Source organism: Pseudarthrobacter sp. CCNWLW217 (genome assembly GCF_037203985.1).
Taxonomy (GTDB): Bacteria; Actinomycetota; Actinomycetes; order Actinomycetales; family Micrococcaceae; genus Arthrobacter.
Map to the genome: position 1 here is coordinate 1 of NZ_JBBCBT010000008.1, position 113,164 is coordinate 113,164.

Genomic DNA, 113,164 nt, shown 5'->3' on the forward strand with positions numbered 1-113,164 from the left:
AACCTCATGGAAGACGCCGCCACCGCCGAGATCTCCCGCTCCCAGCTGTGGCAGTGGATGTACGCGTCCGCCATCACGGACCACGGCGAAATCATCACCCACCGCTGGATCGAGGAACTCCTCGACGAAGAGTTCGCACGGCTGGAACGTTTCGACGGCGACCGCTTCGAAGACGCCAAAAGAAGCTTCGAAGGACTCATCTACAGTCCGGACTTCGCGGCTTTCCTGACCACCGCTGCCTACGAACTCCTCATTTCCGAGCCGGCCTGAGGCCACCTTGACCGGCCCCTTGCCCTGGTCGGCTGAAGGGCCTAAGACGTCGGCTGGGTCCCTGGCATGCTTTCGCAACAGCAGCCCGAAGGCCGGGCGCCGGGGACCCAGGCGACCACTCCGCGATAGAGCAGACGATCGGTGTCATCATGACTTTTGCCCGTTTTGCCAATAATGTGCGTCTCTTCTCATGGGGCGAATGGTTGTTCGGCGTCAACCAACCCGCGGGACAGGTCGGCGACGCAGACGCTGATCTGGCCTGGCTCGCCTCTCTGACCGGAGTTCAGCTTCCCCTCGATCTAAGCCAGTTCGCGGATGCATCGTCGTCGGGGCGCTCTGCCCCCGACGACGACAAGGCCCGGCCTTTACGCCCTGATGGGCGAGGCCGGGCCTTGCATGATCAAATCAGAGTTTGACGCCGTGGCGCGCGCTGAGGTCCGCCACCCAGTCGCTGACGCCCTTAACGCCGAAGCGTTCCAGCAGTTGCTCCCGCCCGGCATCGTCGCCCGCGGCGGTGAGGTGGCCCAGCGTGGCAAAGTACTCGTCAAAACGCCCGGGCGACGTAATCTCCAGCATCTCCACAGCTTCGGAGCCGGAATTCCAGACCGTGTGCGGCGCACCATGTGGCCGGTACACAACCTCACCGGCTTCCGCTGTCCACTCCCGGTCACCTACTCGAACGCCAAGGCTGCCCTTTAGGACAACGATGATTTGGTCTTCGACCTCGTGGACGTGCGGCCAGAAGAGCTGCCCCGGAGCGATGGCCTGGCGCACGATGCAATAGGCGCCCCCAACCATCTCTGCGGTGATCTCGAACTTCGTAGGCACGGCCCCGGCCATGACCGTTTCACCAGCGTGTGGATGAACCATGGTAACTCCTCGACAATGAAGGGTTTGTCGGCTGCGGCGCATCCGACGGCAGCCGGTCTAACAACCGGCGTGACAAGCTCAGCGTACCTAATATCGAAAATTACCACAATATTCGAATCCTTCCCTGAGGCTAGTAGTCGAAGATAAAATCATATTTCGAAAATATGTTGACATATCGAAGCTGGATAGAGACGATTAAACAACACCAACGACTGCCAAGGAGGACATTCGTGCGTTTTGCCAATATCAAGGGTCGCGCCTCGCTCATTGTTAACGAGAGCCGCGCCATCGACATCGAAGAAGCAAGTGCGGGGCAGTTCCCGGCAGACCCGCAACGGATCTACCGGAACTGGGATGCGCTGCTGGCCTGGGCGCGTACTGCCGCGGCAACGGCGCCCTGGTTTACTTTTGCAGCGGAGGACCTGGAGAACCCGGTGCCCTCACCGTCCCAGGTGCTCGCGATCGGCCTGAACTACCGCGCCCACGCTGAAGAGTCGGGCTTTGCCATTCCGACCAGCCCCACGGTCTTTACGAAGTTCCCATCTTCCCTTGCCGGGCCCAATGCCGTCGTGACCCTTCCCGCGGACGGTCACACGGATTGGGAGGTTGAGCTTGTTGCCGTCATTGGCAAGGAAGCCTCCAATGTCCCTGAAGTCGACGCCTGGAAGTACGTCGCCGGCCTGACAGTGGGTCAGGATATTTCCGAGCGCATCACTCAGGCTGCCGGTCCGGCTCCGCAGTTCAGCCTGGGAAAGTCCTTCGCGAACTTCGGCCCCCTCGGTCCTTGGGTAGTCACTCCCGATGAGTTCGAGAACCCGGACGACCTCGAGCTGGGGTGCTCCATCAACGGTCAGGAAATGCAGAAGAGCCGCACCAGTGATCTTGTCTTTTCTGTTCCGGAGCTCATCGCGCAACTGTCCGCCGTACTGACCCTCAAGCCCGGCGACGTGATCTTTACGGGCACCCCTGCCGGCGTAGGCCTTGGTCGTAAACCGCAGGTGTGGCTGCAGCCCGGTGATGAACTGCTCAGTTGGATCACCGGCCTTGGCTCCATCCGCCAGGTAATGGTCGGTTCCTAAGGCTCCCGCAGCAGGCAACGCAAACAACTGATTACCGGGCCAAGGCTCCGGAAGTAGAAGGCAAAGGAATAAATATGAACAAGTGGTCCGTAGATACCGGCGCCGTCCCCGAGCACGGCGGGACAGCAAAGTCGACATATCTGATCCCCAAGGAATCGATGGAGGCCCAGACCCTGGGAACCTACCTTGCTCTGGCTTCCGTATTCGAAGTAAACCCCGGGGAAGAACTCCTCGCCCACCAGCACCCCACCCACGAATATTGGTTCGTGCTGCAGGGAACTGGTGTCATGCAGGTCGGAAAGGAAGCCTTTGAGGTCAAGCCGGGGGACTTGATCTACACCGAGCCCAATACTCCCCATAAGCTCAAGGCCCATGACGGCGAACTGTTCCGCTCCTTCTGCTTTGCCCAGGGCTACCCGGGGCAGGGTTCCCAGCACATCGATGTCGATTTGCCGGACGCCCAGATAGTCACACACTGACAAGTATTTTCGAATCTATAGGTAAAGTTCGATTATGATAGAATTCGGCCATGGCTCCGAAAACTAAGACCCGCCAGGAAAAGGCGTTCAATGCACTTCGCGCTGACATTCTGGCCGGAAGGGTAACTCCCGGCCAGAAACTGCCTTTCGCTGAACTTTGCGCCAACTATGCGGTCAGTGTCGGGGTCATACGGGAGGCGCTGTCCCGTCTGGCCGAACAAGGTCTGGTCCAGGTCGAACCGCAGCTCGGGTTCAGGGTGACATCAATCTCAGAAGCCGACTTGGTCCATTTGACCGAGGCCCGCCGCGAAATCGAAACCCTCACTCTCAAACACGCCTTCGCCGAAGGCGGAGTGGCCTGGGAGTCCGAAGTATTGGCTGCACACCACCGGCTGGGGCGCTGTCCCCAGCGAGATCCCGAGGATCCGGACCGCCTGAACGACGACTGGGTCGAAGCCCACGCAGTATTTCATCAGACACTTCTGGATGGATGCGAAAACCCGCGGCTCAAGGCCATCGCATTGCAACTCCGCGACTCGGCTGAACTCTATAGGCGCTGGTCAGTACCCCTAGGCCACCACCCCGAACGGGACATCGCGGGCGAACACCAGGCGCTCGTTGATGCAGTTACGGCCGGCGACGTTGACGAAGCTGTCCGCGTTCTGGACCGGCACATCGCCCTGACGACGGAACTCCTCCTTGATTCGGGCGTTATGGAACCCGCCGAACCAATCAGGCAGGGCAACGTAGCCAGCTAAGCTTCCGCCGCAATCCGGCAAGAAAGCCCCAGGGCGCCTGCACATTTGCAGGCGCCCTATTCTCTGCCCAGATGCCTGCTTCCGCGTGCGACACCCATACCGTCTTGTCCTCGGCGACGCTACGCCCGGCGTCGCATACTTTCGAAAATTGCTTGTACTGTCGAAATTAGTGCCATATAGTAGAGATGCCGGTCACACTCGATGAGTTACTGCCCGGGTGTCCAGCCTTCGCGCTGATGCGAAGCAACGTTCACTTTGACAAGGAAGTCCTGTGAAAATTTCAACCACGGCAACCCCTACACGCCGTTCCCTCGAGGGCATCCGCGGTGAGTATTTCCCGCCCGCCAAGAACCTTGAGGGCACAGGGGAGCTCTCATGAGCCGCGAGACTATCGCCGGCGTCGGCGGCGCGGCATTGCAAATCGCGAACCTGTCCAAGACGTTCAACGGCGGAAAAGCGCTCGACGACGTTTCCTTCGATGTTCAGGCAGGAACCGTCCACGCGCTCCTGGGTGGAAACGGAAGCGGAAAGTCCACCTTGGTCAAGAGCCTGGCAGGTGTGCAGGCCGCCGACGGAGGCGGAACCATCACCGTCGGCGGTGCTACCGTCACTACCGAGGCGCACTCCCCGGCATGGGCCAGGCAGCACGGGCTGAGGTTCGTCCACCAGAATCCCGGCATCTTTCCGACCATGACCGTCGCCGACAACCTGCGGATGGGGTTGGGATTCCCACACAAGCTTGGCCGCATCCAGAAACGGCGATTGAATTTGCAGGCCGGAGAAATCCTGGACCATATGCACATCGACGTCTCACCCAACGCGCTCATGGGCAGCCTGCGGATCGCCGACCAGACCATGGTCGCCATCGCGCGGGCCTTGCAGCGGGACGAAACTGATGCCGCCATCTCCACCCTCGTCCTGGACGAGCCGACCGCGGCATTGCCGGAGGAAGAAGTCGAGGTACTCCTGTCGGCCATCAAACGCGCGACCGAATCCGGCATCGCGATCATCTACATCAGCCACCGCCTGGAGGAAGTCCGCCTCATTTCCGATGCGATGACAGTTCTGCGTGACGGCAAGGAAATCGTCACCCAGAGCACCGAGGGCATCACGGAGAAGGAACTCATCTCCTATATTGTCGGTAAGCCACTGACAGAAGTTTCCAAGCCCGTCGCTGCGGCGGACACTGCTGCCGCACCAGTAGTTGCCGAACTGCGAAACGTCAGCGGAGCCCCGCTTCGTGGCGTAAGCCTCAAAGTCCACGAGGGAGAGATCCTCGGCATCGCCGGGCTACTCGGGGCTGGGCGCAGCGAAATGCTTCAGGTTTTTTTCGGCGATCACAAGATCGACGACGGCCAAGTTCTCATTGGCGGCGAGGAAGTATCTTTGAAGTCTCCGGCCGAAGCCATCAAGCACGGCGTGGCCTATATCCCCGAAGACCGTGACACCCACGCTGCGTTCTCCGATCTCACCGTCCGGCAAAACATCTCCGCCGCCGGTCTGGACGAGTTCAGCCAGCTCGGACGCCTGCAGCACCGCAAGGAACGGACAGCATCCCGCAAGTCGATCGTTGACTTCCGCATCAAAACAGCCAGCGACGAAGCGCTGATGTCTTCCCTCTCCGGTGGCAACCGCCAGAAGGTCATCCTCGCCCGCTGGATGCGGCGCAAGCCACGACTGATCCTCCTGGACGAACCCACGCAAGGCGTCGACGTTGGCGCCCGGGCCGACGCCTACCACCTGATCCGCAGAGCAGTCTCCGATGGCGCCGCAGCCATCCTCGTCAGCTCGGACCTGGAGGAGCTCGCCGAAATGGCGGACCGCGTCCTCGTTCTGGGCAACGGCCGAATTACCGCCGAAATCCCTGGACATCAACTCAGCCGGCACCACCTGACCGAGATGGTCTTCACGGCACGAAAGGAAAGCGCATGACCACGACAACCAGCACCAGCACCGCCTTGGAGACCCCACCCGCAGAGCGGGGGAACGAACGCCGGCCGCTCACTTCAGTGTCCGGCATTCTGGAGAAGTTCGGACTTGTCGGGCTTCTCGTCATTCTCGTGGCTGTTTTCGCCGTCCAGTTGCCCGGCGTCTTCCTCTCCGGGGCGAACCTTCGCTCCATTGCGTTGTCACAGTCGGTTTTGGCCGTCATGGCCGTCGCCCTGGTGTTCCCCTTGGTCGGTGGAAGGTTCGATATCTCCGTCGGCGCCAACCTGGGTCTCTGCTCCATCGTGACCGCGTCCATGATGTCTAAGACCGGGCTGCCCCTGCTACCTTCGATCCTCATCGGGGTAGCCACCGGCGTCGCCATCGGCGCCATCAATGGCATCCTCGTCGCCTACCTGGGAATCAACTCGATCATCGCAACCCTGGGCATATCGACTGTCATTGCAGGTATCGTCCAGGCCTACACCCAAGGCATCCCGATCAGCTCCAACATCTCGCCGGCATTGACAGGGATGAGCAATCAGCTCCTCCTCGGTATCCCCGTACTGTTCATTCTGATGCTTGTCCTTGCAGCTGCCGCCTGGTTCGTGCTGACCCAGACCACTTACGGCCGCTACCTTTTCGCTGTCGGCTCCAACGCTGACGCCGCCACGCTTGTGGGTCTCCCGATACGTCGCATCATCATGATGAGCTTCGTGTGGGCCGGCGGTTTCGCCGGAATTGCGGGAGTACTGCAGGTAGCTGCTCAAGGCAACGGAAACCCCCAGGTCGGAGGCATCACCTTCATGCTGCCCGCACTGGCCGCGGTATTCCTCGGCGCGACAACGTTCACTCCGGGCAAGTACAACATTCCTGGAACTGTTCTCGGTTTGATCTTTATCGCCACGGCGGTCAGCGGTCTGGCTCTAATGGGCGTCCAGCCCTGGGTCACGGATGTCTTCAACGGTGGAGCCGTCGTCGTCGCGGTAGGCCTGTCGGCACTATTCAAGCGCCGCCGTACCGGCACCGCAGCCCTAGGCGAATAGCCCGGTCGGCAGCCTACCGCCGTCACCACCAGGAGAAGACATGACACGAAGAACCCTCGTCCGGAACGCAACCATCGTCACCGTCGATGACGAAATCGGCAACCTCTACGAGACCGACGTCCTCATCGAGGACGACGTCATCGCAGCCATCGGCAAGAACCTCCCCGGCGGCGGTGCCGAGATTATTGATGCCACAGGATGCATCCTCATGCCGGGCATGATCGATACCCACCGGCACCTGTGGCAGACCTGCATCAGAGGCGTCTTCGCCGACTGGTCAACGCTGCAATACATGCAGGGGATCAGGCTCCACATCGCCCCTCTGGTCACCGCCGATGATACCCGGCACGCCACCTATGCCGGCGCCATGGAATGCATAAACAACGGCGTAACCACGGTGATCGGCTACGAACACAACGTCAACACGCACGAACACGCCTACGCCGGCGTTGAAGGCATGGCCGAAGCCGGAATCCGAGGCGTCTACGCCCTGGGGATGGGTCAGGCACCGCTGGCGCCACGGGTCTTCAACGACACCGCGTCCTACGTGCCACTGCTCAACGGGCTCCAGGAACGCTACTTCAAGGATGCCGGTCTGCTCTCCTTGGGCGTTGCCCCCGTTGAGCTGTTCATGGCCCCCTTGGACGTTGTAGAAGAGCAATTCAAACTCGCAAGATCCTTTGACGCGCAGCTAACGCTCCATGCCAACGCAGTTCAAAGCGGGCACGGCGAAATCAACATGCTCGACGAAGCAGGCCTACTCGGACCAGACATCATTTTCGTTCACGGAAACACCAGCTCCGACCACGAACTACGACGCGTTGCCGACGTCGGAGCAGCAGTCAGTGCCGGCATCGAGGTGGAAATCGGGATGGCCTTGGGCACGCCCTCACTGGCCAGCCAAAGACGTGTGGGACTGCACCCCACCATCGGCGTGGATTCTGTCGGCTGTTGCGGAGGTGGCCTCGTTGGGCAGATGCGCCTGGGCATGCAGACAGTGGCACTGTCAGAAGCCCAGGAGGCGCTGGCGGCCGGGAAGAACCCGGAAGCATTGGCGATCACATCAAAGGAAGTACTGCGATGGGGGACCATAAACGGGGCTAAAGCTCTCCATATGGACGACCGCCTGGGCAGCATCACAGTAGGCAAGCAGGCCGATCTGGTTCTCATCCGCACGGACAGCCCCGACATGGCCGGCTGGGATGAAAGCGAACCGGAGGCAGCGATCATCACCCAATCCTCGGTGGCAGACATCGACCTGGTCATGATCGCCGGGGCCATTAAGAAGCGGGGCGGACGCCTCGCCACACCCAACTGGCCTGAAAAGCTCTCGGCAATTACAGCCTCCAGCCGCCGGATCATCGGCCAGGCACGTCAAAGCCACGGCGGTCTGATCCCGTTCCCGCCCCCCGAGCTTCCCGCCGGGCATGGCTGGTAACAATAAAAAAATCATTAACATTTTCGAAATTTGTTGACGTTATCGAACATGTGACCTAGATTTCAATGGAAGGCATCGGCGCCCGTTCAGCCCAGGCCTCACAATCTCAAAGAAGAGAGAAGTCAATGACGACAAGCAAACTAGGTTCCGGGCTCGCCTCGGCTCCATTGAAGGGTGTAAGCCGGCTGGTTCTTGGCCTTGGAGCCGTGGCAGTAGCGGTCAGCATGGCCGGTTGCAGCACGGTCAACGAGACAAGTGCCGTGGCCGGCAGTTCCTCCAGCCTCACCGCCGAGCAGTCAGCTGTTTTGAAGGCCGGATACGCCGGCGAGGCCATGCAGAAGCCGACAGAAACTGGCCCCAAGGCAGTCAAGGGCAAGAATGTCTGGGTCATCTCCTGTGGCGAGTCCTACCAGGCCTGCGCCAACCTGAGTGCTTCCTTCATCGAAGCGTCAAAGGAACTTGGCTGGACATCGAAACTGGTTGACAGCAAGGCTGACCCGTCGGTCTATTCCAACTCCATTAACCAGGCCGTCGCGGCAAAGGCGGATGCAATTGCCCTGTTCTCAGGAGACTGCCCTGGGATCAAGAGCTCCCTTGTCGGGGCCAAACAGGCTGGCATCCCGGTGGTCCAGTTCACCTCCATCGACTGTGACGATCCGGCCTTCGGAGGGGAAGAACCGTTGTTCACGGGCAGCGTCAACGTCATGGGATCCACCAAGATCGCCGACTACTACAAGAAGTGGGGAGCTGCACGCGCGGACTACCTTGCGGCCCTGATGGGTGGCGAGGGAAAGATCCTCGAGGTTCGGGAAGCCTCCCAGCGCACACACGCGTACAGCCATGAGGGCTTCACTGAGCGCATGGCGCAGGCGTGCCCCAAGTGCGAGATTGTGGACGTGCCGTTCACGTTCGCGCAGGTCCCCAACCAGGCCACCCAGATCTGGGCCTCGGCGCTGTTGCAAAACCCGGACGTAAAGGCAGTCTCCGTCAGCATCGACTCTCTGATGGGCCTTGGACTGGAGAGCGCCATCAAACAGGCTAACTTCAAGGGCATCATCGCCGGCGGCGAAGGCCTGAACCTGGACCTCATCCGCAGCGGGGCGCAGACGACCGAAACCGCGATTTCCTACGAGATGGCATCCTGGGGTCTGGCGAGTACACTGAACCGCATCTTCGCGGGAGAAGACCCCGCCAAGCTGCCGACCGAGGGAGGCGGATGGGTGTTCCTGGACAAGGACCACAACCTGCCCGAAGCAGGCAAGCCCTGGACCCTGCCCTTCGACTACAAGGCCATCTACAGGAAGATCTGGAACGGATAATGTCAATCGATCACGCCGGGCTTACCGGCATCTCCACCACGGCTCAACTTGGACCACCGGTCCCGGCAGGCCCGGCGGGATCGAACACCGTCGATGCGGCCCCACAGCGGCCCGTCCGGCGCTACTACGAAATTTCACCCGCCGAATCAGCGCACACCCTGGCGCGCATACAAAACCAGGCACCGGCAACCCGGCGCGTTCTCCTCCGAGGCGCCACAGTCGTGACGATGGATCCCGGCGTTGGAGACCTACCCACAGCAGATCTGCTGATAGAGGGATCCAAAATCGTCGCCGTTGGCAAGGATCTTGCGGCTGCCAGCTCCGTTGACACCATCAGCGTGGATATGGCGGGGATGATCCTGATGCCCGGCATGATCGACAGCCACCGCCACTGCTGGCAGTCAGCCTTCAGGCGCCTTGCTGTTGACGCCGACCTCGACGCCTACGTGGCCACCACCCACGGAGGCATGGCGCTGCACTACCGGCCCGAAGACATGTATGCCGGCACCCTCGCCGCGTGCCTTGGCGCGTTGCAGTCCGGCATCACCACCATCCTGGATTTCTCCCACAACTCCCGCTCCAGGGAACACTCCGATGCTGTATTCCAAGCCTACAAAGACGCCGGTATTCGTGCCGTGCACGCTGCCGCGGCACCAAACGCGGGGGAGTGGGATCACCAATGGCCCGAGGACATGCTCCGGCTTCGTGATGAGTACTGCTCTTCCGGCTCCGCCTCCAGCATCCGAATGGGAATTGACATGTACCGGGAGCGGCCGGTCCGGGAGCTGCTCGACTTCGCGCGCGGCAACGGCTTTGGTGTCACCTTTGACGGGGTTCACGGCTCTGGGTCGGCAGACGAAATGATCCAACTCGGATCCGAAGGCTACCTGGGACCAGACGTGTCGCTCATCCACTGCAACGACATGCCCGATGAACTGTGGCAAATGCTGGCAGCAACAGGAACCGGCGTCACACTCGCTCCGACCTCAGACGAACAGATCGGCATTGCCGACGCCATGCCGCCCATTCAGCAGGCCTTGGATCACGGGATCGCCCCAAGTCTCAGCGTCGACGTTGAGATCAGCCTGGCCGGGGACATGTACACCCAAATGCGATGCCTCCTGGCCACCCAGCGCATGGGTATCGCCGGCCGACGCTACGCGGGAGAGACCAACCCACCGAGGATGTTGACCAACAAGGATGTCCTGGCCTTCGCTACCGCCAATGGAGCCGCCCACGTCGGTCTCGGCTCTACCGCCGGCCGTTTGGCCCCTGGGTTTGAAGCGGACATCGTTGCCTTACGAGCTGAAGACCTTGCCACGATGCCACTGAACAACGCCATCGGCACGATCGTCCAAGGCGTGGACTCCGCCGCCGTCGACACCGTCATCGTCGCGGGATCCATCCAAAAGTGGGCAGGGTCCTCCCTGTACCAGGGTACAAATGCGCTGCGGGAGCGAATCCATGCATCACGCGACTACCTCGCTGCGCAAAGCGGATGGACCGTTGACCCCACACAGCCGACGGGCAACAGAAAAAACAACTTTGAGCACCTCAACCGCTACCTCAACGCCCGCAAGGGTCACTGAAACTGCCACGCCCCAGCGCCGGCAACCAACAGGAAGAAGTCTCCACAATGAGCTCCGCCCCGACAGACCGCTTGCCACCAGCACCGTCGCCACACCCGGCCAGCGTTCTTCATCTGGTTGAACTCACCTGGAAACCGGGAGTCGAGCAGAAATCAGTTGATGGTCTAACCGACGATCTCTACCAAATGGCGTCGGAATTGGACATGATCCGCTACTTCACCTGCGGCCCGGCACTGCACTTGAGGCCAGGCGGGGCAGACTACGCACTCCTGGTTGGTTTCGACACCAACCAGGACCTGCTCGACTATCTGGCCCACCCGTTGCACATCGAGACCCTGCACCGATGGGCCTCGATCATGGTCCAAGAGAAACAATCCATTCAGATTTCCACCGCGGCTGCCGAAGCCCTACGTGTCACAGCAGGTATTCGAGAGAAAGCGATGCACCCGTGACCATTGACCTTTTCCCCGGCTTCACCGCTCGGTCTGTCCGGGTCGACGGCCTCGACTTCTTCATGCGCATCGGCGGACCCGAGAATGGGTCACCGGTTGTTTTGCTGCATGGATTCCCCCAAACACACGAATGCTGGCATGGTGTCGCGCCCGAGCTCGCACGCACACACCGCGTCGTTTGCCTGGACCTGAAGGGCTATGGCCAAACGAGTGCGCCAAAAGGCGACGGTGGCGTCGCAACATATTCGAAGCGAACGATGGCGCAGGAAGTCATCTCCGTCATGAAGACACTCGGCCATGATCGCTTCTCAGTAGTCGGCCATGATCGCGGCGCCCTCGTCGGTTACCGCATGGCTCTGGATACCCCGGAAGCCGTTGAGAAACTGGCGATTCTGGATAATTTTCCCACGCATGTGATCTGGGAATACATGGCCACCAATGCCGCCTTTACGCCTCACTGGCGCTCCTACGCACAGCCAGCGCCGAAAGCCGAAGAGTTCATGACAACAGTGCAAATCGAAGAATTGCTCCGGAACCACACCGCTGATGGCACCTTGACGGCATTCGCGCCTGCCGCGCTGGAAAATTACCGTCGCTCTTGGGCCGATCCGGCCCGCATCCATGCGTTCTGCGAGGACTATCGTGCAGGTGCCGGATCCGATCCCGAAGCCGACAGGGCTGACATCGCAGTCGGCAAGACCGTGGACTGTCCAACGCTGATCCTTTGGGGGGAGAAATTCCTCGGACATGGCGACGAAACCCCCACGGAAATCTGGCAACGGACCTTTGCGCCGCACGCTACGGGCGTTGAAGTACCAGCAGGGCACTTCAACGCCGAAGAAAGCCCCAAGGAAACCGCCGCCAGCCTGGTTGCATTCCTCAACGCGTAACCCGGCGCACGGGGGGTAGTCGAGCGGCCAACTGGAACAAACAACAGAAAGTGGACACGACATTGTCTGAGAAAAAAATCGCGGTACTCGGCTCAGGAGCGAACGGTGCCTCGATAGGGGCTGACCTTTTCCGTGCAGGCCACGATGTGTCCTTCATCGAACAATGGCCCGAACATGTAGAGGCCATTCGGGCAAACGGAATTCGCGTCGAAATGCCTGATGTCACCGAGACCACGCGTGTCCCCGTCTTTCACCTGTGCGAAGTGGCGACGCTCAGGGAACAGTTCGACGTCGTCCTGGTCCTGGTGAAGGCCTACGACACCCGGTGGGCCTGCGAATTGATTAAGCCTCACGTTAAAAGCGATGGCCTTGTAGTCGGCATGCAGAACGGAATGACGATCGATGCGATGGCTGATGTTGTCGGCGCTGAACGGACCATTGGAAGTGTTATCGAAATAGCATCCACCATGTTTATCCCGGGAATCGTCCAACGTGACACGACACGGGCCAAATCCTGGTATGCAGTGGGCGCATTCGACACAAAAGCCCAAGGCCGGGAAGAAGAAGTCGCCAGCCTGCTCCGTCAGTCGGGACACGTCGAAATTACTTCCGACATCCGCTCGGCAAAGTGGATGAAGCTGGTGGCCAACGCCACTGAACTCGTCCCGTCGGCCATCCTCGACATGACTGTCATGGAAGCTGTCGAAGTGCCAGGAATGCGGGAATTCATGACCGAAGCCGGCCGGGAAGCTGCACGGACCGCCGTGGAATTGGGAAACCATCTCGTCCCCATCCTCGGACTCCGGGAAGAGAACATTGGCACTGCCGAAGACTTCGCAGAGCAGCTTCTAGGGGTCGTCCACGACGAGTACTCCATTCCTGGCCAGAAAACCACCGTCCTGCAAGACTGGACGAAGGGACGCCGCAGCGAGGTCGACCAAGTCAACGGACTTGTTGTGGAGCAACAGCGGAAGCTCGGGGGGAAGGCGCCCGTGAACGAACGCATTGTTGAGATCGCACACAAGATCGAAAGCGGCGAGATTAACAGGGAAGCGGGCAACGTCGACTTGCTGCTGGCCTAACGCCTGGAGCTACAGGCGCGGCCGGTGTGCGACAGGCACGCGCCACGAGGAGCAGTAGGCCCACCTGAAAGGGGTGTCCGATGAGCTGGAATCCATCCGGGAGTCCGTTGCGATCAGCGCCCTCGCTGGTACTGAGATGGCCGGTTCAAGGGACGTAATCATGACCGCACCGGCGACTGCTGCTGAGATCGCCATGTTCAACCAAGACGTCCCTTAAAGTCCTGGTTCAGGAGCGCGCACTTCTCGAGGATGCGTTGCTACTTCTGGTCCTGCTGTTTAAGAGCCGATAACGGATATTTCGTCGAGTTCAATGAAACAGATCCAGATGTCATGTAGCTTTGGCGCATAGGGACGCGGTGGTACTGGTTTGGTACCAACGGGCTATGGCAATGAATCTACGTGCACCCGAAGATCTGGAGCTGCCCTGCCGCGACGAGCTGTGTGATGGCGTCCCGCCCTGTTTCCTGCCGCTTCCCGTCCCGCCGACCACTTGGGGGAGTGCCTGCGCCTCAAATATTGCGCGCCGGTAGCCAATCACTCGTTGCTCGACCGCGGTCAATCCGGGCATTCCGCCGATGAACTCTATTCATCGATGGCCGAGGGAGAGCATGTACCCGCGTCAGTTTCGTATGACGCGGCGTCGTTGTCGATGACGATCTTGGTCGAATCGAACCCCCGCAGTGCGAGGGCCACCACTCTTGTGTCGGCCCTCACGGTGAGGTTGACCTCCCGCGCCAGCTGGGCCGTCCCGGTGCACCTTCGATGTCGCTGCCGCAGAAGACGATCCCGGAGGCCTGGTGTTCCCGGAGGACCCGGAATTTGTCCGTTCCTGTTCGAGGTCCCTGTTGGCATTGGCCAGAATGGTGACGTACCGGGCGGAGAAGGCGAACCATTCCGTGGTGTGACTGCGCCGGGCATTGAGGGTCTCCCGGGCCTCGTTCTACCGGTGGCGCAAGCGTGCGGGTCCGACCCCACGGGCGGTGCGGCACAGTGAGCTGGTCAACGCGGCCACCGGACTCCTTCCCGACGGTGGGGCGATCATGCCCGCGAACGGTTTACGGGCCGTGCTCACCCGGGCCTGGAAAAGGACCACGCTCTAGGATTGAAGACAAGGGGCGGCCCTAGCAAAAGCGGGGGCCGCCCCTGGTACCTGCTCGAAACTCAGAATCGTGCGGTTCAGCGACTCAGGCTTGCTGCCTCGATCGATACGTGTGCCATCCTTGTTGCGTGGGCATTTTCCAGTCTGTCGCACGTTCCCTGGGATACAAGCTTTGAACCTTCGTATCGGCACCATGCAAGGAACGCCGAGAACTGGTCGTCATCAACGCGGACCAGAGCAGACGGATACGACTGAACATCGACCGTGAAGTTGCTGACTCTGAGCACTTCTGCAGGTGAACCCGCGAAGTCTTCAGCACTGGGTGCCTGACCGGCCAGCGGAAACTGGAATGCCGTGTGGCATTCTGACTCACGCGTATCTAATGGCCACCAATTATCCAGAGCAATTTTGCACAATTCGATGTACGTATTGACCCCAGAGGCACAGATGGACATTGCAGTGGAACCGGACACTCGTGGGTTCACCTCAATGCATGTGAAGCCACTATGAGTAGCGATGAACTCAAATTCGTAGGCTCCCCGGAGTCGATCCCTTCGGCACATCTCGCGTACGCGCGTGGCGAGCCCAAGGTCGATCCTCTCTATATCAACGCTTGCGTGTGACCATCGAACCTGTTCAAACGCAAAGGTTCCCGAGGAGATCGTGGGTCCCTTCCAGACGATGGGCTGCATGAGTACGCTTTCACCGTCGGAGATGACTTCAACAGAGCACAGTTCACCGTCTACAACCTCCTCAACGACGCAGTTCACGTTCATCCCGCCGGAGGCGAGCCATTCGTTGAAGGCTTCTCTGTCGTCGAATTGCACCATTCCATTGCCAAGGCAGTCCCAGACTGGCTTTACCAGTACCGGGAAGGTGAGATCCCGGGCTAAAGCATTGAGGGCAGGAGCATATTCCATCTGAACGGAAGCCCGACCCGCAAGCAAGTCTCCGTCAATATAGAAACCTCTCGGTGTAGGAATACCGTGCTGTGTCAGCGCATGCTTGGTTTCCCATTTGCTCGAGAGGGTTAGTGCGACAGAAACCGATGGCACCAAAACCGCGCGTCCCCCGGTGGTATGTGAGCTCCCGAGGACAGCATCACGAACTACATTCTCGTCGGGGATGGAGATGCTGACACCAACGCCGCCTGAAGGCACTGTCCGTTCGAAGGCCGAAGCAAAGTCAACCAAGGCGCCTGCTTCCGGCAGCCGGGTTGTTTCGCCACCAAACAGGCGAGCAGAAACATCGCCATCAGAATAGATCAAATGGCTTGTAACCCCCTGCTCTTTGAGCCAGTCATGGCATTCAGCGAGATGGGGATGTGCCTGCTCGACCTCAATGGATCGAAGGAATGCGAGCCCAACCATTAGACGATACCAATTTTGATGCGGTCCAGGATTGAACCCATTTCCTGCTCAAACTCGTCTCTCGTGCTTGAAGCGACGATGGCATATGCCAATCGGGAAATATTGTCGACACCATCTTGAACCGACTCACCGTTCGATACAAGGTAGTCGCCTTCCACCAACGAAGGGTGAACGGGGAATGGCGTCGTGACCACAGCAGTTCCCGTACGGTCCGGTACGACGAAACGAACTCCCGCTGCTCGGGAAGACTCTGCCACCTGCAGGACGGGCTTGACTCCCCGCGCTACGTCAACGTATGCCTCGGCGAGGCTGAGTCCGGTAGCAAGTGGAACAAGCTTAATGATGTGGTCCCCTCCGGGGCGAAGCCCTGCTTCGATGACCCAGGCTTCTCCGTTCCAGACTTTCACCTCCGTGTGTGCGACACCATTGTTGAAACCAAGAGCCGTCAACGCTGCAGTCGCCGCCTTATGGATTTCACGCAGATCTTCGGTGGACACATTTGCGGGGATGACATGGCCGAGTTCAGCACGGCGGCTACCCTCTGTGGTGCTCTTTCCAGTGACTGCCACATGGCTGATCTCACCCTTGAAAGCTACGGATTCGACGGAGTATTCGAGGCCCCCAACGTACTCCTGGGCAACCACTCGATCGTCGAGTGGCAAGCCGTGAGGAAATTCAAGGGGGAAGGCCTGTGCTTCCCTAACAGCTACTGGGATTTCGTCAGGCCCTTCGATGATTGATACACCCACCGAGCCGGCGTTCTCTGCTGGTTTGATGACCAACGGATAGGCAAGGTCAGCCCTGGAAATTTCAGTATGCAGAGAGCCAGCATCAGTTGCCGCTACAGTCTTGGCGTGCCTGACATTGGATTGCAGGAATATTTGGGCCATCATGCACTTATTCCTGGCCGCATAGGATTTCTCTGGCAGGTTTCCCGGGAGACCGAGCTTTGCGGCGACCTCGGCCACCAATCCAGTGAAGAACTCCCAACCTGTAATCACCCCGACAACCCCCTTGTTGTTGAGTTGTGCGTGGATGTCCTCGACCACGGTGGGGCTGCCAAAGTCGACCAGAAAGATCTCGTCGGAAGATGCAACCACTTGCGCATCAAGCTTGGGCAAAACGTCCCGCTGGGTGATTGTGATCAGTCTTAGGTTCTTCTGGACAACCGCTTCAGTGAGCGGCCCCGAGGCGTTGCCGAAGGGTTCCAAGATTGCGATTGCGTCCGTAGGGGTATTAGGCATTTTGTGTGATCTTTCGTTTAAGCAGGAAGCATCCGAGGACGGAAAGCAGGCATAGTGCGATGAGAAGTCCAACGAGAACGTTGGGTGAAAGTTGAAGAAGCGCTGCGAAAAGGACCGGTGCGATAGCCATTCCAAGACTCCACGATGACTGGAATGCACCTTGGTAGCGGCCCGAATGGTCGGGGTCGGCCATCGACACACTCAGGTCACTCATATACGGAGTGCTCAGCATCTCTGCGGCGCTGTAGATCGCGATGAATCCAACAAGGAAGAGTACTGCCGGCAAGCCTCCGCTGAGAGCCCCTGCGGCCCACAAGAGGACCAATGAGAGTGCGTTCAGGGCGAAAGCTCCCACGAGTACAGACGCAATGTTGATGCGTTCGGTCAGACGTACGGTGAGGTTGCTAAGCAACGCCACGCAAAGGGTATTCGCCGCAATCAGGCCGCCGGCCCATGCGGGTGTGAGCTTGGCAATGTCGACGACCCACACTGCGAGTACAAGAGGAAGAATCATCGCCGCGAGCACAAACACAAGGTTGAGCCCCAGCAGTAGCATGTATGGGCGGTCTGTCAGCACCGCAGCGTATCCTCGGCTGCCAGGAAGCTCAGGCCGGCTTGTATGGTCTTCAGCTTTGGCGATCTTGCGTACTTTTTCATCGCCCCTTGAAGGCCTATTCCAGGCCAGGAGCAGGAATGACGCGATGATAAACGCAAAGGCACTGACACCCACCAGCGAGCGCATCAGAACAGCGGAATCTATCGCGAGGAATACTGAAGCGACCACGGCACCCACTCCGGTACCAACGTTCCGAAGTGCGCCCAGCAGTGCAAACCACCGGGGTAGCTCCTCGCCTTGCGAAGCGATGGCGACCAGGCTCCGGGAACTCGTCCAGTAAAGGTTCATTCCAACCTGGATGAGTAACTGACTGATGCCAATCATCCAGAAGTCCGTAGCGAATGCGGCTACAGCGACACCTCCGAAGGAAAGCCAGTTTCCGAGAACGATCACCTTTCGTGGTCCCCAGCGGTCAAGAGCAATGCCAGCAAGCGGTGGGGTGACAAGTGCGATCAGCCGTCCAGCCGTCATGGCCAACCCGATTTCCGCAAGTGGGACAGTTGTCACTTGTTGGAAGTAGATGAGCAGGAAGGCAAAGACGACACCGTTTGCGAGGCTATCGACCACTGTCGAACCCACGAACAGTCCCCGTCCACGGATAGACGGGAATCCCATCGATGTGCGAATTCGCTGGCCCCGGGAACCAGCTTCTGTGTGTTCAGTCTTAACAGACGTCATAGGTACCCAACTTGGAGAAATTTGATGTTCGCCACGACTAGACGAGTACGTCCTGCCGGATGTTCTCGTTCACGACCTGGTTCGCGTGGTAGTTCAAGAAGGCGCGTTCGGATGGCGTGAGCGACAGCTCGTTGAAGACAGAGAGATCCCATTTACGTGCGAAATACTCGATTGCTCCGACTCGGAAGTCGGATGCGGGCAGCTTGCCTATTGCGTCGACGATGTCATCCTGTGCAATTCCATTGAGATGCATGTTGTAGATCCGCAGCATCTGTTCTGAGCCGTCAAGGAACGGATCACTGAGGTTCGCTGTGGCTGCGTATTCGCCGACTCTGAACCGGCTTTCAACATCGATCAGGCCAAGGATGCCGTTGTCGAAGGCGGCCAGTGTGGACAGTATGGGCAGAGTCCGCACGCCGTAGTGATAAGGGCTTTCGAGAGAGCCGTTGCTCGTGATGCGTTCGGCCACGGTGTAGTGCCGCTCGTAGACGTGCATGGAGCCGACAAACCAGTTCATTTCTCCCACAGCCAAGCCCAGAGACGCAGCAATGAGCTCCTGGGTCACACTCCACTCAAAGACGTTGATGCCAGAGAAGCCCCAGATGGCATCATTCGCCCGAACTGAAACATTCAAGTGAAGTCGCCCGTCGCGCTGGATGAAGTTCAACCAGTTGTTGCAGGGAATATCCTTGGACTCCACGAAATCGAGAGCCGGGTCATAAATCGACGCTACGGCACGCTTCGTGTTGATGTCTTCGTGGAAGCGCTGAAGCACAACTGCAAGTTGATCAACCTGGCCATTCCAGTTCCTTCAACAGGACCGGGTAGTCCGATGCCGAAAGCGATGATGTCCCTCGCCGGACGCTTCATCGCTTTCAAATGACCCGTCAGCGTCATTGTCAGCCAGTCCAGAACAACTTCCGGTCCGCACGAAATCTCAAGTCGTTCAGTGGTTTCCACGAGTATCCTTCCCGACAGGTCCGTGAGAGCCACTGTCGCGTGTGTAGCTCCGACGCCGGCCGCAGCGGCCACTCTGGCACCGGGGTTGAAGGCTAGGCGCGCCGACGGACGGCCTCCCGTGGAAGCCGCATCCGACACGGGGACAACCAGCCCGAGTTTTAGGAGGGGCTCAAGACGAGAACTGATGGCAGCTCGACCCAGGCCCGTTATCCGGGCAAGGTCGGCCCTGGTTCGCGGGTGTCCGTCCCGCAGCACGTACAAAAGTTCGCCGGGGCCGCCATTGTCCATGTCTCTCCATTTCGGGACTCGAAAAAGGGGAATGATGAGACTGAGCTCCTGGCACAACAGGCCCACAAGACCCCGATGGGTCTCCATCTCCACTCAGTGTCAAGGTGCCAACTCGTTCCCGTCCACTCGTCGAGGCCCATAGCATCAAAAAGTGCAGCTTCGGTGTGTAAACCGTCCCCAAGTGCGTCAAATGGTGCAGACTTTTGCTGGTTGACTCACGAAAGCCAGGTGGTCCGTGTCACTGTTTCGGCATGGAAAACGACAGAACCACGACAGCCCCTTCCCGCATACGGGCCGGGTTCGTCGGTGCCGGTTCATGGCGGAGGTGCCTAGCCGAGCCGCCCGTGCTGCAGGACGGATGACTCCGCTGGGTAGGTTCCCTACTGCGACGCCGCACTCCCGGGATCATAGTGCAAGAAGCGCCTTCATGTATCTACTGGTTCCGCCCTGAAACGGACTAATCAACCCGTGCGCCAATAAACAGTCGGCCCTCCGTACCGCAGCCAGGGGTTCCGCTGTCCGAATCAGCGAAGCAGCGCCTGGAACTCACCTGCCTACATGTCCTGGCCCCCAGGGGTAATGACCCACAGGACTATGGCGTCCCGGCTTCCGTGATTTGCGAAGCCGTGTCCGATCTTGGGATCGACCAGGAGGGCATCGCCGGCGTCTAGGACATACTCGCTGCTGCCGGTACGTACCGTAAGGGTTCCCTCAAGAACGATAATGCATTCTTCGTCACCGTGGTGGGTATACAGTTCTGGGCCCGACGAGCGTCCGGGTACAACGATGGTCTGGTGGATCTGCAGCTTCCGTGCGTCGCGCGGAGTGAGCATGAACTCTGTGCTCCCATCGGCGCGTCTAATGCGCCGCCGATCTTTGGTCCGGACCAGAGGACTGCCAGCGTCAGCTTCAGCGGGATCGGCAAACAGTGCTCCCATGGGCTCACCGAGGGCCTGACAGATCCGGCGTAGCGAGGCCACTGATGGACTCGCCTTGCCGCGTTCGACTTGGGAGAGAAATCCTTCGGACACTCCTGCCTCGGCCGATACCTGTCGGAGCGAGAATCCTTTCCCTCGGCGGATACTGCGAATCCGGCGGCCGAGATCCAGATCGTGGGGCGATTCCTCTGCCTCTCGTGTTTGATTCTCAGACGATTGGCCAGGACCGTTACGGGTGAGCATGAGTGGGTTCCTCAACTGTTGATGGCTGCGCGGCGACAGAGCTACTGGATTTCATTCATCGTCTTGACTGTAGTGGAACTTCAGGATCCTTTCATCCGCTCTACACGCCAATGATGAACTTCCCCTGAAGATATCCATTGTCGGCCTGCCGGGAGGGGATCAAGAGTTTGAGGACTTGAGCGCCTATTCAAGCTACTTCTCCGGTCTTTCAGCGATCTGGCCGTTCGAGGCTCTTTATGTCATGGTCCGCAGAAAGCCTCAACTGCGCTCTTGCCAAAAACTTAAGTACCAGTATATTCTCTGGATAGAACTTAGGTGTGACTTAAGTCTCACGACTGCTGGTTCCACGAAGGCGGTAGAGGTGCGAAGATGCGCCACCGCTGGGGACCACGCTGAGTCTCCTTCCGACCCACCACACGAGCGTCATGTGGGTCATCGGTCCGCTCCGTCACTGATATATCCGTTGGTTTCCATTTTCGAGATAGACAGGTTGAAAAATGCCATTCAGTAACAACTCCCTTTCGCCTTGGCGCCGCGTCGGCCTTGGGGCAGCGCTGGCCAGCTTGCTGCTGGGATCCGCGGCGTGCTCTTCCCCGGAAGGCGCGGCCCAGGCCAAACCATCGCTGGTCATCGCGAGCTGGGGCAACCCGTTCACAGCGGCGACAAAGACTCACCTCGTTGACCCGTTCGTTGCCGAGACCGGGTTCGATGTCAAGATTGTCGACGCACCCGGAAAGTACGTTGCGACCCTGGAGTCGCAGAAGCAGGCCAACAAGATCGAATGGGACCTGCTGGATTCGACCTCGGGCCCGGATGCATACATCGCCTATGACAAGGGACTCATCGAGAAGATGCCCGAGGACGTCAAGGGCCGTATCCTCGAGGCGCTGCCGCAAAGCGCCGTCACTGACTTCGGTATTAGCTGGTCCAGCCTCGGATACATCTCCGCGTGTTCCAAAAACGCAGTCGCGAACTGCCCGGCGAACACGACCGAACTTTTCGACACGGCAGCGTTTCCTGGTACCCGCACCAGCGTCGCCACCTCCCCCTTGGTCAACCTCAGCCTCGCAGAGGTGGCGGCCGGGGTTCCTGTTGAAGATCTGGCCACTCACGAGATCGACCTTGAACGGGCGTTCGCAACCCTCAAGAAGATTAAGCCATCCATGGGCACCTGGTGGTCCTCCGGCGATCAGAACATGCAGGTATTCGCCACCGGTGAGGCGGACATGGGCATCAGCTACAGCGGCCGTGCCTATGCCGTCGACAAGCAGGGGACTCCGATGACGGTTAACTGGGACCAGGGGCTCTATAACCCCGGCTTCTGGAACGTCGTCGCGGGGTCGCCGAACAGCGCAGCGTCCTGGCAGTTTATCGAGTGGATCGCCAAGCATCCGGAGGCGGAAGCCAAGTGGGCCGAGGCCCTCGGCTATTCGGTGCCGAACCCCAAGGCTTTTGACTTCTTGCCCGCCGACGTTGCCAGCAAGCTCGCGGACTTTCCCGCAAACCGCGAGGTTCTGGGTGTCATGAACTACGCGTGGTACGTCAAGAATTACAAGGAAGTCAACGACCGCTGGCAGGAGTTCCTGCGTGGCTAGGCTTCTCGTTGGTCCGTCGAGGGTGGGGAAAAGGAGAGCGGGATGCCTGTAGTCAGTCAGGAGCCACAAACAAGCTCCGTGCAACGAACACGACAGTGGAGTGCCGTACTGCCCACTGTTCCCAGCCTCCTCATGATCGCACCGCTCGTTGTCATGGCTCTCCTCTTCATCGTCTACCCACTGGTGAAACTCGGCGTCGATTCCTTTACCGGAGGCTCTGGAGGTTTCTCGAACTACGCCGCCGCATTCGGTTCGCCGGCCATCCGGAACGGGCTGCTCACCACCCTGGTCATGTCGCTGACTGTAACGGCCCTTTGTCTGGTGCTTGGCGGCAGCCTCGCCTGGCAATTGGCGAAAGCGCAAAAGCCTGTGGCCAAGGCGCTCCTGTGGACGGCTGTGCTCCTGCCTTTCTGGATGGGCGTGGTAGTCAAGTCGTATGCATGGGCGGTGCTGCTGTCCAAGAACGGACTCGTCAACACCGTCCTGCTTCAGTTCGGTTTTGTCGACGAACCCCTGCCGCTGCTGTATACACCGCTGGCGGTGGTGCTGGGCATGACGTACACAATGCTCCCTTACGCGGTTCTGGCCATGTTTCCGACAATGGTGAACTTCGACAAAGAACTGCTCAACTCGGCGAGTGTGCTGGGATCGTCCCGTACCTGGGCCATGGTCTCGGTCTGGCTTCCTCTAGTACGATCCGGAGCCGTCGCAGCAGGCGCCATCGTCTTCGCGATCAGCATAGGTTTCTACATCACACCCGTCCTGCTGGGCGGTGCGCAATCGCCGTTCATGGCCACCGTTATCGGCGACGATATCTTCTCCTATTTCAATTACCCGCGGGCAGCCGCATCATCCGTCATCCTCCTGCTCACGGCGCTGGTTGTTTTGCTCGTGACATTCAGGTTCGTCGGGGCGAAGGCACTACGACAAGGGATCGGAAAATGATGCGCACAACTTCCAGTTTCCGGAACCGGGCGTTCGATAGGGCCACCGGCGTCATGGGCAGGGTGCTTGTCGCCTGCGCTGTGCTCTTCTTGCTCGGTCCAGCGGTCTTCATTGCGATCCTCTCCTTCTCCAACGACCAACGGGTTTCGTTTCCGCCCAAGGACTGGGGACTGGACCGGTACGTCGATGTGTTTACGTCTAACAAGTGGGGATCGCCGACCCTGCTCTCGCTGGAAATTGGAGCATATGTTGCCCTTGGCTCACTGCTCGTCGCCCTTCCTCTGGTGTTCGCCCTGAAACGCAGCGCGCTCAAAGGCCGGGGCATCCTGGAAGCCACGGCGATCGCCCCGCTGGTCATCCCGGTATCGGCCTATGCGGTGGGGATGTATGCCGTCTTCGCGCAACTCGACCTACTGGGGACAAAACAGGGGATTATCCTGGCGCATACGGTCCACGCGCTGCCTATGGTCGTTATCGTGCTCTCAACCTCACTGGACCAAGTGCGCACCGACTTGGAATTGGCTGCCATGACCATGGGGGCGAGTCGCCTAAAGGCTTGGACGAGCATAACCGTCCGTTTGCTTGCCCCGTCGATCATAGCGGCCATGCTTTTCGGGTTCATCAGCAGCTTCGACGAGGCCGTGTTCATCACGTTCCTCGGCGGTGCAGACCTGGTCACGCTGCCGAAGTACATCTTCGATTCCGTTCAATACGCGGTGGACCCCGCCATCACGGCCATGGCCACACTCCTCATGATTACGACGGCGGCAATCATGCTCGCCGGTTCCGCTCTCCGGAAGGACATCAAGTGATCACCTCGACGCAGGCACCCCCCGTGGACGTGCACGGCAAACCCGAACAGGACAGTGCACTCCATATCAGGGCACTGACCAAGACCTTTGGATACGTCGAGGTCCTCCGATCTATAGACCTGGACGTGCGGCCAGGAGAATTTCTGACCCTCCTGGGGCCCTCCGGTTCGGGAAAGACGACCCTGCTGCGCATCATCGCCGGGTTCGAAGCTGCCACCTCCGGAGTCCTGAGGCTAGACGGCGTGGACCTTGGAAGTCTGGCTCCGGCAGAGCGCAGACTCGGGATGGTCTTTCAGAACTATGCACTCTTTCCACATATGACGGTGGCGCAGAACGTGGCCTACGGACTGAAGCTGCGCAAGTGGAGCGGCGCCAGGTTGGAATCACGCGTGAACGAAATGCTCGAGATCGTCGGACTGGGCCAGCACGCCGGGCGCAAGCCCGCTCAGCTCTCGGGCGGCCAGCAGCAGCGCGTCGCACTGGCACGGGCACTGGCCTATGAGCCGGACATCCTGCTCATGGACGAACCCCTCGGCGCCTTGGACCGAAGCCTCCGCTTGCAGATGGAGGAGGAAATCAAACGCGTCCACCGGCAGATCGGAACTACGGTCATTTACGTCACCCACGATCAGGAAGAGGCCTTGGTCCTCTCCGACCGGGTGGCCATTATGAACGAGGGCCGCTTTGCCGGACTGGACACCCCGATGTCGCTCTACCATCGGCCGCCCAACTCGTTCGTCGCCAAGTTCTTCTCAGACTCCAACGTTCTCCAGGGCGAGGTGAGGGACGGAGCGGTCCATGCGTATTCGCAGGTTTTCCCCACACACGCGGACTTCACCGGGCCAGTTTCCCTGGCGGTGCGCCCCAAGGCCTTCACGCTCGGCGCAGGGAGTTCCCCGGCTCCGGGACTTCGCTTCCGCGCCCGGGTCGAAGAGTGCCATCTTCTGGGAGAACACGAGCAGATCCAGGCACACGTGCCGGAGATCGGCCGGGTCATCGTACGCCGCGACATCGACGGCGGGTGCGCGGCCGGTATCGGCGACGATGTCGACCTTTTCGTTCCCGCTGCCGCCATCAACATAATGCGCGATTAGCGCCACTCATTCATCAAGATCTTGAAATCCAGCCAAGGAGAAAAATGTCTAAGAGAGTTGTCATTGCAGGGGCCGGCATTTCCGGTCTGGCCGCCGCTGCCTCGTTCAGGTCGTTCGGGTTCGACGTCGACGTCTATGAACAAGCCACAGAGCCGCGGGAGATCGGTGCTGGTATTTATCTCAAAGAAAACAGCTTTGCTGTCCTCGACCGTCTCGGACTTTCCGACCTGCTGGAGAAAAAGGGCGTCAGAATCGAGGCCGCACGCATACTCGACGAGGACGGGCGTGTGGTCACAAGCCGTGATCTGAGCCAGGAACGACTGGTCGTCACGTTGCGGTCCGAGCTGCACAACGCCCTGCAGGAGCGGGCACTGGATCTCGGGGCGCGTCTGCATACCAGTCGCCGGGTCATCGGGGCGACGCCTGCGGGAACGCTCCTTTTTGCCGACGGGACTGAGGAGAGCGCAGACCTGGTCATCGGTGCGGACGGCCTGCACTCCCGCGTCCGCGACTCGCTGGACCTGGGCCGCTACAAGATCGGACTGGGAGACGGAGCCACGCGGGTGCTAGTGCCCCGTCAGGAAAAGGAGGGCCCGTTCAGCACCGAGCACTGGTCCGGGCAGCTTCGCGTCGGCATCGCACCCTGTTCCGATGACTTCACGTACATGTTCATCATCGGTCCCGAGAGGGAGAGCCGGGCGACCCGAGTTCCCCTAGACACTTCCTACTGGACACGGCATTTCCCCCACCTCGAGGAATACTTTGCCGCAGTAACGCCGGAACTGTCGATCCACCACCGGCACCACGTCGTGCACTGTGATACATGGGTGAAGGGAAACGTCGCCATCATTGGCGACGCCGCCCACGCACAGCCACCGAACTTTGGTCAGGGGGCCGGCGTTGCCATCGCCGCGGCCTGGGAACTTGCGGAGTGCGTGGCTTCCACGCCAGACATCCGCACGGCGTTGTCGGACTGGGAAATCTCCTCCCGGCCGCGGATCAACATGGTCCAACGACTCACGACCGCCTACGACATACTCAACTACAAGTGGCCGCGCCCGCTGGCACCGCTGCGCAGCAAGCTCTTCTCGGCCATCGCCAACTCTCCCGTCCTCGGATCGCGGTGGGAATTCTATTGGCGCGGCGGGGCTGTCGCGCCGCGACCGCTGGGTAACACCGTACCGGCCGAACAGTGACCAGGGGGAATAGGCAGATGCAACAGTGGCAATTCGCTTTAGTCAACGCCAACATCCTGACGATGGACGACGAGGGCCGTGTCGCCGACTCGATCGGTATCCAGGGCGACCGAATCGTCTCCGTCGGAGATATGGCATCGGTCCTCGACAGCCTCGGCCCCGACGCGTCTATCTTCGACCTCGGCGGTGCCACCGTGCTTCCGGGATTCATCGACGTCCACACGCATGTCGAGCTGATCACAATGTCGCGGCATTTCTGGCGGGACGTTCGAGCTCTCGACCGGGCCCAAATCCTCGCCTTGATCCGGTCACAATGCGCCACAACAAAACCGGGTACGTGGCTTGTGCTCCAGGGAACATTCAGCCAGGACCTGCCCTCACGCGATGAGCTCGATCAGGTGGCTCCCGACCATCCGGTAGCAATTCGCTGGACGTTGCACAAATCCGTCTTGAACTCCGCGGCACTGCAGGCCAGCGGCATCTCGGAAGACACCGTCGCCCCCGTCGGCGTGCGCCTTCAGAAGAATCCGGACGGGACTCTGAACGGAGTCATCGAAGAAGGGTGGGATCTAGTTGCTGCTCCCGCCCCTGGAATCGACGCTCTTACGGACGCCATGGAGGAGACGCTTCGAACGCTATTCATGAGGAACGGCGTCACGACCGTCCACGAAATTGCCGCATCCAACAACGGGATTTCAGCTTTGAGGACGCTCGCCTCGAAGGGAAGCATCCCCCGGATGGGGCTGCTCCTTACCGCCGGACCAGGTCACCAACCCCTCGCGTCCGTATCCGATGCGGCGTTCCGCGGCCTCGGCTCCGGTTTCGGCAACGACAGTATCTGGCTTCAGGGCCTTAAGATCTTCATGGACGGCGGGCGAGACGGAGCGTACCGGTCGGATCTCGTCGGGAAGGACGCGGAAAAGTGGGGACTTCTGACCAGGCTTTATCCGACGCTCGTGCAAGAACTCGTCGAGGCTACGAGACACGGGGTCCAGGTCTGTACGCACGCCATCGGAGACCTCGCGCAGGAGATTGCGGTTTCAGCGGTGGAACGTGTCCACGAACTGTATCCGGATCTGGACCACCGCCTGAGGATCGAGCACTTCTTCAACGAGAGTTTCGGTACCGCCCAGCTAAAGCGCCTAGTGACAGCCGGCGGCATTGCGGTACCGAACCCAGGATTCGTCCTTGCCGAGCCGGACGAGCCGAAACAGCGGCTGCCGGCGGGAGCCTCCAAGTATGCGATCAAGACCCTCCGATCGATCCAGGGAATTCTTCCCGGGAACTCGGATACGGCCGGGGCACAGCCTTTTACGACGAACCCTTGGGTCACCATGAAATGCATGCTTGAGCTGCGCAACAAGAATGGCGTCCCGGTCAATGATGCCGAGCGCGTCGATGTGCAGGCTGCCCTGCGCGCATACACTTCGGACGCCGCCTATGCCACCAGGCAGGAGACCGAGAAGGGAAGCCTTGAGGTGGGGAAACTGGGCGACCTGATCGTTGTCGGCAGCGACCCGCACCTGACCGACCTGGCAGATTTCGACAGGATCGATACCAAAGTTTCGATCATCGGAGGCCTCGAAGTCTTCGGTCGGCTCGCCGATATCACTGTGGAGGCTGCGGTGTGATGGGCAAACATACTGTCGTCGCTGAGGTCGTCAGACACCTGCAGCGGTTAGGCCTTCACCCGCACTGAGCTGAAACAGTTGATGCCTAGACCACGTCCAAACGTTGTCTTATCGTTGGGGGCATCAACTGTTGCCGGCAGGGGTGAGGCTCCACTGCGGAGGTGCATGATGGGTATTGTTTCTTCCGGTTTCCGTGGACGCCGGTCCCAGAATCCCGCACTGCCTCCCGGGCAGCATGAAACGCAGAATTTTCCTGTGCTTACGGCGGGGCCTGCTCCGCATATTCCCGTCGGTGAATGGGAGTTTTTCATCGTCGCGGAGACCGGCCGGCGGCTCTCTTGGTCCTGGAACGAATTCATGGCCTTGCCGCAGGAGTCAGTCACCGCGGACATTCATTGCGTGACCAGCTGGTCAAAACTGGGAACTCGGTGGCGTGGCGTTTCATTGGACACGCTCTTCGAAAACGTCCAAACCACCTGCGACTTCGCCACAGCTCATTCCTTCGGCGGCTACACAACCAACCTTCCGCTGTGGGACCTCCTGGGCGGCAAGGCTTGGGTGGTCTGGGAATTCGATGGCCAACGTCTTGAACGCGCCCACGGCGGCCCGGCGCGGCTTTTGGTGCCGCAGCTATATTTCTGGAAAAGCGCCAAATGGATTCGCGGCCTGGAATTGACAGCGGAAGACCTTCCCGGGTTCTGGGAATCGAATGGCTATCACCTTCACGGCAACCCATGGCGCGAGGAGCGGTACTCATGAGGCACGTCTCGTGAGCACACAGTGGCAGGTCGCCGAAGTGGTAGGCGGAGTCCCGGAAAATGACACAGCCCGGACCATCAGGTTGCGCGTGGGTGGCTTGATGGGTCACCTGGCGGGCCAGCACATCGACGTCCGCCTCACCGCCGAGGACGGGTACACTGCGATCCGCTCTTACTCGTTGGCATCCGCGAGTGTGGATGAGCATCTGGAAATCACGGTTGACGAGCTGCCCGACGGCGAAGTGTCACCTTATCTGGTCCGGGACCTTGCGGTCGGGGACAGGCTGGAAATCCGAGGGCCGGTGGGCGGCTGGTTTGTCTGGCGGCCCGGTAATGGGAAGCGGGTGCAGCTGATCGGGGGAGGGTCAGGGGTGGTGCCGTTGATGTCGATGATCCGCGCTCATGAGGCTTCCACCAACGAGTCCCCTTTCAGGTTGCTTTATTCCCTCAAGTCACCGGATTCTTCGCTTTACAGCGAAGAGCTGCGTCGGTTGGACCGTGAATCGGACAAGCTGATGGTCGACTATGTCTATACGCGCTCGGCGCCGGAGGGCTGGCCGGTTACGCCGGGGCGGCTTACGTCGGACACACTTCTGCGCAAGATCTTCCCGGCTGAGGAGAATCCGGATGTGTTCATTTGCGGCCAAACGGTTTTCGTGGAGACCGTTGCGGACTGGCTGGTGGTGGCCGGCTACCCGGTGGAGTCGATAAAGACCGAACGGTTTGGCGGGACGGGAGGTATCCAGTGAACGGCGCGGACGATTTCGTTGTCCCTGACTCGGACGACCAAGATATTGCAGCACCGCCCCATGATCCGATTCCGTACCTGGATGGTAACGCAACGGCCGGCGCGCTGTCGGAAGTGTTCCGAATCGACATCATCGCGGCGCTCGGACGCTGCAGGCATTGCGGTTCAGTGAAGGCTTTTGGTGAGGCCATTGTGTACACCGACGCGCCCGGCATCGTGGTGCGCTGCCGCAACTGCCAGGGTGTCCTGCTGAGGCTGGTGGAAACACCAACCCGATACTGGTTGGATCTGAGCGGCCTCAGCTACCTGGAGATCAGCCGCGGCGAGTAGGCCACGGGAACGCTGAATCACCCGAGTCAGGGCGGCAACTCCTTCGCCTCCTTGGGCTCGGAGAGCAGGAGCAGCACACCGCCGAGCCTTGGCGGTTCGCGGTGGAGTGAGGGCTCAGCATGCTGGGGATCCCCGCCCGCAGTGGTGCGGCGTATCGACGGAGCTCAGACTAATGCGTAAAAGAGGGCGGGACGGATTGGCGATGTTTTCGGGGGAGGGGTGGATTCTCCGGAGGAGGAGCGGTCTGTGCATGTAGGTGGCGGGATCAGGATCCTGGCTAGTGGGCCCTCCGCCTGCTGGCACATTTGAAAGAAACTATCGTAGAGTTTACGTAATAACAATAAAAACTTGACGGCGACTTTCGCTGAATTGGAGAAACGGAAGGCCTGGTCCTGTCCGTCACGCTGCTCGCACGATGGCCATCTTCCTGTCCGGTCAACATGGATTTCGGCGGTCTGGGCCGAGTAAATGGAGACGTGTTCCTCGGGTAATGGAGATTCCGCCAAGCGCCGGCAAGAAGGGCGGTCCGAGGCCGCCGATATCCTGCAAAGGGTTCGCCTGCCCGCCCCGTACCTACCGTGCGGACGGTCGACGGCGGACCCAGTCTCCGCATTGCTACAGTGAGCCCATGAGCATGGCGAGTGGGGAGCAAAAGCCGCGGCACGCCAAGGCTGGGGCTCTGCCTGACGGCCCAGTTGGCGTCGGTCCTGCTGCTGTTGTGCCCAAGAAAATAGGGGTCCCGGACCCTGCCTCACCGTCTGCTACCGCGCCGACTGTCCCGCTGCTTCAGCGGCCGCCCGCCTGGCTAGTCCGGAATCCGTTGCATGCAGGCTGGGCGTGGACCGGTTTCTGGGCGTCGCTGATCATTGTTGACGAGTTCGTGGACCTGGCCGGCTGGACCTGGTACGTATTTGTGGGCATGGCTGCCCTGCCCACGCTGGCTTGCACTGTGGCCGTGCTCCATGCGACCCCGCGCCGGTACCTCAAGCCCCAAAAGGAATCGGTGCTCGCGCACTTCTTTGTCCGGTTCCTCGCGCTGACGGCTGCGTTTATGGTGTGGGGATTATCCGTGGTGGCCAGCGCCTCGATTTCCACAACGGTGCAGGCACTGGCCGGGAACTCGGAGCGGGAGGTGACGTCGTTGGGGTTCAACCTGCTCCTGGCGGCGGTCCCGCTGGTTGTGTCGGTGTTGTGGATGGCGCTCATTGTGCGGTGCGCGTGGTTCCTTCGCCGTCTCCGCGGCTGGCGCCAGAACCCACAGGATTCGCGGCTGCCCAAGAGATTCCTGCGGCATTCGCCCCAACTCAGGCGCGTCGTGGTGGGTCTGGCGCACCCCGGTCTGCTCCTGGTGGCTGGGCTTGGCACATCGGTTCTGGCACTCTTTCTCGGCGCCATGGAACTCACGCTCAACCTGATTGTCTGAGGCCCCGCAAGCTTCCGGCCGGAAACAAGACTTCTGCCCTGGGCACTGAGCTGGGCGGCGGCGTGGATTTGCCGGCCAAGCCTGCGCCCTGCAGTCGAATGTGCAGGACGGGAACAGATTTGCCGCAGCGAATCCGATGGACGTGGGCATGTGTCTCTTCATGAAGACTCCTCGGGCGTGCGGGTGATGCCAAAACGCTAAGCGCCAAGCCTTTCGTCCCCTGTTATATACATGTGTCGAAACGTCGCCCACAGGCATGACATATGTCGTGGGTCATTGGAGGTCGTCTTCCGAGTAGCGTGGCTCCAGGCCGCTCCGGCATTGCTGTACTAACATCCCGAAAGCGAGAAGAAACGTGTCAGTCAACCAAGAACTTCCCGTCCTGTCCCACTGGATTGGTGGAGAAGAAGCACCGTCCTCAGGGGACCGTACTGCTCCGGTTTTCGACCCTGCCCGCGGGATCGAGACCAAGCGGGTGGCACTCGGCAACGCCGCTGACATTGAGGCCGCCATCTCCTCGGCGCAGAAGGCTTTCCCGGCCTGGCGTGATCTGTCCATCACGAAGCGCCAGCAGATCCTTTTCCGCTTCCGCGAGCTCTTGAATGAACGCAAGGGCGAACTTGCGGAGATCATCACCGCCGAGCACGGCAAGGTCGTTTCTGACGCTCTGGGTGAAATTACCCGTGGCCAGGAAGTCGTCGAACTCGCAACCGGTTTCCCTCACCTGATCAAGGGCGAGCACTCAGAAAACGTCTCCAGCGGTGTGGACGTCTACTCCACCAAGTCCCCCCTGGGAGTGGTGGGCATCATCAGCCCGTTCAACTTCCCTGCCATGGTGCCGCTGTGGTTCCTCCCGATCGCCATTGCTGCCGGCAACACGGTGGTCCTGAAGCCGAGCGAGAAGGACCCGACGGCGGCCAACTGGCTCGCTGAGCTGTTCACCGAAGCCGGCCTGCCGGACGGCGTTTTCAACGTCCTCCACGGCGACAAGGAAGCGGTGGACGGGCTTCTGGAACACCCGGACGTCAAAGCCATCTCCTTCGTTGGTTCCACCCCGATCGCCCAGTACATCTACGAGACCGCCGCCAGAAACGGCAAGCGCGTCCAGGCACTTGGCGGGGCGAAGAACCACATGCTGGTCCTGCCCGACGCCGACCTTGAGCTCACTGCCGACGCTGCCATCAACGCTGGCTTCGGTTCCGCCGGCGAACGCTGCATGGCCATCAGCGTGGTGGTCGCCGTGGAGCCCGTCGCCGACGAACTCATCGAGAAGATCACCTCCCGGATGGCAACGCTGCGGATCGGCGACGGTCGCCGGAACTGCGACATGGGCCCGCTGGTCACCCGCGAGCACCGCGACAAAGTGGCGGCCTACATCGATGTCGCACTGGAAGACGGTGCCCGGGTCGTGGTGGACGGCCGCGGCATCAACGTCGACGGCGACGAGAACGGCTTCTGGCTGGGCCCGACGCTGATCGATGACGTCCCCGTCACCTCACGCGTCTACAAGGAGGAAATCTTCGGTCCGGTGCTGTCCGTAGTCCGCGTCCGCAGCTACGAGGAAGGCCTGAACCTGATCAACTCCGGCGCCTATGGCAACGGTACTGCGATCTTCACCAACGACGGCGGCGCCGCCCGCCGCTTCCAGAACGAGGTGGAGGTGGGCATGGTGGGCATCAACGTACCCATCCCGGTGCCAGTGGCCTATTACTCCTTCGGTGGATTCAAGGACTCGATCTTCGGCAGCTCCAAGGCGTATGGCCTGCAGGGTTTCCAGTTCTTCACCCGCGAGAAGGCCATCACGTCCCGCTGGTTGGACCCCAGCCATGGCGGCATCAACCTCGGCTTTCCGCAAAACTAGCGGCCCGTAGGCACGAAAACTCCCGGCAGGCCTGCCGGGAGTTTTCGTGTCCCTTTATCGTTCATCCAGGAACTGCACTGCGGCGAAGAGTTCGAGGCGGTCGCGCATGCCGTCCAGGTTCAGGCCAAGGATCCTGCCGGCGGCGTCTATCCTGTTGCGCAGGGTATGCCGGTGGACGCCCAGCCGTCTGGCGGTCTTGTCCCAGACGCAGTTGTTGGCAAACCATTCGCGGACAGTCTCCAGCAGTTCAGTCTGTTCGGCGGCGTCGTGGGCAATCAGCGGCTGCAGCAGCCCGCGGGCCACCGGCCCTGCCTTCTCTTCGCGCAGCAATCCCAGCATCCCGCCGTCGGACAGTTCTGGGAATGTGACGACGGCGCGGCCCAGCTCCGCGGCACGGCGCACCGCCCGCGTGGCTTCCTCGAGGGCATCCGCCAGGCCACTCATGGCGGTTTCCGCCGAGACACCGCACACTGCACCGTGGCGTTCAAGCAGTTCCAGGACCTTGTCCTGGTGGGCCCGTGCCGCGAGGACTATCAGCAGGTCACCGCGCACCGCATAGAACACAGCGCCGCGGTAATCGTCGGACAGGAGTTCCAGGGCCTCAAGCAGGTTCGGCGCAGGACTGTCCTGGCGTGAGGCCGTCACCAGCAGCGGTTCGCGCGGCAGCTGGCCCCACACTTGCCGCGCGGTCCGGAGGGCCACGTCGGTGCTGCCCGCCAGCAGCTGTTCAAAGACGCCGGCGCGGAGGTGCCTGCGGGCAGTGTCAAGGGTGCGAGCCTGTTCCAGGGCCAGGCTGGCCAGGCCGATGACGCTGTTGACGATGTCCGCCCTCGCGGGATCCAGGGGTTCGATGGCGCCCAAAACCAGTGCTCCCCGAAGACTGCCCTTACGGCCGAGTGTCTGCAGTGTCACCGACTGGCCTTCGATGTCCAGGTGTGAGGCCGAACGCGTGCCAAGGTCCAGTGCGTCCCGTACCCGCTGGCCAACGTGGGCAGCGATGTTTGCGGGTACGGGACGGTTCCGCGGCATCCGGACATAGTTGCCTGCGGCGTCGTACAGGGCCACCCAACTGTGCAGTTGCCGTTCGAGTTCGCCCAGGATGGAAGTCAGGCCGTCCGGCCGGAGCGCTGCACGGGAAATGGCCCGTTGCGCCTGCAGTGACCACTCCGCCCGGGCATGTTCTTCCCTCGCGAGGTAGTCGGCCACCATGCGGATAATAGCGATGAATGGCGTGCGGTCCGGAACTTCCACCAGGGGCAGGCCCTGATTTCGGCACGCCTCCTCAAGGCCCGGCGGCAATGTCCCGTGGATGACCTGCGTCGCGAAGCCGAGGCCCACGATTCCATGGTCCACCAGCCGGCGAACATAGTCCTCATATCCCCGGCCGTTCGGCACTTTCCGCGGCGGGGCTTCGGGTGCCTGTTCCGCCGTCGTCGTTCCGGCCCCATCACCACCCGCTCCGGCGATGGGGAACTGTGTTCCATCGGTGAGCAGCAGCTGGCCCGGGTCCAGGAACGGTGTGGGGTCCTCAAGGTCAGAGCTGTGCACCCAGCTGATCGGTTCTTCGAGCTGTGGGGAGCCAAGGTCGGGCACAACCAGTCGAAGCTTCAGCGACCGGCTGCGGAGGAGGATGTTCAGGCTGGGTGGCATTAGGGACCCCATGATGTGAAAACGTCGAACAGAACTGGATTGATTGTACAAACGTATACTGCGCCTCGACCCCTTGGGACCGGATGATGAAGGAACTTCCCAATCCATCCACCGAGAGGAACCGTCATGGTCGCCAGCCCGGCACTACTGGACACAGCAATCGATAACGCAGGCCTCAGCAATGCCGACGTCGTTGCCCTCGACCGGGCGAACGTCTTCCATTCCTGGTCTGCGCAGAAATCCCTCAACCCCCTGGCCATCGCCGGCGGCTCCGGCAGCACCATCTGGGACCACGACGGCAACACCTTCCTGGACTTCTCCAGCCAGTTGGTCAACACCAACATCGGCCACCAGCACCCGAGAGTGATCGCCGCCATCGCCCAGCAGGCTACAAGCCTGGCAACCGTGGCTCCGGCACACGCCAACCACGTGCGGGCGACGGCAGCGGCCAAGATCCTGTCCCACGCCCCCGAAAACATGGACAAGGTGTTCTTCACCAACGGCGGCGCAGACGCGAATGAGAATGCCATTCGGATGGCTCGCCTGCACACCGGCCGCGACAAAGTCATTTCCGGCTACCGCTCCTACCACGGCAACACGGGCGCCGCGATTGCGGCAACGGGGGACTGGCGCCGCATCCCCAATGAATACTCCCGCGGCCACGTCCACGTGTTCGGACCGTACCTCTACCGCTCGGAGTTCTGGGCGGAAACCCCTGAGCAGGAAACCGAGCGGGCGCTGCACCACCTGCGCCGGGTCATCCAGGCCGAAGGACCGCACTCGGTTGCCGCCGTTCTCCTCGAAACCGTTCCCGGTACCGCCGGCATCCTGGTCCCCACGCCCGGGTACCTTAAGGGCGTGCGGGCGCTGTGCGACGAGTACGGCATCGTGATGATCCTCGACGAGGTGATGGCCGGCTTCGGCCGCACCGGAGACTGGTTCGCCTTCGACGCCTTTGACGTGACACCGGACCTCATTACCTTCGCCAAAGGCGTCAACTCCGGCTACATCCCGGTGGGCGGCGTCATCATCTCCGGCGACATTGCAGCCACTTTCGACGAATGCGTCTTCCCGGGCGGCTTGACCTATTCAGGCCACCCAATCGCCGCGGCGTCCATCGTCGCCTCCATCGAAGCCTTCGAAGAAGAAGACATTGTTGGCAACGCCGCACACATCGGCCGCGACCACCTGGAGCCGGGCCTCCAGGCACTTGCTGAAAAGCACGATGTCATTGGCGACGTCCGCGGCCGCGGGGTCTTCTGGGCGCTCGAACTCGTGCAGGACCGCAGCACCCGCACGCCTGTCACCGCCGACTACATGGGCCGCCTTAAGGCCGAACTGTTTGACCGCGGACTGCTGCCATTCATCGCTGAAAACCGCATCCACGTGGTCCCGCCCGCCGTCGTCACGGCCGAAGAAGTGGCCCAGGCACTGTCCATCTACGACGAGGCTCTCGCCGCCACCGGCCTCTAGGCCTGCGCGCGGGCTTAGGCAGGGGCAAATCGCGCCTGGAAAGGGTGGGTCGCCTCACACCTGTGGCACCCGGCTGCTCGCCGTATTGAGCACCGAAAGCACGGCGAGTGCCAGCACTATCCGACAGAGACCGTCTGTACCGCCTGAGTACTGCGACCAAAAGGGAGTTGCTTCCGGTGAGGCCAACCCCACGCCGGTCGGGAATCGAGTATTACAGTGGATGCATGGCTGCCAGCCGCAATCCGCTCGACGACTTGCGCGAAACCATCGGCCATCTGGCCGATCAGCTCAAGCTGTCCAGGTCGGAGCGCGTCGACGACCTGGTCGGCGATCTCATCGGTGCGAGGCCCGGGCCGGCCCGGCCGCTGTCCGAGGTGCAGGCCGAGCTCGACGCTCTGGTCGGACTGGAGACCGTGAAGGAACAGGTGCGGGCCCTCGTCGCACTGCTCCAGGTCCAGGCCCGCCGTAAGGCGCACGGCCTGCCGGAGGTTGCCACATCACAGCATCTGGTGTTCCTCGGAAACCCGGGCACGGGTAAGACCACCGTGGCGCGGCTTCTGGCCGAGATGTACCGCGCGGTCGGTCTGCTGCAGAAAGGCCACCTGGTCGAAGTCGACCGTTCGGGTCTGGTGGGGCAGTACGTCGGCGCGACCGCCATCAAAACGGACCGGGTGATCCGGCGTGCGCTGGACGGCGTCCTGTTCATCGACGAGGCCTACGCGCTGGCCCCGGAGGACGGCCGGATGGACTTCGGCCCCGAGGCGATCGAGGTCCTGCTCAAGCGGATGGAGGACCACCGTCACCGCCTGGTGGTGATCGTGGCCGGGTACCCGCGGCTGATGGAGTCTTTCTTGCTCTCGAACCCCGGACTGCGATCCCGGTTCGCCCGCGAGATCACGTTTCCGGACTACTCCGTCGACGCACTCCAGATGATCTTCCACCAGATGCTGGCCCAGCACGAATATAGGCTGGAGCCGGGTGCGGACCAGATGCTGCGGCGCATCTTCACGGGGCTGCACGCGGGCGAGGACTCCGGCAATGCACGGTTCGCCCGCACCCTGTTCGAGCAGGCGCTCAACCGTCAGGCGCTGCGGCTGTCGCTCGACGAGGAGCAAAGTCTCGACGCGCTTGATCGTGAGGCCGTCATGACGCTCACAGCGGACGACATTGTCGAGGCCGCGCTGGCCTTGGGCGAGGAGCCGGAGCCGGAACCGACGCCGGAACCGGAGCGGTCACGCTGGTGGCGTTGGCTGGTCTGAATGCCGCCTCCTGGATGAAATCTCCTACGCAATTAATCTGTATTAGAGGGGCTCTCGGCTCAACCAGCTTGGGACGCACATCAAGACAGTCGCACAGAGGAATGCCCTCGACCACATCTCGGAATAGGGAGCTGAACCGCGATCCATCATCGGAACCGCCCGGCACGGCCCCACTGGCGTTTTCCGGCATTTGCGGGAGCTTGTACCTCTCAGCTCCACACTGTCGCGCCTCGGGATCAGCCACAGCGAGTCCGCTGCCCCTAGAGGATTTCCTCCGGCCACATCAGGGAACCCGAGAGAGCTCCTCGCGGCGGACCAGCCGCCGCCAAGACCGGCACTGCGCGATCCTGAGGGGCAGGCGTCAGGGCAGGGGCGGTGCCGGTATCAGTCATTTTGCCAGAGCGCCCGGTTGGTGGGGGATGATGAGCAGCGTGCTCGTGGCGGTGGCCAGGAGTTCTCCGTCGGCGGTGCTGAGGCGGCCTTCGGTGAAGATCACGCGCGAGCCGGATTTTACGACTGACCCCTCTGCGCGCAGAGCACCCTTCTGGAGCGTGATGGGTCGCAGGTACTTGACCGCCAGATCGATAGAGGTGTAGCCGATCCCTGCCTCCAAGGTAGTGTGTGCTGCGCAGCCGAGCACTGTGTCGAGGAGCGTGCAGGCCAAGCCGCCGTGCACCACTCCGAGGGGGTTGTAGTGCGCTTCTCCCGGCGAGCACTGGAACTCGACGTGTCCGTGCCTGGCATCGACGAGATCGAAACTCATGAGGGAAGCGATCGGCGGCGGCGCAATGCTGCCGTCGCGGAGGCCGGAAAAGTAGTCCAGACCCGACAGTCGTGGCAGTTGTTCGAGCGCGATTGCCGGATCAATCCAGGTGAAGGTTTCCGAGCGTTGCGCCGAGGTGTTGGTTGTCACCGGGGTTTCCTCCTTAGAGCTCTGCCGGTCTTCAGGCTTTGTCGTGGTCATACGGGGATGTTGGCTGCCAGTACAGGGTACAGATCCGAGATCGAGCCAGACAGGCCGCGCTTCACTCCGGCGCTGATTTCGTCCACGATGACCTCGTAATCCCCCTGCTCGAGCCCATCGAACGACTTTCGCGCGACTTCCTCGGGGGAGGTCTTCGGGGCATTCACGCCCTTGGCCATATCTGTGTCCATGTAGCCGACGTGAACACCCGTGACGCGCGTGCCTTGAGGGGCCAGTTCCACGCGGAAGGAGTTGGTCGCCGACCACAGCCCGGCCTTTGATGCACTGTAGGCGCCGGTGAGTGCGATCCAGCTGAGCACCGAGTGGATGTTGAGGACCGCTGATGTCCCGCTCGCGGCGAGTACCGGTGCGAATGCCCTGGTCAAGGCGACCGGTCCGAAGAAATTGGTCTCCATGACCTCCCGGACCTTCTCTTCGGGGAGTGCCAAGAACGTGTCCGATTCGACGCTCATGCCGGCGTTGTTGATCAGAACGGTGACGTCCTGGGCCTGGGTAACGGCGGCCCGGATCGAGTCAGGGTTGGTGACATCGAGGGCGAGGGGGATTACCCGGGAGTCGTTCCACTCTTGCGGGCGGCGGGCCGTCGCGTATACCTTCGCAGCACCTCGTGCGAGGGCCTGGTCCACGAGCTCGCGGCCCAGGCCTCCATTTGCGCCGGTAACAAGGACGACGGCGCCAGATAGCAGTGGCATGGATTCTCCTGATCTCAAATGGGCGGACGCGGTTGTAGCGACCTCAGGACATCAGAGTAGTGGAGTGAGTTGGATTTTCCAACTGACTTGTATACTTGAAGAAAGTTACCGAAAGCAGGTGCAGGATGAATCGGCCGACCGACATGGCAGTAGATGCGCCTAGGGCGTGTTTCATCGCGGCGGGGCTCGATGTGCTCGGGGAGCGGTGGGCGCTGCTGGCGCTTCGCGAGATGTCCTTGGGCGTTCACCGGTTCGATCAGATCGCGCGAAATACTGGTGCGTCCCGAGACATCCTGGTGGGACGACTGCGCACGCTTGAAAGCCAAGGCGTGATCGAGCGTGTCCAGTACTCCGAGCGCCCCCCGCGCTACGAGTACCACCTCACAGCTTCCGGGGCCGAGGTCGCGCCCATCCTCATTTCACTCGCAGCGTGGAGCAGTACATGGATGCGCGACGAGACACCCCGTGCCTCGTACCGGCACAGTTGCGGGGCCGACCTGAAGCCGGTGGTGTCGTGTGCGGACTGCGGTGAGGAGTTCACCCCAGGAAGTCTGGTGCTCGGACCGCTAGTGTCAGCGGCCGGTGCGGACCCGGCGTCTGACCAGTAAGAACTAGAACCGGGCAGGGGACGACGGCGGTACCTCCCGCCGTCGTCCCCTGGGCGCCGTTGCGCCGGGTGTTCCGCCGGGCGGATTCCCTGGAATCAAGCTTCAGGTGGCTTCTCGAAGCAGACTGACTGTGATGTCGCGGTGTCATAGGGCGAATAGCCGGATGTGTATCGCTGGCCGGTCTTCGGGTACAGGCCTTCGACATTGCCGCCATGCAACTCTACGAGCGGGGGACCAACGTGCACATGGAGAACGCGCTCCGTTACGGCGCAACGATCGAGGAAATGCTCGAAGTCATGGAAATCGCCAGCGTTATCGGGCATCTATGCAGCCATCACCGCCGCCGCGCCGATCATTCTCGAAGAAGTCGCCAGCTTCGAAGCACAAACGACTGCATTGTGACTGTCATCGTGAATGCGGTGGGAAACGTCGTCCCAGGTGAAGAGCCACGACTGAGCCGCCCGTGCCAGCCACTTCCGCAGGGCTTCCGGGCGGCCGCAGAGTGGTCGATGGCCGACGACCCGCGCCCAGCCGCCCAGCTACTTCTAACTCCCGTGCTTTAGACCCCAATGATGGCTTGCTGCGCACCCTGCGTTGCTGCTCTGCATTCTTGCCAGTCAGTGGCCACATCCCGGGTCGTCGGTCAACGTGTTGCTGCGCGTGGCGGTGCTGTGCTTTCCCGGACTATGAGCTCTGTTGGCAGCAGATAGTGCCTGGCGGGTGCTGAGGCTGCCTTGGTCGCCAGGGCGTCTGTCATGAGTTTGGCCGCCAGACGGCCTTTCTCAGCGAAGTCTTGTTTCACGGTGGTCAGTGTTGGGCGAAGCTGCATCGCTACCGGGCTGTCGTCGAATCCTACAACTGATAGGTCTTCCGGTATCTGGAGCTGCAGGTCGTGTGCTGCGCGGATGGCCTCCGCTGCCATGACGTCGGAGAAGCACAGCACAGCGGTCGGCCTTTCGCCAAGACTGAGGAGTTGCCGGGCGGCCTCGTAGTGCTGCTCGCGCCCGCCCATGGGCACCGCTGCGGTGCGCGCGGTGGCGCCTGCCTTGTCCAGTTCGTTTTTCCAGCCCAGGTACCGTTGTCGGACGGCGTGTGGCAGCAGGGATGGATCGGGGGCCTGATCAATGGCAATCTCCGGCTCTGGGGCGCTGTACAGCAGGCCAACTTTCCGGTGGCCCAGATCCAGCAAGTGCCGTGCGGCGGCCTGCGCGCCACGGTAATCATCGACGTTGACGCTGGGGATATCCGTCTGTTCGGCCTGGTCGACATAGACAAGGGGCAGTTGGCGCTTCAGTAGCCAACCCAGGGCCGGGGATGTCGGGTCGCAGGAGTAGACCAGCGCTCCGTCCATGCCAACGTCCCGCGCTGGCACATGTGTTCCAGTTTCGTCGGCCGACAGCAGCGTCAGGGCAAGGCCCTGGCTGGTGACTTCTTCGGCGATTGCGCCGAAAAAGCGCATCGCGACATCGTCCGTAAATGCGTACGCGAGGGACTTGGTCAGTAGCACGCCCACCGCCCCGGTGTTTCCCCGCTTGAGCGCGCGGGCCCGGGGGTCGGGTCCGACGTAGCCGAGCTCCGTGGCCGCAGCGAGGACCCGGTCACGGAGCTCCGCGGACAGCTGGTCGGGGCGTGAAAAAGCGTTCGACACCGTCATCCGGCTCACCCCCACATGGTCGGCGATGGTCTGCAGCGTCACGTTTCCCATACCAGCCAGTATTTCAGCCCAGCGCCCTCATGGTCGCCATTGCGGCGGGAGCGCCAGACGGAGCCACGGCCTTCGCCGCCCACAGGAGACCCGAAGACACGGCGACGCGAACACGCAGGATCAGACCAGCGTGATGCGCTCCTGCTTCCTCGGGAATGACGGGAGCGTCCGGCATGGCTGACTGCGCAAGGCTGGCCGTGAAGGCCGGGGTGTGTGCTGAGTACTGAAGGGTTTCCATGAGAAGACTCCTCTCGAATCGGGTTCTGTACCGATATAGTAGCAAGGTGCTTCTGTATCGGTCAAGAAGGTCAATTCGACTCTTGTTGGGTCTTCTTGCACGCCCCTAGTAGTAGAACCACACACGCTCCGGATGACCGCCCTGGTCGAGAACCTGCTGCTGCGTCGCCGAGGCAGCTCTAGGCTGGGGCGAGACTTCCCGCCCCGGCCTAGAGCTGCTGGAAGCGGCTAGGCATCGATCACCATGTCGGTCCGTGCGGTGGAGCAGCAGGGCAGGAACTTGCCGGCATCGATTTCCCGTGCCCGGATCCCGCCTTGGTGGTTCATCTCGACCTCCCCGGAAAGCTTGACGACCTTGCAGGAGCCGCACATGCCTTCCTTGCAGTTCGCGCCGATCCTGACGCCCGCACGCTGGGCCGGACCCAGGATGTGCTCGGTGGGGTCGATGCGCACGTTAATGCCGGTTCGCATGAAGGACAAGGTGAGGCTTCCCGTTCCGACTGTGTCGAAGCTCGAAGCATCGGGTGACACTGCCTCCGCTTCCGCAGCCGAACCGCCGTCGGAGTCCCCGGAATCGGGTGAGTTCGGGCCCATGGCTTCCAGCGGCAACCCTGTGGCCTTGAGGGGACCGTCGGCGTCGTAGCCGGGCTCGTAGAGTCCGAACGCGGTGGGCTGGCCTTCGTAGTAGTCCTCGGCGGAATCGGCGATTTCCTCGGCGATCTCCTCGGCAATGTCCACTGCGAGCGCGAGCTCCGCCTGATATTCAAGGAGCGTCTGGCGGTCTCCCGAGAAAAATTCCATGTAGATGGAAGTGTCGTCGACGCCAACCTTCCCCAGGAGATCGGTGGCAGTATTCAAGTAACCCTCGGGGCCACAGGCATAGACCTGGCGGCCGTTTGCATCGGGGGCCACCTCATCCAGCATGGCTGCCGTCAGCCTTCCGCTGAGCCCTTCCCACCCCTCGGGTTTGTTGCGGTCGCCCAGGGAGTAGAAGACCTTGATGCGCGAGTCCACGGACGCGATGTAGGCCAGCTCCTTGTGGAAAGCAAAGCCTCCGGCCTCCGCTCCGTGGTAGAGCACTACAACATCTGCATGTCCGGGCAGGGAGTGGATGGTCCGCACCATGGACATGATGGGGGTGATGCCTGCGCCTGCGGCCAGCAAGAGATACCGTGCCCGCCGGTCGGCATCCGGCAAGTGGAATGCGCCGACCGGTCCGAGCATCTCGAGCACAGTGCCGGGTTTAACATTCTCGTGCACCCATGGTGAAACCAGTCCTGTGGAGTCGCGTTTGACGCTGATGTTGAAGGTCCACGGCTCAGTCGGGGAGCTGGACAGCGAATAGCTGCGGTCCACCGGATCCTGGTCCTCGCCGTTCACCGGAAAAGCCACGTTCACGTACTGGCCCGCACGGAACGCCAAGGGCGCACCGTCGCAACGGCGGAATACGAAGGTCATGAGGCCGCCCGCCTCGGGAACGGTCTCCACGCATTCGGCCATGAACTCCTGTGGATGCCAGGGGCCCAGGGCACGGGCAGCACGGGCGGGTGCCTCGGTGCTGCCCATCACCCTGTTCCACGGCATCTCAAGACCGCGAATGCGCTGTGGCTCCTGGACTGCCGTCTCGGTGAGGAGTTCTATCATGCCAGGTGTTCCTGCACGCGCTGCACGTACCAGTTGATGAACGCCTCTACCTGGTACTCGCTCTTCATGTATGGGCCGGGCTCGTAGGCAGGGCTGCCGGCGCCCGTCTGGCACAGCTCCACGAACGCCTTATCCTGCAGGTTTGTCTGCTTCCAGGTATAGGTGAGTTTCTCCAGATCGTAGTCAACGCCTTCCACGGCGTCGTCAGCTACCAACCAGGTGGTGCGTACCAGGGTCTGGTGTTCGTTGACGGGGAAGACGCCGAACGTGATGACGTGGTCGCTCTGGAAATGGAACCAGCTGTTGGGCTGCAGGTGCATCGAGCAACGGCCAAGGCGGAAGTCCGGCAAGTCACCGAGCAGCTTCTTGGAAAGCCTGTGCCCATCGGGGGAGAACGATTCGCCGTCGCCATCAAGCGATTCCCTGGAGATGCGGATTCCTGCGATGCGCGTGTCGAGCTCTTCCACCACCTCGTAGGGAAGGCCATAGCGGCGGCAGCGCTCCTCAAGCGAGGCCTGCGCTTCCTTGTTGCGGTCCCACACTTCTTCGAGATGGGCCGGGATCAGGCCCTCCGTCAGTCCCCAGGTGGGAAAGAGGGAACAGGCGAGCTCCGGGTGGCCGTCGCAGTGGTAGCACTCACGGTTGTTCTCCATGACGAGCTTCCAGTTGCCCTCCTCGATGATGTTCTGCTGGTAGGCGACTTTCGTCTTCGACAGGTCGTGGGGTGCGAGGTACGGTTCGAAGATCTTTGAGGTTTCGTCGAAGTCCGCCGGCGGTTCGTTCGCAACGCAGACGAAGATGAGTCCGGCGACCACGCGGCTGTGGGCGCGCTTGAGGCCGAAGCAGCCCTTGTCGAACTTCGTCTCCCCGGGGGCCGAAGCATGGATCAAATTGCCATCGGGGGAGTAGGTCCACGAGTGATAGCCGCATACAAGGTTTCCGGTTGACCCCGCGGGTTCGGTCAGGACGCGGGCGCCGCGGTGGCGGCACACATTGTGCAGGACGTTCACGCCGCCGTCGTCGTTGCGCAGCACGATCAGGGAGTAGGGCCCGTAGTCGACGGTGACGTAGTCGCCCGGCTCCGGGAGCTCGGCGATGCTGGCGGCATAGATCCAGTGCTGTCCAAAGATGGCCTGCATATCGACGTTGAAAATCGTCGGATCGGTGTAGAAGGGGGCATCGAGGGAATATCCCACGCGCCGGAAATCGAACAACTCGGTGATTTCCGCCAGCTGCTCGGCAGGCACAGATGAGGCGAGTTTTCCGCGTGAATTGAGGGGCAAGACTGGAGCAGACATGTGTTTCCTCCCGGGAGGCGTGGGTAGTGACGATTCGAGGCGGCCACGGATGCGACGGTGCATGCGGCGTTGTCGAAAACCTTGTACTCAAGACATTAGGGACGATTGAACTGCAACAAAAGCGCAACATTCTGAAGATCACCATGCACAATGGGTGCATGATCGATGCAAGACTCATCACACTTCGGGTGTTTGCCAGATGCGGCACCATTGGCGCAACTGCGGAGCTCACAGGGTATTCTCCCTCCGCCGTCTCATCGCAACTTCGGGAGCTCCAGCGCGTGCTTGGAATGCAGCTGCTGACGAAGGACGGTCGGGGTGTGCGGTTGACGGCCACTGGCCGTTTTCTCGTGGCGGGCTCGGACACCCTCATTGCCGAATGGGAGAGCCTGCGCGCCGCGGCCATGGAGGCCGGCGACCAGGTGCAGTCTCATTTTGGCCTCGGCGGCTTCTCCACTGCGGCCGCCCAGTTGCTCGCGCCGCTGGCCGCCACCCTGCGCTCAACACGTCCCCAGCTCCAGGTGCAGGTGCTCGAGGCCAACCCGGACCGTTGCTTCGACTTGTTGGTTGCCGAGCGGATCGACCTCGCGGTCATCGTCGCCATGCAGTCCGAAACCTATGTTGAGGACGATCCGCGTTTCGAGCAGACCGTTCTGCTCGACGATCCCCTGGACGTCATCATCCCCTCCAACCATCCGTTGGCATCGCGGGAAACGGTGACGCTCGAAGAATTGGCATCGGAACCGTGGATTACCGAGACCGCCGGTTCCACCTACCACTCGCTATTCACTGCGGCGTTCACAGCAGTGGGTGTGACACCGCGGATTGCCCATGAGGCCGTTGAATGGGAAACCCAGATCGCCTTCGTTGGTGCGGGGCTGGGCGTGGGTCTGCTGCCGCGACTGGCGCCACTTCGTAGTGCCGAAAACGTCGTTCGACTGCGCATTACCGGCAAAGGGAAGCCCACCCGCCGTATTGTCGCTGCAGTGCGAAGGGGCAGCATTGCATCGCCCCTGATCCAGGAGTCGCTCGGCATTCTGCAGGTCAGCGCCGATCGTATCCTCGCCGCCCGGCCCGAAGACGATCTCTGAAATCGCACCAAGAGCAGTGGTAGGAAATCTAACCGGACTCTTGGCGCCCTAAATCACGTACTCCGGTGTGAACAGGCGAATCTCCGGATGGGCGTGAAAGAGGTATCCAGCACCTCGCTCAGTCCGGATGGACTTGGAAAATCGCCCCAGCTTGTTCCGGAGCCGGCGAATGTGCACGTCAATGGTGCGGTCGCTCGGAATGCTGGCGCCGTCGCTCCAGACGTGGCACAGGAGTTCTTGCCTGCCCACGGCTCTCATGCTTGCGCCCATAAGGTAGGTCAACAGGCTGAATTCCACGGGCGTCAGGCGCACGGGGACACCGTCCAAATGCACGCTTCGTCTTGATACATCGATCACCACCCCCACGTTCCAGGCTTGCGCTTCGCCACCTGCCGGTTCCTCCTTGGCTGGCAGTTGCCCGAAGTGCCGCCTAGGATCACCGAGAGCAGCAAACACACTCTCAAGTGCACCTCCGCGAGCATTTGCTGGCCCGAGTGCCACCGTTGCATGGATCTCCAACCCGCCAACCAGGAACTGTCCAAACACGCACGTCTCCCGGGCCACTGCCGAAACTGATGTTCCGGCTGCTTGGGCTGCTGATTCATCGACGCCCACGTAAAGGGCGAAACCCCAGGCTGATTGCTCACCTGATGGTCCGTAGTGGAACTGTTGATCGTCTTCTTGCCGTCTGGTTCCCTCTACCACGGGCAAAACCGTTGTGGACATGCTTTGTCCCATTGATCCCACCAGAGGGCGTGGCTCGTCGGTCAATGCCAAAATGTGGGCAGGAATGTTGAATTGTTCAGCTTGGATAGGCATTGTATGTCCTAGCTCAAAGGAAATAGCCGTACGGGGGCATCGGGTTACGGCACTATGGTGCAGGCGGGAAGGATCCATGGCCCCGTGTGGATGGCGCCGCCCTGTGAGGTCGGGAGCTTCGGTGGAGCACCCCAAAGACGCTGGATGTGACCGTCTTCGTGTTCCACCACTGGGTGCGGGGCGGGGCTAGCGGCAAGGTCCTTTTTCGCTGCACTGACCCGGTCTATTCGAGGAGAAGCTGGCAAACAAGGACTCGATGTGCGTTGTCGACGCGCGCCGTTTGTCGAGACTAGGAGAGCAGCTTCGGGGTGTCAAGAATCATATTCAGATGACGGGAGGGGCGCGTTTGTGACGAGACGCGGGCACTACCTCGAGAGCTGCTGGACCGCTGTGGGTATGAACCCCAGCGTGCTGATCAATGCCAGCGTGGCTAGGCCGTATCCAACGGCCAGGGCCGCAATGGCTAAGCGGCGTGAGTCTAAACTGGCCCCCCGCAGACTGGAAGGACCTGCATCGCTGTGGGAGGAACGGAAACCAGCACGCGTTGCGGACCTCATGGAAATCTTCAAAGGTCACAGCATGAGGGAGAGACCCCGGATGGGGTCCTAACGATCACTGTGGTGTGGATGCCGCCGTCGGGAGCCCATCGGATCGAGGAGTTCGGCAAGGTGAAGGCTCTTGCGCTCCGGCTCTAATTGCTTGACCTGCATCGCACAGCTGAAGCCGTCGGCGAGGACCGGCGTGTCCTGGGCAGTCGTGGCGAGGGCGGGAGCCAGTGCCTGTTCCGCGACCTTCATGGAGATGTCGTAGTGGTTGGCTTCGAAGCCGAAGTTGCCGGCGACGCCGCAACAGCCTGTTGCCTCGATGACATTGGCGACGCCGAGGGCGGCCAGTGCCTTGCGCTGGACGGTAGCCCCGAACGTCGAGTACTCGTGGCAGTGGGTCTGCACAGTCACGTCGGTGGGTACGGCCGGTGGCACCCAACCTGCGTCAACCCATTCCTTCACCGCTTCAGCGAAGCTGCGGATCCTCTGGGATACACGGTCGGCGGCTTCGGTGCCGAGCAGTTCCGGCGCGTCTTTCTTCAGCGCGGCGGCGCAGCTTGGTTCGATAACGACGATCGGTGCATCGCTGCCGTCATCGAGCTTCGCCACGGCCTTGCTCATGAGCTTCTTCGCGGTGTCGAGTTGACCCGTTGAGATCCAGGTGAGGCCGCAACAGGCGTCGGATTCGCAGCCGACCTGCCTTCCCGTGCTTTCCATGACCCGGGCTGCTGCTCCGGCCACCTCTGGCCTGAAGCCCTTGGTGAAGGAGTCCACGAACAGCACGGCGTCGGCCGTCTTGGAATGGGTGGCGTATGGGGCGAGGGCATCGCGAAGCATCTTCCGGGAAGCGAACTTCGGCATCTTCCTTTTGGTGGTGAGGCCACCGGCAGCGGCCACGACGTTCCCGAGCGGGCTGGCCAGAACCAGGTTTACCACCGGGCTGATCAGAGTGGTGAGTTTGAGCCAACGTGGCAACCAGCCAAGGGAGAAATGCGACATGGGCCGCAATTTGCCCTCATAGTAGTGCGAGAAGAACTCCGATTTGTAGCTGGCCATGTCTACGCCTGCGGGACAGTCGTTGGAGCAGGCCTTGCAGGCCAAGCACAGATCCAATGCCTCACGGACATCTTCGGACTTCCAGCCCTCGTTGATGGTCCGGGCACCTCGAACCATGTCCTGGAGCGCCCGGGACCGTCCTCGCGTCGAGTCTTTCTCGTCCCCTGTTGCGCGGAAGCTGGGGCACATCACTCCGCCGGAGGCTGAACGGCATCTACCGACGCCGATGCAAGCCTGGACGGCATGCACCCAGGGGTCGGCTCCGGCTGCGGCGGCTTCGACGGGCCTGAGTTCGAAGTGCGTCCTCCATTCACGCTCGGGAACCCCCTCGAGAGCCAGATTGGCGTCAAACGGATCCGGATCGGTGATGGAACCCGGATTCAGGATCCCGGCCTCATCCCAAAGCCTGCGGTATTCCTCGAACGCGGCGAGAATACCGGGCGAGTACATCTGCGCAAGCAGTGCTGAGCGGGCACGTCCGTCGCCGTGTTCTCCGGACAGGGAGCCTCCGTGGCGGACAACAAGTTCGGCGGCGGCCTGCGTGAACTTGCGGAATACGCTGCGGCCTTCTTCCGTGCGCAAATCGTAGGTGATGCGGATGTGCATGCAGCCTGCCCCAAAATGTCCATACATGATCCCGGTCAGCTCATAGTCATCCAGGAGCGTCCGGAAGTCGGCCAGGTAGGCTGCAAGGTTCTGCGGGGCAACGGCTGAGTCCTCCCAGCCGGCCAGTGATTCCCCGCCACTGGCGGGCCTTGACGACAACCCTGCGCCGTCTTCCCGCACCCGCCACAAGGAAGCGCGTTCAGCGGGGTCCGGAACCGCGCAACCATCGACCAAGCGGCCGTTCGCTGCCAGCCGTTCCAGCATCAGGGCAGCCTGGCGGGCCACTTCGTCCGGATCGTCGCCGTCAAGGTCTACGTACAGGAAAGCCTTGCCCAGGGGAAGCCCCAGGACGGAATCGTCGCCGCGGCGCAGCCGCATGGTATCAACGATGGCCTCATCGATGCCCTCGACAGCTGCGGGGGAGAACTCAAGGACGGTCTCGATGTCTTTGGCGGCATCGACGACGTCGGCATAGCCGAGGCAGACCAAGAGTGCGCTGGATGGCTTGGGGACGAGCTTCATGCGGGCACGGACGACGACGGCGCAGGTTCCTTCGGTGCCGACCAATGCCCTGGCAACGTTCAGGCCGTTCTCCGGCAGCAGGTTGGCAAGGTGGTAACCGGAAACCTGGCGCTGGATACGTCCAAGTTCGCGACGGAAAGCAGCAAGGTTCTCCTGGGCAAGCGTTTTGAGGTCTTCGCCCAACTGGAACGCCCGGGATACAGAGTAAGCGTCTGACGGGTTGGTAGCCCGGACGCCTTTGGCTGATGCGGTAAGGAGGGCGCCATCGGAGGTGACGACGTCGATCTCGTGGACGTGATCAGAGGTCCGACCGTAGCGGACAGAGTGGTTGCCGCACGCATCGTTTCCGATTGAGCCGCCTATGGTGGCACGGTTTTTTGAGGACGGGTCGGGAGCAAAAGTGAGGCTTCCGCCCGTTGCGCGTTCGGTTTCGCGGGTGAGCTGGGCAAGGACAACACCGGCTTCGACGTCTGCCGTTCCTGCCGACTCATCGATGGTGATGATCCGGTTCATGTGCCGTGAGAAGTCCAGCACAATTCCCGGGCCGATGGCGTTTCCAGCCATGGACGTCCCGCCTCCGCGGCTTATCAGGGCAGTGTCGGTTTCCCGGCACGCCGCTATGATGGCGACGACGTCGTCGACGCTGCGCGGAAACACAACACCAATCGGCGGGATCCGGTAATTGGATGCATCGTAGGAGTATGCGGCCAGCCGGTGACCCGAGGCTTCCACGGGCACTCCAGCTGCCTGGAGTCTTTCCAGGACCGGGGTATGTTCCGGGGCGGTGAAATTTGACTGCATGGCGTGCTTTCCACTGGGGTTTTCATGGAACGGTGCTGATGAATCGAAAGGCACTTGATGGAGCGTGCCCGTGGGAATTACGCCCATGATCGTGAGCGGGCGGCCGTGCCGATCCAGTGTCATCGGGAGGGTTCCTCCCGGATTCTGGTGCTCAGGAACGCTTCGGCGTCGTTCAAATGGGCCGCCCAAAGCTGCAATGCGTGATCCTGGTCGCCGGCGACAAGAGCATCCAAAAGAACAGTGTGTTCATCATGAAGTGTCGATACGTGGGGGTACCGCGGCCGAAGAAGTGCCATGAGGAGGCGGATTTCAGTGGAAATAGTCTGAAAGAGTCTGCTCAGCCTGGGCGAGTCTGCGGCTGCCACGACTGCTGCATGGAAGCCCATGTCAGCCTGTGCGGCGGTCTCCCAATCCTGATCACCTTTGACCTCGGAAAACTTCGCCAAGGATGCCCGGATCGGCTCCGTGTCCGCGCCCTGGCAGACCGAGCGGACCGCGTCGAATTCAATGAGCCGGCGCACGCGAAAGATGTCTGCGACATCCTGGACGGAGAAAAGGCGGACTCTTGCACTTCGCCCGGTTTCACGTTCCAGGAAGCCGTCAGCGATGAGAGCCTGTACAGCAACGCGCGCAGTGGGCCTCGCCACGCCCAACTTCTGTGCCACGTGGCTGTCCTTAATGTGGGCTCCCGCTGAGTAGTCTCCGGCCAGGAGGCTGCGTTCAAGCCGGGTACGGACAGCGTCGGCTACTGTCACGGCTTCATTGATCGTCACCCTAAAACTGTATAACAGCTATACACTTTTTCCGAAGACGCGGAGACTCGAAGTAACAGTGACGACGGCGCAAGAAGAGCAATGCCAGTCTCGCAAGTCAGGGTTTGGTTTGGTTAACTTTCGGCGCGGAGCGCATTGTGGAACTGACGGACAGTCTCCTGACGGAAACCCTCGAAGTCACCTTCCAAAGCAAGTGCGGCTAGTCTCTCGTGCTCAACGGCGATTTCATGGAGGTCGCTGTAAGTCCGATGGTCGACAGAGAAGTAGAGACGCAGCTTGTTCTCCCAACCGTTCCACAGAGCATGCAGGGCGGAGTTCCCCGAATATTCGTAGAAGAGCCTGTGGAAGCGCAGGTGAGCGTCAATGCTGGCCGGAATGTCGTTGGTGTCCGTGGCCCGGTAAAGCTCCTCGATGGTTTGCTTCAACCGCAGCCGCTCAGTACCGCGCAACGTTTCGGCCGAGAGTTCAGCAGCGTAAGGCTCAACAAGCAAACGGATTGATGCGATTTCGGCGACGTCGCGGGCGCTGACCTCCACAACGAAGGATCCCCGGAAGGGGATTTTCACCACCAGACCTTCTTCTTCAAGGCGGGTCAGCGCCTCACGCAGCGGGGACCGGCTGATTCCGAGATCGGCAGCAATGTGCGTCTCGCGCAGCTGCCCACCTGGAGGCACAGTTCCGTCCAGAATGGCTGTACGCAGCACGCTGTAGACGCCGTCCGGCGTCGTGGTCCGCTGCTGTTGCCATGTGAACTTGCGGTCCATCGTGCCGCCTCCCTTGTCGATTGTCGATTATACAAGGCGCCCGTCGTGCTCCCGGCAGCGGAAGCTGTCAGACGCTGAGGGCTTCCGCTGAATTGTGGCCTGTTGCTGATGCCCCCTGATGGCCTTGAGCAGGCCATCCCTGTCGCCTGCCTTCAAGAGATCCAGGATGTTTTGGTGTTCCTGTACCAGAACGTCCATCCTTGGGTAGGAAACGTCCAAGTCGAAGATACACATTCGTGATTCAGCGGCAAGTGTCTTGTAAATGCGGATAAAACGGGAATTTCCCACGCCTTCAACGAGGGTTGAATGGAACTGCATGTCCAGCCCTGCCATGGTCTGCCAGTCGGAAGCAGGCACTTGCTTCGCCATTTCGCCCACAATTTCCTTCAGCACTTCGCAGGTTTCACTGATCTGTTTCGGGCTGCTGTCCAGCAGCCTGTTGGCGGCCGCGGATTCGATGGACTCCCGAACTGCGTAGATCTCCCTTAGGTCATGCGTTTCGACCTCCTTGACGAACACTCCGTAGTTGCGCCGGCTGATCAGGATCCCTTCCTGGGACAAGCGCTGCAGGGCTTCCCGGAGGGGACCCCTGGATGTGTTGAGCTGTTCCGCCAGGAAGGATTCGTTGATCTGTTGCCCGGGCCGGATGGACCTCTGAACGATTTGATCCCGCAAGTGGTCAGCGATCACCTGCGCAGTGGGTCTTCCTTCCAATGCAAGGGGTCTTTCTGGTGCCGCCATTGACATCCACCTATCTCATCTTTCGGCGTAATGCGCGTTGGCTAGATTGCTGTTGCTGCTGGCTGACGGGTTGGCCTGGCTCGTCTTAAACCGTTCCGGGCGTACGAATTCCAGGCCTGTGAATGACTGTTTGCGGAGCGCTTCGTACGCGGCAATGTGGCCGTACCCGGTGGCATTCTTGAATCCGCCCCCGGAGAAGCCGGTGGCGCAATAGATCCTGCGTGACTTGCTGAGCCACCCCAGTAGAGGATTCTGGTCCGTGGTGTAGAGGTCCGGGAAGGCATCGGAGCGGACGATCGTCGGGATGAGGCCGGGGATGAATTCCGAGATCGTTTCAATGGTCTCGGCGATTTCGGCTGTTGAGAGTTCCCTGCGGAAACCGTCGGGGTCCGGTGTTGCTGTGCCGCGGCCGTCAAGGGTGGCTTTGACCGTGACCCCGTCGACGGCAGGTGCTCCATACATGGAGCGGTCCTGGTACATCCGGTTGAACGTGGGGAACTTTTCCGGGGTGAACTGGGCTGCGTCGTGGGCAACAAACCAGGTCAGGAAGACGCGCTTGGTCTGCGTTGCGGCTTTGAGGTAGTTGGGCATCAGACGCTGGGACCAGCCGCCCGAGGAGACGATGACGTTCTCGAAGGTCCAGGAGGTCTCTCCGGAGGTGATGACAACGCCGTCTTCGGTTTCGGTGATGCTGTCGATCGGGGTGTTGGTGTGGACGGTTGCGCCATTGGCCTCCGCCGCAGCAATGGCGGCTGTGACGGCACGGTCGGTGCGCAGGACCCCGGCGTTCGGGTCATAGACGGCGCAGTCATCTGGGCGGAGGTTGTGTTGGGGGTAGCGTTCTGCCATCTCTTCGCGGCTGAGAATCTCATGGGCAGCCCTGTTGGTACGGGCGGTTTCCAGGAGGCTGCGGATGTACGGGCCGTCGGCGGTGCCGATGGACAGGCCGCCGCAGCGGATGAGGATGTCCTGCCCGGTTTCAGCTTCCAGTTCACCCCAGAGATCACGTGAGCGTTCCAGGATGGGGTAGAGGTCAGGTACTCCACGGTAGATCATCCGAAAGAGCCTGGTATCACCGCCCACGGCGCTTCTGCCGTGAGCAGGGGACTGCGCCTCGAAACCGGTGACGGAGTCGGTCAGGTTCGATGCCTGCCACAACGCCATGCTTCCGATGCTGCCCAGGCCTATGACAGCCAATTTTCCGTCCATGGCCTAGAGCACCTTTTCCGGGAGCGCCTGGGTCTTGGCTTCCTTGGGATTGGCGTCACTGCGCTCCATCACGAGGCCCTCAGCTGCCGTCTGGATCTTGTTGATGGTTTTCAAGGTGCTTCCCTTCGAATGGGGTAGTGGTGAGAGTTTCGCTGAGCGGACTATTCATGTAGTCCGGCGAGTCTGCTGCCGAATTTGGCCAGGAGTGAGGTTTTGGTGGAGTCCCTGCGTTCTTCCCATTGGTCGGCAATGCCGAAGAGCCGGTACATGCCGTGGACGCCGAGCCAGCGGAGGGGTTCAGGTTCCCACTTCCGTGCACGGTAGCCGACCCAGGGAAGTGTGGTCCGTTCTGTTTCCTTCTCGAAGGCCAGTTCCGCGAGGGTCCGGCCGCCGACGTAGGCTGCGGTGACGCCGTGTCCGGCGTAACCGGTGGACGATCCGATCCCTTTGGCCTGGTTCCATTGCACGCCGCCGTTCCAGTCACGGGTGACGCCCAGGACTCCGGACCAGGCGTGGTCCACTTCGAGGGGGATGCCGGGGAAGAAGGAGCGGAGCTTTGTGGAGATCAGGTCAATGGTGGACTGGGGTGTTGAACCGCTGCCTCCTGTGCCGGAGCCGTAGCGGTAGGGCTTACCGCGGCCGCCTATGGCGATGCGGCCGTCCGCTGTTCGCTGCGAATAGATGAAGGTGTGTGCGGAGTCGTTAAGGCACTGGGGCCCATTCCATCCGATCTGCTGCCACGTTTCTTCGGACAGAGGCTTGGTCACGATCATCGAGGAATTGATCGGGATCAGGGTCCTGCTGCCAAGAAGCTGTCCGGAATACCCTTCGGTGCAGACGAACGTTTTGGCAGCCGTCATTTGTCCGTTGGCCAGTTTTAGGGTCGTTCGGTCGATGCTGTCCACCCGGCTGCCTTCGTAGATGCTGACCCCCATGGAGGCCAAGGTCTCGCCGAGGCCGTAGACGAGTTTCGCCGGATGAATGCGGGCGCAATGTTTGTAGAAGAGCCCGCCATGGACGGTGGAGATGTTGATCTGGCTCTGGAACTCGTCCCGGTCAAGCATATGGACATCGTCTTCGGTCAGCCCGTACTTCCAGTCGGCATCACGCCTGGCTACCAGCCTGCCCAGCCCCGCTTTGGTGTGTGCGGCGACGAGCGCGCCGCCCTTGTGCTGATCCGCGTTAATGCCCTCGGCCTGGAGAATATCCAGGACGGAATCAACGCCGGCGACAAATTCCTGCTGCAGGGCCCGGCTCGCGTCCAGCCCTCCGCCGGATGCGCGGGCGAAGGTGGCCCGGTTTCCTGGGGGCATTGCTGAGAGCCAGCCGCCGTTGCGTCCGGAGGCGCCGTAGCCGATCTGTTCTGCCTCAAATACCGCGACCTTGAGTGATGGCTCGAGTTTCTTGGCGAAGTACGCGGCCCACAGGCCGGTGTAGCCGCCGCCGATGATTGCCAGGTCTACAGAGTCCTGGCCGGTGAAGCGGGGGTAGGTGGGCCTGGTGTCCGCGAGTCCGGCCATCCAGAAGCCGAGCTCTCCGTTTCGGGGTGTTGCCGCAAGGGCTGTCATGGTTGTCCTTCGTTCTCTGTGAAGCGTTGAGGTATTCAGGCGGCGGTGTATCCGCCGTCGACGGGCAGGACCGCTCCGGTGATGTAGGACGATTCCTTCGAGGCCATGAAGAGGATGGCGTCGGCGATCTCTTCGGGGGTCGCGAGGCGCTGCAGCGGGATCTGCCCTTCGCGCTGGGCACGGTAGGCCTCGGGGTCGTCCCTGCGCTGGAACGATGCTTCGATGACCGGGGTGGCGGTCAGGCCCGGTGCGACGACGTTGACCCGGATGTTGCGTGACGCCCATTCGATCGCCGCGCCCTTGGCGAGCATGATCAGGCCGCCCTTGGCCGCGGAGTACAGGACTTCATCGGCCTTGCCGACCATGCCTAGCCGGGAGCTGACGAGGACGAAAGAGCCACCCGTAGCCGGCATCAGCGGCGCGAAGTGCTTCATCACCAGGAAGGAGCTGAGCAGGTTGCTGTGCAGCACGTTCCTCGCATCCTCGTACGCCATCTCAGTGAGCGGGCCGCTGACCTGCAGGCCGTGGTTAAGAACGACGACGTCCACGGTGTCGAAGGATTCGGCGGCCTGGCGGGCGAGGCTTTCGACGAACGCCTCGTCGTTGAGGTCTCCCGGGACGTATAGATCCTCGGGCTGGGCGCTGTCGAGGTGCTCTCTGCGGCCGGTGAGCAGCAGCCGGGCACCTTCGTTGCGGAAGTGGGAGCATACTGCCTGCCCGATTCCGCTGTTGGCGCCGGTGACCAGGGCTGTGGTCCTATCAAGTCTCATGTCAGTCACTCCATCGTGAGTTAGGTTGCTTGGGTAGTAGCTAGGGGAGGAAGTTGCCGTCCGCGATCGGTCAGTTGAGGAATCCACGGGCATCGACCGGCCACCGTTCCAGTGATGTGCCTGTGCTGTCGGTGACGATGTACTCCTCGAAATTGACTACCACCGGGCACACGTGGTTGGGGACCACCGGAAGCACGGTCCCTACCCGGGGGCGGAACCCGCCCGCGGGCAGCGGGAGGAATCCGTGGTATTCGTTGAGTTTGGACAGGACGGCCGAGGTGCCGGCAATGCCGCCGTAGCCGCGCTCGGGGCTGCCTTCGCGGCCGAGGGCTTTCGTGCCGATGTCGAGGATGACCTGGTCGGGGATCCAGTCGCTGACCACGGTGCCGGCGACGAACAGCGCGATCTGATCTTCGGTGCAGGCGCCGAGCCTGGCGTTGTTCAGGTCGTTGAACACGTACTCGCCCGGCCGGATTTCGGTGATGACGCTGCTGGTGGAGAACTCCACTGTGGGAGTGGACCCGGCGCTGACCACCTCCGCGGTGACCCCAGCTGCGTTGAAGCTGCGCACCGCAGCAATGAGCGCGGTGTCCTGATCCTTGACCGCACCCTTGCGGGCGTCCGGACCGGCGCTGCCGTGACCCGGGTAGGTGAAGACGCCCGCCGGGACCAGGCCGCGGTTGCGGGCGGCGAGGGCGAGGTCGCCGGCGGCCTCGGCAGGAGCTCCGGAACGGCGGGCACCGCAGTCGACCTCGATCACGACCTGCAGCCGGTCAGGTTCTGCGCCCATCGCGTCGGCGAGGCCATTGATCGCCGCGACGTTGTCCGCGCCGACGCGCAGCCGGGTGTTCTCGGCGAGCCGCCGGATCCGCCTCCCTTTCGTTCCCGAAGGCCAGATCGGGTAGGCGAGGAAGATGTCGTCGAACCCGGCCGCGGCGAAGACCTCGGCCTCACCCACATTGCCCGCCGTGATTCCGACCGCCCCTGCCCTAACCTGGCGCCGACCGATTTCGACGCACTTGTGCGTCTTGACATGCGGCCGGACGTCCAGGTTGTTCCGGGCGGCGAAGGCCTGCATCCGGTCGATGTTCTCCTGCATCACATCGACCAGCACGATCGGTGCGGGGGTGTCGATCCGTTCGACGAGCGCCTCGAGTGCTCCTTGAATGCGGTTCACGCTGTACTCCTCATTGTTCAACGACCTACGCCTCAGTGCAGATCATCTGGATCTCTACAGGAGTGTTCAGCGGCAGCCCGGCAACACCGATCGCGGTGCGGGCATGACGACCGTTCTCACCCAACACTCCGATGAGCAGTTCACTGGCCGCGTTGGCGACACGGGATTGCAAACCGAAGTCCGGCGGACTGGCCACGAAGACCAGCATCTGCACGATCCGGACCCGGTCCAGATCTCCCACCGCCTGCACAGCGGCGGCGAGGCAGTTCAGCGCGCAATGGCGCGCGAGCTCCCGCGCCGTCTCCAGGTCCACGTCCCGGCCCACAACCCCCGTGCCCAGCAGCTCACCGTCTTTGAACGGCAGTTGGCCGGAGATGTGGATGCTCGAGTCCACCGTCCGGTGATCCACGTAGTACGCATTTTCTGCGAGGACGGGGAGATCCAGACCCAGGGCATCGAGACGATCTGAAGCCGAGTCGCCCTTTACAGTTGGAGGTAGTGGCAGACTCATCTTTTACTCAGTTTTCTGTTAGGAGTCAGCAGGACGCGGCAGGCCGAAGAGGACCGGGAGATCGGCGATATCGGTAATCCGCTCGTAGCCGAGCCAGTGCTCGTCGTGCTCGAAGCCGCGGTCGACATACACCTTGTTCTTGATACCCATAATGGCCGCCGGGCGGTGGTCGTACATCGGGCTCGCGGAGACGTGGACGATCTCATCCGGCGTCACGCCAAGCTTGTCGAACATGTACTCAAACGCACCGAGCCGCGGCTTGTACATGCCCATCTGCTCGGCGCTGATGATGACCTCGAACGGGGCCTTGAGGTTGGCCGCAAGGCGCACAGCATGGGCGGTGTCGCTGTTCGTGATGATGACCAGCGGGAGTTCCTCAGCCAGGCGGTTTAATGCCTCGGTGACACCCGGGTACGGGCCAAAAGAGGGGACAATCTCATAAACCGCCCGTGCGTCGGCCGCACGGAACTCCAGACCGAGCCGACGCGAGGCGCGTTCCATCGAGTCGGCGACAATCTGGTGAAACGGCTTGTACTCGCCCGTGCACTCATCGATGCGGTACGCCTTGCAGGCCCGCAGGTAATCATCGGCGATCTCAGACGGCAACCGGTCACCCAGTACCTCACGGATCGCATCGTTGATAGCGAACTTGATCAGCGTTCCGTTCATGTCGAACGTAACGAACTTCGGCTTGGTTTCGAATTCGAATGCCATGTGGTCCTCCAGTTATGCTCGTCGATTGTCGACGAAAGGCTATGACGTGCTGTCGATTGTCGACGATACTCCGACGGTCAGTAGATTGTCAACGAAATTCCCCGAGGTGCCCGGGTTGCAGCCAGGATAGACGCACCACCGAGCCATGGAGTACGATTGTCAACAATTCACGATCCAGTGGAAGGAAAAATCATGCGTCCATACGTATATGTCCCGGCAGCCAAAATTCAGGGCGAGCTCGAACCTAACGGCCACCGTGCCGGCTACGACTCGGGTGACCCGCAGACGTCGATCCTTAAGTTCGACACCGCTATTAAGACGGGCGTCTGGGAGTGCCAGCCGGGCGGCTGGAATATAACCCCCCGCGAGGACACCGAGGTGTGCTACATCGTGAGCGGCCGCGTGACCGTCACGGATGGCGCCACCGGCAACGTCTACGAAGTCTCTGCCGGCGACGTTGTTGTGCAGCCCAAGGGCTGGTCGGGCCGCTGGGATGTTACCGAGACCATCCGCAAGGTCTACAGCCACGGCTTCGACTGATCCCCGTCTGAACCTGACGCTAGGCTAACGGGCCGTACCCTCATGAGGGATACGGCCCGTTCACTTCTCCGGCACCCCAGCAGGATCATCGCGTCATCGACCGGGCTCTAGCAGCCATACGGGCGAGGATCTCTCAGGTCAGGGCTGGACTCACCGTGAACGCTGTGGGGAGCATCGAACTTCGTCAAGCCGGACTCGCTTTCGCCTTCTACGGGACTAGTCAGTCGAGGCGGGGACCTGGACGGCGACGTTCTGCCAGCCTTGACGGCCTACTTCGTCATGGGGGTCGGACGGCTATCCGGAGGCTCTAGGTCAGGTGGTGGAATCGGTCTGGCCTTGACCCGGCTTGTGGCCGGAAACCACGGCGCGAACGTCTCCTTCCTCGTGCCCCTTCTTCTTTTTGCCGAAAGGCAGCACCTTTAGCAGTGGGCCAACGACAGCCACGACCACGAGGCCCCAGGCGAGCCCGAGGACGGCAGAACACAAGGTATTGACCAGCCATGCCAGGAAGCCGCCTACCACCGGGATCCCGACGAGCGGGTGCTCCAGGGCATGGACCAGATCATACGGCGCGTGCCAGCCGAGATCGTGTGCTCCCTGCAGCATGATGTGGCCACCCACCCACAGCATGGCGATGGTTCCGACGAGGGTTATCGCGGTCAGCACAGCGGGCATCCCTCTGACGAGAAGCTCGCCGAAGCGCTTGGACCCCGCAGAATCTTTAGCGGCCAGGTGCAGGCCGATGTCGTCCATTTTGACGATCAATCCGACGGCACCATACACGAGCACCGTGATGACGAGCGCAACGACGACCAGGATGAGGGCCCGGGCCCACAGGGACTCATTAGCCACCTCGTTCATCGAGATGACCATGATTTCGCAGGAGAGAATGAAGTCGGTGGTGATGGCGCCCTTGGTGACCTTGGCCTCCGCCTCCGGGCCTCGCTCAACCGCAGGCGCTTTTTCGTCCTCGTGGTGGCCGCGGAGCTTGTGCCAGACCTTCTCTGCGCCCTCGTAGCAGAGGTAGGTGCCGCCCAGCATAAGGATGAACGGAATGGCCCATGGGACGAACGCGCTGACGAGAAGAAGTGCGGGCAGGATGATCAGCAGCTTATTGCGGAGCGAGCCCCAGAAGATCTTCTTAATCATCGGCAACTCGCGGGACGGGTCCGCCCCGGACACGTACTGCGGCGTCACGGCGGCATCGTCGATCACCACGCCGGCGGCCTTGGCTCCCGCCTTGGCTGCTCCGGCCGCGACGTCGTCTACCGAGGCGGCCGCTATGCGGGCAAGGGCTGCGATGTCGTCCAGCAGGGCGACCAGACCGCCGCTCACAGGTTACTTCCGCACTGCTCGAGAATGGACTGCTGGGCATGGAGGCCTCGCTTGAGGCGCGTGATCGGCATGCTCAGATTATACGAGTCGCTGTGTCGGAGCGGGCTCCCGTGGCGATGATGGTTGCTCAGTAGCGGACGTCGGCCTGCACACCGAAGTGGTCCGATGCGTACACCCTGTGCACGGGAGTGGTCCCAATCAGCGCCGCGGAGCGGGGGTGGCCGGCTCCGCCGCGCCGAGGTGCCGCGGTGAAGATGTAGTCGATCCGACGGTCCGGCCACAGCAGTTGTGTGGCCCAGGGGTTGCTGTTGGACCACGTGCAGCCTTTGCCGCCTGGGCCGGCCACCTCCCAAGCGTCATAGAAAGCCACCCCTTGGACGGGCGCCGCTGCCCGGCCGGTCATCATACGTACTTCGTCACTGTCAGGATCGGCGTTGAAGTCACCGCAGACAATGAGGGGGATTCGATCGTCCCGCGCGGCGTGCACCTCCGGGAGCAGGCCCTTGACCGCTTCCTGGCGTTCGTGACTCTCATCGAGCCACCATGCATCCATGACCACGCCATAGACCTGGATCGGTCCGCGAGGGCCGGCAAGCTCGGCCTGCTGCACGCGCAGGTCACCGAAAGATGTACTGGCTCTGGAGCTGATTGGCCACCGTGACATCACCGCTACGCCGGAGAGCGCGGAGTCGTCTTCCTGCGCGGTGACACCGCTGAAGGCATAGTGCGGCAGCCCCAGCGGGCCTGCCAGCCGAGCGCACTGGCTATCCTGGCTTTTTGCCCACGACTCGGCCAGCACGACTATGTCGGGGCGGGCCTTTGCCAACGTGGTGATGATCGCGGCCTCACGCGCCTCCCAAGGACCGTACAGCCCCCAGACATTCCACGCGACTACCCTGACGGTCGTCTCGATCAGCTGGCCGTAGAAGTGTGGTGGTATGTCCTGGACAGGGGTCACCCACCCATGGTGCCCACGGGACATCAATCTGCGCCAGCCCTTTTCGACGCCAGAGATCCATTCCAGGCACGGTCACTCCCGCCACGGCTTGAGCAGCGGCCACCACCCTGGGACGTGGCGGCGGTAGTTGAGGTATTGCTCGCCGTAAGTGCGGGTGAGGGTCGGCTCCTCGTAGCCTTTCACGAACCCGACGACCATGGTGAGGACGATGATGGCGTAGAGCACCAGCCACCAACTGCCGCACAGCAGCGGATGAGGCCCGCGATGACGCCGGGGGCCAGGAGCAGGAAGAGGATCGTTCCGATCCACGCACGTGCGGGTGAGGCTGTCTGCGCCATGTGCGTCAGGCTAGCCCTATTCCTCGTGCCACGCGAGAGCCTGCTCCGCGGCGCCTTCCACGAGTGATTTCAGGTCAAATGGTCGAAGTCACCTCGCGCCCAGGCATCATGCCGCTGCGCGGACTCGTGCAGGATGGCTTTGGCTCCTGACGCGATGACATTGTTGAAGTTGCCGTAGATCCGGTCGAATCTGAGCTCTCCCAACTGCCCGGCTATCCGCAACGCCACGGCACCGGAAAGCGGCAGATGATTCGGGTAGCTGCGCATGAAGGAGATGGAGATTCGATCGGGATTCGGATACACGCTGTCGCCGGTCAACAAGACCCCCCTGCCGCCCGCTCCTGCAGCCCAGTGCACCACCGCGCTGCCGGGGAAGTGCCCCCCGGTCTGGTGTAGCGTCAAGCCCTCGGCGATGGATTGGGTGCCGGACCAGTACTTGATACTAGGGTCACGGCGCCCCAGCCATCGTCGGTCTGCATCTGCCACAAGCACCGGGACGCCCCCGAGCCGATGCGACCATTCGACCTGTACACCAAACATGTGGGGATGGCTGGCGGCGATAGCCAGGACAGGGCCTCGTTCGAGTACGGCCTTCAGAGTGCTGTCATCGACATACCCGATCGGATCCCATAGCAGTGAACCCTCGTGTGTCGTAACGAGCTGGGCGGTCTGGCCGATTCCGACTTTCGGCTTCGTCATGATTCCGCTAAGACCCGGCTCGTTCTCTTTCAGCACTGTCTGCTGCCCCTCCTGCGCCAGCCCAGCCAGTGTGAGCCACTTTTGTCCGTCCTCGGGCACATACTGCCGTTCATCGGTGCAGATCGGGCAGAGCTTCGGGGCAGGTTCGTCGCGTTCCACGGCGCAGGTTGCGCAGATCAGCATGGTTGGTCCCTTCTTGCTATCTCCTGGTGCTCGCTGTTCCGCTTAGCGGTGGAATCGCATTTCGCATCACACCTAGAAACTGGTCACCAGTTCGCCCAGCACCTCTTCGAGCCTATTCGGATCGGTGGCGTCGTAGTAGTGCGCCCCACTGGCCCTGGCGATTTCCAGCAGAGTAGGGACATCGGCGTCGGGCCCGTAAGCGAGCGTAAAGACGAGCACCGGCGTCGAGTGGTTCTGATGGCTCAGCTGCTGGGAGATCCCTTTTAGGTCTCCGGGGTGCGTGGTGTCGTTTTTGCCGTCACTCAAAAGCACGATGGTGTTGATGAAGGTGTCCTTGTAGTCCTTTGCCTGATCGCCCGAGAAGCGGCTCACCGCTTCGAAAAGAGGCGTGGCGTCCACGGCCTGGAGCGCGTTGAGCTTGTTGAGGAGGTCATCTTTGTTGGTCTTGAACGGGGCTACCGGGCTGACGATGCCTGGCTGCAGGGGACCGTCGCCCACGTGGGAGAAGGCGGCCAGTCCAATCTCATCCTCACCCGTGAAATGACCCAGTGCCTTCTGGACGGCATCCTTGGCCCGTTGCAGCTTGGTCACGCCGGGCTCCTGCACCATGGACTCCGAGACGTCCAGCAGGAACAGGGCCCTGGCCCGCTTGCGGACATCGGGGAAGCTGTCCTGCATGGCTACAAGCGCTTCCCTCTTGGGCAGTGGCAGCGGCTGGAGCGTCTGCGCGTACCGGCCGGTGTCCGCCACGCCGGTATCCAGTTTGCCCTGGATGGTCCGGTACCCGGATGCCATGACAACGTTTTGACCCTGTTCCGTCACGGCGAACGCGATGAAATCCTGGGCAGCCAGGCGCTGCTGGCTCCCCACCCAGTCTCCGTCAAGGATTACTGCGGGGTTGTCCGCCACGTGCACGCCGTCCTGTGGGTAGATGGCAGTGAGAGGCTCCTTGGGCGCGGGGCCGGGATGCTTCGTAATTCCATCCTCACTGACCACGCCCCTGTTGTAGTCCCAGACAGATTTTTCATCGACGATCACGGCCGAGAGGAATTCCGAGACGTTCCCGGCGTCGTCAGCCTCCCTGGCGTGCCACAGGAAGTGCTCGGGGGTGGCCATATAGTGGCTGGTGCCCAGTTCGACGGCGCGCACTTTTCCCACCAGGGAGGGAGCGTCCAGGTCCATGTCGTCCAAGCCACCCGGGCTGCCGCCGGCGGCACCGTAGGAGGCAGCCAGGGCCATCAGTCCCGACGTCGAGACGAGCGGACTGGCTTTGCCAAACTTGAACTTTCCCCAGTCGCCGTGGCCGAGGCGCTCCCAGACGTCACGGTCCTCGGCCATCCTGAACACTTCAGACCACGACGGCGGTTTGCTGTCCCAGCCGAGGGCCTTAGCCATTGTCTCGGGCATGGCCACTACGATGGCACTCCGGGCCAGGCTGGTTCCCTCCTGCGGGACAGGACCTCCACCGGCGCTGTCCCCAGCGATCCGCAGCCACGCGGAGGAGTCAGGCAGCCAGATCACGGGTCTGTCGCCTGCGGGAACGCCGGGGAGCTCCGCCGCAACCTTGCCGGCAGCGGTCCCGGATTTTTCCTGGGTCACGGCCGGCGTCACGCACTTGCCGTCAACGCTGCGGGGTTTTGCCGTGTACCCGGCTGCCAGGGCCCGGACCATCTCTGCGTTCTCCAGCGACGTGAGGATGTTCAAGGTAATGCAGGGGGAGGTCCCGGCCACGGCGGCAGGACTGTCCTGTTGCAGGGGTTCAGCTGAAGGCGTGTTGCCATTTCCCGCGGAACCCCCACCTGAACGGTCCGGGTAAATAAGGGTTCGCAGCACAAAGGCACCGCCAACAATGAGAATTGCCACGACAGCGGCCGCGACGTACCAGATCCAGCGTGGGTAGGTGGGGTCAGTTGCTGCGTGTCGACGGCCCATGCTCGTTTCCTTTGAAATCCGCCGGGTTTCCCCGGTGTGGATGCACAATATGAAACTGGCCCGCGGCAGTCACACCGCGGGTGCGCCTAGCCCCCCGCCCGGATGCCCCCGCAACTGGATACGCTCTTTGAGGATAACCCCGACGGGCGAAAAGTGAGTGTGTGGATTCGGATTTTTGATGGAAACTTGTGGGTTCCGGATTTTGGCCAGCTGTCACTGCGCCCCCCCAACGCTTCGCCTGCTGAAGTACATTCCGACAGTGCCGGGCGGAACAACCGCAGGGAGCATGATTTTTGCCGCCAGGCAGGAGTAGGGGATGTCCATTTCCCCCACGGTCGTCGTGTGCGGGCCTGCTTGGTGGAACCAGCTCATCCTCCTTGATCACCTTCCGGAGCCCGTCCCGCACATGCAGTTCGCGCGGCGCTCCTGGCAGACGCTTGGGGGTACCTCGGCGGGCAAGGCTCTGCACCTTGCGGATCTAGGCATCAGTGTGCGCTTGTGCTCGCCTCTTGGGGCGGACGACGACGGCGGCCTGGTCCGCGGCGCGCTGACGAAGGCCGGTGTCACCTTCGAAGCAATCGCGTCGGAACGGACCGAGCGCCACGTCAACCTGATGACTGACAGCGGCGGCCGGGTCTCCATTTACGTTTCGGTCCCTTCCACACCTGCCGAAGTCGACCTCGAAGCTGCCGGCGCCCTGGTGGCGGCCGCCGATCTGGCCGTGATTGACCTGAGCGAGCTCGGCGTACTCCTGCTGGAACGCGATGAGGTCCGGCAGACCCCACTGTGGGTGGACCTCCACGACTACAGCGGATCGTCGTCGTTCCATGAGCCGTTCCTGCGTGCCGCCGACGACGTGTTCATGAATGACGACCGAACCGGCGATCCTTGGGAGCTCATGAGCTCCTGCCTTGAGCAGGGCCCCTACCTGGCTGTATGCACCCGCGGGGCAGGAGGTGCCTTGGCGCTGGAAGCGGATGGGACGAAGCATGAGGTTGCCGCAGTTCCCGCTGATGTGGTGGATACGAACGGCGCCGGCGATGCGTTCATGGCCGGCTTCGTGGCTGCGACCCTTCACGGTGCGTCAGTGGGGGATGCCCTCAAGGCAGCAGCGGCCCAGTCCCGCGTTGCCATTGAGAGTCAACACCTACACCCTGTGCTCGGACTGGCCTCCACCGCTAAGGCATGATTCGCTCATTCAGCCGCGCTCGGCACGCGGAGGTTAAGGTCCAGGCTGTTTTTCTCGACATAGTCCAGGGCGCTCCTGATGGCTCCGACAGCAACAATTGACTCACCCAAGGGGGAAACCGCGATCCGGGGCGGAGTCGCGGTAAATTCGCCCAGCCGTTCCGCGATGGGTCCAAGCAGTACTCCGGCGGACTTTGCCACAGCGCCGCCAATGACCACGAGTTCGGGGTTGAAGATTGTGGCCACGGCTCCGATGACTCTGGCCATCCTGTCGGCGAGGCGGTCCAAAATCCTTAGTGCCAGGGCGTCTCCTTCTGCGGCCGCGGCGAATACATGTTCGGCACTGATTTCCTCACGTGGGTGCTTTCGCAGGGATGACCTGGTTTTGCCGGCGAGGGTTTCAGAGGCCCAGGTCCGGGCCATGAGGGCGATGCCAAAGGTATTGCCCACACCTTCGACGTACTTGAGGAATGCCAGTTCCCCGGCGCCGCCATGGCTGCCATGAAGGAGCCTCCCGCCATCGATCACTCCCGAACCGAAGCGTTCGCTGGAGAGGATCACAACGACGTCGTCGAGTCCGGCAGCTTCGCCGTGCCAGCGTTCGCCCAAGGCCGCAAGGTTTGCGTCGTTTTCCAGCAGCACGGTCCAGCCGCGGAGGTCTTTGAAAGCAGTTTTGATGTCCAGGTCGAACAGTTCCCAGAAGTGTTGGGTGGCCAACACGTCCCCGTTCCGGTCAACGGGTGCTGCTATGCCAATGGTCACGGCGAGCACCATGTCGGCTAAGGCACCTGCATCCTGAAGGGCCGTCATGGCCGTCTGATCGATGATGGCAAGGCGTTCTCCGGCAGTAATCTGGGTCCCGGGAATGCGGTCCTCAGCAGTGATCCGGACACCAGGGAATGGCTGGCTGGATCGTCCGACTGTCTGCCCTCGGAGATTTGACACCACCGCCGTGACCTTGGCGATTCCTACGTCCACGCCCAGGACGAAACCGGCACTTTCATTGAGCTCGAATCGGCGGGCGGGCCGACCCTTCCGGTATTCGCCAAAAGCCCGCTGGTTCTCAAGCTCCCTGATCCAGCCACGTTCCACGAGTTCCTCGCACACCGATATGGCAGTGGCGCGTGCGAGCCCGGTTGCCTTCATGATCTCGGTGACTGTCACTGCGCGAGAAGCCCTCATGAAGTCGAGGACAGCGCTGTTGCTTACCCTGCGCAGCAATTGTGGCTCCGGTGCGGAGATCACGGACGACATTGGTGTGGACCTCTCTTCCGGGTACGTCCCACAATACTGGCCGACTAAATTTAGTCATGAATTAAATTCAGGGCTCGCCGGCCACCCTTGCGCAGCAACGTGACCCATGCCATACTACTGGTCGATGCGCATCGACGAAGCGTATCGATGCGTCAGGAACCGTTCAGCAGAGAGCACAGGAAGGCCAGGCCATGCCCACAAGCAAGGACGTTGCCCAGGCCGCCGGCGTTGCGCAAAGCACGGTCTCCTACGTTCTTAGTGGCAAACGGCCCATCTCCGAGAAGACCCGGAAAAAGGTGGAGGATGCCATTCAGCAGCTGACCTACCAGCCGAACGCCGGAGCCCGCGCGCTGGCCAGCCGCAGGACCCGTGTCATTGGCCTGGTCATTCCTTTCATACCTGAGTTGCACATGGCCTCGATCATGGAGTTCGTCTCCGTGATCGCCAATACCGCACGCCTCTACGATCACGACATCCTGCTGGTCACGGAGGACGAAGGTGCACCAGGCCTGCAGCGCGTGGTGGGCCAGCAGATCTGTGATGGCTTGATTCTCATGCAGGTAGAGGGCGACGACGAGCGGCTGCCCGTGGTCCGAAGCCTCCACGTACCTGTGGTCCTGATTGGCATCCCGCATGACCCTTCCGGTTTGGTCTGCATCGACGCCGACTTTGAAATGGCCGGCGAACAGTGCGTTCGGGACCTTGCCGCAGCGGGCCACACGGTGATCTCCGTCCTTGACTGGCAGCGGGAAGTGGTAGACCGGCACGTGAATTACGTGGAACGCTTCATGTCCGGCACCGACAAGGCGGGGGAGAGCCTGGGTGTCAAGGTACTCCACCTGCCAGGCGGCACCGACCGCGATGTCCTTGCCGAATCCGTGGACAAGGCCCTGGCCGAAACCACGGGCGTGCCCGCGTTTATTGCTCCTGATGGCACGGTTCAGGACGTACTGCGACGGGCACTGTCGAACCGCGGGCTAACTCCCGGCAAAGACGTCTCGGTCATCGGCAGCGCCACTCCCACGCTTGCTGAACTCCAGCCCATTCCTCTCTCCACCATTGACCTCCGTCCGGCCGAGGTCTCGCGCCGGGCAGTAAAGCTCATTTGCGAACTCCTCGAAGCCAATGTGCAGGGACCAACCGAATCCCTGCAATTGGTACCCACGGTCATTACGCACCGTTCCAGTACGCTCCGCACACCCCCCGGCAGCTGAATTATCTTCCCATCGCCCCACCCAGTTCGAAGTTCACGTCCATTCATCGATCAGCATCGTCGATACGCATCGACGAACCGATCCGCACACAAAAGGAACAGACAATGAAGTCAGCACACAGGACCGCGCGTCCGCTCTCCTTGGCCATGGCCGCCCTGGCAGGCCTTCCACTGCTTATCTCAGGCTGCGGCGCAGCGGGTAATACGGCTTCCTCCACTGATCCCGTCAAGGAGATCTCAGTGGTGGACTATTACAACAATGAGCCGGACAAGTCCTTCATCGGCGATGCGCTCACCGCCTGCGGGACGAAAGCGGGCGTGACGATCAAGCGCGAGACGGTTCCGGGCAAGTCGCTGATCTCCAAGGTGCTCCAGCAGTCCTCTTCCAAGACGCTTCCCGATGTACTCATGCTGGACAACCCCGACCTTCAGCAAATTGCGGCCACGGGCGCGTTGGCTCCCTTGGCTGATTTCAAGATCAACACCGAGAACTTCGCTGAAGGTGTCCTCAGCGCAGGCACCTACAAGGACAAGGTCTACGGCCTGGCGCCCACGGTGAACACCATCGCCTTGTTCTACAACAAGGACATCCTGGCCAAGGCTGGCGTCACCCCGCCCACCACGTGGGATGAGCTGAAGGCAGCAGCCGCGAAGCTCACGAGCGGGGATCAGTACGGGCTGGCGTTCAACGCCAACCCCACCTATGAGGGAACGTGGCAGTTCCTCCCCGTCATGTGGTCGAACGGAGGTGACGAAAAGAAGATTGACACCAAAGAGACCGAAGAGGCCCTGCAGCTGTGGACAGAATTGGTCAAGAGCGGGTCGGTTTCGTCTTCTGCCCTCAACTGGACCCAGGCTGATGTGAAGGATCAGTTCCTTGCCGGCAAGGCAGCGATGATGGTCAACGGCCCGTGGCAGATTCCGTCCCTGGACAAGCAGCCGAGCCTTCAGTATGGCGTCGTGAAGATCCCGGTCCGCGAAGCCGGGCAGACCTCCGTCGCTCCGCTCGGCGGAGAGGTCTGGACAGTCCCGCAGACTGGCAACAAAGCCCGTCAGACGAAGGCAGCCGAAGTGGTGGCTTGCCTGAACAATGACGAAAACCAGCTGGCGATGGCCAAGGTCCGCAACACCATTCCTTCCAAGACCACGCTTGCGGAAACCTTCGCCTCGGAGAATCCCAAGCTCGCTACCTTCACCGAACTGATCAAAACCGCCCGGGCACGGACCGGCCAGCTCGGTGAGGAATGGCCCGCCCAAGCCACAAAGATCTACACCGCCATCCAGACCGCACTGACGGGCAACGCCTCGCCGGCCGACGCCCTCAAGCAAGCCCAAGGCCAGTAAGAAGGCCGCCATGTCATTGACAACCGACGTATCGCACACTGCAGCCGGGCCGGCCACGGGATTGGCTTCACGGAAGCACGGCCGCACCGGTTCAGGGGCACAAACTCAAGTCCCGCGTCGGCGTACCCGCCAACGCCGTGAACATATCTTCCAGTGGCTCTTCCTCGTTCCCGCTGTGGTCTACATGGCCCTGTTCTTTGGCTACCCCGTGGTCAAGAACGTCGTCATGAGCTTCCAGGACTACACCACGGCGACGTTCTTTACCGGCGAAGCCCCCTGGGTGGGGTTGGCCAACTATGCAACGGTGTTGTCGTCGTCGTTGTTTTCAACCTCGCTGCTGAACACCGCGCTGTTTACGCTGGGGTCCATCCTGGGGCAGTTCGTGATCGGACTAGCGCTGGCGATCTTTTTCCAGCGCAAGTTCCCGCTCAACGGAATCCTCCGGTCATTGCTACTGCTGCCCTGGCTCCTGCCGCTGATCGTGTCGAGTGCCGTGTGGCGCTGGATCCTGGACAAGGACAGCGGTGCCCTTAACCGCTTCCTTGGCGACCTCGGCCTGATCGACACCGGCATCCCGTGGCTGACCAGCACCTCGCTTGCGTTGCTGGCCGTAGTGGGCGTGAATATCTGGATCGGTATTCCCTTCAACCTGACCATTCTCTACGGCGGTCTCCAGGAAATACCGGATGAGCTCTATGAGGCTGGGTCCCTGGACGGTGCCACCGGCTGGAGTGCCTTCCGGCACATCACCTGGCCCATGCTGAGGCCGGTGGTGAGCGTAGTACTGGTGCTCGGCGTGGTTTACACGCTCAAGGTGCTGGACATCATCCTGGGCCTGACCAACGGCGGCCCGGCAAATTCAACCCAAACCATCGCCACCCAGTCCTATGCCCTCTCCTTCCACGAGTTTAAGTTCGGCGAAGGCGCGGCCCTGGGCAACGTGCTGGTGATCATTTCCCTCGTGTTCGCGGTCCTCTACCTGCGGGCCAGCCGACGCGCCGTGGATGAGTGAGGAAACGATGACAACCCAACTACGGGCCCCCGTCCGCCGAACGTCAGCGGTCCCACGAACCACCAGCAAGAACTGGGGTTACACGGCACTGGCCATCTTCTTCCTGGCCGTCATGCTGTTCCCGGTCTACTGGATGGTCAACGCCTCCCTGCAGCCCAACGGCACTACCTTGGAAACCTCGTGGCTGCCGCTTAAGCCGGACTTCACCGGCTACGCGACCGCGATCAACGAACAGGCCGGCAACCTGGGCACCAGCCTGGTCATTTCACTCGGAAGTGTAGTCTTGAGCCTGGCCATCGCAGCCCCCGCAGCCTACGCTTTGGCGTACTTCAAGGTCCGCGGCGCAGGCGTGGTCCTGTTCGCCATCCTCATCAGCCAGATGATCCCGGGCATCGTGGTGGCTAACGCCCTGTACACCGCCTACAACGACCTTGGCCTGCTCAACTCCATTCCTGGCCTGATCCTTGCGGACTCCGCGCATGGAATCCCGTTTGCCATCCTGATCATCCGGGCGTTTATGAATGGCATGCCGGCCTCTGTCATCGAGGCCGCGCGGGTGGACGGCGCTGGCCACCTCCGGGCGTTCTGGTCGATCGTGCTGCCCTTAAGCCGGAACTCCCTGATCACCGCTGGCCTGTTCACCTTCCTGTTTGCGTGGAGCGACTTCCTCTTCGCACTCACCCTGACTACCACCGAAGCCGTCCGGCCCGTGACGCTGGGAATCTTCCAGTACATCGGGGCCTATGTGAACGACTGGAGTTCAGTGATGGCGACGGCAGTACTTGCCTCCATCCCGGCCATCGTCCTGCTGGTCGCAGCCCAGAAATACATCGCTGCCGGCACCACCGGCGGCGCGGTCAATAGACCGCCTTCAGCACCTAAAAAGGAGAAATCATGACTGACAGCAAGCCCATCCATGTCACTGTGTGGAGCGAGAACCGGCACGAGAAGCGGGACGAACTGGTGGCACGCCTGTATCCGGAGGGAATGCACGGCGCCGTCAAGGCGGGCATCGAGGAGAACCTGGGTTCCGCCGTCGTGGTCCGTACCGCCACCCTGGACGAGCCGGAACATGGCCTCACGGAGGAAGTCCTCGCCAACACCGATGTCCTGACCTGGTGGGGGCACATGTCCCATGCGGACGTCGACGACGCGATTGTTGAGCGCGTGCACCGCCACGTCCTCGCCGGCATGGGCCTGCTCGTGCTGCACTCCGGACACTGGTCCAAGATCTTCACCAAGCTCATGGGCACTTCCTGCACCCTTCGCTGGCGGTCTGAGCAGGACCGCGAACTCGTCTGGACCGTGGACCCGACCCACCCCATCGCCAAAGGGGTGCCGCACCCCATCGAGATTCCCGAGCAGGAGATGTACGGCGAGTTCTTCGACATCCCCACACCCGAGGAACTCGTGTTCATCAGTTCATTCAGCGGCGGCGAAGTCTTCCGTTCCGGCTGCACGTTCCGCCGCGGACACGGCAAGATCTTCTTCTTCAGCCCCGGCGACCAGGACTACCCCGTGTACCACCACAAAGATATCCGCCGGGTCATCGCCAACGCGGTGGAATGGGCAGTCACCGACCGGCCCGAACGGGCCGTCCCCGAACTGCTTCGCTATGAAACCGGCGATTTCTTCAACGGCAAGAGCTACCAGGGAGCCAACGCATGAACACCCCCTTCGCCATCATCCCCGATGACGGCACGCCCCTTCGCGTCGTTGTGGTCGGAGCCGGGGGCATGGGACGCGCCTGGCTTCGCACTGTTGAGGAATCTCCACTGGTGGAGCTTGCGGGCATCGTCGACCTGGACCTGGACGCCGCCCGCACGGCTGCAGCCGCGCTGGGGCATCCCGATCTCCCGGTAGGTGCCAGTACAACGGCATTGGCGTCCGACGTCGGAGCCCAGGCAGTCATCAACGTCACCATCCCTGCCGCTCATCATCCGGTCACCACGGAAGCACTTGCCGCTGGGCTGCCGGTCCTTGGCGAAAAGCCGGTTGCATCCACAGTGGCCCAGGGACTCTCGCTGGCGGCCGCTGCTGAACTCCACGGCCAACTGTTCATGGTCAGCCAGTCCCGCCGCTACAACCGGCAATTGTTCGAAGCGAAGCGGCTGTCCGCATCTTTGGGTTCCGTTGGCATTGTGTCGGCTGAGTTCTTCAAGGCGCCACACTTTGGCGGTTTCCGCGATGCCATGGACCACCCCCTGCTGCTGGACATGGCCATCCACCAGTTCGACATGGCCCGGTTCCTGCTCGACGCCGATCCGGTCTCCGTCTTCTGCGAGGAATACAACCCCGCCTGGAGCTGGTACCGGGGAGATGCATGCTCCACGGCCATCTTCGAAATGACTGGAGGCGAACGCTTCGTGTTCACCGGGAGTTGGTGCAGTCCGGGCCAGGAAACCTCGTGGAATGCTTCGTGGCGTATCAGTGGTGAGCGCGGAACAGTTTTGTGGGACGGGGACAACCACCCTGTATCTTCGCTTGCCTCTGATGGCGGCACCAGCGAAGACCCGGGCCTGGAAATCGCCGGGTCCTTGCGGGACTTCGTGGACGCGGTCCGCACGGGAAGCGTGCCGATGGGAAGGGTCCACCAGAACATCATGAGCCTTGCCATGGTGGAAGCTGCGATCCGCAGCGCCGCAGCGGGATCGCGGGTGTCCGTGGACGTACTCCTGGCGGACTCCTACGGCCAGGCCATCCTGGCCGAGCGGGACCCGGCCGTTCTGGAAGTCCTCAAATCATGGACATCGGTTCGGAGTGCACTCACCGGCGAAAGCGTCGCCCGCTGACGGGCGATTCTCGTGTGGAGTTGGTGGGTTACTCCATTACCGTTGAGTGCTCACGCACACGCGCCAGCCATTCGGCAAGGAGTGTTTGGACCAGAATGGGTTGCTCGTGCATCAGAGCATGGCCGGCTCGATCCAGCACCGCATAGGTGGCACGAGGATAATCGTTTATCAATTCCCAAGTGTCTGCGTACCCGGCCGTGGCATCCTGACGACCGGCAAGGACGAGCACCGGATGTGGATAGACTTTCGCTGCTTCTGAAACGGACCGCAGCTCCCAGTGCGAAAAGATGCGCGTCAGGCCTCGCTCGTCAACGAGAGCGGCGGCGGGAGCCACATCCGCCTGGAACCGGCGCAGGGTTTCCGCGGTCTGCACCACAAAGTAGTCGCTGTAGGAAGCCTCAACATCCGGGTCCAGCGCGCCGGCCGGCGCGGCCGACGAAACAAGGACCTGGTGTCCGGGCACCTGGCCCGTGTGTGCGCCAACTGGGCAGATCAGCGCCAGCCCTATGGCCTGCCCGGGTCTGCGGCCGGCAATCGCACGGGCCAGGTACCCGCCGTAGGAGTGGCCTATGACAAGAAATGGTTTATCGCCGATGGTGTCGTCGATCAGTCCGAACAGCACATCCACGACGTCATCATTGCTGTTGATAGTTTCCGGCGCCGGAGTGCGGCCCATCCCTGGCAGGTCCGGGTAGAGGCGGCGAAAGCCAGAGAGGCCGGAGAACATCGGTTCAACGGCGGCGGCGATCTCGCGATGATCCACACCAGCCCCGTGCAGGGCGAGAACCGGTGTGCCGCTTCCGTATTCGGCGTAGTGCACGGGCACTTCGCTGTCCGTGACCTTCATCCAGTCAGTGTAGGTCGCGTCGCGACGCTCGTGCAGCGGGTCCAGTCATAACCAGGTGCCTCGTAAGCGGATCAGGTCTCAGTCCCGGCAGTCGGGCCAGAGTTCTCCGTCTTGAACGAAGTTGCTCGAAGTCCACTTCTGCGGAATTGCGGATGAGGCCGCCAACCCGGTGGTGGGGCTGACTCCGCTCGAGGCGTTTACCTCTATGCCAGTGCGTGAAGGACCGCCGAGGGCCCGGGGCGCTGATCTCCGCTTCATGGGTTAACCATGCCGCCGCTGGATCAAGAGTTCCTTTGGTTTTCCCTAGTCCCAGGGAAATTCTTGGGCAGGGAAAGGCAAGCATTCCTGCGAATCGCATTTTGGTGCACCGCCGGGCGCTTGGTCCTTCTCCTAAGGGATTTCCTGGTGCCGCGTTGGCTTCGCCGATAATCCGCGTTGATGCTGACGGAGTGCCAGGAGCGGAAACAGGAGTACCGAGAGCATGCCTGCTCCAACGAGGGCGGATGCGATTCCGCCCGAGATCAGCCCCTCGTCCCGGCCAATGGCTGTCACCGCCACGATAATCGGCAATCCCGTTGCCCCAACCAGCATGATGGCCCGTTTCTCTGCACCGCTGGAGTGAGGGGGAGCAGCGAGCAACGACGGCAGACCGCGGATTATGAGCAGGAGGATCAGGAAGAGCGGGACCAGGGCTAGGGCGGCCGGGCTGGCGGTGAGCGCACGCAGGTCGAAATCTATGCCGGTGTCGATAAAGAAGATCGGCACCAGGAAACCGAACGCGATGGCGTCGATTTTTGTCTCGATGACCTTCCGGTCCAGTTCGGGAGCCCGCGCGATGGCCACCTTCCAGAGGACTCCGGCGGCGAACGCACCCAGCAGCATGTCCAGTCCCAAAACCATGCTGAGAACAACGAGCACAGTGAGGATGAACATGATGGACCGTACGGCGAACTGGCCGCTGGTGTGCAGGGTCATGGTGACCTGGGAGTGGAGAAGTGAGTGCCGTGCGCGCGAGGCGAGGTAAATCGCCAAGCCAGTCAGGAGGACAAACCCGAGAAGTACACCTGTTGCCGGACCGAGCTCCCTGCCACTGAAGAACAGCGAGATCGCTACGAGAGGACCAAACTCCCCGGCGGCACCCAGTGCGGTTACCGCGATGCCGAGCGCGGACTTCGATTCGCCGGCGTCGCGAAGGATGGGCAGCAGCGCGCCCAGTGCAGTGGAGCACAGGGCGACGCCGACAATCACGGCAGCCTCCGGTGCCGGGGCCAGGACGAGGCCTGCGCCAATGCCTGCCGCCAACGAGATCACCCAGCCAGCAGCTGCACGGTTAGCCGGCCGGCCGCTAATGACGGCGAAATCGATCTCGTTGCCTGCAACAAAAAACAGCATGGCGAGCCCGAACTGGGCCAGCGTATCCGTAAACTCTGCCGGATGGATCCAGCCCAGCAGGCTGGGGCCGAGCATGATTCCGAGGACAATTTCGAAGACCACAATCGGTACCTTGACCACGCGGTCAAGGAAGCGGGCCGCAAGGGGCGCTGCGATAGCCAGCAGGGCGATCAGAACCAGTGACGTGGACAAGCCCTGCATCGGTGGTACCTCCGGCACCTCGCTGCTTCGACGAAAAGTAATCCAAAGCTACCGCCACCATAGCGATGGCGCCATAAGGCCAAACAACAACACCGGGTACCGTACGTGATCGTCCATATATCCGCGGTTTTCTGCCATGGGTCGCGCCGGGGGTGCATTCATAAACTTGCGCCGTGAAGAACACCTGCGTGACCGCGCGGCGGCCCTTTCCACGCCGTATTTTCTAGTCGTCCAGCGGAAATGCGACGGCCTCGCCCACAACCCGAAGGCACAGTTCCATGCCTGGCCGCGCGATGGACGCATTCCAGTGGCGGATGGTGATGACTTCGCCCCCACCGGGGTAGCGGTGGTCGGCGCCGGACGCCAGCTCCGGGGGAACTGCCAGCTTGAGGCGCACCGTCGTCTCAGGGCCGAAGTAGTCGGTATCCACCACCACGCCACGGATCGGGCCGTCCTCGGCAATCCGGATCTGTTCGGGCCGCAGCATCAGCTGCACACGGCCCTGGGCCGGCGGCCGGCGGACCGGGATTCCGCCCAGCGAACAGGTGGCCAGTGAGCCTTCCAGCCAGGCGTCGAGGATGACCGCGTCGCCCAGGAATTCCGCTGTGGCACGGTCTGCGGGACGGGTATAGACGACGAAGGGATTGCCGATCTGGGCCAGCTTGCCACCGCGCATCACGGCTACCTGGTCCGCGAAGGAGAGTGCTTCGGCTTGGTCGTGGGTGACCAGGATGGTGGTGACGCCGGCCTGGTTGAGGACTTTGGCTACCGCACGCCGGGTGGCAACGCGCAGGCCCGCGTCAAGGGCCGAGAACGGCTCGTCCAGGAGCATGAGTTCGGGTTCGCGGGCCAGAGCGCGGGCCAGGGCGACCCGCTGCTGCTGCCCGCCCGAAAGCTGATGCGGACGCCGCCTGGCCATTGCCGGGTCCAGGGAGACCATCTCCAGCAGTTCATTGATCCGGCCCGCCACGGCGCGCCGCCCGCCGTCGAGCTTTCCGGCGTCCAGGCCGAAGGCGACGTTCTGCCCCACGGTGAGGTGGGGAAAGAGGGCACCATCCTGTGCCACATATCCCACGTGACGCTTGTGCGCCGGCAACCAGACGCCGTCGCCCGCCACCTTGGTACCGTTCAGCGAGATGCTGCCGGTGGTGGGGTGCTCGAAACCGGCGATGAGCCGCAGCAGAGTAGTTTTGCCGGACCCGGAGGGACCAACGATGGCGGTAGTCCCACCCTTGGCGACAGACAGATTTACGCCTTTGAGGACCGCCTGGGATGAAAAATTCTTGGTGACGTCGGTGATCTGCAGATGGCTGTTGGTGCTGGGGGCCACCGACGCCGCAATCCGCGGCTCCGGGAGCCGCGAGGGAGATTGTTCGGTCACTGTCCGGCCACTTTCTTGGACTGGTGGAAGAGGAGGTAGGTCATAGGGGCGGAGAGCAGGATCATCAGCAAGGCGTAGGGTGCCGCACCTGTGTAGTCGATTTCACTGCTCTTGATCCAGAATTCCGTGGCAAGCGTCCGTGTGCCGTTGGGGGATAGCAGCAGCGTTGCGGTCAACTCGTTGGCGATGGCAAGGAACACCAAGGCGGCGCCGCCCGCAGCGGCGGGCGCAGTGAGCCGGAGGGTCACCCTGATGAAGGCAAGGAGCGGAGGTTTACCCAGTGCCCGCGCGGCTTCGTCGAGTTCTTTGGGGGCCTGGGCCAGGCCGGCACGCAGGTTCACCAGCGCCCGCGGCAGGAACAGCAGGACGTAGGCGGCAACCAGGACCGCACTGCTCTGGTAAACGCCGGGAACCACCCTGATGCTGACGGTGACGAACGCCAGGCCCACTACGATGCCGGGGAGGGAGCTGGTGACGTAGTTGGAGAGCTCGAGGGCCTTGCTGAACCAGCCTGGATGCCTTACTGCCAGATAGGCCATGGGGAAGGCGACCACGGTAGTCACCGCCGCCCCGGCCAGGCCGTAGCCGAGGGTCGTCAGAAGGGCGGGCACGAATTCGTTTGCAACCCAAATCACGGGGCCACCGGCGAAGACCCAGCGCAGGACTAACACCAGCGGCAGCCCAAAGGCCAGGGCGGTGAGCGTCAGGAGGAAGAGCTGGGCAGGAACGTGGTAGCCGTGCAGCGGCAGGCGCAGGGCCTTTCCTTGGGCTCCGGAACCGATTCGCGCATACCGGGCCGATCCGCGGCCGCGGGCTTCGAGGAGCAGCAAGACCAGGCAGAAGAACACGAGCACGCTGGCCAGCATGTTGCCGGCGGTGCCGTTGAACGTGGATTGGAACTGGACCATGATCGCGGTGGTGAACGTATCAAAACGGATCATGGCAAAGGCCCCATATTCGGCCAGCAGGTGCAGGGCCACCAACAGTGCGCCGCCGGTGATGGCAAGCCGGAGCTGCGGGAGAACCACGCGGAAGAACACCCCCCAGGCCCCGAGCCCCAGAGCTGCGGCGGACTGTTCAATGGCCGGGTCCAGCCGGCTTAGAGTCGCTGCTGCGGGGATATAGACCAAGGGGAAGTAGGACAGTGTGGCGATCAGGACGCCGGAGCCCAGGCCCTCCAGGGACGGAACAGCGGATACCCACGCATAGCTGTTCACAAAAGCCGGGATGGCCAGGGGAGCGGCCAGCAGGACAGCCCAGATTTTGTGGCCGTGCAGTTTGGTGCGTTCCACCAACCAAGCCCCGCCGATTCCCAGGACGAGGCAAAGGGGCACTGTCACCAACATCAGCAGGACGGTGTTGAGGAGCAGCTCGCCCACGCGGGGGCGGAAGATCAGTTCGACGGCGGTGTCCCAGCCGGTGGCTGCGGTCATGAACACGACGTAGCCCAGGGGAATAAGCGAAAAGAGTGCGATCAGCACCGCGATGACGGACACTGCTGAGACGCCGAAAGGCGGGCGGGGGCTGCTGCCCCGGCCCGCCGTCGTCGTGCTCCCTTTTGACGGGGAAGCCGATAGATCGGTTGTCACTGAATTACAGGAGTCCTGCCTTGGTCATCAGCTCGGTGACCTTCTCGGAGTTCAGCTTGGCGGGATCCACGGTGGGAGCCTGCAGTTCCGCCAGCGGAACCAGCTTCTCGTTGGCGGGGACGTCAGAGGCGATGGCGTATTCGAAGGAGGTGCCCTTCTGCAGGACTTCCTGGCCCTTCTTGCCGGTAATGAACTTCAGGAACGCCTGGGCAGCTTCTGCATTCTTAGTGGTCTTCAGGACTCCGCCGCCGGAGACGGACACGAACGCGCCCGGATCCTGGTTCTTGAAGTAGTACGGCGTGACGTTCTTGGAGTTCTCGCCGGTCTTGGCCTGGTCGCCGTAGTAGTAGTAGTGATAGATCAGTGCGGCATCAACTTCGCCGGCGTTGACGGCCTTCATGGCCGTGCTATTGCCCTTGTAGGCCTTGAAGTTTTCCTTCATGCCCTTGAGCCATTCCTCCGTTGCGGCCTCGCCCTTGAGCTCAAGCAGTGCGGAGACAATGGCCTGGAAGTCGGCGCCGGACGGGGATGCGGCCCACTTGCCCTTCCACTCCGGCTTGGCCAGATCAAGCATGGACTTGGGCAGCTTATCCTCGGCCACCTTGGCTTTGTCATAGACCAGGACGGTGGAGCGGGCGGCAATGCCGGTCCACTTGCCGGTGGACGGGCGGAACTCTTCGGGGACCTGCGCGATGGTGGCCGCATCAACATCCGCAAAAAGTCCCGCGTTTTCCACCTGGGCCATGGCGGGGGAGTTTTCGGTGAGGAAAACATCGGCCGGCGAGGCAGTGCCTTCCTGGACGATCTGATTGGACAGTTCCGTGTCCGAGCCCTGCCGCATGGTCACCGTGATGCCTGTCTCGGCCGTGAAGGCCTCGATCCACTCTTTGGTCAGGCTCTCGTGCTGAGCGTTGTAGACCGTGATGTCTCCGGCTTCGGCGGAAGCGGAACCGGAGGCTGCGGGGGCAGTGCTGCCGCCGCAGGCGGTCAGCCCAAGGGCTGCGGTGGCGGCGATGGCGATGCCGGCCAGCGCGTGGGTGCGGATCTTCATGGAGGCTGCTTTCTGGGAACAAGTCTGGTGGACCCTGGGGCCGACGGGCTGAGATTGCCCACAAAGGAACTTTAGGTTAGCCCAACCTAAGTCCCAACAAGGAAAGCGCTTAAAGTGATGGAGATCACATCAATTACGGAACTGTTGCATAACGTAATTCGCGCCGTTGCTTGGGTTGTCATTTATCCAGTTGTAGTTAGGCAAGGCTTACTTTATGGTTACGCCGTGACCTTACCCCTCGAACTCACAGGGGTCGCCCTTGCCGCCAATCTGGCAAGCCACGGTGACCGGCCCGCCGTCCTGACCGGCGGCCGCGTCCTCAGCTACAGCGACCTCGCCCAACGCGTGGAAGCTTTCGCAGCGCGCCTCGGTACCGTGCGCCGCCTTGTGGTGCTTGCCGCCGACAACAGCATTGAGTCGCTCGTTGCCTACCTCGCGGCCCTGGCATCCGGACACCCCCTCATCCTCGCTCCCGCCGGCAACGACGCCGCGCTGGAATCGCTCATCACCTCCTACGATCCCGACGTCATCATCCGGCCGGGCGCCTCCCTGCCGAGTACGGTGCCGGGCCATCAGGCGGGGCCGCTCCTGGAAGAACTCCGGCCCGGTACCCGGCATGAGCTGCACCCGGACCTCGCGCTCATGCTCAGCACGTCCGGTTCCACAGGATCCCCGAAGCTCGTGCGCCTGTCGCACCAGAACGTGCAGTCCAACGCCGAGTCGATCGCTGAGTATCTCAACATCCATGCCGGCGACCGGGCCATGACAACGCTCCCCATGTACTACTGTTACGGGCTGTCAGTGATCAACAGCCACCTTCTCCGCGGGGCGGGGATCGTCCTCACTGAGCTGTCTGTGGTGGATCCTTGCTTCTGGGAACTGTTCCGCAACCGGCGTGCCACTTCCTTTGCTGCCGTGCCGTACACCTTCGAATTGCTGGACCGGGTCCGGTTCACCGACATGGAGCTGCCGAGCCTGCGCTACATCACCCAGGCCGGGGGCCGCCTGGAACCGGAAACGATCGTCCGGTACTCCAAGGAGGGCCAGCGGAACGGCTGGGAGCTGTTCGTTATGTATGGGCAGACGGAGGCCACGGCACGGATGGCCTATCTTCCACCGCACCTGGCCACCACCTTTCCCGGCAGCATCGGGATTCCGGTGCCGGGCGGGAACTTTCGCATCGAACCCGTCCCTGGCCTGGACGACGGAGAACTCGTCTACACCGGACCCAACGTGATGCTCGGCTACGCGGAAAGTCCGGCCGACCTCGCGGCCGGCCGCGCCGTCCACGAACTGCGCACGGGCGATCTCGCCCGCAAGCATGATTCCGGTCTCTATGAGGTAGTGGGCCGAAGGAGCCGGTTCGTCAAGATCGTCGGGCTGCGCATCGACCTCGGCCAGGTGGAGAAGACGCTCCACAACCTTGGCCTCCAGTCCGCCTGCGCTGGAACAGACCAGAGGCTCGTGGCCGCCGTCGAGGGCAACCACGACGAGCGCCTGCTCGCCAAAACCCTGGCCCAGAGCCTGGGCCTGCCGCGGGCCGCGGTGGAGGTGCGCGCCGTCGAGCGCCTCCCGCGCCTGGCCACAGGCAAAACCGACTACCCGGCTATCCTTGGGCTTGCGGCTCCGCCCGAAGGGCCGGTGCGGACGACGGCGAGCCCCGGCGCCGAAGCGTCAGCGGCCCCCGAGGACATCCGCCGAATCTTCGCCGAAGCGCTTGAGATCACGGACATCGACGACGGCGACACGTTCGTATCCCTCGGAGGCGATTCGCTGTCATATGTGGCGGCCTCGGTCCGTCTCGAGAAAGCCCTCGGGCACCTGCCTGCCGACTGGCACGTAACCCCGGTCGGGAACCTGGTTGCCAAGGCGCGGCCAGCTCGCAAACGCTGGAGGCTCTTTGCGCCACTGGAGACAAGCATTGTGCTCCGCGCCGTTGCCATCGTGGTGATCATCAGCACCCATATGGACCTCATTGCGTGGCCCGGCACCGCACACGTCCTGATGGCCCTGGCCGGCTACAACTTCGCGCGCTTCCAACTGGGCGGGGACCGGCTTCCCCGGTTGAAACGCCAGGCACGGAGCCTTGCCCGGGTGGTCGTGCCCACTGTCGCGTTCATCGGCGCTGTGATGCTCCTGACGGACAAATTCAACTACACACCGGCCAACCTGTTGATGCTCAACACGATGATCGGGCCCAGCGGCTGGACAGATGCCTGGCATTTCTGGTTCGTGGAAGTCCTGATCTATGTGCTGGTGGCCATGATGGCACTTCTGGCCATCCCGTGGGCGGACCGGGCAGAAAAGCGGTTCCCGTTGGCCTTTCCCGTGGCGCTTATCGGGGTGGGGTTGCTGGCCCGCTACAACCTCGTACCGATCGACATCCTGCACACCAGGCCCGTCCTGTGGCTGTTCGCGCTCGGGTGGGCCCTGGCGCGGGCCCGCACGGTTCCCCAACGGCTCATCCTCTCCGTCATCGCGGCTTTGGCCCTTCCGGGCTACTTTGACAACCCCTGGCGCGAAGCCACAATCCTCGCCGGGATCCTCCTGCTCGCCTGGATTCCTGCCCTTCCCCTGCCTGCAGTCCTTCATGGACTGTTCGGCACGCTGGCCAGCGCCTCCCTGTACGCGTATGTGACGCACTGGGTGATTTTTCCCGATTTCAAGGAGCACACCCCTGTGCTGGCAGTGGTCCTATCCCTGGCCGTTGGAGTGGCGTACTGGGGGGTGTCCATGAGGATCATGGGCCGCCTGCTTCGCTTGGGAACTGCAGCCCCTCGGAAACCCGTCAACTATGGGCGGACTCAATCCACGAAACGCGAAGGGTTGCCCCCGGCCGCCCGAGCCTAGCTGCTTGGTGCCTCAGCGCCGGTCGGGGTGGGATTGGGCGTCGGGGTGACAACAGCTGGTTCAGCGGGCGCGGTACTCGGTTCCTGCATGGGACCTTCCTGGGTGAGACCTTCCTGCGTGGGGCTGCCGTCGGTAGCCGCACCACCAGTGACAGGCGCGGCGGGAGTGGGTGCCGCCGTCGTGGCCTTGGACGTCACGGATGCCGGTTCAGTGGTTCCAGGAGAGGGGGCCGTTGTGCCGGCAGAGGGGGCCGAGGCCGGGGGAGTACCGTTCGTGGCGCCGGGGTCGCTGCGGACAATTTCCATGATTTGTTCCTTGAATGCGTTGAGGCGTCCCTGGATCTCAGAGAAGGGGACGTTGTGGAGCTCCCGGCCGTACTCGGCGATCTCGGCCCACAGCGTGTTGAGCCGGGCTGTGCTGTCCTCGCTGAGGGGTCCGTCCAAGGTGAGGACCAATTGGCTGGCCAGCGCGTAGGTGAGGCACCGAAGGCAGTTGTAGTTGGCGGCGGCTGACAAATTCTCCGGAACTATCACGTCGGCCTGACCCACGATCAGCACTACCTGGAAGCCGACGGCGACTGCGGTGCAGTCTGTGCAGCTGGCGAACGCGTAGGCCTCGTTGGTGGTATCGACGGGTTTGCCGTCTTCTGCCCAGACCAGCGCGAAGGCGACGTCGTAGGTCACAGAGCCGTCGCTCGTGTTCACGGCGAGGGCCTGGTTTCCGTCCTCCTCTGGTGCGGCAGGCTGGTTGAACGGGAACACCCACGACGGCGCCGGACTGGCCCCTGGGGCGCTGTCGGCCCGTGTCCCAGCACTGGCGGGACCAGTATGCGGTACCAGGACCGTGCTGAGCTGGGGGTTCTCGCGTGTCGGCATGGCTGCCCCTGCGGGCCATAACGCTACAGTCTTCCCGGCCTGCCCTTCCCGCAGGGGAGAGTGTGACGCAGCGGGGAAAACGGCGGTGGCTACGTCTGCCAGGGTTCCGCGTTCGTACGGCTGGACGGGCCGGTAGGTGTCTGCCGCGGGCCACCAGGCCCAGGCAAGCCCGGCGGTCACCGCTGCGATGGTGGCCATCGCGGCGGCTCGCTGCAATGCCTTTCCGCGCGTTTTGTGCCAGAGCCCGAGGGTCAGTTGCCGGGCCAGTCGGAGCAGGATGTAGAGGATGCCAAGAATGGGAAGGGCGACGGCGGCGATCGCCAGGGCGCGCAGCGCAGCGCCGCCAAGGTCGCCGTCGGCGAGGCTTCCGGCAAACTGCGCCTGCTGATCCAGGACGCTGGCCCACGCCGTCGCGAGGAGCCGAGGGAGCGAGAGGACCATCATGGCCATGCTGACCACGAGCAGCGGCACAGTGACCAACACCCAGACAGTGACTACGGCCCGGGCCCATGGTTTGAGGGCCTGTGCTTCGGGACTCGTGCGGCGCCAGGGGAGCAACCCCAGCAGCGTCGGTTTGATACGTTGGAAAAGGTCCGGGACCCCGGTGGCATCGGCCAGGATGTGGTACCCGTCGAATCGGACCAGGGGCAGGAGCTGCCGGACCATCTGGAGAATTTGGGTGACCACAACCAACAACAGGGCGTCAAAGCCGGTGGCCCACCAGAGACCCATTATGGCCACGGCAACGATCGCGTTGAAGTACAGCCCGCCCAAGTCGGTCCGGATCCGGCCCCCGCGGCCCAGCCTGTACGAGTCTGTGACGTCCGTGAAGAATGCAGGCCAGATGAGGTACAGACCCGCCCCCATGGCACCGGGCGTGGCGCCGCCCCGGCGTGCGGCCGCGGCGTGACCGAACTCGTGAAAGCCGGCCGAAAGCACTGTTACGGCCAGGACCAGCAGGACCAGGGCCGGGTTGGCGAAGGCGTCGTGGGTCGCGGAGGCGAGTCCCTTGACCCCGAGAACCCACCAGGACGCGGCGATGAAGGCTGCGCAGATGGCCGCCACGATGACCGGGTTGAAGAGCAACGCGAACGGCGCCGTGAGCTTTCGGGTACGTTCCGGATCCGTGACGGTGTAGCGGAAGCGCATGCCCAGCAGGGGGTCCGCTTTCCGCACCTCTGGCTGTGAACCGTCACCCAGCCGGAGCAGTCCCAGCGGCAGCAGCTGCGAGGCGACCAGTGTGCGGACGTTGTCTTCGCTGACTAATCTTCCGAAGCGTGTGCTGGCGTGGGCGGCAATCTGTTCGGTAGTGCGCTGGCCGTCCACTGCTTCAAGTACCAGGTACAGCAGGCGGGTCAGCTGGATGGCCTGGCCGTCTGCCCGGCGGACCAGCGAAGGCGGTTCCCGGTACCCCGATCCCTTTGTTTCACCCATCAGTTCCACGCCGTCGGCCAGCACAGGAACGTCAGGCAGCAGGACGTGGGAAGGGTTAACAGTGTCGGTACCGGCAGACGCGGGAGAAGTCAGCGGGCCGTCCGGCCGGGACGGCCCGCCGTCTACTGTGCTCATGAAGCAGTGCTCATTCTCGGAGGTAGTGTGCGGACTCTACTGCCTCAGGTCTGACTGCTGGTCGGCAGACGCGGTTGCTTCACCGTCGATGTGCTGGCTGATGATGGCGTCCTGCTGGGCCACTGCGAAAGCGTCACTGTCGATGGAACCGATGTTGGCGGCAACGGCGGCGTCGATCGGCGCGGCGACGTTCGCGTTGGCAGCCACGGCGCCGTTGATCGGGGCCGCAATGTCTGCCTGCGCCGCCAGGTCAACGTTGACGTTCAGCAGGTCCCCGTCCAGCGCGGCAGCCGGATCCACCGGCAAGGCACCCACGTCGGGGAGTGTGCCATCCGGGAGAAGGTCACCGCCTGCGGTTCCGTCCGGTGCGGTCCCGCTGTCCGCAGTTCCGGCGTCACCGGCCTCTGTATCTGCGCCCTGGTCAATGCTGCTGTCCTGCGTGGAGTCTGCTGTGGCATCGGCAGTGATGCCCTGTTCGATGATCACTCCCTGGTCCGCTAGGGCCTGGGCCTCGGATCCGTAGGAGAGGATGTTCGCGGACGCTGCCGCGTCGATCGGGGCTGCTACGTTGGCGTTGGCCGCGACGGCGAGGTCGATGGGGGCCGCAGCGTTGATGCCCAAGTCAAGATCGGCGTTGAGGTCCAGCACGGAAGCTACTTCCTTGTCGGGGAGCGCCGTGCCGCCCTGTGCCTGCAATTCTTCGTTGGTCAGCGGAGTCATTCCCTGTTCAGTGCTCATGCGAAACTCCAGTTCCGGCACGGTCGCCGCTGCCCCCAGTGAGCAGTTCCTACACCGATGTGCCTAATGCCAGTCAATAGTAAGCATGATGATCATATTTTGGTATATCCCCCGACGGTGAGTACGGGACAGGGCCGACCTGCAGATGGAGCCTGTTCCGCACAATCAGCGTCGAGTCGAGGCCGGCCGTCATATCGGGCCGGGCCTGGGCATGACCGGTCCCGCCGCGGTGGATTACATCTTGTGGAGCCAGCCGAGCCTTGCGTGAAGGGTCAGAAATGTGCCCCCTCGAGCGTGGCGCGTAGCGCGTATGGCCGGGGCTGTGGGCGTTGGCCGCTCTTCCCCGACCCGGTGACTCTCTTACAGCGACGACGGCCGTTTGCCGGACGAGGGCCTTTCCCGACGGACCTTCCTGACCTTCAGCCTGCGCCGTCTCACGGGAACTCCGGCGTTCCGGTCCGGGATCGCATGGCGTCGGCGCATTGGCCGGTCGGGGCGGCCGGGGGCTTGGTCTGCGGGGGCGGTAGCGGAACGTACCAGCGTCGAGCCACTTCTGCGCCGCCGTAGCCGGAGCATCGCGATCGCCGTCAGGCCCAGCCAGACGAATGCTGCCCCAATAACGAGGAAAACCGCCGGGATCGTGTCCATGATCAAGTCTAGATCCGATTCCGTAAGTACACTTAGCAACTAAGCTTCCGCGCTTGGTCTGCACCCCGCACGGCCTTCCAACGGCGCCTCGCTCGTTTGTTCCTCCGGGCTAGCCGTTCTTATTTTTGCCTTTACCCTCGCTGCCTCTTGCCGGCTCGGGAGCAGGCGCAGGTACAGGGGCCGGCGGCGGGACCACCGATACCTGTTCCTGGGCTGCCTTCGCCGCCGCTTCTGCTTCGGCCCTTGCCTTCTCCGCTTCTGCTGCTGCGGCAGCGGCTGCTTCGTGCTCGCGTGCTTTCGCGGCAGCCTCGGCGGCCGCTTGGATGGCGGTGGTGAGGTCGGTCCTGACAGCGGTGATACTGGTCATGATGGCCCGGCGCCGTTCCTCCGAAACCTGGCCGCTGCCCGCCGCCGACGCTACGTCCGCTTCCAGGCTCTCCAAGGCTGTGAGCGCAGCCGGGTGATCATTCGCTGCCGCTGCCTGGCTTACGCCCAGCACCAGTTCCTGAAAGTGCCGGGCCGTGTCCGGCTGCAGGCCGGTATCGGCCGGGGCGCAGCCTGCCATGGACGCCGCCAGCATCAGGGCCGCGGCGAAGCCGGCTCCCCGTGTACCTGCTCTTCGTGGACCGGCTGCCCGTGTACCGGGCCGCCAAATGGCGGCATGAAACCGGGTCACGGTTCCACACTCTTTTGCAGTTCCAGGAGGTGGTCACCCAGCGTGCCAGTAACCGCAGGGTAAGGAACGACGCCGGACGTTGAGTCCGGGGTCTGGGCCGCCGTGAGTGCCGCGCCGCCGCCCGCCAGTGCAATAACCACCAGGCTGGCCGCCGCCCAGAGCCGGCCTTTGCGCGTGGGGCGTGTGGAGCGCGCAGCCCTGCGCGTCCTTAACGGGCCGCCGGGCTGATCTTCACCAGGCACTAACCCCGACCACCCGACGCCGGCGGAGAGCGGGCCCACCTGGCCAGTATCGTTGGTACCGGAATCGGCCGGTCGTGAATTTGGCGAGCGTGGCTCCGCAGTGATGGCGGGTGCCCTGAATGGCATGGCGGGCAGCACTCGAGTAGTTTCCGGTGCAAGCTGGCCAGGGGTGGATGTCGGGGAGATGAGGGCCTGCCGGAGCGCGGTCTCGATGTCAGCTGCTGTGGGGCGGTCCAGAGGCTCGATCGCGGTCATTGAACGGATCAGGTCGGTCCACTCGGCCGGCAGATCCTCGGGAATGCCTGGCGGGCGGTGCAGCCTGGCCACAGCGGATTCCACCGCGCTGCCCGGGAACTCCATTGTCTGCTTGACGCATTCGAGCAGGACCAGTCCCAGCGAGTACACGTCGGTGGCCGGGCTGAGCGGCGATCCCATGGCCTGTTCAGGGCTGAGGTAGGCTGCGGTGCCCACCATGGCTCCGGTGGCAGTCAGGCGTGTGCTGTCGGCAATTCTTGCGATGCCGAAGTCGGTGACCTTTGCCCTGAGTGGTTCCCCTGGCCGGGTCTGCACCAGGAGGATGTTTCCTGGCTTGATGTCCCGATGGATGATGCCGAGGCCGTGGACGTAGGCCAGGGCGTCAGCGATTCCGGCTCCAATAACGGCCAGCTCTTCCAGGGGAACAGGGCTGTGCCGGATGCGGCTGCGCAGGTCCTGTCCTTCGACGAGTTCCATGGTCAGGAACGGCCGTGGCTCATCCGGGATGCGCGTGTCGATGCCGGCATCGAACAGCGTTACAAGGCTGGGATGGTTCAGGGTGGCCAGCAGCCTGATTTCAGCTTCCTGGCGTTTGAGTTCGTCCGCATCCGGGGCCTGTGGCGCGAAGAGTTTCAGTGCAACGTCGCGGCCCAGGTTCTCGTCCCGCGCGCAGTACACGGACGACATCCCGCCACGGCCAATCACATCACCGAGGCGGTAACGGCCGCCGACGACTTCAGTCCTGATGGAGCTGGGCGATTCCGCCACCATATTCGTTCCTCCCGGCGCCCCACGGCACACTACACTCCAAATCATAAGGCAACTTACTTTATTCTGTGGAACCACGGAGTGCTGAGGTATGACGGACGTGACCCCCACTGTCCCGAGGCCATGGAGGTACTGTGGGGCACATGGAGATGCGCCTTGAGGTTGTGCAAGTGCCGGTCGCGGATGTTGACGCGTCCAAGTCCTTCTACACGGAAAAGCTGGGATTTGTCCTCGACCACGATGTTGAGCACATCCCTGGGATGAGGGTCGTTCAGCTGACACCTCCAGGATCCGCTACGTCGATCGTCATAGGTACCGGAATGACGAGTATGGTGCCTGGCAGCCTGGAGGGGCTACAGCTCGTTGTCCCCGACATCGGCTCAGTTCGCGCGGAGCTCCTGGGGCGGGGCGCAGACATCAGTGAAATCCACGACATGGGCGGAGTGCAATTTGCCTACTTCGGTGACCCGGACGGCAACCGCTGGGTCTTGCAGGGCATGACACCCCCTGGCATCAGGGACGCACACCTGAACGTGGGTACGCGCTAACGAAGCCGGCCGGGACGGGACAGGCGAAGTCTCGCGGCCCGTTCGACAAGAAGTGGAACGTAGTCCCGGACTTCGGGTTCGTTGGTCCCCAAAGTTTCGGCCCGACAGGCAGGACAGTCAACTGCCGCGCGTGCGCCTCTGCCGTACCCGGATTGCATCCGTTGGCCGGGGTCGCACGGTTAAATAGCTAGCCGTCCTAGGTGGAGTAGGCCCAGGATCGCTATGCTGATGCCATACACGAGCCGGGGGGCGCCATGTCGAGGGGAATCTGCCTTGTCATCGAGGATGACGAGGATATCGCCGGCCTGATCGGCGTCGTCCTCAAACGTGTTGGGTTTGAAGTCCGCGCCGTGCGAACAGCTTCTGCCGCCCTGCATCAGCTTCGGGGCCTTGACCCGGCACTCATTACCCTGGATCTGGGCCTGCCTGACCTGGACGGGCTTCAAATAGCCAAAAACGTCCGGGAACTGAGCGCCGCCCCACTCCTGATGATCACGGCACGGGCCTCAGCAGCCGACCAATTCAACGGCATGGCTGCGGGAGCTTCCGCGTACCTCATCAAACCTTTCCATCCTGGTGAACTTCGGGACGCGGTCAATGGCCTCTGCCCGGCCCCCAGCTCTATGCAGACACCGGAGTAGCCCAACTCTTCGTGAAGGCGTTTCGGGCCGCCGGATGAGGTGGGGAACATCGTCGGAGGCGTTTATTCGCGGTATTCGAGTGTTTGACCGAAGGGGACGTCGCGGCTGACTGCCACTGTGTATCTGGTGTAGCCGTGCTGGGTGACCAGTATTCCGTAAAGTCCTTGCTGCATGGCGTGCTCGCGCGCGATCTCTACGGCGGTATTGAGGTCATTTTCTATGGTGTGGGGATCGTAGCCGGTGATTTCCAGGACGAGGTCAGAGTGGCGCTGGATCATTGTGGTCTCTTTCTCAGGGGAGAGATGCCGGTGCCTCGGGCTTGTTTCGGGGCGGGAACGCCCCTTGGAGGCTGAAGGGCTGTGATTCGAAAGGGGTGCCCGGCATGCTCTGATGGGGCGGTGGTCGGCGAGGGCCGGCTGTGTGGATCGGCGGAAGAACTCCTGCGGATCTGTAGTCAGTCTGAATGATCAGTGGCCCTGGGCGCAACATAAAGCATGATGAATCTTTCGCGGACCGGGTGAACAAAAGGGAGCGGGCCTGCCGCATGCCATTCGGTTATGGGCGAACATTTGTGCGGAGGAAATTCATAGCGTCTCCAAAGATGTTTCTGGATCTGTTCTCAACCTGCGGCATCATGATCGGGTTATGAGGCTTTGGAAGAAGACCGTTGTTCCTGCGCTGGCGGCCGTGGCGGTCGTTCTGATGGCGGCGGCTGGTGCTGCAGGGGTGGACCAGATCGCAAACACCATGGTGACGAACACCGCCTCAGTCACCGCCTTCGCTGCCGGTGCTGACAGCCAGCCATCGCTGCGGCATGTGTTTATTCGAGGCCTGGCGGAAGGAGGCCTTCCTGGTGGGTCCCCGTTCGACGAGCCGCGTGAAGAAAGGTACGACGAGAACCATCAGGAAGCACGTCATGTTGAGCCGAGCACTCCGGCGTAACGCTGGTTCCTGACCTTGGATGATGGCCTTCAGAGGCTGCGCTCAAGCATCTCAAGCGCTCCGGACCTTCATCGCAGCACGGCGGCCACCGCACTGATCTCGACGAGGGCGCCGGGCACACCCAGCCCGGCCACTCGTGCTGCTGTAACCAGGGCAGGTTCATCGGACGCCAGTTCCGACGCGATCGCCCCATACCCCGCCGCGAGGTCGGCGCCGTCGACGAAGAGCACCGTCCAGTGCACAACGTCGGCGAGGGTCGCGCCGGCCGCGGCGAGGGCGGTTCTCGCGTTCTCGAGGGCGCGGGCGGACTGCGCCGCTACGTCGCCCCTGCCGACGAGCGAGCCGTCGACGTCGACCGCGTTCTGACCGCCGACGTAGATGGTGGTCGCGCCGGGCGGCACGATGGCGACGTGGCTGAAGGCCGGGCTCGAGACGAGCCCCTGGGGACGGATGCGCTGTATGGATGCCATGCCTGTATGTTCCCACTGACTTCAGATTGAGGGCACGCCCATCTTTTGGCGATGGCCTGGGATGGTGAACGCCACGAAGATCAAAGGCGCCACTTTCCCTCAGTCCTGCCCCCTTGAACTCCTGTTCGCCCCGGGGCTAGCATTGCCGGCACGGGCGCCGACGGCGCACCTCTGCAGCGTGGCGCCGGTCATGGACTGAGCGTCCCGGGCAAACAGCGACGTCGACCAGATTCAGGAGACGGCCATGGGCGAGCAAACTGCGGAAACGTCATCAGCGACATTGATGATTGACCTGATCATCTCCCTTGACGGGTATGCCTCAGCCGAGGGATGGCCCGGCTGGTGGGGTTTGGAGGGGCCGGAGTACCTGGCTTGGCTGGAGCAGGAAGGGGAGAAGAATTACACCTTCCTTCTCGGAGCCAACACGTACCGGCTCATGTCCAGCATGTCTGAGGAAGCCGCGGCTGAGGGCTCGGGATTCTCCGAGAATGAGGGTGCCAGCCTCACCGGCCTTGCCGCCGTCCCCAAAGTCGTCTTCTCCTCGACGCTGCAGGCGCCCCTGACGTGGCCGAACTCGGAGCTCGTCACCGGGGACGCGGTGGAGGCCGTGAGGGAGATGAAAAGGACCAGGACTGGATCCCTGAGCACCCTCGGCAGCCTCAGCCTCTGTCGTTCGCTGCTGACGGCTGGCCTGGTGGACAGATTCCGGCTCGTCATCTTCCCGGTCATCACAGGCCGCACCGGGCAGGAGCGGATCTACGACGGCTATCCGGACGTATCGCTCGAGATGGTGGATAGCAGGATCTTCGATGGCAGGCTCCAGTTGCTCGAATACATCCCTACGGTGCTCAGCGGCCCACCTGGCAGCAGTCCGGCCTGAGTCAAACCGTGGGCAGCGGCTCAGTTTGTTGTCCAGCCCGCCCGCCGCAATGGCTCACCCGCGGTTTGCAACGGTGACAGTCCGGGGAGCCTGAAAGGACAGGAGCCTGATCCAGTCGGGCTGGTCCACCCGCAACTGCACTTCCGGCAGTGCAGTGGCGGCCTCCTGAACAATGACAGCAGCTTCCAGTTCCGCCAGCTTGGCCCCGAGGCAGCGGTGGATGCCGGAGCCGAAGACCAGGCCAGGGCCTGTAGTTCTACCGCGCTGGGCCTCCTTCGAAGACATGGACAGACGCTCGGCTCCGCCCGGAGCGGTGATGTGATTTCCACTGAGTTCGAGGAGAATTTCCGCACCGGCAGGGATCAGGCCGCCACCAAGCTGTGTATCGTGGGCTGCCACGCGGCGCCAGGTCGGCACGGACGACTCGGTGGCCAGGACATGCTGGACCATGGTCCTGGAACCCGCTTCGGTGGCAGCGTCTTTCCAGCCCACGGGCCCAGACCCCTCCAGGAGGCGGAACAGCGTGGTGCTGATCAGCTGCGTGGTTGTTTCCTGTCCGGCGATCAGCAGGAAGTAGCCCAGCGAGCAGATTTCAGGTGTGGACAGCCCGTGTTCGGCCAGGGATTTGAACAGGTTGCGCCCGGGGGCCTTCTTGGATTCCGCTGCGAGCTGCCGGAGCCAGACGTAGAAATCGGCGGCGCTGCGGGCCAGTTCCAGTTGCCGGTCCTCATCGGGCCAGCCCCAGAACAGCTCCATGGAATCCAGGCCCCAGCGCTTGAGGTCAACAAGATCCCGAACGGGAAGCCCGAGAAGTTCGAGCATCACGACGGCAGGCGGAAACGCCGCAAGTGCCTGCACGAGGTCCACGTGGCCGGAAGATTCGAGCCCGTCCGCGGCGTTCCGTGCAGCTTCGCGGGCCAGTTCACGGATCCGCGGCTCGAAGGCCCCAACGGTAGCTGGAGTAAAGAATCCCGCCACGACCTTGCGGATTCCGGCGTGCGTGTCGGTATCGTTGCTGGCCAAAACGGGAGGCAGCGCAAAGCGCACCCCCTGCAGCACGCGCAGGGCAGGCCCTGCGAGGGGCGTGACCGCGACGAGTGCGTTCCCTGGGCTGAAGTCGCCAGGCCGGTGCAACACGTCACGGACCGCGTCCGGGTCACGCACCACGAGGTACGGGCAGCGGGCCCCGGCAACGCCGTCGACCACCCCTGGGACGCCCTGCGGTCCCGGGCTGTCTACCAGACCCTCCACGGGTTTCTGGCCCATCAACGCGGGGTTCATGCGGGCAGTCCGTTAAGCCAGGCAGCTGCCCCGGTACGGAAATCCGCAGGAGACAGGTCAGAGGCGTGCTCCGGGAGGGCGCCCAGCAAGGGCACACGCAGCGATCCGAACACCTGCCGGTTGCTGAAGTTCACAACGTCCGGGGTGTGTGGCCAGCTTCCGAGTACCACGCCCAGGACCAGAAGATCCCGCGCGGCCAGCGCCTCGAGTGTCAGGGCAGTGTGGTTCAGCGTGCCGAGGGACGGCCGGGCGACCAGTACGAATGCCGCGGCCAGGATTGACCCGAGCTCCGCCAGGGTGCCGCCGTCGGAATCCAGCTCCACCAGCAGGCCGCCCGCGCCCTCAACCAGGACGTGGTCGTGCGACGTTGCCAGCTCGCGGACCCGCTCGGCGTGCGCAGCCACTCGTGGGAGCGGCGTCCCGTCGACGGCGGCTGCGGCCACGGGTGCCAGCGGTGGCTGCAGTACCACTCCCGTCTCAGCAGTCACGGCGCCGGCGAGCCGGACGACCTCGGCGGCGTCGGAATCGCCCTCGGCGGCGCCTGATTGGCACGGTTTGTACACCGCGACGCTGCGCCCTGCTCCGCGGAGGACGGTGGCGAGGGCCGCCGTCGTGATGGTTTTGCCAACGCCGGTGTCGGTTCCGGTGACCAGGATGATGCCAGGCAGGTTCATTGATGCTCCTCCAAAATGCTGCGCAGCACTGCGCAGCCGTCTTCGATTTCCTCGAGGGTAAGGGTGGCGCGGGCAGTGAGCCGCAGCCGTGAAATCCCATCCGGGACGGATGGTGGACGGAAGCAGCCGATCCGGACGCCGGCGGTGCGCGCGGCAGCGGCAGCCGCCAAGGCCGATTCGGCGGACGGCATGGCGACAGATTGGACCGCCCCTGCTGTTTGTTCGACGACGGGATGGCCGATGACGGGACGGCCGACGACGGGCACGACGTCAGCCGTGCCGCGGGCCTCGAGGGCCGGGGCGAGGGCGTCGGCCAGCGCCGCTGCGTTGCGGTGAACAGCTCCGGCCCGCCAGGGCTCGTCCCGAATGATCCGTACCGCGGCGAGGGCTGCCGCCGCAGAGGTGGGCGCCAGGCCAGTGTCGAAGATGAAGCTCCGGGCCCTGTTGACGAGGTGCTCGCGCAGCAGTCCGGATCCCAGGACAGCCCCGCCCTGGCTCCCCAAGGCTTTGGACAGCGTCGCCGTCACCACCACGTTCGGATGTCCGGCCAGGAAAGTTCCGGCCACAGAGCCGTGGCCCCGGAAGTTACCGGTCCCGGTGACGCCGAGGCTGTGCGCCTCGTCGATAAGCAGCGTGGCGTCGTACTGTTCTGCCAAGGCCAGCAGGGCTGGAAGCGGGGCTTCGTCGCCCAGGACACTGTAAACGGATTCGACGGCGATGAGAGCGCGCGGTTCATTCCGGTCGGCCAGCAAGCGCCCGGCTTCCTCCACGCTGTTGTGGGCGAACGTTTCGGTGCGGGAACGGCTAAGCCGGAAGCCGTCGATCATCGAGGCGTGACAGTGTTCATCAGCGACGATCAGGGTCCCGGGGCCGCCGAGCGCAGTGATGACCCCGATGTTGGCCAGATAGCCGGAGGAGAACACCAGCGCCGTCTCCATTCCCGCCAGCCCGGACAGTTCCTGCTCCAGGTCCAAGTGCAGCCTGGTGGTGCCGGCGACGAGGCGTGAGGACGTGGCCCCAGCGCCCCACAGAGATGCGGCCGCGGCCGCAGCAGCAGCCACCCGAGGGTCGGCCGAGAGGCCCAGATAGTCGTTACTGGCCAGGTCGGTGAACCGTTCGTCCGCGCCACGGGCTAGTGGGCGGCGGACAAGGCCCCGGCGGTCCCGGACTGCGGCCTGCCGCTCAAGCCACTGGGTCATCGATCCGGTCATCCCCGATCACCCAATCCTGTAGGGACGTACTTCCGTGCCGGGATACGCTCATGGACTTCGGCGATGGCGGCCCTCATCCCCGCGGTAATCTGCCCAATATCGGCCGCGGTGCTGATATACGGTGGCATCGTGTAGACGAGGTTGCGGAACGGCCGGAGCCAGACCCCGTGCCGGACGGCGGCGGCAGTGACCGCCGAGACGTCGACGGCGTCGTGCAGTTCGATGACGCCGACGGCGCCGATGGTGCGGACATCACGGACGGACTCAAGGTCAATGGCAGGGGCGAGCCCCGCTTCCAAACCTGCGCCGATCCGTGCGACGTCGGCCCGCCAGCAGCCGCCGTCGATGATGCCGAGGCTGGCGTTGGCCACTGCGCACGCCAGCGGGTTGCCCATGAACGTGGGGCCGTGAAGCAGCGCCCCGACCTTGCCGCCGGATACCGTCGACGCAATTTCCCCTGTGCAGAGCATGGCGGCCAGGGTCAGGTACCCGCCGGTGAGGGCTTTGCCCACGCACATGATGTCCGGCACAACGCCACCATGATCAGCCGCGAACAGTTCGCCGGTACGGCCAAAACCGGTGGCGATCTCGTCGAAGATGAGCAGCAGCCCATGCCGGTCCGCCACTCGTCGTAGCACCGTCAGGCATTCGGCCGGGTACGCGTGCATCCCGCCGGCACCCTGGAGGATAGGTTCGACGATAATCGCGGCCAACTCCCCGGCATGCGCGGCCGCAATGTCCCCGAGTTCGGACGCCCAAACCCGCACGGTCTCCGGTGTCGCGGAAGAAGCCGCCGGCGGTCGGGGTGCAAAGACGTTGGCGGCCAGCAGGCCCGGGAAGTCGGAGTGCATGCCGTCAACGGGATCGCAGACACCCATCGCCGCGAAGGTATCGCCGTGGTACCCGCCACGGATGCTGAGGAAACGCTGCCTCTGGGGGTGCCCGGAGGCGGTCTGGAACTGTACGGCCACCTTCAGCGCAACCTCGACGGCCACCGAACCCGAGTCGGCCAGGAACACCCGCTCCAGCCCCGGCCGTCCAGGTGCGGACGGCGCCATCTCCACAAGCCGCTCGGCCAGTTCAACCGCCGGGGCGTGTGTGAGGCCGCCGAACATCACATGGCTGAAGCTGTCCAACTGCCGCTTTGCCGCCGCGTCCAACACTGGATTGCGGTAACCATGGATGACCGACCACCACGAAGACATCGCATCCACCACCTCGTGGCGCGTGCCGTCCTCGCCCCGAATCCGCAGCCGCACGCCGTCGGCCGCCTCCACTTCCCACAGCGGAAGGCCCGGCGAGGCGGGCGCATACGGATGCCACAACCGCCCACGGTCCCGCTGGATCAGGCCCGGCTGCGCCTCATCGATCATGGTGCGAGCACCCCATGGCGGGAGCACTCGGCGGACCAGCCCAGCGGAGTGACCTGGACCTTCATGCGGCGCCGGCAGGCGGCGCAGTACCGCGGCGGCTCCATGGCGAGCCGTTCGCGGCAACGGTGGTGAACGTCCGACGCCGGGCCGGTGCCGCCGTCGGACGGCTCGCCGCAGAGACCGCAGAACGCAGCCGTGGTTGGGCCCACTGCGTCGGCGGTGGTGGAAGCGTGGGGGAGCGAAACCCGGTTCATAGCGTCTTCTGGAGTTCCTTGATGGGCATGTTCAGCTCGACCAGGAGGTTCAGGTCCGCGGTAGCCGGCCGGCCCAGGGTAGTGAGGTAGTTGCCCACGATGACGGCGTTGATGCCGCCCATGAGGCCTTCGCGGGTTCCGAGGTCGCCGAGGGTCAGTTCCCGGCCACCGGCGTAGCGGAGCACGGTGCGGGGCATGGCGAGGCGGAACGCGGCGATGGCGCGGAGGGCGTCCTTGCCGTCCATGATGCCTTGGTTTTCCAAGGGAGTGCCGGGCCGGGGGTTGAGGAAGTTCAGTGGCACTTCGTGGGGTTCCAGTGCCGCCAGTTGGGCTGCGAGTTCTGCCCGCTGTTCCACTGTTTCGCCCATGCCGATCAGCGCTCCGCAGCAGAGCTCCATGCCGGCGTCCTTGACCATGTTGCAGGTGTCCAGGCGTTCCTCATAGCTGTGGGTGGTGACGACCTCTGGGAAGTAGCTGCGGGCGGTCTCGAGGTTGTGGTTGTAGCGGTGCACGCCCCAGCTGGCGAGCTGGTCCACCTGCCGCTGGGTGAGCATGCCGAGGGAGCAGGCGATGTTGATATCCACTGCTTCGTTGATTCGGTCGATGGCGAACTTGATCTGGTTCATGAGCTTGATGTCGGGTCCGCGGACAGCCGCGACGATGCAGAATTCGGTGGCTCCCGTGGCGGCGGTTTCCTTGGCGGCCTTCACGAGTTCGGGGATGTCGAGCCAGACGCCGCGGACGGGGGAGTCGAAGAGGCCGGACTGGCTGCAGAAGTGGCAGTCCTCGGGGCAGCCGCCGGTCTTGATGGAGATGATGCCCTCGACTTCGACGTCTTCGCCGCAGTGTTTGAGCCGCACTTCGTGCGCAAGTTGCAGGGCGGCGGGCAAGTCGCTGTCCGGCAGCCGGAGGATTTCCAGGAGCTGGTTTTCGGAGAGGCCGATACCCTGGTCAAGGACCTGCGTGCGGGCGGTTTCGAGGATGGTGCCGGGCTTGGCCTGGAGGTCTGGCTGCATCGTCATTGATCGTCCTAGGGTGCTTAGGTGCGGATATTTCTTGTGATCTGACGGTAGTTCCCGGTTGCAGGCGAGATTTTGTTGGGTTTCGACAAGGTGGTGAAGCCGACGTTGGACGGACCGGGTACTGCTTTACTCAGGAGGGCGCGACTCGCGCCTGCGGAGTGTCCTCGTAGACTCGCCATTGCGTTGGGGGGTGGCAACGGCCGTCCACAGCGCAGGTCCCTCAAGGGCAGGGAACCCTGGGCAGACGGAGCGGCCGACCATGGTGCCCTGATCCCGCGGGCACAGCTTCCGGGATGTTTCTGTTGTCAGGATAGGAATCGAATGGCGGCGTCATCCATGCCGGAACGGTACCTCAACCTTCTGCAGTTCGCGGGCGATGGCCTTAGCCGCATGCTTTGCCTCGTTCGCGATGTAGCCGAGGGCTCCGGGCCGCGGCACGAAACCAACAAAGCGCAGTCCTTCGGCAGCAGGCTTCTCGCCCCGAATCCTTGGTATTCCGCGTTCGTCGAGGACTCCGAGGTGCCCGACCAGCGGCTCCAGGTTGCGGCGGTAGCCGGTGGCGCAGATGACGGCGTCAGGCTCCACCGGAGTACCGCGCTCAAGCTGGACGGCCGCGCCGTTAAAGGACTGCACTGCACCGACGACTTCGAAGCGCCGTGCCTTGATTGCCTCGATAACGTCCCTGTCCACAATGGTCGGTTCCCCTCCGGCCCGGGCAATCCGTGCGAATACCCCTTCTACGGGGAAGGGCAACCCGTACTGGCTGAGGTCGCCAAAATCGGAGCGCTGGCCGTAACGGGTCACGGCGTCTGCAAACCTGGTCGGAAGCTTCAGCAACGCGACGCCAATGATGTCGTTGGGGACTGGCCCCGGGCTCGTCCTCAGCAGGATATTGGGCGGATTCCGAACGGCGAGCCACACCTTGGCCGCACCTCCCATTGCGAGGTCGTAGGCAATTTCCATGCCGGAACAGCCGGGGCCGACCACCAGAACCGCTTTGTCCTGGAAGGCGGCCGGGTTCCGGTAGTCAGACGAGTGGAGGATGGTACCCGCAAAGTCCTCTTGGCCTGGCCAGCCCGGAATGACGGCCTTGTTTTCGTAGCCTGTGGCGACAACAACTTGCTCAGCCTCGATGGTCCCGCCGGTCGAGGTCCTGATCAGCCATCCTAGGGAATCCCGTTCGATGCGGTCGGCCCCGGTCGCCAGCTGCAGTGTGATGCCCGGATTCTGTGAATGGCGCTCAAGGTACTCGACCATTTGGTCGCGTGTCGGGAACATCGGCGTGCCCTTCGCGAACCGCCTGCCCGGAAGATGGGAGAACGGACGGCTTGTGTTGAGGCGCAACCTGTCATACCGGCTCCGCCAGGATGAACCGGCGGTAGCGGCCCGGTCCAGGATCAATGGATGAACGCCCCGGTCCACGAGCGACAGGGCAACGGACAACCCTGCGGCGCCGGCGCCCACAATGACGGCACGGTTCCCGCTCATGACGCTCCAACCCCGGCCCTGCGGCCCGTCAGCAATTTTCGGCGGCACATCCGGCGCGGGCTCCGCCCCGGCAGTGTCTGGAGATCAAGCTAGGGCCAGTTTATCGCCGGCTTAACACGGGCGACAGGGACCCGGACGCTATGAGGGGGGCACTCGCGGGAGCAGAATGGATTCATGGTCGACGCCGCGGTGTCTGAACGCCTTGGAGAAGGCGAAAGCCTCCTTGCGTCTGCCGACTGGGCAGCGGCCGCAGCCGTATTCGACTCCGTGCTGGCGGTCCATGACCAGCCAGAGGCCCACGACGGCCTGGCAACCGCGTTGTGGTGGCTTCGGAACGTGGACCAGGCTGTGGCCGCGCGCACGGCGGCTTACGCCGGCTTTCGTCGTTTCGGCCAGGACGCGAGGGCATTCCGCTCAGCACTGTGGTTGGCGCGGGAATATGCAGAGTCGCTGGGCAACGAGCCGGTCAGCCGCGGCTGGCTTGCGCGTGCCGAGGGCATCGCGGCCGGCCTCCCGGACGGCGTCGACCGTGGGTGGCTGGCTGTGACTCGCGGGCTGTTGCGCACTGACCCGGCAACGGCGCGCGACGACGCCCGGACCGCGCTGGAAGTTGCGCGGAGCTGCAAAGATCCGGATCTTGAAGCAACGGCTCTGGCGCTCCTGGGCCTCGGGACCATTGCCGCTGGCGACGTGCCGGAGGGGATGACGCTGGTTGATGAGGCAATGGTGGTGGTTACGGCGGGCGAACTTCGCGACAAGATAGTTTTCGGCGATATCTGCTGCATGGTTACACGGGCCAGCGAAGAGGCCTGCGACACCTCCCGCCTGGGCCAGTGGAACAAGATCCTCCTGCGCTTTATGCAAAGTACGGGGCACCCCGCGCTCCTGGAATTTTGTGGCACGTGCTGCGCGGAGATCTTCCTCGCCTCCGGCGATATCGCCAGTGCCGAGGACTGGCTCAGCAAGACGCTCCGCGAGCTGGAACAGGGCGGTCACCGTGCCCGATGCGTGCACCCGGCAGCAAAGCTTGCGGAGCTGCGGCTGCTGCAGGGCCGCGTGGAGGAAGCAAGCCGCTTGCTCGCGGGCTTTGAAGACCGCACCGACGCGTTGCGGGCGACGGCGGCGGTTCGTCTCGCGGCTGGTGACACAGCCGTGGCTGCGGCGCTGCTGCACCGCCGGATCCATCAGGTCGGCGAGGGCTTGCTTACCGTTCCACTGCTCGCGCTGCTTGCCGAGGTCGAACTTGCTCAACACGTCCCGAGCCAGGCCGTGGCGACCGCAGAACGCCTGGACAGGATTGCTTCCGCGACACGCTGGCCCCGCGCCATCGCGTCGTCCCTCCTGACAGGTGGTCGCGTCGCGGCCGCCGTCGGTAACACCGACTTGGCGCACGAACGGCTCGACTCAGCGATCGCGATCTTCGGCGAGTTGACCATGCCGCTTGAGGCTGCGCGGGCACGGCTCGCATTAGCCGAAGCCTTGCGCGAGTCGGACCGTGAAGTGGCTGTGCACGAGGCCGGGGTGGCACTGGCAGTGTTCGACGGCGCCGGCGCTAACGGTTTGGCCGACAAGGCGGCTGCGCTCCTTCGATCCCTGGGCGGCCCTGCCCGCACGGGACCGAAGGCACTGGGCCTGCTGTCGCGGCGGGAACGTGAAGTACTCGCCCTGCTCGCAGAGGCCATGACCAACGCCGAAATCGCGGAGCGCCTTTTTATCAGCGCCAAAACAGCCGAGCACCACGTGAGCAGCATCCTGGCCAAGCTGCAGCTTCGCAGCCGTGGCGAAGCGGCCGCCTTCGCGCTGCGGCACTCCCTCGCGGAATAGGACCGCAAATGGGGGATGCCCCCCATCCTTTTCATCCGGCCGCAACGCATTCTTGGGGTGTCCGCAGAATATTGCCCTAGGAGGTGCGGAAATGAAGCAGCAAAGAACAGCAGCCAACGTCCTTAATCGCGAGGTTGCCGTGACCGTCCGTGAACACAGCGCCGCCCCAGCACATACGGTTTTCGATGTCCTCGCTGATTTGGCAGGCCATCCCGGGTGGGGAGGCGCCGAGGCTTCAACGCTCTTGTCCATGGATGCCCCACCGGGGCAGGCCACGGCCGGGACGGAGTTCACGTCCACGGCCGAGGACTCCATATGCCGGATGCGGGACTCCTCAGTGGTCACAGAAGCCATTCGACCATCAACGTTCGAGCGGGTCACGGAGTCGGCATTGGAGTCCAAGAAAAACGGGACGCCAGCGGACTGGCTCCTAGTGCACCGGTATGAAATACGTCCGGACGGAAACCAGAGCGACGTGACTTACACCTGCCGCCTGGTCCGGGCGACCGCCCTGCCCGGCATGCTGGCGATGTTTGGAACTCCCGTCTTGCGGTCACTCGCCGCGCGTGAGTGGGCGCGGGCAAGCAGGGCAGGGCTGCAGCGGCTGATCGCGGCGGCGGAATCCACAGCACGGGCGTGACCCGCGCAGAAGCCAAGAAAAGGAACAAGACGATGGCAAAGCTATCAAAAGACGACGAGACCGCACGGGTGGAGCGCATGACCGGCTATGAGGGCCGCTATCGGGAAGCCGACGGATACACGATCGCATTCGAAAAATTCGAGGAGGGAGGCGATTTCACGCCGTTCTACCAAGGCTTGCCGGATGACCTGTGCCAGAGCCACCACTGGGGATATGTCGTCAAGGGCAGGCTCATCATGCACACGCCCGCGGGGGACGAGATCGTCGAAGCGGGTGAGGCCTACTACACGGCTCCTGGCCATACCGACGAGCTTGCTCCAGGTACGGAATTGGTGGAGTTCAGCCCGACCGACGAGCTCGCCCGTACGCTGGCAGTGGTAGCGCAGAACCTGCAATCCGAGGCGAGCTGACTATCCGAATGGACACCCGTGGCGGCTGAGCTACTCGGCGGGCGGACGCTTCCTTTGCTGTTTGGTCGCCGCACGCTGTTGCTTTGCGGCAAGGCGACGGCGGTTCGAGCCCCGCGTGGGTTTGGTCGCCCGGCGGCGGGCCGCTTCGGGAGCAATACCCTCTGCCACCAGGCCGGCGAGCTTGGCCAGGGCGATCTCGCGGTTGCGGAGCTGGGAGCGCTGCTCGGAGGCGGTTAAAGTGATCACCCCGGCGATGAGACGCGGTTCGAGACGCGTCAGCAGCCTCACTCGTTGGACGTCCGACAGCGCCGACGAGGTGCAGACGTTCCAGAAAAGCTCCACGCGGCTGTCTGAGGTGTTGACGTGTTGTCCGCCAGGTCCGGACGACCTCGAAAACCGCCAGCCGAGTTCCGAGGCGGGTATCGTGAGCGCGGGCGACACTTCCAGATCCATGTACCAAGCGTTGCACAACATGGGCACGGTGAAGACTCCTTTCGGGCGGCAACACCGGGGTCCCGGCTGGGTCGCAAGGTCCCAGGAGTACAACTCCAGGAGTAGGGTTTGCCCTAGTCGACGAAGGGGTCACCATGAGCTACAAATACCGAACCGTCCGGGTTCGCGGTACCGACCTGGTTGGAACAATTGCCCGGAAGCATGGAAATGCGCCTGATATCTACGAAACGTCCAAGGACCCCAGCACATCAGTAGTCCCGGTCTTCTTCGAGGCGACGGGCGAGATCCGTTTCTTTGACAGGTCGATGCTGGAGGACGTCGTTGCGCCCGCCGGTTAGTTGCGGAAACCGCTGCGATTAGTTCGTGGCCGCGACTGTGAAGCCGATTATCCTCCTCGACGTTGATGGCGTGCTCAACCCTGTGGCCCGCCCTGGCACGGAAGGGGATCCGACGGAGTTGGAGCTGTCGGATGGCACCGTTTCCCTCGTCAGAAGGCTTGCCCGGTGCGGCCGGATCGCGTGGGTTTCAAGGTGGCCGGCAGACTCAACGGCCAGCTTGGAGTCGCAGCTGCAGCTGGACGAGGAACCCTTGCGGGTGACGGTGTCCATGCGTGCCGAGGACATCGAAGAGCCGACGCCGAAGCTCCGGTCGGTGCGCCGGTGGTTGGCCACAATGGAACTCCTGGGCAAAGCCGACTGGGACGCCGTGGTGTGGATCGATGACGTGCTGGGGTCCGACGCCCGGGAATGGGCCCACAACCATCACCAGCCGGTCCTGCTGGAGAAGCCGGCTCCGGCGCAGGGGCTGTCGGAAGTGCACGTCGTCGCTGTCGAGGTGTTAACGAATGACAGTCCGGACGATTGATGCTCCCGGTCCAGAGGTCCTCTTCCCGCAGCGCGCGTCCGGTGGGACGATGCCTTTATGAGTGATAAATACCCAGAACAGCCGCATGATCTTGGCCCGCACCAGCACGCGCATGCGGCTCCAACCACGCAGCAGATACGGACTGTCGGACAGCGCCGGCGGGACGCGGAGGAGAAGCTGGAGCATCACCTCGATGAGGCACGCCATAAGGCCGAACACCACGAGGAGACGGCCAAGCCGGGTACGGAAACGGGGAGTTCCGGTGCTCCGGAGGTCAACGGTGGGGATGTAGCCGCCATACAGAACGATGAGCGGCTGACCGCCGCCGACCGCGTGGACCTGATTGCCAATCAGGTCGTCCCCGAACCGGAGGACAAGCAGGCATACCAGGCAGGCGAACAGGAGCAAGGACCGTAGCAGAGATGAAGGACATGACCTTCAGGACGGGAGAAGCCCGGGCCGCCGCTGCGCCTGAACCGGCGGTGGGTGGCGATCTCGCCGGCCAGCTCAGCGATCTCGCCCGGGAGCTTCAGCAGGAGGAGGACACTGAAGCGCTGCTGGTGGACATTGTTCACGCTGCCCTGGACCTGATCCCGCACGTTGCCGATGCCTCCGTCAGTCTCGTCATGGGCAGGAGGACCGTCCAGTCCCGGGCAGCCTCAGGAGATCTCCCCAGGAAGGTGGATGCATTGCAGAGCGCCACGGGTCAGGGACCCTGTATTGATGCCGCCTACGAGGAACGGATTGTCCGGGTCCCGAATATGGGCCGTGAGCAACGTTGGCCGGATTTCGCGCGCGCAGCCTACGACGCCGGTGCCCGGAGCATGCTGGCATTCCAGCTTTTCGTCGAGGGGGACAACCTGGGCGCCCTCAACCTGTACGGCGACGACGTTGACGTTTTCGATCAGGAATCAGAACAGGTCGGCCTGCTGGTAGCCGCCCACGCGGCGGTCGCTTTTTCCGACGCACAGGAAATCAGCCAGCTCAACCATGCCCTGGACACACGCGACCTCATCGGACAGGCCAAGGGAATCCTGATGGAAAGGTTCAAAATCAGCTCCCAACAGGCGTTCCAAATCCTGACGAGGGCCAGTTCCGAATCCAATATCAAACTCAGGGACGTCGCCGACCACCTCGCCCGCAGCGGAGAAATCCTCACTCGCCACCGCGGCTAGGGGTCTTCCCCTGTACGTTCCGTTCCTTGGAGTTTAGGCAATATTGCCCGGATCTTGAGCCGATCCGGCGTGTCCGCAAGTACTCCTGAAGCTACTGTTTCCGTAGTGGTTCAGGCAGATGGACCCCCACTCTGAGTGGTTGGAGCACCGAATGGCTGACAGCAAGCACAACGATGGAGAACGTCACGAAGCCCAGGAGCAGGCCGGAGACGAAGCTTCTGAATCGGCAGACAGCGGTGAGAAAGTTCATGAGGACCGTCCTGACCAAGCACAAAGGCCGCGCCGCATTCCAGGCCTGCACGGCTACGACCCGGATCAATGGCCGGACGCAAGCGTTTAGCGTCGTCACGGCCCCGCCGGCGGACCTTTCATTGGAAGGCGTACCACGCATTGAGCCTCAACCGTAGCGCTAACTTAGAGTCATGGCTGATTCTGAAGCGGTTACAACGCAGCATTCGACGGTTGAAGACTGGACGCGGGCTTTAGCGGAGTCCCACGGTTCGCCGGGCGGTGGGGCCGGCACGGGAGTGATGCTGGCCATCGCCGCGTCACTGACGTCCATGGTTGCCGGATACACGGAACCAGGGGCGGCCCTGCACGGGGAGCTCAACGCTCTCCACGCGCGGGCGCATTCCCTGCGGGAGGCCGCTCTTCGGCTGGCCGACGACGATGCGTCGGCGTCTGCTGCTTTCGGGGCTGCCTTCAGGCTTGAACCGGGGCCGCAACGTGAGGAGGCGATACACCGTGCCTCCATCGAAGCCGCGAAGGCATCGGCGGTGCTCGGCGAACGCGCTATCGACGCCATCGATGACCTGGGGTGGCTGGCATCCAACGGAAACCCAGCGCTCATTTCCGATGTCGTCGTCGCGTTCGGTGCCCTGCGCGCCGCGGTGACAGGGGCACGCACCAACGTCAGTTTTGACCTGGCACAACTGACCGCCGCCGGTGCCACGCTCGAACAGATCCGGGAACAGCATCCCGTTTTGTGGGCCACCGTTGAGCGCTTTAATGCCGCCCTGGACCGCATCGACGACTTGACGGGCAAAATAGACCACCGGGCCGCCCCCACTGACGCCTCGTCGCTGGGGTGAGCCGGGAAGGTTCAGCAATAACGCCTCAGTAACGGCACTTCCGTAAGTTCAAGGTGGACCGAACCGACCAGTGGGAGGTAAGCCATGGCGCCGCGACTCATCGAAGTCCGCCAGCCCAAATCAAACGATGTCGTTGGCCGGGACTTTACGATCGCCGGCTTCGGCACGGGATTTGAAGCCACTGTTCTGTGGCGGGTGCTCGACGCTGCCGGGCACATCGTCGCCACCGGCAACATCCAGGGCGTGGGGAGCATGGGGGTGATCCGTGACTTTGGGCATCAGGTTTCACTTGGCGGATTCACGGCCCGGGCCGCCCACATGATGCTTCAGGTTTTCGGCGAGGACGCCTCCGGTATGAATCCGCCCGGGACGGATCTAAACGTCGTGCCGGTTACGGTGTTCACAGGGCTGGAGGGCTTCAGGCTCTACGAAGTAGTTAGCGGTGACAACCTGACAAAGATCGCCCGGGATCAGGGACAAAACACCACGGCCGACGACATTTTCCAAGCCAACAGGGATCGAATCAGCAACCCGAACCTGATTTTTCCCGGCCAAGTCTTCCGCATCCCACTCCTTGCCTGACGGTTGCCCCGTGGCGTGACGCCATAGGGGAGGCAGTCCAGCCGCCAGTAATTTTGGCTCAGGACATGAAGGAGAAGCCCGAACAGCTTGGGGCCATTGCGCCTGCGCTTCGTAAGTTCAGGTAAATTTTGTCCATTGAAATGCCAAACTTCCCCGGGTGGAGTCGTACGATGGCCTCGTCCTATCACTCAAATTTGGGGGAAATCACCATGAGCTATCCGCAATACCCGCAGCAGCAGGCACAGCCGCAGACCTTCCAGGGCGGCGAGCCGCCGCTCTGGGCACCGTACTACGGAGCGCCGTTCCCGGCTGCCGTCAAGCGGTTCTTCAAGAAGTACGCCACCTTCTCCGGCCGGGCCAGCCGAAGCGAGTTCTGGTGGTGGGCCCTTGTTTCATTTGCTGTGAGCATTGTCCTTAACATCATCAGCGGCCCGGCGACGACGGCCGACGGCACGCCAAACTTTGGCGTCGGAAGCATTCTGGCCCTCATCTGGGGGCTGGCCACGATCGTCCCGTCCCTGGCGCTGGTTGTGCGTCGTCTCCACGACGGTGGCTTCAGCGGCCTGCTGGCCCTGCTCCTGCTGGTGCCTTTCATCGGCGCCCTGGCGGTGCTGGTCCTGACGATCCTGCCGTCCAAACCGGAAGGCCAGAAGTACGACAGGCCGGCGGGCGTCTAGCTCGCAACTCGGTCAGCCCACGAAGCTGACCCACCACATGCAGAAGGGCCCGTTCGGACGAACGGGCCCTTCTGCATTCCTCTTCAGTCAGCCGCCCACACGTGCCGGAGGGGGCTCGGCAGTCAGGTTTCATCCAGAAAACTCCGGAAGAGTGGAAGGCTGCGGGCCTTGCGCCCGCGAAATTCAGTCGAGCATCGAGGGCCCAGTTCCTGCCTTGGACCAGCCAAGGCCGGCACTGGCCGGACGAAAGCCCCGGAGGTTATGTGACGTTACTCATTGGTGGACCCGTGAAGACGGCCGCCCCGCAAACTACGGTTCGCCAGAGGCTGGGCGGACTGGATGTTCTACGCGGCGCCGCTGTTGGCGCCGTCCTGCTGGGGCATTCGTGGCCCGGAGTCTTCCAGGGCGCCGGAATCGTCGGTGTCATTGTGTTCTTCGTGCTGAGCGGTTACCTGATCACGGGCGTCCTGATGAGGGATGTCGAGCGGCACCGAAAGGTCCGTTACGGACGCTTCTACGCGCACCGGGCCTTCCGACTGCTGCCGGCATTGACCGCCTTCCTGGGCGTATACGCCATCGTGGAACTCATGGCCGACGTCCTCGGGGACCGGTCGAAGGGAATCATCGGTTACACACTCCTGGCCGGTTTCGGGTACCTCAAAGACCTGCCGCTGCCGTTCGATGTCAGCATGGCCATCGGGCCGCTTTGGACACTTGCGGTGGAGGAACAGTTCTATCTCATCTGGCCGGCCCTCCTGGTGCTTGCCCTGCGGACGAACCGGCAGGCGCTCCTGATTAGCTGGTCGGCCGCCGTCGTCTATTCACTAATGGCGGCGAGCGTTTTGGGGATGCTGATCCTGGCCCCGCACCTGCACTCCCTGGTCTACGCGCTTCCGACGACGTGGGGCCTCGGGCTGATCATCGGTGCCGCACTGCGCCTGTATCGTGTGCGGCTGTCCGGCTGGTTCTCGGGGCGCAGCACCCGGCGGGCGGCCCTTCTTGGTGCGGCCGCGGTCCTGGGTGCGCTGATGTTCTTTCCCAAGGCCAACGAGTCCCCGGCGTTCTTTTTCGCCGGCGGCCCCCTGGCCATGGTTGCCGCCGCCGTCTTGGTGGTCCTGGCCTCTTCCACTCAACACCAAATGCCTCAATGGTCCCGGCCATTGCAGTTGCTGGGCACGGTGTCCTACGCGACGTACCTCTGGAACTATCCGATCATTCTGTGGCTCAACCACGGATCAACGGCCAACCTTCCGCCGCTCGTGGCAGTGCTGGCCATCGTGCTGACCCTGCTCGTGGCGGTGATCAGCTGGCACACCGTGGAAAGGCTTGGCCGCATGGGACGCGTACGGTTCGACAAGCGCTACGGCACCTAGGGGCTGGTCTCCTCGGTCGATGGCGTCGTCGAAGCTTTGGCCACGTCGGCGGGGGAGCCCTGCCGGCGGCTCGCCAGCACGAACGGGACCACAAAGAGCTGGATCACACCGGCCATGGCAAGGGATGCGGGGTAGCCGAACACGTCGGCACCCCGGCCGAGCGCCGGCTGGACCACTACGCCACCGCTCGATCCCATCAGCGAACCAAAGCTGAGTACTGTGGCCCGCTGCTTGGACGGGATCATGTCGTTGACGTAGGCCTGCCGCACGGGCATTGCCGCGGAGTCGACCACAGCCCACAGCGTCAGCAGTGCCAAGGCCACCCAGAACACCTGGGTAAACCCGAGCACCAGGAGAAGCAGCGCGCTGATACAGGCGCTAAGGATCAACACGGACGTGCGTTTGCGGAACAGGCCCCGGACATGGGGGGCGAGCCAGCCGCCCACTACCTCCGCGCCGGCCACGATTGCCGCCGCCAGGCCGGCCACGGAGTACGCCCGCGGATCCCCGAAGAGCTCCAACAGGTACGGCTGCAGGGCATAGAAGACGTAATATCCGACGCCGGTACTGAAGGGGGCAGCCAGCATCACGTACCGCACGGGCGGGATTTTCAGGCCGTTGTCGATCGAAGCGGACAGCACAGCCCGCGTCGCACGCAAGGGGTGCGCTGACCGTTCAGGGGTGAACCCGACGTCGTGCATGAGCCAAAACGCCAACGCGAACATGGCCAACAGCACGCCCACCCGCACCAGGAACGGCACGCCGAGGTCCGTGGCCTGGGCAATGACGCCGCCGGCCACCGAGCCACCGAGCATCGCCACCCCGGACACCATCTGCCCGCGCCCGAAGACCGACTCGAGCCCGCCTTCGTACCCCGAGAAGTGCAGGGCATCCACCAGCCAGGCCTCAACCGCCCCCGAGAAGAACGTGAAACCCAGGCCCAGCAGTATCGACACCGCGGCCCACCAGGGGAACGGCGCAGACAGCAGCCACAGCAGGTAGTAAAGGTAGGTTGAACCGGCCAAGGTTACGGTGCCCAGCAGGAACGAAACCCGACGGCCCCAACCGTCGGCGATCACTCCCGTGGGAACCTCGAAAATTACCATTCCGGCCGTGAAGAAGGCGTTCGCGGCGAAAGCTTCGAAGTTTGTCAGCCCCGCGTCAAGCAGGAATAGCGTGTTGACGCCCCAGATGAAGGAGGCCGCAAGGGTATTGCCCAGCGTCAACGTCAGATAGATGCGCTGAATCTTTCGGGCGGCAGCGTTCATCGTTTCGCCGTCCCCGCCGCGGCGAGTTAGGAACACGAGGCTATTCTCGCCCCGTTCAACGTGGTGTGCCAGAGCGCCGGCGAAACCTCAGCATCCCCCTACGCTTCGTGGGTCGTCGGAATGTCCTGGGCCGCCGCCCATTCGCCCACGTCGCGGCGTTCAATGGCCGCAGCCATCAAGTCAGGGAACAGGTCGGGCGTGCAGGCGAAGGCAGGGACGCCGATTCCCGCGAGGGCCGCGGCATGGCCCGAGTCGAAGGACGGGTGGCCGCTGTCGCTCAGCGCCAGCAGCGCGATCATGGTGGTCCCCGAACCCACGATCGTGGCCGCGCGCCGTAGCATTTCCTCCGCTATCCCTCCTTCGTAGAGGTCGCTGATCAGCACCAGGATCGTTTCGGTGGGCTGGGTGATCTGCTCCTGGCAGTAAGCCAGGGCTCGGTTGATGTCAGTGCCGCCGCCAAGTTGCACGCCAAAGAGCACGTCAACGGGATCGTCCAGTTCATCGGTCAGGTCCACGACTTCGGTGTCGAAGACCACGAGCCGGGTGCGCACGGACCGCAGCGAGCTGAGCACAGCCCCGAACACGCTGGAGTACACCACAGACTCGGCCATGGACCCGGACTGGTCGATGCACAGGATGATTTCACGCTGGATCTCGGTGCTGCGCCGGGCATGGCCGACCAGCCGCTCGGGCACGATCGTCCGGTATTCGGGCTGGTAGTGCTTGAGGTTGGCCGCGATCGTCCTGGCCCAATCAATGTCCCGATGGCGGGGCCGCCGGGACCGTGCCGCCCGGTTCAGCGCCCCGGAGACCGCCTGGACAGTCTTGGCGCGCAGGCGGTCCTCAAGCTCATTCGTCACGTGCCGGATGACTGTCCTGGCAGTCTCGCGGGAATGCTCGGGGATCACCCGGCCGAGGCCTACCAGCGTACTGACGAGGCCGACGTCGGGCTGTACCGTTCGCAGCATCTCCGGCTCGAGGAGTAACTGGCGCAGCCCGAGCCTGTCCATGGCGTCGGCCTGCATCACCTGCACGACACTGGACGGGAAATAGCTCCGTATGTCACCCAGCCAGCGGGCCACCCGTGGGCTGGAGGCGCCGAGGCCACCACGGCCGTTCTTTTCCGCCCCGTACAAAGCCTCCAGGGCCTGGTCCCGGCGCGCGTCAGCGGTTGAAAGCACCACGCTATCGCCGTCCGCCGTGCTGATGCCGTCCGCAGCCTGCCCGCCAAGAACCAGGCGCCAGCGGTTCAGCCGGCCGCGCGGGCCGATGACATCAGGGTTCGCGTCCGTCACGCGACCACCTCCCATCCGAGATACCTGGCCATGGTCCGGATGGCAGGGCCGGCCAACGCCAAGTCCAGAGTTGTCTGGCTGTCCGTTTGCCCGGCGTCGTCAATGCGGCTCACCTGCTCGCCGATCTCCCGCCTCTCCGGCTGGCTGAATGCCGAAAACGTCCTGCGCAGCAGCGGGAGGACGTCGTCGAAGACGTCGTCGTCAACGCCGGCGACCCAGTCGTCCACGATCTTGAGGAGGCGCCGGTCATAAACCAGCAGCGTCGCGTCGCCGGAGAGCAGGCCCTCCAGCCAGGCAGCGGCTTCCCGAGCCGGAGTGGCCACTGAGAGCCGGCGACTGAGCCGGGCGGCGACGTCGTCCGCGTCCACAAGGCCCGCGTCCAGCAGCAGCCTGGTGGCGCGTCCCGCCACCGAACCGTGGATCCGGTCCGAGCCGGCGACGGCAGCGAGCGCCCGGTGCCAGTCGCCGAGCGGCAGGTCGGGCATCAAGGACAGTCCTTGCTGGGCCGAGTCGATGGCGCGCCGCATGGCGTCCGCAGCTTCATCGTCCAGGCCTGCGCAGGCTGTGGGCAGTCCCACGCAGGCGCGCACCACCGTTGTGTCCAGGATCTTCCGTACACCCGTGACGTCAACCCCGCGGACGTTTCCATACCTACAGGTCCGGGCTAGCGGGGCGATGGTTTCCAGCAGCGGCGCGACGTCCTGCTGCAGGGCCGTGCGTTCAGCAAGTACCGTGACGACGCCACCTATGCCGTCGGGCAGGTCAGCGAGCAGGCAGCTTGCGAGCAGTTCGCTAAGCTCGGCCAGGCTGCCGGCGGCCTGCGCACGTTCGGACACACAGGTCGAGGCAGCCGAGGCGACCGTCGTGCCGTAGCGGCTGGCTTCAACCACTGCAACCGCGAGTTCCGGCTGCCAATGGAGCGTCCAGACCTCCTTGAAAGTGCCCGTGGTCCGGCCGGTTTCGCTCTGCGCGCCCCAATGCACTCCGAGCAGTGCCAGCCGGTGCAGCAGGACCGAGCGGGCCAGCTGATTAGGCTTGCGCAGGTCCAAGGTCAGGACCTCTTCCATGGCGCTGGGCTTCCACCGGAGCCTGCGTTGTGTGGCTGCCAGATCGGCGGCCAGGGGGAGGGTCGGCGCGGAGTCCGGCACGCTCCCGAGTTCGAGTCCAACGGTGAGTTCGCGATGGACCAGGGCCAGCGGGAGGGGCGAACCGTCGCACAGCACGGCCTGGGCGGCGTCGTCCAGTTCCGCCAATCCCGGGCTCGGCCGGCCCCGGACGGCGGCCAGGGCAGTCGCCATCCTGCTCGCTTCCACCACCGAGGCTGTTGATGCGTCCAGGTTTTCCCGGCGCAGGGCATGGGCTACCCGGACCAGCCAGGTGGTGGACACGTCCGGGCCGGAGCCCCGGGTCATCCAGTGCGAAAAAAGATGCTGGTACCAGCCCGGTGCGGTGACCCCGGCACCGTATCCGCTGCGCAGGCTGAGCCGGCCCGAGGTCCATGGCACCCAGGTGACGGCGACCTTGGCTTTAGGCAGGCCGGCCAGCACTTTATTGTCTGCAGACACCGGGGGAAAGTCGGCGGGTACCAGCGCCGGGGCATGATAGGCACCGCACACGACGGCGATCCGTGCGTGCCCTTCGCGCATGGCAGCCCTGATCAGGCGCCGCATCGCGGCTTCCCGCCGGTTGTTCTCCATTACGTCGGGGTGGTCGCCCGGCCGGTCGTCGGCCGCACGGATCTCTGCAATGGCCTCGGTCAGTGCCGTGAACCGGTCGACTGGGTCAGTGTTGCGGTGCTCGATGGCATCCTCCCACCACCGTTCGGCGTCGCTGTAGCCGGCGGCCGCGGCGAGCATCCCGATCGCGTCGGGCCGGTAAGGCTGCTGTGGAGGGGCAGGTGGTTCCGTACCTTCTGCGGAGGGACCGTCGTCGTCCTCCCTCTCACTGTCCGACGGCGGCACGGGAGGCACAGGCGACACGTCCGACGGCGGCACGGGAGGCACAGAGGGCGCAGGGGCCATCTGCAGCGCGAAAGTATGCGCCGCCGGTAGGTCGATCGCCCGCACCTGAGTGCCGGTGGAGAGGGCCCAGCGGATCGCCACCCATTCCGGCGAGAAACTGGCCATCGGATAGAAGGAAGCCAGCCGTGGCTCATCTGCTACGTAGATGAGGCCGGCGACTGGCGGCACCATCTCGGGATCGGACAGTAGGGGGATGACCTGGTCCAGTTCCGGAGGTCCCTCGACCAGCACCAAATCCGGTTTGAGGCTGGCCAGTGCTTCAGCGACGGAGTGTGCTGAGCCGGGGCCATGGTGCCGGATCCCCAGGATGTGGACGTCTGTCATCGGTCAGGGCTCATCGGTCAGGGCCGACCGGTCAGAAGCCACAGTCAGTTGGTCGATTCGAGGTCGCGGCAGGCCCGGTAAAGGTCCTTCCACTCTGGCCGGTTCCGCACGACGGTTTCCAGGTATTCCTGCCAGATCACCCGGTCCTGGACAGGGTCCTTGACCACCGCGCCCACCAGGCTGGCCGCTACGTCCTCGGCCCGGACGGTTCCGTCACCGAAGTGCGCAGCGAGGGAGAGCCCGTTGGTCATGACCGAGATGGCTTCTG

At 62.9% G+C, this 113,164-nt stretch carries 109 protein-coding genes and 2 pseudogenes (1 of these 111 cut by a window edge); 53 read left to right on the forward strand and 58 right to left on the reverse strand.

The features are described 5' to 3' along the window. Window positions 1-270 (forward strand): annotated as a pseudogene (locus tag V9L18_RS10615) (malate synthase A); the annotation flags it as partial. Window positions 271-675: 405 nt separating this feature from the next. Here the strand turns inward: V9L18_RS10615 and V9L18_RS10620 are convergent. Next, window positions 676-1,140, reverse strand: a complete 465-nt coding sequence (locus V9L18_RS10620; RefSeq protein WP_337347130.1) for a cupin domain-containing protein — start codon at window positions 1,138-1,140, stop codon at window positions 676-678. A 230-nt stretch (window positions 1,141-1,370) separates the two neighbouring features. Between V9L18_RS10620 and V9L18_RS10625 the strand changes: the two genes are divergently transcribed. From V9L18_RS10625 to V9L18_RS10675, 11 genes are all read left to right on the forward strand, one after another. Further along, window positions 1,371-2,219: a fumarylacetoacetate hydrolase family protein gene (locus V9L18_RS10625; protein WP_337347131.1), complete on the forward strand. Its 849-nt coding sequence runs from the start codon at window positions 1,371-1,373 to the stop codon at window positions 2,217-2,219. Between the two features lie 74 nt (window positions 2,220-2,293). Then, window positions 2,294-2,698 carry a cupin domain-containing protein gene (locus V9L18_RS10630; protein ID WP_337347132.1) on the forward strand — a complete coding sequence of 135 codons (405 nt, stop codon included), beginning with the start codon at window positions 2,294-2,296 and terminating at the stop codon, window positions 2,696-2,698. 50 nt (window positions 2,699-2,748) lie between these two features. Then, a complete protein-coding gene (locus V9L18_RS10635) occupies window positions 2,749-3,456 on the forward strand; it encodes a GntR family transcriptional regulator (protein ID WP_337347133.1) in 708 nt (235 codons plus the stop codon). A gap of 375 nt (window positions 3,457-3,831) precedes the next feature. Then, a complete protein-coding gene (locus tag V9L18_RS10640; protein ID WP_337347134.1) occupies window positions 3,832-5,388 on the forward strand; it encodes a sugar ABC transporter ATP-binding protein in 1,557 nt (518 codons plus the stop codon). Continuing rightward, complete coding sequence (locus V9L18_RS10645; RefSeq protein WP_337347135.1) at window positions 5,385-6,428, forward strand: ABC transporter permease; 1,044 nt, start codon at window positions 5,385-5,387, stop codon at window positions 6,426-6,428. Before V9L18_RS10640 ends, V9L18_RS10645 begins: the two co-directional genes overlap by 4 nt. A gap of 40 nt (window positions 6,429-6,468) precedes the next feature. Then, a complete protein-coding gene (locus tag V9L18_RS10650; RefSeq protein ID WP_337347136.1) occupies window positions 6,469-7,866 on the forward strand; it encodes an amidohydrolase family protein in 1,398 nt (465 codons plus the stop codon). A gap of 125 nt (window positions 7,867-7,991) precedes the next feature. Beyond that, complete coding sequence (locus V9L18_RS10655; RefSeq protein WP_337347137.1) at window positions 7,992-9,185, forward strand: sugar ABC transporter substrate-binding protein; 1,194 nt, start codon at window positions 7,992-7,994, stop codon at window positions 9,183-9,185. Further along, on the forward strand, window positions 9,185-10,774 hold the full coding sequence (locus V9L18_RS10660) for an amidohydrolase family protein (protein WP_337347138.1): 1,590 nt from the start codon (window positions 9,185-9,187) through the stop codon (window positions 10,772-10,774). Before V9L18_RS10655 ends, V9L18_RS10660 begins: the two co-directional genes overlap by 1 nt. 47 nt (window positions 10,775-10,821) lie before the next feature. After that, the gene (locus tag V9L18_RS10665) at window positions 10,822-11,226 is read left to right on the forward strand and encodes a Dabb family protein (RefSeq protein ID WP_337347139.1); all 405 of its coding nucleotides are present in this window, start codon (window positions 10,822-10,824) and stop codon (window positions 11,224-11,226) included. Continuing rightward, a complete protein-coding gene (locus V9L18_RS10670; RefSeq protein ID WP_337347140.1) occupies window positions 11,223-12,116 on the forward strand; it encodes an alpha/beta fold hydrolase in 894 nt (297 codons plus the stop codon). The genes V9L18_RS10665 and V9L18_RS10670 overlap by 4 nt, the downstream gene beginning before the upstream one ends. Window positions 12,117-12,178: 62 nt before the next feature. Then, window positions 12,179-13,198, forward strand: coding sequence for a ketopantoate reductase family protein (locus V9L18_RS10675; RefSeq protein WP_337347141.1), 1,020 nt, complete (start codon window positions 12,179-12,181; stop codon window positions 13,196-13,198). 582 nt (window positions 13,199-13,780) lie between these two features. On the opposite strand, the gene V9L18_RS10680 is transcribed toward V9L18_RS10675, so the two are convergent. The 8 genes and pseudogenes from V9L18_RS10680 to V9L18_RS22055 all read right to left on the reverse strand — a co-directional run. Then, complete coding sequence (locus tag V9L18_RS10680) at window positions 13,781-13,912, reverse strand: hypothetical protein (protein WP_337347142.1); 132 nt, start codon at window positions 13,910-13,912, stop codon at window positions 13,781-13,783. A 462-nt stretch (window positions 13,913-14,374) separates the two neighbouring features. After that, window positions 14,375-15,667, reverse strand: coding sequence for an ATP-grasp domain-containing protein (locus tag V9L18_RS10685; RefSeq protein WP_337347143.1), 1,293 nt, complete (start codon window positions 15,665-15,667; stop codon window positions 14,375-14,377). After that, window positions 15,667-16,911, reverse strand: a complete 1,245-nt coding sequence (locus V9L18_RS10690) for an ATP-grasp domain-containing protein (RefSeq protein WP_337347144.1) — start codon at window positions 16,909-16,911, stop codon at window positions 15,667-15,669. The genes V9L18_RS10685 and V9L18_RS10690 overlap by 1 nt, the downstream gene beginning before the upstream one ends. Further along, a complete protein-coding gene (locus V9L18_RS10695) occupies window positions 16,904-18,106 on the reverse strand; it encodes an MFS transporter (RefSeq protein WP_337347145.1) in 1,203 nt (400 codons plus the stop codon). The genes V9L18_RS10690 and V9L18_RS10695 overlap by 8 nt, the downstream gene beginning before the upstream one ends. Before the next feature lie 136 nt (window positions 18,107-18,242). Continuing rightward, on the reverse strand, window positions 18,243-18,980 hold the full coding sequence (locus V9L18_RS10700) for a thymidylate synthase (protein ID WP_337347146.1): 738 nt from the start codon (window positions 18,978-18,980) through the stop codon (window positions 18,243-18,245). After that, a complete protein-coding gene (locus tag V9L18_RS10705) occupies window positions 18,935-19,165 on the reverse strand; it encodes a hypothetical protein (RefSeq protein WP_337347147.1) in 231 nt (76 codons plus the stop codon). The genes V9L18_RS10700 and V9L18_RS10705 overlap by 46 nt, the downstream gene beginning before the upstream one ends. A gap of 842 nt (window positions 19,166-20,007) precedes the next feature. Next, on the reverse strand, window positions 20,008-20,286 hold the full coding sequence (locus V9L18_RS10710) for a cupin domain-containing protein (RefSeq protein ID WP_337347148.1): 279 nt from the start codon (window positions 20,284-20,286) through the stop codon (window positions 20,008-20,010). A gap of 99 nt (window positions 20,287-20,385) precedes the next feature. Beyond that, a pseudogene (locus V9L18_RS22055) lies at window positions 20,386-20,634 on the reverse strand (helix-turn-helix domain-containing protein); the annotation flags it as partial. Window positions 20,635-21,131: 497 nt separating this feature from the next. Between V9L18_RS22055 and V9L18_RS10715 the strand changes: the two are divergent. The 11 genes from V9L18_RS10715 to V9L18_RS10765 all read left to right on the forward strand — a co-directional run bounded on the left by V9L18_RS10715 (window position 21,132) and on the right by V9L18_RS10765 (window position 33,027). Further along, a complete protein-coding gene (locus V9L18_RS10715) occupies window positions 21,132-22,229 on the forward strand; it encodes an extracellular solute-binding protein (protein ID WP_337347149.1) in 1,098 nt (365 codons plus the stop codon). 78 nt (window positions 22,230-22,307) lie between these two features. Further along, window positions 22,308-23,174 carry an ABC transporter permease gene (locus tag V9L18_RS10720; RefSeq protein WP_337347150.1) on the forward strand — a complete coding sequence of 289 codons (867 nt, stop codon included), beginning with the start codon at window positions 22,308-22,310 and terminating at the stop codon, window positions 23,172-23,174. After that, entirely contained in the window at window positions 23,171-23,986 is an 816-nt protein-coding gene (locus tag V9L18_RS10725; RefSeq protein WP_337347151.1) for an ABC transporter permease, read from the forward strand. The genes V9L18_RS10720 and V9L18_RS10725 overlap by 4 nt, the downstream gene beginning before the upstream one ends. Continuing rightward, on the forward strand, window positions 23,983-25,080 hold the full coding sequence (locus V9L18_RS10730) for an ABC transporter ATP-binding protein (RefSeq protein WP_337347152.1): 1,098 nt from the start codon (window positions 23,983-23,985) through the stop codon (window positions 25,078-25,080). Before V9L18_RS10725 ends, V9L18_RS10730 begins: the two co-directional genes overlap by 4 nt. 44 nt (window positions 25,081-25,124) lie before the next feature. Next, window positions 25,125-26,276, forward strand: a complete 1,152-nt coding sequence (locus V9L18_RS10735; protein ID WP_337347153.1) for an FAD-dependent monooxygenase — start codon at window positions 25,125-25,127, stop codon at window positions 26,274-26,276. Between the two features lie 62 nt (window positions 26,277-26,338). Further along, window positions 26,339-27,907: an amidohydrolase gene (locus tag V9L18_RS10740; protein ID WP_337347154.1), complete on the forward strand. Its 1,569-nt coding sequence runs from the start codon at window positions 26,339-26,341 to the stop codon at window positions 27,905-27,907. Between the two features lie 168 nt (window positions 27,908-28,075). Further along, window positions 28,076-28,666: a molybdopterin-dependent oxidoreductase gene (locus tag V9L18_RS10745; RefSeq protein ID WP_337347312.1), complete on the forward strand. Its 591-nt coding sequence runs from the start codon at window positions 28,076-28,078 to the stop codon at window positions 28,664-28,666. Window positions 28,667-28,676: 10 nt separating this feature from the next. After that, a complete protein-coding gene (locus V9L18_RS10750) occupies window positions 28,677-29,414 on the forward strand; it encodes a ferredoxin reductase (RefSeq protein ID WP_337347155.1) in 738 nt (245 codons plus the stop codon). Beyond that, window positions 29,411-29,743, forward strand: a complete 333-nt coding sequence (locus tag V9L18_RS10755) for a DUF6510 family protein (protein WP_337347156.1) — start codon at window positions 29,411-29,413, stop codon at window positions 29,741-29,743. The genes V9L18_RS10750 and V9L18_RS10755 overlap by 4 nt, the downstream gene beginning before the upstream one ends. A 628-nt stretch (window positions 29,744-30,371) precedes the next feature. Further along, window positions 30,372-31,166, forward strand: coding sequence for a hypothetical protein (locus V9L18_RS10760; RefSeq protein WP_337347157.1), 795 nt, complete (start codon window positions 30,372-30,374; stop codon window positions 31,164-31,166). A gap of 355 nt (window positions 31,167-31,521) precedes the next feature. Then, window positions 31,522-33,027, forward strand: a complete 1,506-nt coding sequence (locus V9L18_RS10765; RefSeq protein ID WP_337347158.1) for a CoA-acylating methylmalonate-semialdehyde dehydrogenase — start codon at window positions 31,522-31,524, stop codon at window positions 33,025-33,027. A gap of 54 nt (window positions 33,028-33,081) precedes the next feature. Here the strand turns inward: V9L18_RS10765 and V9L18_RS10770 are convergent, their stop codons facing one another. After that, entirely contained in the window at window positions 33,082-34,677 is a 1,596-nt protein-coding gene (locus tag V9L18_RS10770; protein WP_337347159.1) for a PucR family transcriptional regulator, read from the reverse strand. Window positions 34,678-34,803: 126 nt separating this feature from the next. Between V9L18_RS10770 and V9L18_RS10775 the strand changes: the two genes are divergently transcribed. Further along, window positions 34,804-36,150 (forward strand): aspartate aminotransferase family protein, encoded by a 1,347-nt coding sequence (locus V9L18_RS10775; RefSeq protein WP_337347160.1) that lies wholly within the window; start codon window positions 34,804-34,806, stop codon window positions 36,148-36,150. 224 nt (window positions 36,151-36,374) lie between these two features. Then, on the forward strand, window positions 36,375-37,409 hold the full coding sequence (locus V9L18_RS10780; protein ID WP_337347161.1) for an AAA family ATPase: 1,035 nt from the start codon (window positions 36,375-36,377) through the stop codon (window positions 37,407-37,409). 388 nt (window positions 37,410-37,797) lie between these two features. Here the strand turns inward: V9L18_RS10780 and V9L18_RS10785 are convergent, their stop codons facing one another. Both V9L18_RS10785 and V9L18_RS10790 read right to left on the reverse strand, forming a co-directional pair. Beyond that, window positions 37,798-38,373: a PaaI family thioesterase gene (locus tag V9L18_RS10785; RefSeq protein ID WP_337347162.1), complete on the reverse strand. Its 576-nt coding sequence runs from the start codon at window positions 38,371-38,373 to the stop codon at window positions 37,798-37,800. Then, complete coding sequence (locus V9L18_RS10790) at window positions 38,370-39,086, reverse strand: SDR family oxidoreductase (protein ID WP_337347163.1); 717 nt, start codon at window positions 39,084-39,086, stop codon at window positions 38,370-38,372. Before V9L18_RS10790 ends, V9L18_RS10785 begins: the two co-directional genes overlap by 4 nt. A gap of 125 nt (window positions 39,087-39,211) precedes the next feature. Between V9L18_RS10790 and V9L18_RS10795 the strand changes: the two genes are divergently transcribed. Together V9L18_RS10795 and V9L18_RS10800 are read left to right on the forward strand one after the other, a co-directional pair. After that, window positions 39,212-39,694: a winged helix-turn-helix transcriptional regulator gene (locus V9L18_RS10795; protein ID WP_337347164.1), complete on the forward strand. Its 483-nt coding sequence runs from the start codon at window positions 39,212-39,214 to the stop codon at window positions 39,692-39,694. Between the two features lie 212 nt (window positions 39,695-39,906). Then, the gene (locus tag V9L18_RS10800) at window positions 39,907-40,257 is read left to right on the forward strand and encodes a hypothetical protein (RefSeq protein ID WP_337347165.1); all 351 of its coding nucleotides are present in this window, start codon (window positions 39,907-39,909) and stop codon (window positions 40,255-40,257) included. Between the two features lie 80 nt (window positions 40,258-40,337). Here the strand turns inward: V9L18_RS10800 and V9L18_RS10805 are convergent, their stop codons facing one another. From V9L18_RS10805 to V9L18_RS10820, 4 genes are all read right to left on the reverse strand, one after another. Then, window positions 40,338-41,399: a LacI family DNA-binding transcriptional regulator gene (locus V9L18_RS10805; RefSeq protein WP_337347166.1), complete on the reverse strand. Its 1,062-nt coding sequence runs from the start codon at window positions 41,397-41,399 to the stop codon at window positions 40,338-40,340. Window positions 41,400-41,412: 13 nt separating this feature from the next. Next, window positions 41,413-41,637, reverse strand: a complete 225-nt coding sequence (locus V9L18_RS10810) for a hypothetical protein (protein ID WP_337347167.1) — start codon at window positions 41,635-41,637, stop codon at window positions 41,413-41,415. Between the two features lie 227 nt (window positions 41,638-41,864). Beyond that, window positions 41,865-43,280 carry a ferredoxin reductase gene (locus tag V9L18_RS10815; RefSeq protein ID WP_337347168.1) on the reverse strand — a complete coding sequence of 472 codons (1,416 nt, stop codon included), beginning with the start codon at window positions 43,278-43,280 and terminating at the stop codon, window positions 41,865-41,867. After that, entirely contained in the window at window positions 43,277-44,578 is a 1,302-nt protein-coding gene (locus V9L18_RS10820) for an aromatic ring-hydroxylating oxygenase subunit alpha (protein ID WP_337347169.1), read from the reverse strand. The genes V9L18_RS10815 and V9L18_RS10820 overlap by 4 nt, the downstream gene beginning before the upstream one ends. A gap of 158 nt (window positions 44,579-44,736) precedes the next feature. Here V9L18_RS10820 and V9L18_RS10825 point away from each other — a divergent pair, with 158 nt between their 5' ends. Then, on the forward strand, window positions 44,737-45,669 hold the full coding sequence (locus V9L18_RS10825; protein WP_337347313.1) for a LysR family transcriptional regulator: 933 nt from the start codon (window positions 44,737-44,739) through the stop codon (window positions 45,667-45,669). Between the two features lie 48 nt (window positions 45,670-45,717). Here V9L18_RS10825 and V9L18_RS10830 read toward each other — a convergent pair whose 3' ends face one another. The 11 genes from V9L18_RS10830 to V9L18_RS10880 all read right to left on the reverse strand — a co-directional run bounded on the left by V9L18_RS10830 (window position 45,718) and on the right by V9L18_RS10880 (window position 58,245). Continuing rightward, window positions 45,718-46,488, reverse strand: a complete 771-nt coding sequence (locus V9L18_RS10830; RefSeq protein WP_337347170.1) for a winged helix-turn-helix domain-containing protein — start codon at window positions 46,486-46,488, stop codon at window positions 45,718-45,720. A gap of 605 nt (window positions 46,489-47,093) precedes the next feature. After that, window positions 47,094-50,018: an FAD-binding and (Fe-S)-binding domain-containing protein gene (locus tag V9L18_RS10835; protein WP_337347171.1), complete on the reverse strand. Its 2,925-nt coding sequence runs from the start codon at window positions 50,016-50,018 to the stop codon at window positions 47,094-47,096. Window positions 50,019-50,137: 119 nt separating this feature from the next. Further along, window positions 50,138-50,791 (reverse strand): GntR family transcriptional regulator, encoded by a 654-nt coding sequence (locus V9L18_RS10840; protein ID WP_337347172.1) that lies wholly within the window; start codon window positions 50,789-50,791, stop codon window positions 50,138-50,140. A 113-nt stretch (window positions 50,792-50,904) separates the two neighbouring features. Next, window positions 50,905-51,555: a GntR family transcriptional regulator gene (locus V9L18_RS10845; protein WP_337347173.1), complete on the reverse strand. Its 651-nt coding sequence runs from the start codon at window positions 51,553-51,555 to the stop codon at window positions 50,905-50,907. A gap of 27 nt (window positions 51,556-51,582) precedes the next feature. Beyond that, entirely contained in the window at window positions 51,583-52,245 is a 663-nt protein-coding gene (locus V9L18_RS10850) for a GntR family transcriptional regulator (RefSeq protein WP_337347174.1), read from the reverse strand. Window positions 52,246-52,311: 66 nt separating this feature from the next. Beyond that, window positions 52,312-53,505, reverse strand: coding sequence for an FAD-dependent oxidoreductase (locus V9L18_RS10855; protein WP_337347175.1), 1,194 nt, complete (start codon window positions 53,503-53,505; stop codon window positions 52,312-52,314). A gap of 161 nt (window positions 53,506-53,666) precedes the next feature. Further along, window positions 53,667-55,073: an NAD(P)/FAD-dependent oxidoreductase gene (locus tag V9L18_RS10860; RefSeq protein ID WP_337347176.1), complete on the reverse strand. Its 1,407-nt coding sequence runs from the start codon at window positions 55,071-55,073 to the stop codon at window positions 53,667-53,669. Window positions 55,074-55,108: 35 nt separating this feature from the next. Then, a complete protein-coding gene (locus V9L18_RS10865; protein ID WP_337347177.1) occupies window positions 55,109-55,843 on the reverse strand; it encodes an SDR family NAD(P)-dependent oxidoreductase in 735 nt (244 codons plus the stop codon). Window positions 55,844-55,913: 70 nt separating this feature from the next. After that, window positions 55,914-57,020 (reverse strand): alanine racemase, encoded by a 1,107-nt coding sequence (locus V9L18_RS10870; RefSeq protein ID WP_337347178.1) that lies wholly within the window; start codon window positions 57,018-57,020, stop codon window positions 55,914-55,916. Window positions 57,021-57,045: 25 nt separating this feature from the next. Continuing rightward, entirely contained in the window at window positions 57,046-57,531 is a 486-nt protein-coding gene (locus V9L18_RS10875) for a RidA family protein (protein WP_337347179.1), read from the reverse strand. Window positions 57,532-57,549: 18 nt separating this feature from the next. Then, entirely contained in the window at window positions 57,550-58,245 is a 696-nt protein-coding gene (locus V9L18_RS10880) for a haloacid dehalogenase type II (RefSeq protein ID WP_337347180.1), read from the reverse strand. Window positions 58,246-58,437: 192 nt separating this feature from the next. Between V9L18_RS10880 and V9L18_RS10885 the strand changes: the two genes are divergently transcribed. Then, window positions 58,438-58,785, forward strand: a complete 348-nt coding sequence (locus tag V9L18_RS10885) for a cupin domain-containing protein (RefSeq protein WP_337347181.1) — start codon at window positions 58,438-58,440, stop codon at window positions 58,783-58,785. Window positions 58,786-59,097: 312 nt separating this feature from the next. Here V9L18_RS10885 and V9L18_RS10890 read toward each other — a convergent pair whose 3' ends face one another. From V9L18_RS10890 to V9L18_RS10910, 5 genes are all read right to left on the reverse strand, one after another. Next, complete coding sequence (locus tag V9L18_RS10890; RefSeq protein WP_337347182.1) at window positions 59,098-60,120, reverse strand: DUF808 domain-containing protein; 1,023 nt, start codon at window positions 60,118-60,120, stop codon at window positions 59,098-59,100. A gap of 127 nt (window positions 60,121-60,247) precedes the next feature. Beyond that, entirely contained in the window at window positions 60,248-61,078 is an 831-nt protein-coding gene (locus V9L18_RS10895) for an endonuclease/exonuclease/phosphatase family protein (protein ID WP_337347183.1), read from the reverse strand. Window positions 61,079-61,150: 72 nt separating this feature from the next. Continuing rightward, window positions 61,151-61,303, reverse strand: a complete 153-nt coding sequence (locus V9L18_RS10900; RefSeq protein ID WP_337347184.1) for a hypothetical protein — start codon at window positions 61,301-61,303, stop codon at window positions 61,151-61,153. A gap of 182 nt (window positions 61,304-61,485) precedes the next feature. Next, window positions 61,486-62,298 (reverse strand): hydrolase, encoded by an 813-nt coding sequence (locus V9L18_RS10905; RefSeq protein ID WP_337347185.1) that lies wholly within the window; start codon window positions 62,296-62,298, stop codon window positions 61,486-61,488. A 72-nt stretch (window positions 62,299-62,370) separates the two neighbouring features. Then, window positions 62,371-64,230: a vWA domain-containing protein gene (locus V9L18_RS10910; protein WP_337347186.1), complete on the reverse strand. Its 1,860-nt coding sequence runs from the start codon at window positions 64,228-64,230 to the stop codon at window positions 62,371-62,373. Window positions 64,231-64,546: 316 nt separating this feature from the next. On the opposite strand from V9L18_RS10910, the gene V9L18_RS10915 reads away from it, so the two are divergent. After that, window positions 64,547-65,419 (forward strand): carbohydrate kinase family protein, encoded by an 873-nt coding sequence (locus V9L18_RS10915; RefSeq protein ID WP_337347187.1) that lies wholly within the window; start codon window positions 64,547-64,549, stop codon window positions 65,417-65,419. 5 nt (window positions 65,420-65,424) lie between these two features. Here V9L18_RS10915 and V9L18_RS10920 read toward each other — a convergent pair whose 3' ends face one another. After that, the gene (locus V9L18_RS10920) at window positions 65,425-66,672 is read right to left on the reverse strand and encodes an ROK family transcriptional regulator (RefSeq protein ID WP_337347188.1); all 1,248 of its coding nucleotides are present in this window, start codon (window positions 66,670-66,672) and stop codon (window positions 65,425-65,427) included. A 191-nt stretch (window positions 66,673-66,863) separates the two neighbouring features. On the opposite strand from V9L18_RS10920, the gene V9L18_RS10925 reads away from it, so the two are divergent. The 6 genes from V9L18_RS10925 to V9L18_RS10950 all read left to right on the forward strand — a co-directional run bounded on the left by V9L18_RS10925 (window position 66,864) and on the right by V9L18_RS10950 (window position 73,033). Beyond that, window positions 66,864-67,886: a LacI family DNA-binding transcriptional regulator gene (locus V9L18_RS10925; protein WP_337347189.1), complete on the forward strand. Its 1,023-nt coding sequence runs from the start codon at window positions 66,864-66,866 to the stop codon at window positions 67,884-67,886. 104 nt (window positions 67,887-67,990) lie between these two features. Next, window positions 67,991-69,229: a sugar ABC transporter substrate-binding protein gene (locus V9L18_RS10930; protein WP_337347190.1), complete on the forward strand. Its 1,239-nt coding sequence runs from the start codon at window positions 67,991-67,993 to the stop codon at window positions 69,227-69,229. 10 nt (window positions 69,230-69,239) lie between these two features. Beyond that, complete coding sequence (locus V9L18_RS10935; protein ID WP_337347191.1) at window positions 69,240-70,241, forward strand: carbohydrate ABC transporter permease; 1,002 nt, start codon at window positions 69,240-69,242, stop codon at window positions 70,239-70,241. Between the two features lie 7 nt (window positions 70,242-70,248). Beyond that, window positions 70,249-71,139: a carbohydrate ABC transporter permease gene (locus V9L18_RS10940; protein ID WP_337347192.1), complete on the forward strand. Its 891-nt coding sequence runs from the start codon at window positions 70,249-70,251 to the stop codon at window positions 71,137-71,139. Next, window positions 71,136-71,909 carry a ThuA domain-containing protein gene (locus tag V9L18_RS10945; protein ID WP_337347193.1) on the forward strand — a complete coding sequence of 258 codons (774 nt, stop codon included), beginning with the start codon at window positions 71,136-71,138 and terminating at the stop codon, window positions 71,907-71,909. Before V9L18_RS10940 ends, V9L18_RS10945 begins: the two co-directional genes overlap by 4 nt. After that, window positions 71,906-73,033: a Gfo/Idh/MocA family protein gene (locus tag V9L18_RS10950; protein ID WP_337347194.1), complete on the forward strand. Its 1,128-nt coding sequence runs from the start codon at window positions 71,906-71,908 to the stop codon at window positions 73,031-73,033. Before V9L18_RS10945 ends, V9L18_RS10950 begins: the two co-directional genes overlap by 4 nt. A gap of 28 nt (window positions 73,034-73,061) precedes the next feature. On the opposite strand, the gene V9L18_RS10955 is transcribed toward V9L18_RS10950, so the two are convergent. The 5 genes from V9L18_RS10955 to V9L18_RS10975 all read right to left on the reverse strand — a co-directional run bounded on the left by V9L18_RS10955 (window position 73,062) and on the right by V9L18_RS10975 (window position 79,494). Beyond that, window positions 73,062-73,880 carry an alpha/beta fold hydrolase gene (locus V9L18_RS10955; protein WP_337347195.1) on the reverse strand — a complete coding sequence of 273 codons (819 nt, stop codon included), beginning with the start codon at window positions 73,878-73,880 and terminating at the stop codon, window positions 73,062-73,064. 390 nt (window positions 73,881-74,270) lie between these two features. Next, the gene (locus tag V9L18_RS10960) at window positions 74,271-75,473 is read right to left on the reverse strand and encodes a cation:proton antiporter (protein ID WP_337347196.1); all 1,203 of its coding nucleotides are present in this window, start codon (window positions 75,471-75,473) and stop codon (window positions 74,271-74,273) included. A 223-nt stretch (window positions 75,474-75,696) separates the two neighbouring features. Next, the gene (locus tag V9L18_RS10965; protein WP_337347197.1) at window positions 75,697-76,854 is read right to left on the reverse strand and encodes an ABC transporter ATP-binding protein; all 1,158 of its coding nucleotides are present in this window, start codon (window positions 76,852-76,854) and stop codon (window positions 75,697-75,699) included. Continuing rightward, window positions 76,851-78,443 (reverse strand): ABC transporter permease, encoded by a 1,593-nt coding sequence (locus V9L18_RS10970; RefSeq protein ID WP_337347198.1) that lies wholly within the window; start codon window positions 78,441-78,443, stop codon window positions 76,851-76,853. Before V9L18_RS10970 ends, V9L18_RS10965 begins: the two co-directional genes overlap by 4 nt. 4 nt (window positions 78,444-78,447) lie before the next feature. After that, a complete protein-coding gene (locus V9L18_RS10975) occupies window positions 78,448-79,494 on the reverse strand; it encodes an iron ABC transporter substrate-binding protein (protein ID WP_337347199.1) in 1,047 nt (348 codons plus the stop codon). A gap of 225 nt (window positions 79,495-79,719) precedes the next feature. On the opposite strand from V9L18_RS10975, the gene V9L18_RS10980 reads away from it, so the two are divergent. Then, window positions 79,720-82,344 carry an AMP-binding protein gene (locus V9L18_RS10980; RefSeq protein WP_337347200.1) on the forward strand — a complete coding sequence of 875 codons (2,625 nt, stop codon included), beginning with the start codon at window positions 79,720-79,722 and terminating at the stop codon, window positions 82,342-82,344. Here the strand turns inward: V9L18_RS10980 and V9L18_RS10985 are convergent. The 5 genes from V9L18_RS10985 to V9L18_RS11005 all read right to left on the reverse strand — a co-directional run bounded on the left by V9L18_RS10985 (window position 82,341) and on the right by V9L18_RS11005 (window position 88,118). Next, complete coding sequence (locus V9L18_RS10985) at window positions 82,341-84,788, reverse strand: hypothetical protein (RefSeq protein WP_337347201.1); 2,448 nt, start codon at window positions 84,786-84,788, stop codon at window positions 82,341-82,343. The two genes, V9L18_RS10980 and V9L18_RS10985, sit on opposite strands and share 4 nt — an antisense overlap. Before the next feature lie 36 nt (window positions 84,789-84,824). Beyond that, window positions 84,825-85,526 carry a peptidoglycan-binding protein gene (locus V9L18_RS10990; RefSeq protein ID WP_337347202.1) on the reverse strand — a complete coding sequence of 234 codons (702 nt, stop codon included), beginning with the start codon at window positions 85,524-85,526 and terminating at the stop codon, window positions 84,825-84,827. 360 nt (window positions 85,527-85,886) lie between these two features. Further along, the gene (locus tag V9L18_RS10995) at window positions 85,887-86,174 is read right to left on the reverse strand and encodes a hypothetical protein (RefSeq protein ID WP_337347203.1); all 288 of its coding nucleotides are present in this window, start codon (window positions 86,172-86,174) and stop codon (window positions 85,887-85,889) included. Between the two features lie 109 nt (window positions 86,175-86,283). Beyond that, window positions 86,284-86,850: a hypothetical protein gene (locus V9L18_RS11000; RefSeq protein ID WP_337347204.1), complete on the reverse strand. Its 567-nt coding sequence runs from the start codon at window positions 86,848-86,850 to the stop codon at window positions 86,284-86,286. Then, window positions 86,847-88,118 (reverse strand): serine/threonine-protein kinase, encoded by a 1,272-nt coding sequence (locus tag V9L18_RS11005; RefSeq protein WP_337347205.1) that lies wholly within the window; start codon window positions 88,116-88,118, stop codon window positions 86,847-86,849. Before V9L18_RS11005 ends, V9L18_RS11000 begins: the two co-directional genes overlap by 4 nt. 140 nt (window positions 88,119-88,258) lie before the next feature. Here V9L18_RS11005 and V9L18_RS11010 point away from each other — a divergent pair, with 140 nt between their 5' ends. Further along, a complete protein-coding gene (locus V9L18_RS11010) occupies window positions 88,259-88,663 on the forward strand; it encodes a VOC family protein (RefSeq protein WP_337347206.1) in 405 nt (134 codons plus the stop codon). Here V9L18_RS11010 and V9L18_RS22060 read toward each other — a convergent pair. Continuing rightward, on the reverse strand, window positions 88,660-88,821 hold the full coding sequence (locus V9L18_RS22060) for a three-helix bundle dimerization domain-containing protein (protein WP_443197945.1): 162 nt from the start codon (window positions 88,819-88,821) through the stop codon (window positions 88,660-88,662). The two genes, V9L18_RS11010 and V9L18_RS22060, sit on opposite strands and share 4 nt — an antisense overlap. 96 nt (window positions 88,822-88,917) lie before the next feature. On the opposite strand from V9L18_RS22060, the gene V9L18_RS11015 reads away from it, so the two are divergent. Next, window positions 88,918-89,304, forward strand: coding sequence for a response regulator transcription factor (locus V9L18_RS11015; protein ID WP_337347207.1), 387 nt, complete (start codon window positions 88,918-88,920; stop codon window positions 89,302-89,304). 62 nt (window positions 89,305-89,366) lie between these two features. On the opposite strand, the gene V9L18_RS11020 is transcribed toward V9L18_RS11015, so the two are convergent. Continuing rightward, window positions 89,367-89,582, reverse strand: a complete 216-nt coding sequence (locus V9L18_RS11020) for a hypothetical protein (protein ID WP_337347208.1) — start codon at window positions 89,580-89,582, stop codon at window positions 89,367-89,369. 367 nt (window positions 89,583-89,949) lie between these two features. On the opposite strand from V9L18_RS11020, the gene V9L18_RS11025 reads away from it, so the two are divergent. Continuing rightward, window positions 89,950-90,246 (forward strand): hypothetical protein, encoded by a 297-nt coding sequence (locus tag V9L18_RS11025; protein WP_337347209.1) that lies wholly within the window; start codon window positions 89,950-89,952, stop codon window positions 90,244-90,246. A gap of 68 nt (window positions 90,247-90,314) precedes the next feature. On the opposite strand, the gene V9L18_RS11030 is transcribed toward V9L18_RS11025, so the two are convergent. Further along, window positions 90,315-90,716 (reverse strand): RidA family protein, encoded by a 402-nt coding sequence (locus V9L18_RS11030; RefSeq protein WP_337347210.1) that lies wholly within the window; start codon window positions 90,714-90,716, stop codon window positions 90,315-90,317. Between the two features lie 244 nt (window positions 90,717-90,960). Here V9L18_RS11030 and V9L18_RS11035 point away from each other — a divergent pair, with 244 nt between their 5' ends. Continuing rightward, window positions 90,961-91,596, forward strand: coding sequence for a dihydrofolate reductase family protein (locus V9L18_RS11035; RefSeq protein ID WP_337347211.1), 636 nt, complete (start codon window positions 90,961-90,963; stop codon window positions 91,594-91,596). A 54-nt stretch (window positions 91,597-91,650) separates the two neighbouring features. Here V9L18_RS11035 and V9L18_RS11040 read toward each other — a convergent pair whose 3' ends face one another. The 7 genes from V9L18_RS11040 to V9L18_RS11070 all read right to left on the reverse strand — a co-directional run bounded on the left by V9L18_RS11040 (window position 91,651) and on the right by V9L18_RS11070 (window position 98,899). Then, complete coding sequence (locus V9L18_RS11040; protein WP_337347212.1) at window positions 91,651-92,877, reverse strand: cytochrome P450; 1,227 nt, start codon at window positions 92,875-92,877, stop codon at window positions 91,651-91,653. Then, on the reverse strand, window positions 92,874-93,551 hold the full coding sequence (gene bioD, locus V9L18_RS11045; protein ID WP_337347213.1) for a dethiobiotin synthase: 678 nt from the start codon (window positions 93,549-93,551) through the stop codon (window positions 92,874-92,876). Before bioD ends, V9L18_RS11040 begins: the two co-directional genes overlap by 4 nt. Beyond that, on the reverse strand, window positions 93,548-94,750 hold the full coding sequence (locus V9L18_RS11050; RefSeq protein ID WP_337347214.1) for an 8-amino-7-oxononanoate synthase: 1,203 nt from the start codon (window positions 94,748-94,750) through the stop codon (window positions 93,548-93,550). Before V9L18_RS11050 ends, bioD begins: the two co-directional genes overlap by 4 nt. 8 nt (window positions 94,751-94,758) lie before the next feature. Beyond that, window positions 94,759-96,135 carry an adenosylmethionine--8-amino-7-oxononanoate transaminase gene (locus V9L18_RS11055; protein ID WP_337347215.1) on the reverse strand — a complete coding sequence of 459 codons (1,377 nt, stop codon included), beginning with the start codon at window positions 96,133-96,135 and terminating at the stop codon, window positions 94,759-94,761. Next, window positions 96,132-96,389, reverse strand: a complete 258-nt coding sequence (gene bsaP / locus V9L18_RS11060) for a biotin synthase auxiliary protein BsaP (protein ID WP_337347216.1) — start codon at window positions 96,387-96,389, stop codon at window positions 96,132-96,134. Before bsaP ends, V9L18_RS11055 begins: the two co-directional genes overlap by 4 nt. Continuing rightward, window positions 96,386-97,411, reverse strand: a complete 1,026-nt coding sequence (bioB, locus tag V9L18_RS11065) for a biotin synthase BioB (protein WP_337347217.1) — start codon at window positions 97,409-97,411, stop codon at window positions 96,386-96,388. Before bioB ends, bsaP begins: the two co-directional genes overlap by 4 nt. A gap of 330 nt (window positions 97,412-97,741) precedes the next feature. Beyond that, on the reverse strand, window positions 97,742-98,899 hold the full coding sequence (locus V9L18_RS11070) for a flavin-containing monooxygenase (protein WP_337347218.1): 1,158 nt from the start codon (window positions 98,897-98,899) through the stop codon (window positions 97,742-97,744). 174 nt (window positions 98,900-99,073) lie between these two features. Between V9L18_RS11070 and V9L18_RS11075 the strand changes: the two genes are divergently transcribed. The 3 genes from V9L18_RS11075 (at window position 99,074) to V9L18_RS11085 (ending at window position 101,773) form a co-directional block, all read left to right on the forward strand. Further along, a complete protein-coding gene (locus V9L18_RS11075) occupies window positions 99,074-100,723 on the forward strand; it encodes a helix-turn-helix transcriptional regulator (RefSeq protein ID WP_337347219.1) in 1,650 nt (549 codons plus the stop codon). A 91-nt stretch (window positions 100,724-100,814) separates the two neighbouring features. Continuing rightward, window positions 100,815-101,363, forward strand: a complete 549-nt coding sequence (locus V9L18_RS11080) for an SRPBCC family protein (protein WP_337347220.1) — start codon at window positions 100,815-100,817, stop codon at window positions 101,361-101,363. Next, window positions 101,360-101,773 (forward strand): hypothetical protein, encoded by a 414-nt coding sequence (locus tag V9L18_RS11085; protein ID WP_337347221.1) that lies wholly within the window; start codon window positions 101,360-101,362, stop codon window positions 101,771-101,773. The genes V9L18_RS11080 and V9L18_RS11085 overlap by 4 nt, the downstream gene beginning before the upstream one ends. Window positions 101,774-101,803: 30 nt before the next feature. Here the strand turns inward: V9L18_RS11085 and arfB are convergent, their stop codons facing one another. Beyond that, complete coding sequence (gene arfB, locus V9L18_RS11090; protein WP_337347222.1) at window positions 101,804-102,226, reverse strand: alternative ribosome rescue aminoacyl-tRNA hydrolase ArfB; 423 nt, start codon at window positions 102,224-102,226, stop codon at window positions 101,804-101,806. A 134-nt stretch (window positions 102,227-102,360) separates the two neighbouring features. Between arfB and V9L18_RS11095 the strand changes: the two genes are divergently transcribed. The 9 genes from V9L18_RS11095 (at window position 102,361) to V9L18_RS11135 (ending at window position 107,988) form a co-directional block, all read left to right on the forward strand. Continuing rightward, window positions 102,361-102,564: a hypothetical protein gene (locus tag V9L18_RS11095; RefSeq protein WP_337347223.1), complete on the forward strand. Its 204-nt coding sequence runs from the start codon at window positions 102,361-102,363 to the stop codon at window positions 102,562-102,564. A gap of 25 nt (window positions 102,565-102,589) precedes the next feature. After that, window positions 102,590-103,090 carry an HAD domain-containing protein gene (locus V9L18_RS11100; protein WP_337347224.1) on the forward strand — a complete coding sequence of 167 codons (501 nt, stop codon included), beginning with the start codon at window positions 102,590-102,592 and terminating at the stop codon, window positions 103,088-103,090. A 57-nt stretch (window positions 103,091-103,147) separates the two neighbouring features. After that, on the forward strand, window positions 103,148-103,507 hold the full coding sequence (locus tag V9L18_RS11105; protein ID WP_337347225.1) for a hypothetical protein: 360 nt from the start codon (window positions 103,148-103,150) through the stop codon (window positions 103,505-103,507). Window positions 103,508-103,512: 5 nt separating this feature from the next. After that, window positions 103,513-104,265: a GAF and ANTAR domain-containing protein gene (locus V9L18_RS11110; protein ID WP_337347226.1), complete on the forward strand. Its 753-nt coding sequence runs from the start codon at window positions 103,513-103,515 to the stop codon at window positions 104,263-104,265. Between the two features lie 151 nt (window positions 104,266-104,416). After that, entirely contained in the window at window positions 104,417-104,605 is a 189-nt protein-coding gene (locus V9L18_RS11115; RefSeq protein WP_337347227.1) for a hypothetical protein, read from the forward strand. 82 nt (window positions 104,606-104,687) lie between these two features. After that, a complete protein-coding gene (locus V9L18_RS11120) occupies window positions 104,688-105,356 on the forward strand; it encodes a cyclodeaminase/cyclohydrolase family protein (protein WP_337347228.1) in 669 nt (222 codons plus the stop codon). Window positions 105,357-105,440: 84 nt separating this feature from the next. Then, on the forward strand, window positions 105,441-105,938 hold the full coding sequence (locus V9L18_RS11125) for a LysM peptidoglycan-binding domain-containing protein (protein WP_337347229.1): 498 nt from the start codon (window positions 105,441-105,443) through the stop codon (window positions 105,936-105,938). 209 nt (window positions 105,939-106,147) lie between these two features. Next, entirely contained in the window at window positions 106,148-106,615 is a 468-nt protein-coding gene (locus V9L18_RS11130; RefSeq protein WP_337347230.1) for a DUF805 domain-containing protein, read from the forward strand. A 263-nt stretch (window positions 106,616-106,878) separates the two neighbouring features. Then, window positions 106,879-107,988, forward strand: coding sequence for an acyltransferase family protein (locus V9L18_RS11135; RefSeq protein ID WP_337347231.1), 1,110 nt, complete (start codon window positions 106,879-106,881; stop codon window positions 107,986-107,988). Here the strand turns inward: V9L18_RS11135 and V9L18_RS11140 are convergent. From V9L18_RS11140 to V9L18_RS11155, 4 genes are all read right to left on the reverse strand, one after another. Beyond that, the gene (locus V9L18_RS11140) at window positions 107,985-109,256 is read right to left on the reverse strand and encodes an MFS transporter (protein ID WP_337347314.1); all 1,272 of its coding nucleotides are present in this window, start codon (window positions 109,254-109,256) and stop codon (window positions 107,985-107,987) included. The genes V9L18_RS11135 and V9L18_RS11140 overlap by 4 nt on opposite strands. Window positions 109,257-109,354: 98 nt before the next feature. Further along, window positions 109,355-110,551: a VWA domain-containing protein gene (locus tag V9L18_RS11145; RefSeq protein WP_337347232.1), complete on the reverse strand. Its 1,197-nt coding sequence runs from the start codon at window positions 110,549-110,551 to the stop codon at window positions 109,355-109,357. Then, the gene (locus V9L18_RS11150) at window positions 110,548-112,896 is read right to left on the reverse strand and encodes a DUF5682 family protein (protein ID WP_337347233.1); all 2,349 of its coding nucleotides are present in this window, start codon (window positions 112,894-112,896) and stop codon (window positions 110,548-110,550) included. Before V9L18_RS11150 ends, V9L18_RS11145 begins: the two co-directional genes overlap by 4 nt. Window positions 112,897-112,940: 44 nt before the next feature. After that, on the reverse strand, window positions 112,941-113,164 hold the 3' end of the coding sequence (locus V9L18_RS11155) for an ATP-binding protein (RefSeq protein WP_337347234.1). The gene runs 883 nt beyond the window's last position; 224 of the gene's 1,107 nt are visible here — the last part of the coding sequence; the start codon falls outside the window, past its right edge; it ends in the stop codon at window positions 112,941-112,943.

What these genes read in the sequence shown, in the direction of transcription:
- V9L18_RS10620 (WP_337347130.1), bottom strand. Translation starts at nt 1,140, where the DNA reads ATGGTTCATCCACACGCTGGTGAAACGGTCATGGCCGGGGCCGTGCCT.
- V9L18_RS10630 (WP_337347132.1), top strand. Translation starts at nt 2,294, where the DNA reads ATGAACAAGTGGTCCGTAGATACCGGCGCCGTCCCCGAGCACGGCGGG.
- V9L18_RS10635 (WP_337347133.1), top strand. Translation starts at nt 2,749, where the DNA reads ATGGCTCCGAAAACTAAGACCCGCCAGGAAAAGGCGTTCAATGCACTT.
- V9L18_RS10640 (WP_337347134.1), top strand. Translation starts at nt 3,832, where the DNA reads ATGAGCCGCGAGACTATCGCCGGCGTCGGCGGCGCGGCATTGCAAATC.
- V9L18_RS10645 (WP_337347135.1), top strand. Translation starts at nt 5,385, where the DNA reads ATGACCACGACAACCAGCACCAGCACCGCCTTGGAGACCCCACCCGCA.
- V9L18_RS10650 (WP_337347136.1), top strand. Translation starts at nt 6,469, where the DNA reads ATGACACGAAGAACCCTCGTCCGGAACGCAACCATCGTCACCGTCGAT.
- V9L18_RS10655 (WP_337347137.1), top strand. Translation starts at nt 7,992, where the DNA reads ATGACGACAAGCAAACTAGGTTCCGGGCTCGCCTCGGCTCCATTGAAG.
- V9L18_RS10660 (WP_337347138.1), top strand. Translation starts at nt 9,185, where the DNA reads ATGTCAATCGATCACGCCGGGCTTACCGGCATCTCCACCACGGCTCAA.
- V9L18_RS10665 (WP_337347139.1), top strand. Translation starts at nt 10,822, where the DNA reads ATGAGCTCCGCCCCGACAGACCGCTTGCCACCAGCACCGTCGCCACAC.
- V9L18_RS10685 (WP_337347143.1), bottom strand. Translation starts at nt 15,667, where the DNA reads ATGGTTGGGCTCGCATTCCTTCGATCCATTGAGGTCGAGCAGGCACAT.
- V9L18_RS10690 (WP_337347144.1), bottom strand. Translation starts at nt 16,911, where the DNA reads ATGCCTAATACCCCTACGGACGCAATCGCAATCTTGGAACCCTTCGGC.
- V9L18_RS10710 (WP_337347148.1), bottom strand. Translation starts at nt 20,286, where the DNA reads ATGCTCACTCCGCGCGACGCACGGAAGCTGCAGATCCACCAGACCATC.
- V9L18_RS10715 (WP_337347149.1), top strand. Translation starts at nt 21,132, where the DNA reads ATGCCATTCAGTAACAACTCCCTTTCGCCTTGGCGCCGCGTCGGCCTT.
- V9L18_RS10725 (WP_337347151.1), top strand. Translation starts at nt 23,171, where the DNA reads ATGATGCGCACAACTTCCAGTTTCCGGAACCGGGCGTTCGATAGGGCC.
- V9L18_RS10735 (WP_337347153.1), top strand. Translation starts at nt 25,125, where the DNA reads ATGTCTAAGAGAGTTGTCATTGCAGGGGCCGGCATTTCCGGTCTGGCC.
- V9L18_RS10740 (WP_337347154.1), top strand. Translation starts at nt 26,339, where the DNA reads ATGGACGACGAGGGCCGTGTCGCCGACTCGATCGGTATCCAGGGCGAC.
- V9L18_RS10745 (WP_337347312.1), top strand. Translation starts at nt 28,076, where the DNA reads ATGGGTATTGTTTCTTCCGGTTTCCGTGGACGCCGGTCCCAGAATCCC.
- V9L18_RS10760 (WP_337347157.1), top strand. Translation starts at nt 30,372, where the DNA reads ATGAGCATGGCGAGTGGGGAGCAAAAGCCGCGGCACGCCAAGGCTGGG.
- V9L18_RS10770 (WP_337347159.1), bottom strand. Translation starts at nt 34,677, where the DNA reads ATGCCACCCAGCCTGAACATCCTCCTCCGCAGCCGGTCGCTGAAGCTT.
- V9L18_RS10775 (WP_337347160.1), top strand. Translation starts at nt 34,804, where the DNA reads ATGGTCGCCAGCCCGGCACTACTGGACACAGCAATCGATAACGCAGGC.
- V9L18_RS10780 (WP_337347161.1), top strand. Translation starts at nt 36,375, where the DNA reads ATGGCTGCCAGCCGCAATCCGCTCGACGACTTGCGCGAAACCATCGGC.
- V9L18_RS10785 (WP_337347162.1), bottom strand. Translation starts at nt 38,373, where the DNA reads ATGACCACGACAAAGCCTGAAGACCGGCAGAGCTCTAAGGAGGAAACC.
- V9L18_RS10790 (WP_337347163.1), bottom strand. Translation starts at nt 39,086, where the DNA reads ATGCCACTGCTATCTGGCGCCGTCGTCCTTGTTACCGGCGCAAATGGA.
- V9L18_RS10795 (WP_337347164.1), top strand. Translation starts at nt 39,212, where the DNA reads ATGAATCGGCCGACCGACATGGCAGTAGATGCGCCTAGGGCGTGTTTC.
- V9L18_RS10800 (WP_337347165.1), top strand. Translation starts at nt 39,907, where the DNA reads ATGCAACTCTACGAGCGGGGGACCAACGTGCACATGGAGAACGCGCTC.
- V9L18_RS10805 (WP_337347166.1), bottom strand. Translation starts at nt 41,399, where the DNA reads ATGGGAAACGTGACGCTGCAGACCATCGCCGACCATGTGGGGGTGAGC.
- V9L18_RS10810 (WP_337347167.1), bottom strand. Translation starts at nt 41,637, where the DNA reads ATGGAAACCCTTCAGTACTCAGCACACACCCCGGCCTTCACGGCCAGC.
- V9L18_RS10815 (WP_337347168.1), bottom strand. Translation starts at nt 43,280, where the DNA reads ATGATAGAACTCCTCACCGAGACGGCAGTCCAGGAGCCACAGCGCATT.
- V9L18_RS10820 (WP_337347169.1), bottom strand. Translation starts at nt 44,578, where the DNA reads ATGTCTGCTCCAGTCTTGCCCCTCAATTCACGCGGAAAACTCGCCTCA.
- V9L18_RS10825 (WP_337347313.1), top strand. Translation starts at nt 44,737, where the DNA reads ATGATCGATGCAAGACTCATCACACTTCGGGTGTTTGCCAGATGCGGC.
- V9L18_RS10830 (WP_337347170.1), bottom strand. Translation starts at nt 46,488, where the DNA reads ATGCCTATCCAAGCTGAACAATTCAACATTCCTGCCCACATTTTGGCA.
- V9L18_RS10835 (WP_337347171.1), bottom strand. Translation starts at nt 50,018, where the DNA reads ATGCAGTCAAATTTCACCGCCCCGGAACATACCCCGGTCCTGGAAAGA.
- V9L18_RS10845 (WP_337347173.1), bottom strand. Translation starts at nt 51,555, where the DNA reads ATGGACCGCAAGTTCACATGGCAACAGCAGCGGACCACGACGCCGGAC.
- V9L18_RS10855 (WP_337347175.1), bottom strand. Translation starts at nt 53,505, where the DNA reads ATGGACGGAAAATTGGCTGTCATAGGCCTGGGCAGCATCGGAAGCATG.
- V9L18_RS10860 (WP_337347176.1), bottom strand. Translation starts at nt 55,073, where the DNA reads ATGACAGCCCTTGCGGCAACACCCCGAAACGGAGAGCTCGGCTTCTGG.
- V9L18_RS10865 (WP_337347177.1), bottom strand. Translation starts at nt 55,843, where the DNA reads ATGAGACTTGATAGGACCACAGCCCTGGTCACCGGCGCCAACAGCGGA.
- V9L18_RS10875 (WP_337347179.1), bottom strand. Translation starts at nt 57,531, where the DNA reads ATGAGTCTGCCACTACCTCCAACTGTAAAGGGCGACTCGGCTTCAGAT.
- V9L18_RS10880 (WP_337347180.1), bottom strand. Translation starts at nt 58,245, where the DNA reads ATGGCATTCGAATTCGAAACCAAGCCGAAGTTCGTTACGTTCGACATG.
- V9L18_RS10885 (WP_337347181.1), top strand. Translation starts at nt 58,438, where the DNA reads ATGCGTCCATACGTATATGTCCCGGCAGCCAAAATTCAGGGCGAGCTC.
- V9L18_RS10905 (WP_337347185.1), bottom strand. Translation starts at nt 62,298, where the DNA reads ATGCTGATCTGCGCAACCTGCGCCGTGGAACGCGACGAACCTGCCCCG.
- V9L18_RS10910 (WP_337347186.1), bottom strand. Translation starts at nt 64,230, where the DNA reads ATGGGCCGTCGACACGCAGCAACTGACCCCACCTACCCACGCTGGATC.
- V9L18_RS10915 (WP_337347187.1), top strand. Translation starts at nt 64,547, where the DNA reads ATGTCCATTTCCCCCACGGTCGTCGTGTGCGGGCCTGCTTGGTGGAAC.
- V9L18_RS10920 (WP_337347188.1), bottom strand. Translation starts at nt 66,672, where the DNA reads ATGTCGTCCGTGATCTCCGCACCGGAGCCACAATTGCTGCGCAGGGTA.
- V9L18_RS10925 (WP_337347189.1), top strand. Translation starts at nt 66,864, where the DNA reads ATGCCCACAAGCAAGGACGTTGCCCAGGCCGCCGGCGTTGCGCAAAGC.
- V9L18_RS10930 (WP_337347190.1), top strand. Translation starts at nt 67,991, where the DNA reads ATGAAGTCAGCACACAGGACCGCGCGTCCGCTCTCCTTGGCCATGGCC.
- V9L18_RS10935 (WP_337347191.1), top strand. Translation starts at nt 69,240, where the DNA reads ATGTCATTGACAACCGACGTATCGCACACTGCAGCCGGGCCGGCCACG.
- V9L18_RS10940 (WP_337347192.1), top strand. Translation starts at nt 70,249, where the DNA reads ATGACAACCCAACTACGGGCCCCCGTCCGCCGAACGTCAGCGGTCCCA.
- V9L18_RS10945 (WP_337347193.1), top strand. Translation starts at nt 71,136, where the DNA reads ATGACTGACAGCAAGCCCATCCATGTCACTGTGTGGAGCGAGAACCGG.
- V9L18_RS10950 (WP_337347194.1), top strand. Translation starts at nt 71,906, where the DNA reads ATGAACACCCCCTTCGCCATCATCCCCGATGACGGCACGCCCCTTCGC.
- V9L18_RS10955 (WP_337347195.1), bottom strand. Translation starts at nt 73,880, where the DNA reads ATGAAGGTCACGGACAGCGAAGTGCCCGTGCACTACGCCGAATACGGA.
- V9L18_RS10960 (WP_337347196.1), bottom strand. Translation starts at nt 75,473, where the DNA reads ATGCAGGGCTTGTCCACGTCACTGGTTCTGATCGCCCTGCTGGCTATC.
- V9L18_RS10975 (WP_337347199.1), bottom strand. Translation starts at nt 79,494, where the DNA reads ATGAAGATCCGCACCCACGCGCTGGCCGGCATCGCCATCGCCGCCACC.
- V9L18_RS10985 (WP_337347201.1), bottom strand. Translation starts at nt 84,788, where the DNA reads ATGAGCACAGTAGACGGCGGGCCGTCCCGGCCGGACGGCCCGCTGACT.
- V9L18_RS10990 (WP_337347202.1), bottom strand. Translation starts at nt 85,526, where the DNA reads ATGAGCACTGAACAGGGAATGACTCCGCTGACCAACGAAGAATTGCAG.
- V9L18_RS10995 (WP_337347203.1), bottom strand. Translation starts at nt 86,174, where the DNA reads ATGGACACGATCCCGGCGGTTTTCCTCGTTATTGGGGCAGCATTCGTC.
- V9L18_RS11005 (WP_337347205.1), bottom strand. Translation starts at nt 88,118, where the DNA reads ATGGTGGCGGAATCGCCCAGCTCCATCAGGACTGAAGTCGTCGGCGGC.
- V9L18_RS11010 (WP_337347206.1), top strand. Translation starts at nt 88,259, where the DNA reads ATGGAGATGCGCCTTGAGGTTGTGCAAGTGCCGGTCGCGGATGTTGAC.
- V9L18_RS22060 (WP_443197945.1), bottom strand. Translation starts at nt 88,821, where the DNA reads ATGCAATCCGGGTACGGCAGAGGCGCACGCGCGGCAGTTGACTGTCCT.
- V9L18_RS11015 (WP_337347207.1), top strand. Translation starts at nt 88,918, where the DNA reads ATGTCGAGGGGAATCTGCCTTGTCATCGAGGATGACGAGGATATCGCC.
- V9L18_RS11020 (WP_337347208.1), bottom strand. Translation starts at nt 89,582, where the DNA reads ATGATCCAGCGCCACTCTGACCTCGTCCTGGAAATCACCGGCTACGAT.
- V9L18_RS11025 (WP_337347209.1), top strand. Translation starts at nt 89,950, where the DNA reads ATGAGGCTTTGGAAGAAGACCGTTGTTCCTGCGCTGGCGGCCGTGGCG.
- V9L18_RS11030 (WP_337347210.1), bottom strand. Translation starts at nt 90,716, where the DNA reads ATGGCATCCATACAGCGCATCCGTCCCCAGGGGCTCGTCTCGAGCCCG.
- V9L18_RS11035 (WP_337347211.1), top strand. Translation starts at nt 90,961, where the DNA reads ATGGGCGAGCAAACTGCGGAAACGTCATCAGCGACATTGATGATTGAC.
- V9L18_RS11040 (WP_337347212.1), bottom strand. Translation starts at nt 92,877, where the DNA reads ATGAACCCCGCGTTGATGGGCCAGAAACCCGTGGAGGGTCTGGTAGAC.
- bioD (WP_337347213.1), bottom strand. Translation starts at nt 93,551, where the DNA reads ATGAACCTGCCTGGCATCATCCTGGTCACCGGAACCGACACCGGCGTT.
- V9L18_RS11050 (WP_337347214.1), bottom strand. Translation starts at nt 94,750, where the DNA reads ATGACCCAGTGGCTTGAGCGGCAGGCCGCAGTCCGGGACCGCCGGGGC.
- V9L18_RS11055 (WP_337347215.1), bottom strand. Translation starts at nt 96,135, where the DNA reads ATGATCGATGAGGCGCAGCCGGGCCTGATCCAGCGGGACCGTGGGCGG.
- bsaP (WP_337347216.1), bottom strand. Translation starts at nt 96,389, where the DNA reads ATGAACCGGGTTTCGCTCCCCCACGCTTCCACCACCGCCGACGCAGTG.
- bioB (WP_337347217.1), bottom strand. Translation starts at nt 97,411, where the DNA reads ATGACGATGCAGCCAGACCTCCAGGCCAAGCCCGGCACCATCCTCGAA.
- V9L18_RS11070 (WP_337347218.1), bottom strand. Translation starts at nt 98,899, where the DNA reads ATGAGCGGGAACCGTGCCGTCATTGTGGGCGCCGGCGCCGCAGGGTTG.
- V9L18_RS11075 (WP_337347219.1), top strand. Translation starts at nt 99,074, where the DNA reads ATGGTCGACGCCGCGGTGTCTGAACGCCTTGGAGAAGGCGAAAGCCTC.
- V9L18_RS11080 (WP_337347220.1), top strand. Translation starts at nt 100,815, where the DNA reads ATGAAGCAGCAAAGAACAGCAGCCAACGTCCTTAATCGCGAGGTTGCC.
- arfB (WP_337347222.1), bottom strand. Translation starts at nt 102,226, where the DNA reads ATGGATCTGGAAGTGTCGCCCGCGCTCACGATACCCGCCTCGGAACTC.
- V9L18_RS11095 (WP_337347223.1), top strand. Translation starts at nt 102,361, where the DNA reads ATGAGCTACAAATACCGAACCGTCCGGGTTCGCGGTACCGACCTGGTT.
- V9L18_RS11105 (WP_337347225.1), top strand. Translation starts at nt 103,148, where the DNA reads ATGAGTGATAAATACCCAGAACAGCCGCATGATCTTGGCCCGCACCAG.
- V9L18_RS11110 (WP_337347226.1), top strand. Translation starts at nt 103,513, where the DNA reads ATGAAGGACATGACCTTCAGGACGGGAGAAGCCCGGGCCGCCGCTGCG.
- V9L18_RS11115 (WP_337347227.1), top strand. Translation starts at nt 104,417, where the DNA reads ATGGCTGACAGCAAGCACAACGATGGAGAACGTCACGAAGCCCAGGAG.
- V9L18_RS11120 (WP_337347228.1), top strand. Translation starts at nt 104,688, where the DNA reads ATGGCTGATTCTGAAGCGGTTACAACGCAGCATTCGACGGTTGAAGAC.
- V9L18_RS11125 (WP_337347229.1), top strand. Translation starts at nt 105,441, where the DNA reads ATGGCGCCGCGACTCATCGAAGTCCGCCAGCCCAAATCAAACGATGTC.
- V9L18_RS11130 (WP_337347230.1), top strand. Translation starts at nt 106,148, where the DNA reads ATGAGCTATCCGCAATACCCGCAGCAGCAGGCACAGCCGCAGACCTTC.
- V9L18_RS11140 (WP_337347314.1), bottom strand. Translation starts at nt 109,256, where the DNA reads ATGAACGCTGCCGCCCGAAAGATTCAGCGCATCTATCTGACGTTGACG.
- V9L18_RS11150 (WP_337347233.1), bottom strand. Translation starts at nt 112,896, where the DNA reads ATGACAGACGTCCACATCCTGGGGATCCGGCACCATGGCCCCGGCTCA.